The sequence below is a fragment of the Polaromonas sp. P4_F9 genome (assembly GCF_056401235.1).
The window spans coordinates 1-85,961 of sequence record NZ_JBFUJT010000026.1; the positions used below are offsets into that span (position 1 = coordinate 1).

74 protein-coding genes and 1 pseudogene are annotated in these 85,961 nt (G+C 58.5%); 21 read left to right on the top strand and 54 right to left on the bottom strand.

Features of this window, described 5'->3' with window-relative positions; translation table 11 throughout:
- Positions 1–59: 59 nt before the first annotated feature.
- The 18 genes from AC1DUB_RS20350 to AC1DUB_RS20435 all read right to left on the bottom strand — a co-directional run bounded on the left by AC1DUB_RS20350 (position 60) and on the right by AC1DUB_RS20435 (position 20,961).
- On the bottom strand, positions 60–1,007 hold the full coding sequence (locus AC1DUB_RS20350) for a polysaccharide deacetylase family protein (RefSeq protein WP_477731021.1): 948 nt from the start codon (positions 1,005–1,007) through the stop codon (positions 60–62).
- Positions 1,004–2,308 carry a putative O-glycosylation ligase, exosortase A system-associated gene (locus AC1DUB_RS20355; protein WP_477731022.1) on the bottom strand — a complete coding sequence of 435 codons (1,305 nt, stop codon included), beginning with the start codon at positions 2,306–2,308 and terminating at the stop codon, positions 1,004–1,006. The genes AC1DUB_RS20350 and AC1DUB_RS20355 overlap by 4 nt, the downstream gene beginning before the upstream one ends.
- Before the next feature lie 126 nt (positions 2,309–2,434).
- Positions 2,435–3,628 (bottom strand): glycosyltransferase family 4 protein, encoded by a 1,194-nt coding sequence (locus AC1DUB_RS20360; RefSeq protein ID WP_477719987.1) that lies wholly within the window; start codon positions 3,626–3,628, stop codon positions 2,435–2,437.
- Positions 3,629–3,653: 25 nt separating this feature from the next.
- Positions 3,654–5,552, bottom strand: coding sequence for an XrtA/PEP-CTERM system amidotransferase (locus AC1DUB_RS20365; RefSeq protein ID WP_477731023.1), 1,899 nt, complete (start codon positions 5,550–5,552; stop codon positions 3,654–3,656).
- A gap of 44 nt (positions 5,553–5,596) precedes the next feature.
- Positions 5,597–6,367, bottom strand: coding sequence for a glycosyltransferase (locus tag AC1DUB_RS20370; protein WP_477731024.1), 771 nt, complete (start codon positions 6,365–6,367; stop codon positions 5,597–5,599).
- A gap of 13 nt (positions 6,368–6,380) precedes the next feature.
- Entirely contained in the window at positions 6,381–6,713 is a 333-nt protein-coding gene (locus tag AC1DUB_RS20375; protein ID WP_477731025.1) for a hypothetical protein, read from the bottom strand.
- 111 nt (positions 6,714–6,824) lie between these two features.
- A complete protein-coding gene (locus AC1DUB_RS20380; RefSeq protein WP_477719991.1) occupies positions 6,825–8,105 on the bottom strand; it encodes a nucleotide sugar dehydrogenase in 1,281 nt (426 codons plus the stop codon).
- 31 nt (positions 8,106–8,136) lie between these two features.
- Positions 8,137–9,717 carry an exosortase A gene (gene xrtA, locus AC1DUB_RS20385; protein ID WP_477731026.1) on the bottom strand — a complete coding sequence of 527 codons (1,581 nt, stop codon included), beginning with the start codon at positions 9,715–9,717 and terminating at the stop codon, positions 8,137–8,139.
- Entirely contained in the window at positions 9,714–10,955 is a 1,242-nt protein-coding gene (locus AC1DUB_RS20390; RefSeq protein ID WP_477731027.1) for a TIGR03087 family PEP-CTERM/XrtA system glycosyltransferase, read from the bottom strand. The genes xrtA and AC1DUB_RS20390 overlap by 4 nt, the downstream gene beginning before the upstream one ends.
- 8 nt (positions 10,956–10,963) lie before the next feature.
- Positions 10,964–12,001: a FemAB family XrtA/PEP-CTERM system-associated protein gene (locus AC1DUB_RS20395; protein ID WP_477731028.1), complete on the bottom strand. Its 1,038-nt coding sequence runs from the start codon at positions 11,999–12,001 to the stop codon at positions 10,964–10,966.
- Positions 12,002–12,008: 7 nt separating this feature from the next.
- Positions 12,009–12,872, bottom strand: coding sequence for an XrtA system polysaccharide deacetylase (locus AC1DUB_RS20400; protein ID WP_477719995.1), 864 nt, complete (start codon positions 12,870–12,872; stop codon positions 12,009–12,011).
- 23 nt (positions 12,873–12,895) lie between these two features.
- On the bottom strand, positions 12,896–14,062 hold the full coding sequence (wecB, locus tag AC1DUB_RS20405; RefSeq protein WP_477731029.1) for a non-hydrolyzing UDP-N-acetylglucosamine 2-epimerase: 1,167 nt from the start codon (positions 14,060–14,062) through the stop codon (positions 12,896–12,898).
- Complete coding sequence (locus tag AC1DUB_RS20410; RefSeq protein WP_477719997.1) at positions 14,059–15,090, bottom strand: XrtA/PEP-CTERM system-associated ATPase; 1,032 nt, start codon at positions 15,088–15,090, stop codon at positions 14,059–14,061. The genes wecB and AC1DUB_RS20410 overlap by 4 nt, the downstream gene beginning before the upstream one ends.
- 25 nt (positions 15,091–15,115) lie before the next feature.
- A complete protein-coding gene (locus tag AC1DUB_RS20415) occupies positions 15,116–16,648 on the bottom strand; it encodes a TIGR03016 family PEP-CTERM system-associated outer membrane protein (protein WP_477731030.1) in 1,533 nt (510 codons plus the stop codon).
- Between the two features lie 47 nt (positions 16,649–16,695).
- Positions 16,696–17,640 carry an XrtA-associated tyrosine autokinase gene (locus tag AC1DUB_RS20420; protein WP_477731031.1) on the bottom strand — a complete coding sequence of 315 codons (945 nt, stop codon included), beginning with the start codon at positions 17,638–17,640 and terminating at the stop codon, positions 16,696–16,698.
- Positions 17,641–17,647: 7 nt separating this feature from the next.
- Complete coding sequence (locus AC1DUB_RS20425; RefSeq protein WP_477731032.1) at positions 17,648–19,222, bottom strand: XrtA system polysaccharide chain length determinant; 1,575 nt, start codon at positions 19,220–19,222, stop codon at positions 17,648–17,650.
- A 79-nt stretch (positions 19,223–19,301) separates the two neighbouring features.
- Positions 19,302–19,937, bottom strand: a complete 636-nt coding sequence (locus AC1DUB_RS20430; protein ID WP_477731033.1) for an XrtA/PEP-CTERM system exopolysaccharide export protein — start codon at positions 19,935–19,937, stop codon at positions 19,302–19,304.
- Positions 19,938–20,082: 145 nt separating this feature from the next.
- The gene (locus AC1DUB_RS20435; RefSeq protein ID WP_477731034.1) at positions 20,083–20,961 is read right to left on the bottom strand and encodes a ThiF family adenylyltransferase; all 879 of its coding nucleotides are present in this window, start codon (positions 20,959–20,961) and stop codon (positions 20,083–20,085) included.
- A 141-nt stretch (positions 20,962–21,102) separates the two neighbouring features.
- On the opposite strand from AC1DUB_RS20435, the gene AC1DUB_RS20440 reads away from it, so the two are divergent.
- From AC1DUB_RS20440 to pepA, 3 genes are all read left to right on the top strand, one after another.
- Positions 21,103–22,206, top strand: a complete 1,104-nt coding sequence (locus AC1DUB_RS20440; RefSeq protein WP_477731035.1) for a nitroreductase family protein — start codon at positions 21,103–21,105, stop codon at positions 22,204–22,206.
- 226 nt (positions 22,207–22,432) lie between these two features.
- Complete coding sequence (locus tag AC1DUB_RS20445; RefSeq protein ID WP_477731036.1) at positions 22,433–23,512, top strand: PEP-CTERM sorting domain-containing protein; 1,080 nt, start codon at positions 22,433–22,435, stop codon at positions 23,510–23,512.
- Between the two features lie 655 nt (positions 23,513–24,167).
- On the top strand, positions 24,168–24,935 hold the full coding sequence (gene pepA / locus AC1DUB_RS20450; RefSeq protein ID WP_477731037.1) for a flocculation-associated PEP-CTERM protein PepA: 768 nt from the start codon (positions 24,168–24,170) through the stop codon (positions 24,933–24,935).
- A gap of 78 nt (positions 24,936–25,013) precedes the next feature.
- On the opposite strand, the gene AC1DUB_RS20455 is transcribed toward pepA, so the two are convergent.
- Genes AC1DUB_RS20455 through AC1DUB_RS20470 form a run of 4 tightly spaced genes read right to left on the bottom strand, consistent with a single transcriptional unit; the run spans position 25,014 to position 29,137 of the window.
- Positions 25,014–26,282, bottom strand: a complete 1,269-nt coding sequence (locus AC1DUB_RS20455; protein WP_477731038.1) for a hypothetical protein — start codon at positions 26,280–26,282, stop codon at positions 25,014–25,016.
- A gap of 4 nt (positions 26,283–26,286) precedes the next feature.
- Positions 26,287–27,051: an outer membrane lipoprotein-sorting protein gene (locus tag AC1DUB_RS20460; protein WP_477731039.1), complete on the bottom strand. Its 765-nt coding sequence runs from the start codon at positions 27,049–27,051 to the stop codon at positions 26,287–26,289.
- 32 nt (positions 27,052–27,083) lie between these two features.
- Complete coding sequence (locus tag AC1DUB_RS20465) at positions 27,084–28,481, bottom strand: ABC transporter permease (RefSeq protein ID WP_477731040.1); 1,398 nt, start codon at positions 28,479–28,481, stop codon at positions 27,084–27,086.
- Positions 28,478–29,137 carry an ABC transporter ATP-binding protein gene (locus AC1DUB_RS20470; RefSeq protein WP_477731078.1) on the bottom strand — a complete coding sequence of 220 codons (660 nt, stop codon included), beginning with the start codon at positions 29,135–29,137 and terminating at the stop codon, positions 28,478–28,480. Before AC1DUB_RS20470 ends, AC1DUB_RS20465 begins: the two co-directional genes overlap by 4 nt.
- 366 nt (positions 29,138–29,503) lie before the next feature.
- Here AC1DUB_RS20470 and AC1DUB_RS20475 point away from each other — a divergent pair, with 366 nt between their 5' ends.
- On the top strand, positions 29,504–29,974 hold the full coding sequence (locus AC1DUB_RS20475) for a low molecular weight protein-tyrosine-phosphatase (protein ID WP_477731041.1): 471 nt from the start codon (positions 29,504–29,506) through the stop codon (positions 29,972–29,974).
- On the opposite strand, the gene AC1DUB_RS20480 is transcribed toward AC1DUB_RS20475, so the two are convergent.
- Positions 29,962–30,969, bottom strand: coding sequence for an NAD-dependent epimerase (locus tag AC1DUB_RS20480; RefSeq protein ID WP_477731079.1), 1,008 nt, complete (start codon positions 30,967–30,969; stop codon positions 29,962–29,964). The genes AC1DUB_RS20475 and AC1DUB_RS20480 overlap by 13 nt on opposite strands.
- 301 nt (positions 30,970–31,270) lie before the next feature.
- On the opposite strand from AC1DUB_RS20480, the gene galE reads away from it, so the two are divergent.
- From galE to AC1DUB_RS20495, 3 genes are all read left to right on the top strand, one after another.
- Entirely contained in the window at positions 31,271–32,290 is a 1,020-nt protein-coding gene (gene galE, locus AC1DUB_RS20485; protein ID WP_477731042.1) for a UDP-glucose 4-epimerase GalE, read from the top strand.
- Positions 32,291–32,467: 177 nt separating this feature from the next.
- Positions 32,468–33,382, top strand: a complete 915-nt coding sequence (locus AC1DUB_RS20490) for a transglycosylase SLT domain-containing protein (protein ID WP_477731043.1) — start codon at positions 32,468–32,470, stop codon at positions 33,380–33,382.
- 210 nt (positions 33,383–33,592) lie between these two features.
- Complete coding sequence (locus AC1DUB_RS20495; RefSeq protein ID WP_477731044.1) at positions 33,593–34,543, top strand: hypothetical protein; 951 nt, start codon at positions 33,593–33,595, stop codon at positions 34,541–34,543.
- Between the two features lie 577 nt (positions 34,544–35,120).
- On the opposite strand, the gene AC1DUB_RS20500 is transcribed toward AC1DUB_RS20495, so the two are convergent.
- Positions 35,121–35,522, bottom strand: a complete 402-nt coding sequence (locus tag AC1DUB_RS20500; RefSeq protein ID WP_477731045.1) for a response regulator — start codon at positions 35,520–35,522, stop codon at positions 35,121–35,123.
- 402 nt (positions 35,523–35,924) lie between these two features.
- On the opposite strand from AC1DUB_RS20500, the gene AC1DUB_RS20505 reads away from it, so the two are divergent.
- The gene (locus AC1DUB_RS20505; protein ID WP_477720014.1) at positions 35,925–36,194 is read left to right on the top strand and encodes a hypothetical protein; all 270 of its coding nucleotides are present in this window, start codon (positions 35,925–35,927) and stop codon (positions 36,192–36,194) included.
- 115 nt (positions 36,195–36,309) lie between these two features.
- Complete coding sequence (locus tag AC1DUB_RS20510; RefSeq protein WP_477731046.1) at positions 36,310–38,484, top strand: catalase; 2,175 nt, start codon at positions 36,310–36,312, stop codon at positions 38,482–38,484.
- A gap of 64 nt (positions 38,485–38,548) precedes the next feature.
- On the opposite strand, the gene AC1DUB_RS20515 is transcribed toward AC1DUB_RS20510, so the two are convergent.
- From AC1DUB_RS20515 to AC1DUB_RS20525, 3 genes are all read right to left on the bottom strand, one after another.
- Positions 38,549–41,071 carry a penicillin acylase family protein gene (locus AC1DUB_RS20515; protein WP_477731080.1) on the bottom strand — a complete coding sequence of 841 codons (2,523 nt, stop codon included), beginning with the start codon at positions 41,069–41,071 and terminating at the stop codon, positions 38,549–38,551.
- Between the two features lie 185 nt (positions 41,072–41,256).
- Positions 41,257–42,183 (bottom strand): adenylate/guanylate cyclase domain-containing protein, encoded by a 927-nt coding sequence (locus AC1DUB_RS20520; protein WP_477731047.1) that lies wholly within the window; start codon positions 42,181–42,183, stop codon positions 41,257–41,259.
- Positions 42,184–42,286: 103 nt separating this feature from the next.
- Complete coding sequence (locus AC1DUB_RS20525; protein ID WP_477731048.1) at positions 42,287–43,714, bottom strand: aldehyde dehydrogenase family protein; 1,428 nt, start codon at positions 43,712–43,714, stop codon at positions 42,287–42,289.
- A gap of 321 nt (positions 43,715–44,035) precedes the next feature.
- On the opposite strand from AC1DUB_RS20525, the gene AC1DUB_RS20530 reads away from it, so the two are divergent.
- Positions 44,036–44,377, top strand: coding sequence for a hypothetical protein (locus tag AC1DUB_RS20530; RefSeq protein WP_477731049.1), 342 nt, complete (start codon positions 44,036–44,038; stop codon positions 44,375–44,377).
- A 125-nt stretch (positions 44,378–44,502) separates the two neighbouring features.
- Here AC1DUB_RS20530 and AC1DUB_RS20535 read toward each other — a convergent pair whose 3' ends face one another.
- From AC1DUB_RS20535 to guaB, 7 genes are all read right to left on the bottom strand, one after another.
- A complete protein-coding gene (locus tag AC1DUB_RS20535; protein ID WP_477731050.1) occupies positions 44,503–45,483 on the bottom strand; it encodes an LD-carboxypeptidase in 981 nt (326 codons plus the stop codon).
- A 17-nt stretch (positions 45,484–45,500) separates the two neighbouring features.
- Positions 45,501–46,886: a tRNA adenosine(34) deaminase TadA gene (gene tadA, locus AC1DUB_RS20540; protein WP_477731051.1), complete on the bottom strand. Its 1,386-nt coding sequence runs from the start codon at positions 46,884–46,886 to the stop codon at positions 45,501–45,503.
- A gap of 63 nt (positions 46,887–46,949) precedes the next feature.
- Positions 46,950–47,207 (bottom strand): hypothetical protein, encoded by a 258-nt coding sequence (locus tag AC1DUB_RS20545; protein WP_477731052.1) that lies wholly within the window; start codon positions 47,205–47,207, stop codon positions 46,950–46,952.
- Between the two features lies 1 nt (position 47,208).
- Complete coding sequence (locus tag AC1DUB_RS20550) at positions 47,209–47,847, bottom strand: FMN-binding negative transcriptional regulator (RefSeq protein WP_477731053.1); 639 nt, start codon at positions 47,845–47,847, stop codon at positions 47,209–47,211.
- A 100-nt stretch (positions 47,848–47,947) separates the two neighbouring features.
- Positions 47,948–48,538 (bottom strand): 2'-5' RNA ligase family protein, encoded by a 591-nt coding sequence (locus AC1DUB_RS20555; protein WP_477731054.1) that lies wholly within the window; start codon positions 48,536–48,538, stop codon positions 47,948–47,950.
- 12 nt (positions 48,539–48,550) lie between these two features.
- Positions 48,551–50,170, bottom strand: coding sequence for a glutamine-hydrolyzing GMP synthase (gene guaA / locus AC1DUB_RS20560; RefSeq protein WP_477731055.1), 1,620 nt, complete (start codon positions 50,168–50,170; stop codon positions 48,551–48,553).
- Positions 50,171–50,313: 143 nt separating this feature from the next.
- Complete coding sequence (gene guaB, locus AC1DUB_RS20565; RefSeq protein WP_477731056.1) at positions 50,314–51,783, bottom strand: IMP dehydrogenase; 1,470 nt, start codon at positions 51,781–51,783, stop codon at positions 50,314–50,316.
- 145 nt (positions 51,784–51,928) lie between these two features.
- Between guaB and AC1DUB_RS20570 the strand changes: the two genes are divergently transcribed.
- Positions 51,929–52,468, top strand: coding sequence for a DUF4124 domain-containing protein (locus tag AC1DUB_RS20570; RefSeq protein ID WP_477731057.1), 540 nt, complete (start codon positions 51,929–51,931; stop codon positions 52,466–52,468).
- 95 nt (positions 52,469–52,563) lie between these two features.
- On the opposite strand, the gene AC1DUB_RS20575 is transcribed toward AC1DUB_RS20570, so the two are convergent.
- Positions 52,564–52,893: an RnfH family protein gene (locus AC1DUB_RS20575; protein ID WP_477731058.1), complete on the bottom strand. Its 330-nt coding sequence runs from the start codon at positions 52,891–52,893 to the stop codon at positions 52,564–52,566.
- A gap of 53 nt (positions 52,894–52,946) precedes the next feature.
- The gene (locus tag AC1DUB_RS20580; RefSeq protein ID WP_477731059.1) at positions 52,947–53,393 is read right to left on the bottom strand and encodes a type II toxin-antitoxin system RatA family toxin; all 447 of its coding nucleotides are present in this window, start codon (positions 53,391–53,393) and stop codon (positions 52,947–52,949) included.
- A 56-nt stretch (positions 53,394–53,449) separates the two neighbouring features.
- Here AC1DUB_RS20580 and smpB point away from each other — a divergent pair, with 56 nt between their 5' ends.
- Positions 53,450–53,998 carry an SsrA-binding protein SmpB gene (gene smpB / locus AC1DUB_RS20585; RefSeq protein ID WP_477731060.1) on the top strand — a complete coding sequence of 183 codons (549 nt, stop codon included), beginning with the start codon at positions 53,450–53,452 and terminating at the stop codon, positions 53,996–53,998.
- A gap of 249 nt (positions 53,999–54,247) precedes the next feature.
- Here the strand turns inward: smpB and AC1DUB_RS20590 are convergent, their stop codons facing one another.
- Both AC1DUB_RS20590 and AC1DUB_RS20595 read right to left on the bottom strand, forming a co-directional pair.
- Positions 54,248–54,733: a hypothetical protein gene (locus AC1DUB_RS20590; protein ID WP_477731061.1), complete on the bottom strand. Its 486-nt coding sequence runs from the start codon at positions 54,731–54,733 to the stop codon at positions 54,248–54,250.
- A 414-nt stretch (positions 54,734–55,147) separates the two neighbouring features.
- A pseudogene (locus tag AC1DUB_RS20595) lies at positions 55,148–55,305 on the bottom strand (IS1380 family transposase); the annotation flags it as partial.
- A gap of 259 nt (positions 55,306–55,564) precedes the next feature.
- Between AC1DUB_RS20595 and AC1DUB_RS20600 the strand changes: the two are divergent.
- The 3 genes from AC1DUB_RS20600 to AC1DUB_RS20610 all read left to right on the top strand — a co-directional run bounded on the left by AC1DUB_RS20600 (position 55,565) and on the right by AC1DUB_RS20610 (position 58,796).
- Complete coding sequence (locus tag AC1DUB_RS20600; RefSeq protein WP_477731062.1) at positions 55,565–57,259, top strand: hypothetical protein; 1,695 nt, start codon at positions 55,565–55,567, stop codon at positions 57,257–57,259.
- A 109-nt stretch (positions 57,260–57,368) separates the two neighbouring features.
- The gene (locus tag AC1DUB_RS20605; protein WP_477731063.1) at positions 57,369–57,899 is read left to right on the top strand and encodes a hypothetical protein; all 531 of its coding nucleotides are present in this window, start codon (positions 57,369–57,371) and stop codon (positions 57,897–57,899) included.
- Between the two features lie 234 nt (positions 57,900–58,133).
- Positions 58,134–58,796 carry a response regulator transcription factor gene (locus AC1DUB_RS20610; RefSeq protein WP_477720034.1) on the top strand — a complete coding sequence of 221 codons (663 nt, stop codon included), beginning with the start codon at positions 58,134–58,136 and terminating at the stop codon, positions 58,794–58,796.
- A 165-nt stretch (positions 58,797–58,961) separates the two neighbouring features.
- Here the strand turns inward: AC1DUB_RS20610 and AC1DUB_RS20615 are convergent, their stop codons facing one another.
- From AC1DUB_RS20615 to AC1DUB_RS20670, 12 genes are all read right to left on the bottom strand, one after another.
- The gene (locus tag AC1DUB_RS20615; RefSeq protein ID WP_477731081.1) at positions 58,962–60,092 is read right to left on the bottom strand and encodes an enoyl-CoA hydratase/isomerase family protein; all 1,131 of its coding nucleotides are present in this window, start codon (positions 60,090–60,092) and stop codon (positions 58,962–58,964) included.
- A 74-nt stretch (positions 60,093–60,166) separates the two neighbouring features.
- Positions 60,167–61,042, bottom strand: a complete 876-nt coding sequence (locus AC1DUB_RS20620) for a DMT family transporter (protein WP_477731064.1) — start codon at positions 61,040–61,042, stop codon at positions 60,167–60,169.
- A 123-nt stretch (positions 61,043–61,165) separates the two neighbouring features.
- A complete protein-coding gene (gene typA / locus AC1DUB_RS20625; RefSeq protein ID WP_477720036.1) occupies positions 61,166–62,989 on the bottom strand; it encodes a translational GTPase TypA in 1,824 nt (607 codons plus the stop codon).
- 33 nt (positions 62,990–63,022) lie between these two features.
- Positions 63,023–64,036 (bottom strand): tRNA pseudouridine(55) synthase TruB, encoded by a 1,014-nt coding sequence (truB, locus tag AC1DUB_RS20630; protein WP_477731065.1) that lies wholly within the window; start codon positions 64,034–64,036, stop codon positions 63,023–63,025.
- A 92-nt stretch (positions 64,037–64,128) separates the two neighbouring features.
- A complete protein-coding gene (rbfA, locus tag AC1DUB_RS20635) occupies positions 64,129–64,497 on the bottom strand; it encodes a 30S ribosome-binding factor RbfA (protein WP_477720038.1) in 369 nt (122 codons plus the stop codon).
- Positions 64,498–64,575: 78 nt separating this feature from the next.
- Positions 64,576–67,473: a translation initiation factor IF-2 gene (gene infB / locus AC1DUB_RS20640; RefSeq protein WP_477731066.1), complete on the bottom strand. Its 2,898-nt coding sequence runs from the start codon at positions 67,471–67,473 to the stop codon at positions 64,576–64,578.
- A gap of 28 nt (positions 67,474–67,501) precedes the next feature.
- Entirely contained in the window at positions 67,502–69,022 is a 1,521-nt protein-coding gene (gene nusA, locus AC1DUB_RS20645; protein WP_477731067.1) for a transcription termination factor NusA, read from the bottom strand.
- Positions 69,023–69,044: 22 nt separating this feature from the next.
- The gene (gene rimP / locus AC1DUB_RS20650) at positions 69,045–69,647 is read right to left on the bottom strand and encodes a ribosome maturation factor RimP (RefSeq protein WP_477731068.1); all 603 of its coding nucleotides are present in this window, start codon (positions 69,645–69,647) and stop codon (positions 69,045–69,047) included.
- 410 nt (positions 69,648–70,057) lie between these two features.
- Positions 70,058–71,749 carry an ABC transporter ATP-binding protein gene (locus tag AC1DUB_RS20655; protein ID WP_477731069.1) on the bottom strand — a complete coding sequence of 564 codons (1,692 nt, stop codon included), beginning with the start codon at positions 71,747–71,749 and terminating at the stop codon, positions 70,058–70,060.
- On the bottom strand, positions 71,746–72,774 hold the full coding sequence (locus AC1DUB_RS20660; protein WP_477731070.1) for an ABC transporter permease: 1,029 nt from the start codon (positions 72,772–72,774) through the stop codon (positions 71,746–71,748). The genes AC1DUB_RS20655 and AC1DUB_RS20660 overlap by 4 nt, the downstream gene beginning before the upstream one ends.
- A 97-nt stretch (positions 72,775–72,871) precedes the next feature.
- Positions 72,872–73,906 carry a microcin C ABC transporter permease YejB gene (locus tag AC1DUB_RS20665; RefSeq protein WP_477720043.1) on the bottom strand — a complete coding sequence of 345 codons (1,035 nt, stop codon included), beginning with the start codon at positions 73,904–73,906 and terminating at the stop codon, positions 72,872–72,874.
- 26 nt (positions 73,907–73,932) lie between these two features.
- The gene (locus AC1DUB_RS20670) at positions 73,933–75,762 is read right to left on the bottom strand and encodes an extracellular solute-binding protein (protein WP_477731082.1); all 1,830 of its coding nucleotides are present in this window, start codon (positions 75,760–75,762) and stop codon (positions 73,933–73,935) included.
- 162 nt (positions 75,763–75,924) lie between these two features.
- Here AC1DUB_RS20670 and fabI point away from each other — a divergent pair, with 162 nt between their 5' ends.
- A complete protein-coding gene (gene fabI, locus AC1DUB_RS20675; RefSeq protein WP_477731071.1) occupies positions 75,925–76,722 on the top strand; it encodes an enoyl-ACP reductase FabI in 798 nt (265 codons plus the stop codon).
- 193 nt (positions 76,723–76,915) lie between these two features.
- Here the strand turns inward: fabI and AC1DUB_RS20680 are convergent, their stop codons facing one another.
- Positions 76,916–77,080 (bottom strand): hypothetical protein, encoded by a 165-nt coding sequence (locus tag AC1DUB_RS20680; protein ID WP_477731072.1) that lies wholly within the window; start codon positions 77,078–77,080, stop codon positions 76,916–76,918.
- Between AC1DUB_RS20680 and AC1DUB_RS20685 the strand changes: the two genes are divergently transcribed.
- Positions 77,079–78,533: a DUF3943 domain-containing protein gene (locus tag AC1DUB_RS20685; RefSeq protein WP_477731073.1), complete on the top strand. Its 1,455-nt coding sequence runs from the start codon at positions 77,079–77,081 to the stop codon at positions 78,531–78,533. The two genes, AC1DUB_RS20680 and AC1DUB_RS20685, sit on opposite strands and share 2 nt — an antisense overlap.
- 49 nt (positions 78,534–78,582) lie before the next feature.
- Here AC1DUB_RS20685 and AC1DUB_RS20690 read toward each other — a convergent pair whose 3' ends face one another.
- Positions 78,583–79,332 carry a GNAT family N-acetyltransferase gene (locus tag AC1DUB_RS20690; protein WP_477731074.1) on the bottom strand — a complete coding sequence of 250 codons (750 nt, stop codon included), beginning with the start codon at positions 79,330–79,332 and terminating at the stop codon, positions 78,583–78,585.
- A 171-nt stretch (positions 79,333–79,503) separates the two neighbouring features.
- Positions 79,504–80,475 carry an IS1595 family transposase gene (locus tag AC1DUB_RS20695; protein ID WP_477731075.1) on the bottom strand — a complete coding sequence of 324 codons (972 nt, stop codon included), beginning with the start codon at positions 80,473–80,475 and terminating at the stop codon, positions 79,504–79,506.
- Positions 80,476–80,635: 160 nt separating this feature from the next.
- Between AC1DUB_RS20695 and AC1DUB_RS20700 the strand changes: the two genes are divergently transcribed.
- A complete protein-coding gene (locus AC1DUB_RS20700) occupies positions 80,636–81,499 on the top strand; it encodes a DNA ligase (protein ID WP_477731083.1) in 864 nt (287 codons plus the stop codon).
- A gap of 103 nt (positions 81,500–81,602) precedes the next feature.
- Here AC1DUB_RS20700 and AC1DUB_RS20705 read toward each other — a convergent pair whose 3' ends face one another.
- Positions 81,603–83,900 carry an Orn/Lys/Arg family decarboxylase gene (locus AC1DUB_RS20705; RefSeq protein WP_477720047.1) on the bottom strand — a complete coding sequence of 766 codons (2,298 nt, stop codon included), beginning with the start codon at positions 83,898–83,900 and terminating at the stop codon, positions 81,603–81,605.
- 193 nt (positions 83,901–84,093) lie between these two features.
- On the opposite strand from AC1DUB_RS20705, the gene AC1DUB_RS20710 reads away from it, so the two are divergent.
- The 3 genes from AC1DUB_RS20710 to AC1DUB_RS20720 form a co-directional block, all read left to right on the top strand.
- The gene (locus AC1DUB_RS20710; protein WP_477731076.1) at positions 84,094–84,522 is read left to right on the top strand and encodes an NfeD family protein; all 429 of its coding nucleotides are present in this window, start codon (positions 84,094–84,096) and stop codon (positions 84,520–84,522) included.
- 130 nt (positions 84,523–84,652) lie between these two features.
- Positions 84,653–85,564 (top strand): SPFH domain-containing protein, encoded by a 912-nt coding sequence (locus AC1DUB_RS20715; RefSeq protein ID WP_477720049.1) that lies wholly within the window; start codon positions 84,653–84,655, stop codon positions 85,562–85,564.
- A 25-nt stretch (positions 85,565–85,589) separates the two neighbouring features.
- A partial coding sequence (locus tag AC1DUB_RS20720) for a DUF2237 family protein (protein ID WP_477731077.1) occupies positions 85,590–85,961 on the top strand: 372 nt, incomplete at its 3' end.

The following is an 85,961-nucleotide window of genomic DNA, read 5'->3' on the forward strand; positions in this document are numbered from 1 at the left end:
AGCACTGTCTGCGGCGGCACGCCTAGCCAGGACCGCTTCGCTGGGTTTTGTTAGCGGCTCTAAGTGCGCAAATTCGCTAAAAGACGGCTCCCAAACTTCAATCGGGTTTGGTCCCATGGCGTGAAGCGGCGGATTTGAAGCAGATCGTCGCCCGTGCGGGAGGCGCCCCACTCTGTGCTAACGGCAGCATCAAAGCCCAGGCTGCGCACCACTTCCACACTTTCCGGTATGTAGTCTTCACCCGGTTTGCCGTTGGGATATGCGAACAGGCCAACGCGCTCACCCAGCAGTTGCTCTAAAAAAATCTTGCTGTCCCCTATTTCCTTTCGGGCCTGCTCCTCGGTGAGCCGGGCCAGGATGGGATGAGAAACCGTGTGAGCACCGATCTGCATGCCAGCATGGCGCATGGCTTTCACCTCGTGTGAAGTCATCATCAGGTCGTCAGGTGGCTGCACCTGGGCCAGATGAGCCAGTTGTTCGGTGATGCTGATTCGTTCAGCAACGGGCCGGTACTTGATTTGATTAATGAGGGCAGCAATAGCGTCCTTCTTTTCATCAAGGGTCCTAACGGGGTATTGCCCAAAACCCAGTGAAGAAAAATCCAGCAACGGTGTTTTGCTGGCACGAATGGTCTCGATGATGGTGTCGTTCCACATGCGGCCGCCATCCAGAAAACCGGTGGCAATGAAGAAAGTGGCACTCAAGCCGTGGCGCTGCAGGATGGGCAAGGCGATGTGGTGATTGTCGGCATAGCCGTCGTCAAAGGTGATGCAGGCGGCGCGTGCAGGGAGCGTCCCGGATTTTAGGCGGGCCACAGCTTGGTCAAGTGGCAATACGTTGAACCACGACTTGAGCCAGCCACAGACCTCATCAAACCGGCGGGCATGCAACTCATCAGGAAACAGCGGGTCGGGCTCTGGCAATACCCGGTGAAAGATGAGCACCGGCAGTCGGGCACGGGGGCCAGCGGGCGACATCAAATGGAACAGTGGCGTGAGCAGCGTCATGGCTGGGTCGGCTTGGCATTCTTGCTCAGTACTCCAACTTGCGCGGAAGCTTCTTGCTCAACCTCTTTGATCCACGCTTTGCCATCCATCCAGCGGCGGCCCAGCACGACGAGAATAATAATGTTGTAGGGCAGGTCGTAATACGACAGGCTGAGGAAAGCGCCCCCCACTGCATAGCCAGCCAGGCTAACCTGACACATAGCCCCCAAGTGAGAGAGCCAATGGGTTTGAGGTAGTTCTTGCCCTTGTAGTCGCAAACGCCCAGCCGAACGCCAGACCAAAATCCAAAGCAGCAAGAACAGGAAGAGGCCCACAAAGCCATGCTCACCCAGCACCATGAAGTAGATGCTGTGCGCGGCATGAATGTCCAGAGGATTGGGCGCATACAAGGCAAACAGAGCAGGCTCGTAGATCATGAATCCACCGCCCAAAAAATTGGCTTTCGCCAAGTTCCAGGCCATCCACCAGGCGTTGATGCGCCCGGTAAAGGATGTATCTTCGCTGTAGGTGCCGATCGTTTCCATCCTTGCCCACCATGGCTCTGGCATGAACGACAATAAGATGACGCTCACAACCACGAGCAGGCCGGCCCCTACAAATTTCTTGTCGCTGCGCCACCACAACACGACCCCCATGGCCGCGATGGCAAGCAGGGCACCGCGGGAGTAGCTACCCAATGCTGCAGTGGCACACAGCAGCATGGCTACAAATAGCCCGCGTTTGATCCATACCGACTCAGTCGTCAGCTGCAAAAAGCGCATAAACGGAATGATCATTATCAAGGCCAAGGCGATCTCGTTATTGCCTTCAATGAAACTTCCAGCTGGCCCCCAGACCCTGTAACTCCCTCCGGTTGTCAAAGTGAACAGCCCCCCTTTAACACCGTAAAAACCAAGGGAACCTACCAACACCCATGCCAACAGCATGATGTGCTTTTTTGAATAAAGCACCACCATGGCGACGAGTACCATCAGGTCGATCTTCATGACCCGATTCCACAAGGGGAAACTTAGATCAAAATGAAACGAGAATGGCAAAGTAATGCACATCCAAAGCATGAACAGCATCAGCACGACTGTTTCACGTGTCACAAAGAACTGGCGTCGGTCACGGGTGAGCAACACGCCCAGCAGGGTCGCCCCGGCGACGGTAGCAGCGACCGGCATGCTGCTCAGGTGCCAAGTGTACGAATGCGGGTTCATGATACTGATCCAGGTCCAACCCAGAATGCCGATCCAGGGGTGCAATAGACCATATGCCGCAATACCAACGATGACTGGGCCGAGTACCAAGTCACGCATGGACTGACCCCAGTACCTGGGCTGCGAAGCCACTAATCAGACCGACCCGCGCTTCGGACATGCTTTGATAGAGCGTCGAAAAGGGCAGCAAACGGATAATTTCGATCTTCACATCATCTCCCTCGTTCACGACCCAGCAGAGCCCAGTTGGCTTGCACGGGGGGCATTTCCTTTTCTGATTTCTGAAAACAAGCTGACCACCTTTTCAGCATGCTGTCTCCATGTAAGTTGTTTCCGTGTGATGACCTCGCCGGCAGCAGCAGCGACCCGCTCACGCAACTCCACATTACCGGAAAGTGTATCGAGCGCTTTCTCGATACCGTCCGGACCTTGGGGGTCGTACAAAAGGGCATCTACACCATGGGTAAGGATTTCGTGATGGTTGGGCTGATCGGGCGCGATGACGGCTTTTGAGAGCGCCAGGTACTCGAACAAACAAAGGGGAGAGGCGTAAGGTACTAAAGCAGTCTGCAAGGCAATATCAAAAGCCATGGACAGGGCGGGAACCTTCTCACGTTCCACGGCACCCGTGAATGTGAGTCGATCTGACACGCCGTGGCTTGCCGCACACTGCTCCACTTCGAGGCGAGCGGGTCCATCTCCAATTACGAGTAGGTGAACATTTTGATCGGCAGCCCGCAGTGCGATCCATTTCACGATTCTGTCGAGCCTGTCCCACTCGCGAACAAAACCGGTAAAACCCACGACGACACGCCCGGTCAACCCGAGCAATGCCTTCGCTTCTGCACATGAGGGAAGAACAGCGTAGTGGTTCTCATTGATGGCGTTGGGAATGACCCGAATCCGACCGGGATCCACTCCCTTTGAAACCATGTAGTCTGCAAGGACCTGAGTGACTGGCAGGATCACATCAGCATTTTTCCAGACGTACAGCTCCAGCTTATCTGCAAGTCTTGGCCATGCGAGACCACCATACTGACGCCGCTCAACTGCCATGGGCGCATTCACTTCGAGTATCAGTGGCAAACCGAACCGCTTCTTCACCCATACGCCAGACAACAGGTAAAGGTTGTAGCGCTCGTAGATGCCATCTGGTTGAAATTCCCGGATATTTCGAACCAAGCGCCTGTAGGCCACCAGCGAGTAGGCCAGTTCCGCCAGCTCGTAAACCGATCTGGGCAGAAATACCTTGAGTCGCCCCACCCATCCGGCACTGCCCCCAGAGGGGTTGTGCCCATCCACACTGGGCGCACATTCCCTGACGATATGGCCATTGGACCTGAGCCCACGAATCATCTCTTCAATATGCGTGGACTGGCCGTCACGAGATGCGGTTCGATGATGATAAAGAATTTTCATATATGCAACACGGGCGTGGCTTCCATTAAACCTTGTACGTGACGTTGCGCAAGAAGGCGTCGTACATCAGCAGCGCCCAGAGCGGCGTACTGTGATCACGAGCGCCTGACTCATGCTGCTCGAGCAAATGACGGATCGTGGTGGGATTGAACCATCCAGAATCAGCCACATAACTACCCAAGAGTGCCTCGCGCACTCTCATGCGCAATGGACCGCGAAACCATTGCGCCAAGGGAACTGCAAATCCCATCTTGGGCCGGTACAGCACATCGTGTGGCAAGTGGGGTTCCAGGGACCGCTTGAAGATGTACTTTCCTTCTGATCCCCGCATCTTGAATGCTGATGGCAGCGTTGCCACCCATTCCACCAGTTCATGGTCCATCAGCGGATCGCGCACCTCCAGGGAATGGGCCATGCTGGCACGATCGACCTTGGTATTGATATCCCCGACCAGATAAGTTTTGAGATCAAGGTACTGGACTAGCGCAAGCGGATCAGCCGTACCAGCGAGGTTGGCGTGCCAGCGAAACACCTCCCTAGCACTGTACCCACCAAGCTCCCTTTTGAATGAGTCACTGTAAAGCTGACTGCGCAGGGGCTCACGAATTAGAGACATCGTATGGAAATACGCCTCGACCGAATCGCGTGCCTGCGCTTCAAAAGTGGTCTTTGCACGGAAGATGCGGGGCGCCCAATCAGCTTTTGGATACCATCGCCCCAGCGCACCAAATACCGCACGGCGCAATCCGAGCGGCAATGTCACACGCAATTTTTGTTCTAGCAGATGCGTGCGATAACGGCGGTAACCTCCAAAAGTCTCGTCGCCACCATCCCCTGATAACGCTACAGTCACGTGCTTGCGCGCCAGCTGGCAAACCCGGTAAGTGGGGATGGCTGAACTGTCGGCATAGGGTTCATCGTACAGGCGAGCCAGCGTGTCGATGAGGTCGAAATCGTCGCTCTCGACGGTTTCAACGCGGTGGTTGGTGTGGTACCGGTCGGCGACTTTTTGCGCAAACGCGGACTCGTTGAAGGCCGGGTCGTCAAAGGCGATCGAGCAGGTGTTGACGGGGTCAGCGCTCAAGCCGGCCATGGTGGCCACCACCGCGCTGGAATCAACACCACCCGACAGGAAAGCACCCAATGGCACTTCGGCGATCATGCGCAGGCGAACAGACTCCTTCAGTCGCTCCACCAGCTCGGCCCGGGCGTCGGCCTCCGAGATGGGATTGTCCAGGCTGAACTTGACATCCCAGTACGCCACCGGCTCACGCATCGGCTGGCCACGCCGGATGGTGAGGGTGTGGGCCGGCGGCAGCTTGTTGGCTTGCTTGAAGATGGTGCGGGGTTCGGCTACATAGCCCAGTGCAAAATACTCTTCCACCGCCAGGGGATCGATGTCGCGACGCAGGCCACCGTGTGCAAGTAGGGACTTGAGTTCGGAGCCGAACAACAGCATGCCATCGTCCAGCAGCGCGTAGTACATGGGTTTGACGCCCAACCGGTCCCGCGCCATGAAGAGGGTCTGCTGGTTGCGGTCCCACAGGGCAAAGGCAAACATGCCGCGAAAGCGCTTGACGCAGTCGACACCCCAGGACTCCCATGCGTGGACGATGACTTCGGTGTCGCTCTTGGTATGGAACACATGGCCTAGCGCCAGCAGTTCGGGGATAAGTTGCTGGTAGTTGTAGATCTCTCCGTTGAAGATAACCACCACTGAACCGTCTTCGTTAAATAGCGGCTGCTGGCCGGTGGCAATGTCGATGATGGACAGGCGCCGGTGGCCCAGGCCCACGCCGGGCTCGATGTGCAGACTGCCTTCGTCCGGGCCGCGGTGCAACTGCGAGTTGTTCATGCACTGGAGTACGCCGCGGTCGATGTCACTGGCGCCGCGGGTGTCAAAAATTCCGGTGATTCCGCACATGTTGCCTGCTAATCTTGTTGAATGAAGCAATTGAGCCGCATCTGCTAATCGTACACAGACTGGTAAGTGGATACCATAGCCCGTATGCTGAAATTCGCCTGCATGCGCTGGCGACCTGCTTCACCCATGCTGCGGGCCTGTTCCGGATTTGACGCAAGCGCCACCAATTGGTGAGCCATTGCCTGCGGATTGGCAGGCGGAACCATGTACCCGGTCCGCCCATGCACCACCAGATCAGCATTGCCACCCACCGCTGTGGCAATCACCGTCAGGCCGCTGGCCATAGCCTCCAGAATGGCGTTGGAAATGCCTTCGGCCAGTGACGGTAAGGCAAAGGCGTGCAAGCCACGCATGATGTTGGCCACATCGATTCGCTCACCGGACAGCCATGCCAAGTGGGCCACTCCTGCGGCCTCCAGCACAGCCAGGGCTTGCGCGCGCAAGGGCCCCTCCCCCACCATGACCAATCGAATCCGGGTTTCAAGTTCAGGTGCCAGAGCAAGAGTCCGAACAAACGCGTTCGCCAGCATGACCTGATTTTTGACGGTCTGCATGCGCCCCACTGTTCCGATAAGCCAGTGTCGTGCGGGCTCGAACGGGCAACCGGCTATGCGCTGCGGCCCATCACACGCCGGGTAAAAGTGCTCGGTGTCAACCCCGTTGTAGGCCTGAGTTATTTTGTCGTGCCGCACCTTCACCTTGTCCACCAAGTAGTCGTCCAGGTCACGCGACAGGGCCAAGTAGTGGTGAACGAACGGCTTGTAGAAACGGCGTATGCGCTGGTAGGCGACGTTGCTGCCGTCCAGGTCGCCCACATCACGGCCATGTTCACCGTGGAACCGGCACGCCCGCTGCACAAGCTGGGGCCTGCACTTCGAGCGCGGCAAGGTTTCGGCTGTGGACGATGGCGGGGCAGAGTCGACGGAACAGTTTGAATAGCTTGGGGTATTGCCAGAAGCCGTGGCCTGGTGGCTTGCGCAGCGAGATGAATTCAACATCGGTGCGCTGAATGCGCCGGGAGAAATCTGTAACCTCGGTCGGAGCCAGCACAGAATGCCGATACGCCTGGTAGGGCATGTGGTTGATGAGGTTGATGAGGTTGATGAGGTTGATGAGGTTGGCAATGCCATTTTTTAGCCCGCCAGTGTCGAAGCGGTACATCACGTGGAGCACAAGTGGACGAGGATCACCCTGCATATACAGCCTTTGATGACCGCATCGTGCTGCCATAACCTTTTACAGGCCCTTTTACAGGCGTCTTTACAGGCGTCTTTACAGGCGCCAGAGCCGGTAACCAGCGCCTTCAATGGCGCTACGGTCGAAAGCCGCTTTAACGTCAATGAACGCGCCACCTTTTACCAGTTTTTTTGCAAAATCGTCCATGCTTAATTCGGCAAATTCCTTATGAGCAACCGCAGCTACGATCGCATCAGCCCTGGGCAAATCAGCCCAGGCCAACAGCGGCACACCGTACTCATGCACGGCCGCATCAGATTCAGCCAGCGGGTCTGTCACATACACTTCTACACCATATGACTTGAGCTCATTGATGATGTCAATGACTTTGGAGTTGCGCAGATCGCCACAGTTCTCCTTGAACGTGAGCCCGAGCACGTTCACCTTCGCACCCTTGATGTGGCTGCCCGCTGCAATCATCTGCTTGATGGTCTGCTCTGCAATGAATTTCCCCATGCCGTCGTTGATGCGGCGGCCGGCCAAAATAACCTGGGGGTTATAGCCCAGCATTTCGGCCTTGTGGGTCAGGTAGTAGGGGTCAACGCCAATGCAGTGGCCGCCCACCAGTCCCGGCTTGAATTTAAGAAAATTCCATTTGGTACCAGCGGCTTCGAGTACCTCCGTCGTGTCAATGCCGAGCTTGTCGAAAAGGATGGACAACTCGTTCATCAGGGAAATATTCAGATCGCGCTGGGTGTTTTCGATCACTTTGGCGGCTTCTGCGGTCTTGATGCTGGAGGCGCGGTGCACACCGGGCACGATGATGGTCTCGTAGAGCCTGGCCACTTTGTCCAGCGTCTCAGGGGAATCGCCCGAGACAATTTTGAGGATTTTGGTGAGAGTGTGCTCCTTGTCGCCAGGGTTGATTCGTTCCGGCGAATAGCCCACGAAAAAGTCCTGCTTCCACTTGAGGCCGGATTCACGCTCCAGCACGGGGATGCAAACCTCCTCGGTGGCGCCTGGATAAACGGTGGATTCATAGACCACGATCACACCTTTCTTCATGTGACGTCCGACGCTGGTGCTGGAGCCGATGAGCGGACGAAAATCGGGAATATGGGCGTTGTCTACAGGTGTTGGCACAGCCACGATGATGATGTCAGCCTCGGCCAGCATGCTGGGGTCTGCGGTGTACACGGCGTGGAGAGACGCCCGCATTTCCTCGTCTGACAGCTCACGAGACGGGTCAATGCCTTCAAGGCATGACTTTACTTTGGATACTGCAATATCAAACCCGATGGTGCGCAGGTGCTTACCAAACTCCACCACCAACGGCAGACCCACATAACCCAAACCGATCACAGCAACTACAGTCATTTTGAAATCTCCATCGCATTCAAAATTGTTATCACTTGCTTTGCCGCGCCTTCAACAACAGTGCCTCGACGGCTTCGTAGTTAGTCGACAAAAAGGATTCCAGCACAGCTTGTTCAGCTCCAGCCGGAGCTTGGGGGGTGTAAACAACAATGACTGCAGAGTCATCGCCTTGTCCCGTCAAACGATAAAACGCGCTGTATGCTTTGGCAACGTGGTCACTGGCGGTCAAAGTGCCGTTGATCCAATATATTTGCCAAACCGCCAGACGACCTGGATTGCCCTGCGCCGACAGAGCCGCTCCGCGCAGCTCGGCGGTGCGCACGCTCACCACTTTGTTGCCCACCTTGACAGTGCGACTACTRCCGGCCACCTTGGCCCATTGGGAATCATTGCTGTTGACCAGCACATTGCTCGAACTGACCAGCTTGCGATCGTAGTCCTGATGCCGGTAGTAGCCCAGATACAGCCCGACGATGTGACCCTGGCTGGCGTAGCTTTTGTTGATGACGGCAGATGGATTCTGGAAAGCCGGTTTGAAGCTTGCCGCAACGGGTGCGGCGGCTTGCCAATCTGCAGCCAGAGTCGTCGGCGCGATGAGTGACACCGAGGCGTCGCCCTCAGCCCGGTCAATGAACCACAATGCGATGTGCGGCATAGCCACCAGCGCCGCAAAGCAGGCCATGGTGGCCCACAGCCTGGCAGCGGATAAAGTCTGCTCGGCGGGTTGCTCTGTGCTGCGCACATCGATCGCTTTCTCGGGCTCGGCCCAGCGGGCGCCAATGGCGAACATCAGCATGATAACGATGCCAAAAAAGAGCCAGCCGTAAATCAGGTGATCAACGCCTACTGCGAATTTGTTGCCCGAGACGTGGCCCACCATGACGATCATGTAGGCGCGCACCCAGTTGGCAGCAATGGGCACCAGTATGGAAATGATCACGAACAGGATACGGCGCTTGGCCGATTGGTAGTTCAGATAGGCAAAGATGGTGCCGACGGTGAGAGATGCGATCAAATAGCGCACACCACTGCAAGCCTCCACCACAGACCAGTTGCCAGAGGGAATGACAAACTGCAAGCCTTCCCGGTAGACGGGAATGCCGCTCAGGCGCAAAGCAAAAATAGTGAAATCGGCTGTCCAATCCATGAGCTGGGGCATGACGAACTCACCAATAGGCACGGCAAAAAACAGGAAGCCCAGCGGAAAAACTATCAGCCGCGTAACGGACCAGCCCAGCGCAGCAGGCACCGCCAAAACCAGCAGCGCCACAAATGCCAATTGGGTGACGGCATTGACTGCCACCAAATCGCCCAAAAACCAGGCAAAGGCCGCGCAGGCCGCCAACAGAAAAACGCCAAGCGCCGGCTGTGGTGTTTGCGCTGCCATGAGCTGGCGACGGCGCCAGACGAGCCACAGCACAATAGGTGGCACCAAAAAAGCATGGGTAAAGGTTTCAGACCGGGCCCAGATGGTCACCATGGCGATGCCGGTATCGCGGTATAGAAACAAGGTCCAGGCCAGTAACAGGAGCAGAGCCGGGACGGCCTGACGCCACGGTTGCGCCAGGCGGACCTCGCCCTTGAGCAGGTTCTGACTGACGATTGAGTTCATGCGTTGCCGTGTGCAAGTGGTGGGTCGCCCAGATAGCGGTCCAGACTCGCCATATGGGCGTCCCAGCTGTAACTTTGTACTACACGCTGCCGGCCAGACTGACCCACTGCAGCTGCTCGGGCAGGAGATCTCAGCAACGCATCGATTTCACGAACAAAGTCAGCGGCCTCTGCGGCAGAGACCAACTCTTCGCCGGGTCGGGAATCAATTACTTCGACACAAGCCTGCGACGCCACCACGGGGCGGGCCATGGCCATCGCTTCGAGAATTTTGTTTTGTATGCCACGGGCCACGCGTAAGGGCGCAACGACGACTGCGGCGTGTTGCAGGTAAGGCCGAACGTCTGGCACGGTACCGGTGACTACGACGGCATTGGATGCAAGTGCCAAAACGGCGGGCGATGGGCTGCGCCCCACAATGTAGAAGCGCAACTGTGGCCAGGTCTGACGCAGAACGGGAAGGATATCCTGCACAAACCAGGTCACGGCGTCGATATTGGGCCAGTAGTCCATGGCGCCGGTGAACACCAGCGGTATTTGCTCCGGGTGGACCCCGCTGCCGGAAAAAGGGGAGCTATAGCTGGGGTTGGGCGAAAAATACTCAGCATCAACACCGTTGCAGATGACTCCAACCCGGTTGGCGCTCTCGGGGGCCTTGTGGCAAAACAAGGCAGTTTCGTTTGCCGTGACAAAAAACGATCGTTGCGCGCGGGCCGCCACCGCGCGCTCGTAGGCCAGCAAGCGCTCGCCCTCACGCCGGTACAGCCAAGACAGCGGCCATTTGTGGCTGGTGGCGTATTGCGTCCACTTGGCAGAATCCACATCGACAAAATCCACCAGCATGGGCGGGAGAGCGCCGCCGGACGTGCCCGAAACATACTGCGCCATGACGGAGGAAAAAATGATCGTGGCGTCCATTTTGTTAGCTTCCAGCGTCTGGTTGACCCACGCCTGCAAACCTGTATTCTGGTAGTAACGCAGGCTTAGCGCCTGGTGCGTTAACAAGCCACTTAAGCTTCGCAGCCTCGCTGTGCGGGGGGTAAGTCGCGCCACATGCAGGTCGGGGCAAATCGCACGCACGATGTCCACATAGGCCTCGTCTTCCGGGTCGTCCACAAAGGTACCCAGAAAAACACGGTGCTGTTGCCGCAGGTGTTTGAGCAAATGGTACGAGCGCACCTTGTCGCCCTTGTTGGGAGGATAGGGAAGCCTGTGCACCAAATAAAGCAGATTACCCATGGTGGTGGTTATCCGAGATTACGTACAACAACCGGCCCCAACCAGTTGGCCAAACCAAGAGGCAGGCGACGCCAGGCCTTAATCATAAGTCTGTACTGGGCATTGCTCGGGTTGTTTTGCGGAATGGCGTGACGCTTGTAAAGCCGGTACTCGTAGTGCAGCGGCGTTGGTTCAAAACCCCAGTTTTTCTTGAATGCGTRAGTGCCTGTGCCTTGCTTGCTGCGGCCGTAATCAAATACCTTGAGGCCGCGGGCGCAGGCGCGACGCATGAGCTCCCAATATTTGAAGTCATTGGCAGCGAACTCGCGAGCGAGCTCAAAGTCGCCGGCGTAATAAGGCAGGACTTCATTGCGAAAGTAAAAACTCAAGACGCCGCTCAAGGGGCGACCATCGGGCGCAAGGACGGTGAGCACTTCGCAGTCAGGACCGAATTCGGTTTGCAATGCCAAAAAGTATTTTTTGGGCATTGCCGGGGTGCCGTGACGGTGGGCGTTATCGGCAAAAAGAGTAAAGAAGCGATCAACGTTATCGTCAATTTCACTGGCCAGCCCGTTTCGGATACCTTTTCGCACCATGGCGCGCTGCTTGCGCGGGATGGCCAGCAGGTTGGCCTCCTCGGAAGCAAGAATTTCTTTGCGGAAAGTGACGTACAGGTCCTGTGTGGGCCAATCGCTGTGACGCGGATTAACGTTGCGCAATTCAAGGTGAGCCACACCGAGGCGTTGGGCAATTTTCTGAGCCTCCAGCTCAAGGGCCTCTGCCGCTTGTGCGTTGAGCGCTGCGACGCCGCCGTACACGGCAAAAGGAAGACTGCTCAACGAGTTGCCAAACAGCCAGCTATTGACATGACCGAGCGGCAGAACACCCTGGATATGGCCATCGGACTCGGCATACAAAAAATAGGTGTCATGTCCAAAAACACCGCGCACAATATTCTGCCAACCGGCACGATGAAAAAAAGTAGCCTCGGGACATGCCAGAACGAACGCATCCCATAACCCCGCCACGGTGACGTCTTGAGGTCCCAGGCGTTTGACGGTCAGCATGGCGTTTTCAKACGAAAGGGCTTTGTTTGCTAAACCTGTGCAGGAAAATTTCGTCCATGCGACCCCACTTGAAGTCACCCAGCAAGCAGTTCAATCGGCTTTCCATGCGGCTAATGTTGACGTAATGCCGAAAGCGCGTCTTCCTGCTGATGCCCGCAATGCGCGGCTGCCCGGTGTCGATCTCCCAAGGATGGAAATAGAAGACGCCCGACTGTCGATCATGCCTGTTCACCCGGCCGAGCATCCAGCGTGACAGGGCGTAAGGCAGCAATCTGAAGTACCCTCCTCCGCTGGACGGCAGGTTGCGGTTTAACACCCGCAGCGTTGTGATCGGAATTTCCATCAAGCCGGGGCGCACCTCGTAGGCAAAACGCGGCGAGTCCGGCATGCCATAGTGGTCGTGCCGAATAGGGTAAATGCTTGAGCTGTAGCGGTAACCGGCCCGAACCAGGCAGTCAAAAGCCCAGAGGTTGCCAGTGCCTATCGAAAAACTAGGAGCGCGATAGCCATTGACTTGAACGCCCGTCAAGTCTTCCAGAACAATCTTGGCCAAATTAATGTCGGCAAAAAAAGCTTCTTCGGACTGGTCGCTGGCGCGCTCGTGACCATAACCGTGGCTGGCCAGTTCGTGGCCCTCCTCGACTATCTCACGCACCAACTGGGGGTAACGCTCGGCAATCCAGCCCAGAGTAAAAAAGGTTGCCTTGGTATTGCGACGCGCCAGCATGTCAAGAATGGCGTTGACATTCCGCTCGACGCGGCATTCACGCGTATTCCATTCGGAACGTGCGATGTGCGATGCAAATGCCGATACCTGAAAATAGTCTTCGACATCAATCGTCAGCGCGTTGGTGATGGTTGAGGTCGGCATACAGATTGATCTATGAGATTGATCTATGTGTTGCCTGATTCCAGGGCCATTGCAGTCTGTTTCGGCTCCAACCATTTGTACAGATCAGCCGCGATACGTTCGGCGGCATGACCGTCCCACAATTCAGGCACCCGGCCACGCTTGCCCCGTCCGTCCAGAATTTCTCGTATCGCACTCAAAATCGTATCGCGGTTACGCCCCACGAGGATATTTGTACCTTGCTCAACAGTGATCGGACGCTCGGTGTTTTCTCGCAGCGTCAGACAGGGCACGCCAAGCGCCGTAGTTTCTTCCTGCAGGCCGCCCGAGTCGGTGAGTACCACAGTGGCACCTGCCATCAGCCCCAGCATCTCAAGGTAGCCCAGTGGCGATAACAACGCCATGCGCGCTGGATCAATCATGGCCGCCAGACCAAAACGGTCGATGTTGCTACGGGTGCGGGGATGCAAGGCAAACACCAACGGCAAGCTGGCAGCAACCTCACCGAGTACACCAAGCAAGGCACGCAGGGTTTCGGGATGGTCTACGTTGGAGGGTCGATGCAGTGTGACCACGCCATAGCCGATGGGATGACTCAAAACCAGGGGGTCCATGTGGCAGGCTTGCAGGGTGTCCTTGGCGCTGCGGGCGTTTGCCCGGCCAAAAATCACCGAGTCAATCATGACGTTTCCCGCAAAGCAAACCCGATCTGGTGGTATACCCTCCCGTGCCAGATTTTCTTCAGCGGTGCGCTCTGTGGTGTAAAGCCTGTCAGAAATTTGGTCCGTGAGGATTCGGTTGATTTCCTCCGGCATGGCTCGGTCGTAGCTGCGCAAGCCGGCTTCAATGTGCACTACCGGCACACCCTTTTTGACCGCAACCAGAGAGCAGGCCAGCGTTGAGTTCACATCACCGACCACCGCCACGCAGGAGGGTTTATGCGCATCAACAACAGGCTCGAACCGGCGCATGACTTCGGCAGTCTGGATCGCGTGCGTGCCAGATCCGACTTCAAGATTGATGTCCGGTCGCGGCAGCCTCAGATCTTCAAACAGGCGATCACTCATGTCTTTGTCGTAGTGCTGACCGGTGTGTACCAAGAGCACGGGCAGGGGCGGAACATGGGCGGCCATGGCACGCAGAATGGGCGCCATTTTCATAAAATTCGGCCGTGCACCCACAACACAGATGACCGGACCCGAAATGCTCATTGGGAACTTTCCTGGCTGATCTTTTTGACCGCCACGAGAAGCTTTTGCAGTATGCCGAGAATTTCGAGGTTGATACGTTCCAGGCGGAACACGCTTCCCTCCAGATGGCGCAAGCGCTCGTCGTGTAGCTCAACACCCAAGGCGTGAATTTGACTGGAAATCGTGCCCGCCAACGCTGGAGCCGAACTCTCCTCCAGCGCCTTATTGGAAGGAACCGCCGATTCATTGTCAATGTCGGACACCACCTTATTGACATCTTCAAGACCAAAAGCGTCTTTGTTGTCCAAAAAACCAAATAGCAACAAGCGATCACAAATCAGATTGACACGGCGGGGAATGCCGCCGGAGGCTTTGAAAATTGCTTCAAAAGCGGCTGAATCGAAGGTGGGACGCCCCGTCGCACCAGCACATTTCAACCGGTGCTCAATATAACCCTGTGTTTCATCTGAAGACAGCGGACCAATGTGGCATGTCGCCGTAACGCGCTGCCTGAGTTGCTGCATGGTGGGGCTTTGCAAAATGGTTCGAAATTCGGGCTGCCCCACCAGAAACGTCTGTAGCAGCGCTTGTTGGCCCAACTGGAAGTTCGACAGCATACGCAATTCTTCTACCGCCCGGGCTGTGAGGTTCTGGGCCTCGTCGACGATCAGAAGACAGCGTTTTCCCTGGCTTGTCTGGTGGACCAGATAAGCCTCCAGCGCCATCAACATGTCGGCCTTTGAAACGTCTTTAACCCGCACACCAAAAGTAGCGGCCACCATTCGCAGGGTGTCGTCGGCATCCAGCTGGGTGGTCACAAGGTTGGCGGCTACGACTTTTTTGGAGTCCAGACTGGCAAGCAGGCCACGTACCATCATGGTCTTGCCCGCCCCAACCTCACCCGTGATGACAATGAAACCTTCGTTTCGTTGAACACCGTAGTCGAGGTAGGCCTTGGCTCGCCGGTGTTGTTTGCTGCCGAAATAAAAATTCGGATCAGGGTTGAGCTGAAAAGGCTTGCTGCTTAATCCGTAATAATCGGAATACATGACTGTAACAATCGGAATACATGAGTCAAAACTGAACAGTCAAACTGCCGAGGACCGCGGTTTCATCGTATGGCGAAGCGCCTCTGGCAACCACGCGGCGCAGCCCCACGGAAACAGCGGTCTGCTTACCCAGTTTACCCGTGACGTTGACGTTGAGGGCTCGCAACGTGGTGTTTTGCAGACTATTCACCCCAGAGATGTTTTGCAGACTATCCGCCCCAGAGGTTTTTTGCTGCGATGCCAGAACACCCAGTGAATAATCAGGGGTTAAACGGTGCGCGTAGTTGACGCTGAAGCCGCGCTGTCGAATGAACGAAGACCTGGTGAAATCATCAACAGCCCTCGAAACGGTGTCAAGCCTGCTGCTTTCGCTTCGCGTGGCAATAAACGTGATGGTGTCTCGCACGCCCAAGAGCGCAAACAGCAAATCTTGCCGGCGTTGCAAGGACACAGCCGACGTCAAGAAGCTGCTGACGACTGGTGTACCGGGACTTATACCAGTGGCCTGTAAGAATACACTCACCAACTGCGCACGCAGCACAGGATCAGGTTCGATAGATGCAAACTGGCTTTGCAAGAGGTCGAAGATGGTTCCCCGACTGGCAATGCCAAGCTGGGTGGGCGTTGTTAAAACATCCTTCGAATCAGTAAATTTCCATGCGGTGAGTGGCGTTCGATGCTCAAAACTCAGGCTGTGAGCGTTTCCGAAAAACCGGCGATCGCGTGAAGCGGACAGGCGGGTCCGCTCTGACGGCGACCAGTTCACCCCGAAGCCGCTTGTGCTGTAGCTCCGCTTGTCGAAGCTTATGTAGTTATTGGCTTCACGCCCGGCATTGGCCGACACGCTTAATTGGGGAGTAATCCTGTAGGACAAGCCAAGGCCAAAACGGTCCGCTTCGGATGAACGACCGGCACTGAAATCAACACGTTGTTGACTGGCGTCAGCCGACCAACCAAGAGTCGTGAAGGGACTGTCACCCGTGAGTCTTATAGCACTGTCGACCGTTGTGATACGAGAAGCTATCGCTGCATCACTGTCCGTCACTGCTCGACTGTAACGTGCCTCATAGTTGGCGATACTGCCCAAACGTCCGCGCAGATAGGGTGATAACCGGTAGTTTGAAACCTCGGATCGATTGGCGTTGACCGATGTGTTGTCAATTGACTGCGTACCAAAGGCAGACACAGCCTGCTGCGAAATGGAGCCGCTGAAATCAATAAAGGCCCAATTATCAACAGCCTCCAGCGTACCAAACGTATTCAGTGCGTTTTGGGTGTGGCTGCGTGAAGAATTTTTAGCATAGGAAATTGCATTCAAGGCATAGTCAAAGTAGCCCTTGACTCGGGCACCATCCATAATAATGCGGATGCCCGGGCTGATTTCGGTAATCAGGTCTGACTGCTGACCGACACTGCTCAGGCGCACGTTATCTGTCAATGTCTCGGTAACGGAGACACGCGGCACAATCGACAGAGCCTGTTTCGGACCCGAGTCTGAGTCAGGCTCCTGAGCAAAAGCGCCAGCCGACACCATAACCAAACCAGCGGCTACCGGCATAGACTTGGCCGTGACTCGCAGCGCCCGTAGAGAAAGCAAACTACACATCATGACTGGGATCGATGCCGAGGGTATTCAGGCTTGCTGCTGCTCGTGCCCGAACCTTGTCCATAACTATACCCATACCCATACCCATACCCATATCCATACCCTCCTTCGGAATCAGATCTTGCTTTATTCAACAGCATTAATTTGACTGGACATGCCTCAATGGTGGCCAGCGCTTGCCGAACCTCCGCCTGCAGAGTCTTTCCAGCCTGCACGACCATCACCACCTGGCCCATATGGGAAGCCAGCACCCGCGCCTCGGTGGCAAGCAGAAGCGGCGGCGAATCAAAAATAATGATGCGGTCAGAATAGCGCTTGGCCATTTCATCCAGCAGCCGGATCATCGCATCACTGGCCAGCAGTTCGGTAGCGCGGGCATGGGGCGTTCCTGAGGGCAGAATGGTCAGCTTGTCGATGTTTGTTTTCAGCAGCATCCTCGCCATGTCCTTGGACTCACCCTGCACCAGATCGAGCAAACCGAGGCTTTCGGGCAGCCCAAGCACTTTCATCACAGAGGGACTCGTGACGTCGGCGTCCACCAGCATCACCGTGTTATCCAGTTCAGTGGCAATGCTCATGGCTAAATTGATGGCGGTAAAACTCTTGCCTTCACCGGGCAACGCGCTAGTCACCATGATCAGGTTGCCATAGGCGATAGCGGATGCGCCTTTACCCATCGCGTTGCTAATGAGCGGCCGCTTAATGACACGGTATTGATCTGCAATTTGGGATCGTGGCGCATTGGGGCTGACAATGCCCGCTTGCGACATTGCCGCCAGATCAATTTCAACCGATCGGGACAGAGGAGCCGACTGAGCCTCGCTCACAGGATTTTGGGCAGCCCCATCCATTTGCGCTACTGGCGGCGGCGTCGCAGGCATCTCAACACCCGCCTGGCGAAGCTGCTCCAGGCGTTGTGCCGCCTGCTCGATCAAGCTACTCATATTTGATTCATCCCGCCCGCCCGGACATCATGGAAAACACGATCATCCCGGCAATGAAAATTGCAACCAACCCGCCTGAAGCGCCCAGAAATTTTTTCAGATCGGATTTTTCCTGTTGTACAGCCGCGTCGTCCATCACCAGTGTCACAATGCCCAGCAGCGGCAAACCCACCGTCTCCCTCAGGGAGCGTCCATCATAAAAGACGGCACGCAATTGGCTTGCGATAAAGGCGGCCGCAAGCCCGGCGCCCAATGCGGCCAGAAACGCGAGGGGCAGCAGCAGCAAACGGTTGGGTGCCACCGGCTTGGGTGACACGCGTGGCGGGTCTATCAAACGGAAGTCTGCAACACCCGCGGCACTGGTCAAATCGCCTGACAGCGCAGCCGACTCTCTACGTGCGACAAGATCGTTGTAATTTTTTTTATGGATAGCGTAATCACGGTTTAACTGGGTAAATTCAGCTTCTATTTGGGGAGCTGTTTTTATCAATTCACGTGCCCGATTGACACGCGCATCGTACTCACCTACCCTGGCGCGCAAAGCGGYCACCTGCACCTCCGAAGTGGCCAGGATACGATTGAGTTCCTGATAAACCAAGGTGTTGGTCGACGACGAAGTTGGGTTGGCCATCGCGATTTTGCGCAATTCATCCACCTCTTTGAGTTTGAGTGTCTCAAGCTCTTTGATCAGGCGCCTGGCGCCGGCAACGTCAGGGTGTTCCTCTGTAAAGCGCTGCAGCAGCGCATCAAGATTTCGTTTTTGAACGTCAATGCGCGCGTCGATCTCAGGTGTCGAAATCGACAGGGCTGATTCTTGAAGAAGACTGCGGGACGTGATGTCAATGTTTTGGGATTTTTCGGCCTCCAACTGACGCTTGGCCGCATCGCGCGCGTTTTCTGCCTCACGCAATTCAAGGCGGGCCTGGCTCAACTTACTGCCCAAGGCACCGAGTTGTCCGGCCATGTCGGTGCCATCGGCAGTTTGAAGCTCAATGTTTTTGACCCTGAATTCCTTCAAACGCGATTCGGCTTCTTCAAGCTTGGCCAAGTAAGTTTTAATCTGCTCATCAATAAACTGCTTGGCCGTATTGGAGTCCTTGCGTGTGTTACCGAGGCTGGATTCAACAAAAATTGACACCAGCGACTGGATTACCCGCTTCGCTTTGTCAGGGCTGGCATCGCGATACGAAAGCACGTAAAGGTTGTCGCGGCCCTCGTTCTTGATTTGAAGCGTTTTCATCATCCTATTAATCAGCGCATCCTGCTCGTCCTTGGACTGGACCTTTAAATCCAGATCAGCCATGCGCACGAGTTTTTCAACATTGGGACGGCTGATGAGCGTACGACTCAGCATGATCACCTGTTGTTCGACGTTAGGCTGCACCGCCAAGCCCGACATCAAAGGCTTTAATATGGACTGCGTGTCGACAAAAATACGGGTTGATGCTTCATATTTGTCAGGCACTGAAAGCACCACAAACGTACCAATCGCGGCGCCCCCCCAGGCAACCAGCAGGCCAAGCCAACGATGCCTCCACATGCTTCTGGCAGCGATGAATAATTGCTTAATCAGCTCGTCCATCAGATCAGGTCCTTGCGGCAGAATGCGAACGCTGCCATACCTTCGTCAAGCGAAGCAGCAAACAGAAAGGACGCCGGCCTTAAAACCAGCCTTGCGGAATGATCAGGATGTCGCCAGGCTTCATTTCAACATTCGCGGATATGTCGCCTCGCTTGATCAGATCTTTGAGTCGCACGGAATAGCGCTTGTTACCCTCCGAAGCACGCGTGATGGATGCCCCGTTGCCATCGGCGAAGTCCGTCAAGCCGCCCACTGCAATCATGACGTCCAGCACGGTCATTTTTTGTTTGTAAGGCAAGAACTGCGGTTTGGTCGCCTCGCCGACAACTCGAATTTGTTCACTGTACGGCCCGACAAAACTGGTAACGATAATCGTCACAACAGGGTCACGCACCAGTTTGCTCAACGCCTTCTCGACCTCTCGGGCCAACTCGACAGGGGTCTTTCCTTGCGCGACGATCTCGTCCACCAATGGCGTCGACACTTTGCCGTCCGGACGCACAGGAACCGTCAGGGAAAGCTCCGGGTTACGCCAAACGATGATGTTGAGCGAGTCTCCGGCGCCCACAATATAGTTGTAATCAACGGAGGCGGCGACGGTCGGCGCGGGAGGGTACGCGGTCGAAAAACCGGAACATGCGGATAGCAGACCGACTAACGCACCCAGAGCGGCCCAACGGGACGCGGTTTTAATAGTCATAAAAAAAATTTTCATAACATATCCCCTAAAAATGCGCCCAAATGTTTGCACCGGATTTGGAGCTTTGACTATAGCTCCTTCCCCAGCTGTCAGCAATAAGACAAGTTTGAATCCACTGCGATTTAAATTTTGCGGAGTTTTGTGGACGGGCTCAAGCACCTCAAGCACCAGATCTTCCGCGTAGCACGGGGCGTATAAACTTCAGCAGCGCCTGCTGTATTGGGTTGGAATTTCCAAATGGGCGCCAGGTCAATTTAAGCTTTTGATGGTAGGCGTCGAAGTGAATTCCCCACGGAGCGGCCTTGATGGAGCCCCGCCCCAGCAACACCTTCAAGACATTAGCGCCCATCACGCCAGCGCAAAGGTCGCATGCCATGATGGTTGACGGCCCCCTCTTCTCCTGAAAATTTACCGATTCGGGCGCAACCAGGTAGTCGCGTTGAAGCATCGCTGGTGACAGGCCGGCAATGAAACGGGCGTATTGCTCCYGCGACTCGTACCCTTCCACTTTGAAATAGTCCTCAAAACTCATGCCATCAGGACGAAAGTAGAGAAATGCAGTGCCCATGCCCAGCGGTGCTGCGGTCATTGCAGGAATACCCTTTTCCCGGCACTTCGCAAATACCATGCGGCGARCTGGCAGCACAAAGAAATCCAGGCCATCCACATAGACATCGGCATCCCGCAGAAATTCGTCGATGTTTTGGGGGGTGATGCCTTGGGGAAACAAGCGCAAATCGATTTCTGGATTAATGTCGCGCGCCAAGCGGGCGACCGTGTCGATTTTTGGCTGCCCCATAAAAGGCATGAAAGCGCCAGCCTGCCGGTTCAGGTTTTGCACATCGAAGTCGTCAAAATCGGAGATGTTGAAATGACTGATCCCTAGCCGGGTAAGCGTCAGCAAGTGCGAGCCGCCCACTCCGCCCAGCCCCGCAATCGCGATACGAGACGTTCTTAACTTGGCCTGTTCGGCCTGTGTAGTCCAGCCAATATTGCGCGAGAACGCGCTGTCGTAATCAAAGGTGATTGGGGCTGCCATAACGCTCTCGATGTGCAAAATCCTGTATTGTTATTGTGCTCTGGCGCATAACCGGGGGACCATCCCTTTGGCCCCGTTACAGTAAAAATAGGGATTGCCTTCGATTGCGGGTCCGCAGGTGCATTTGCCTTGGACACCCGCATGAGACCCCTGATTCAACGCAAGGAAATACCTGTGAGCCTTGACAAGCTGACCCATATTCTCGACCTCGCACGCTGGGCCCCCAGTGGTGACAACACACAACCGTGGCGTTTTGAGATTGTGGACGAATACCGGGTTCGGGTACATGGCTTTGATACACGCGACCATATTCTTTATGACTATGAAGGGCATCCGAGCCACATCGCCCATGGAGCACTGCTTGAAACAATGCGGATTGCGGCATCCGGCTTTGGCCTGACAACCAGTTGGACTGTTTCTTCTCACGGAGAACACCGCAATCCTGTCTATGACGTGAGTCTGGCGCAGGACCCTGCCCTGGTTCGGGACCCACTGTTTGACTGCATCGAAACCCGCACTGTTCAGCGCCGACCGATGAAAACCACACCGCTTACCGGCACACAGCGCCAAGCGCTGATCGACGCGGCGGGCGAAGGCTTTAGCGTGCAACTGTTCGAGTCCTGGGGTGAACGCCTGAAGGTGGCCGGTCTGCTGTGGGACAGCGCGAAAATTCGTTTGACTTGCCCAGAGGCCTATCCAGTGCACAAAGAAGTTATCGAGTGGCGGGCGCGCTACAGCAAGGACCGCATCCCGGAGCAGGCTGTCGGCGTGGACCCGGCGACTGCGCGCCTGATGGAATGGGTCATGCAAAGCTGGGCGCGGGTGGGGTTCTTCAATCGCTACCTGTTGGGCACCGTGGCACCGCGCATCCAGCTCGACCTGCTGCCCGCGCTATGCTGCGCCGCGCATCTCTTGCTGCGCCCCCAACAGCCCCCGGCAGGCCTGGCGGACTGGGTAAACCTGGGTCGCGCCGTGCAGCGCATCTGGCTCACGGCGACGCACCTGGGTTTGCATTTGCAACCGCAGATGACCCCGGTGATTTTTCGTTGGTATGCCCGCGCCGGACGCCACTTTTCGACCGAACCGAGACTGTTTGAACAAGCGTTGAAGTTGTCCAGTGATTTTGAGCGGATTGCCAATTCGACGCCCGAAGACGATTTTGGCTTCTTCGCACGGGTTGGCGTTTCGCCAGTGCCGCACAGTCGCTCGCTCAGGCGCGACCTGGCAACTTTGATGCAGGCTTGAGAGCAGGCACGGCGGCCAAGGTCACTGCCAGCAGCCTGCAAGCGAGATGGAACTTTCCCATTATTTTGTCGGATTTTTTTACATCTGCCGCTAATGCGTTCCTTTGGAATTGAACAAGCTTTTGATTTTTATAGTGAATAGCTGACTGGCATGAAGAGTGCTTGGGTTCGGCATACCATGGCTGATCAGATTCCCTGACACGGTGGCTCACCCAAGTGAGGATGTCATGAAAGGTATAAGCACAAAATTTCAGCGACTTGCCGTTGCGGCAGTGCTGGCGGCAGGTATGGCAGGGACGGCCCAGGCCGCGCTTGACCTCACAGGCGCTGGCTACGTGACCTACGACGATGCCAATTCCTACGCCTTGCAGGTTGAAGGCGTGATTGCTGGCAGCACCGGGCCCGGGAGCCTCTATTATGTCAACTCCACCCCAGGCGCAATCAAGGACCTGATCGTTGTCGCCACCGGCGCCGACGGCGGACCGGTAAATACCAATCCCGCCGGGATGGACGATGCCTTATCGACGCCTTCCGGGGTAAGCGGCAGCAACTACTTTTCGGACATTTGGAACAGCACACTTACTGCCTTTACCACTTTCCTCAATGGCGAAAGTCCGATATTTTTCTTCAACAACAACCAAACCAACAGTGGTGCTTCGACTGACCAAAACCTTGCGGTCTGGGCGCAAATCAGTTTGACAGGGGATGGCCTGAACACGCTATATCTCACCTTCAGCAATTTGAGTAATGATTACGCCTTGTTTACTGAAGGCGGGGGCGGTGTGTTCCTGGGTACAGCTGGGGGCTTCACAGTCGGCGGTATAGACGCAACTGCGGCGAGCCTTCCGGATCCTTTGGCGGGATCAAATGTTGATCCTGTTGGCACGGATTACGTCCTCTCCGGTGGTGCGATCTGCCTGGACGCTGCCAGCGTGCCTATTTCCTGCTCTTCTCCGGGCGCTGTTACCGGCCCAATCAACAACAACCTGGGTGCCAACCAGGCAGCCTATGCAATCGACGTACCTACACTGAACGACTTCCTTGCCGCTTGGCTCTCGGGCGGTTTCGCTGGCTACACCGATATTCATATTGAACTTCAAATGGGTTGCGACCCGGATACCATCGGTACCAGCGGTGGGACAGCGGGTACAGGTGACTGCGTTGGCCGAGATCTAAATAATGGCTATGAACAACTGTTCATCGGCACGTCGACCACCGTCACGCAAGTCCCGGAACCAGGAATTCTCGGCCTGCTGGCGCTCGGCCTGCTGGGACTGGCCGCTACGACGCGGCGGCGCCAAGGCTGACCCCAGTTGGTACGGCAACGCTCAAGCAAGAAGGCCCCTGACGGGGCCTTTTTTCATGGGGCGCCATTTGCACGCTTTTCCAAAGCGGCGACCCGCCGCTGAGCCTTGCCAGATATTTGAACCTTGTCGCTTAAAAAGTTCTTGGCTGATAGTTCTGATAGTTAAAAATCAGCGTCAGGACAATGAAATGAGCGAAACGAAACGACCGGCCAAGTGCGCACTGGAATTCAAGTTGCAAGCCGTCAGGCGGGTCAAGGGCGGCCAAGTGCCGAGTCAGCCTGTGGCGCCAACGTCGGCACCTGCCACGTGGAAACTGCTCGACGAGCTCGACGACTCAGGTTGCTTGCGTCGGTCTGCGGCGCCGCGGCAAGACATATCTCAATGAAAAGTTCCTCGCAGCTTGCGCCGGCTATGCCTGCTTTGGCACCCGGCGCCGACGCCATGCAGGCGCCTGCATTCTGGTAGTCCTTGCGACGCCAGCTAATGTCGAATATTTTTACACTGTCACAGCATCGGCCGAGAAATAAATCGCTAAGTGCTTGTCAATACTAGGTAATTCTCTTTGGGCACGGGCTTTGCATGCATCCAACGCAAATGCAGGGCTGTCGAACCTCGTCAGTCTGCATTTGCAAATCATCTCGTTAAGGAGGACTGTATGTTGAAAAGCAAACTGTCAATTGCGTTTGCCCTTGCTGCATTGATCGCCAGCGGTCCGGCAGCTGCTGTGGGAACCGGTATTGACTTCCAGGTTAATGAGACAGTTGTGGTTGGCGTGCCGGCGGCGGCACCCCTCATCACCGCCGATTCGATTGATTACTCCTACAGCGCAATAATCAATCAGACTCTGGTCGGTCCAACACTGAATTTTGATGACCCGTTCACGGAGACCGGCTTAATCCAAGCGTCCAGTTTCAAGGACGGCATCTTCACGCAGGCGGCATATCTGAACTCCCCTCCTCCAGCCGGCTATTCCATAGTAGGGGACTTCACCGCCACTGGCGTTGCTGGCATCGACGGAACGGGTATCTTGGCCATCTTCAGCACATTTGCATTGAACCTTTTCATTGACACCGACCAAAACGGCATCGGCGACCTTTTGCTCGGTACGGGGGTACTGAACGCTTACAGCGAGGCCCGTATCTTCTCCCCCGCGCTAGCCAACGGCGACTTCGACGTCAACCTGCTCTTTACGCCGACGGTCTTCGGTAATTCGTATTTTACTTCTCCGTCACCTTTCCTCCTGAATATGGAAACCACCGGCGTCACAACGACACTCAGCGGGGTTACGCTGGGAAGTTTTACGGCAACGGCCGACGGCTCTGGCAACCTCTTCGTTAACCAAGTGCCTGAGCCCGGCACATTGGCGCTGCTTGGCCTGGCGCTGTCAGGCTTGGCGCTGATGCGTCGCAGGCGCAACAAGTAAAGCGCCAAGTTAAGACTCCCCAAAAAAAGCGCGCCATTGCGGCGCGCTTTTTTGTTATGGGATCCTGCGCTTGGACGCCTAGAAGTAGTAGGTTCCCAGGACTTGCATAATGCGGCGATCGGGCAATATCCCAAACTCGCTGCTGGCACGACCCATGTTCTGCTGAAGCTGAAAGCTCAGGTCGAAGCTTGGCCAGTGGTGGCGCAACTCAAGCCAGGCGAGCCGGCTGCGGTCGCCGGGATTAAACCGAAGATACGCGGTCAGATCCAGATCCTTGAGCCAGAGGCTTTTTTGTGTGGCGTAGATCAGATAGGCCCGGCGGGGCGCCAGTTCCAGAAGCCGCAGGGCTTCCCGCAGGTACGCCACCTGGGTAGCGGGCGCAGTGCCAAGGGCGGCCCAAGCCGGCTGCCCCATCGCGAAGCCGTTGTATTGGTATTCGGCCGTGACTGACAACTTGCCAGAGGTGGTATACGTGACGCCACCGACAAAGCGATTGCGCGTGGCTTTATTTTCCGGCAAAGCCAGGGCTCGGCTCAGCAAATCGGGCTCACGGCCTCGTGACCACTCGAGATGAGCTACCGCTGCGTCCGACATCAACGCCGTCAAATTGGCGCCCAGCGCGGGCGACAGGCCGCTCTCCTTGTATAGCAGCACCTGGCTGCTGACGCGCTGCGAAAATTGGGTGCCGAGCGCAATCAGGGAGCGGTCCCGATTGTTGGTTGATCCGAGGTCAAGGCTCCAGCCATCCGGATTCGGGCGATCGGCCAATTTCGGCGAATACGCATACGACAATGAGCCGTCGCTCCAAAGCCGTTGCGCACGCAGCATAACGCTGCCAAGACGATTCTGCCGAAGCGCAAGGGGATCGGCGCTAGTCAGGACGCGCAAGCTGCCGTCACGAAAAAAATCGGTGGGATTGTAGCCATAACCCGGCCCATAACGCAGGTTGATACGTCCAAGTTCCAAGACCGTGTTTTCTCCTTCGGGCTGCCAGCTCAAATAGGCCTCGCGCAGGCTGTTCACCGTCGAGTCAGCGCCCGCGTCCCTGGGATAAATGTGATCAAGGCGGTCCGAAATGACGGCGCGCAGTCCCGGGCCAAGCCGGGCCGAATGCGAGAAATCAAGTGAGGCGCGACCGATGTTGCGACTGTCAGGCAAGTAACGCTGGCTGGCGTTGCCTATCGCGCCCTCGACGAAAAACTTGGTGTCCCGAGCAGCTTCAGCCGGGGGGCTGGTGTCGCTTTGCAGACTCAGGGCGTCTGCCTCCGCGTCCGCGGCCAAGGCAGGCGCCTGGATCAACACAACCGCGACAAAGAGAGCGGGAACGGAACGGGTAAAAAAGCGCATGAGGTTACTCCGGCTGAAAACGAGGCAGGAAGTCTCGCTGCATCCACGTATCAGGGATGGCGCGTGCCTTGTAGTCTGAAAAGCGCATGAGCGTGACCAACTGGGGATCGAGGCCGTCAATGATCACGGTCTCGGTCGGGCGCTCTGCGCCGAGCTGGGGCTGAAACCGGCGATAGTAGGCCGTTTTGAGCAAGCGCGACGATTCGGCAAAAAAACGCGCCTTGAGGGGCCGGTTGTTTTCAACATCTACCCACAGCTCGATGCTTGCATAGGTGACATTCGGCGACGATGCACTAAGCGCGAGTTTGTGGGCCTTGCGTGTGCGGCGTTCGCCGTCGAGGATCTCCTCATCGCCAGTCAGCTGCGCTCTGTAGTCCGTCGCCAAATTCACGGTAGCCACATCACCATTGGATGCCTGCCCAAGCAAGCGCTGTTGCGGCGACAGGCGAACGCTCGCCTTACTGGTCGGGTCGTAAAACCACATGTCATTGCCGTTCTTGAGCATCAGTTTTCCCGCATCCCGCGCGGGCAGGACAAAACGGGTCAAGCTGGCGAATTGGCCACCCTGCTTTGGCGTGCGGGAGTAGCTGATAAGTGTACTGGTGTCGACCTGCTTGCCAGCCTGAAATTCAGTCAACGTCACAGTCACACTGAACGGCTGTCCTGGATTGCGGATGGCATCGCTGGCAGCGAGGATCTCTTCTGCGCCAGGCGCGGACCACGCCAGGCCATAGCCGAAGAGGAATGAAAACAGGGCTATTCGTTTCATATTCGTCAAGCCTTTCGTTAAGCCTTTCTCCATCAAACGTGACGCAAGGCCTCGACCACGTCCAGTCGCGCAGCCCGGTGTGCAGGCCACCAGGCAGAGAGGATCGCAATGCAGATGAGGCCGAAGGTTGTGCCAAGGATCATGCCGGTTTCACCCCAGACATTGACAGTGAAGGGCACCAACTCAACGTTGCCGGGAGGCAGCCAGGGCATGCCAATCTGGTTGATGACGACAGACAACACGAGCGCCAGCACAACGCCGATCACTGCCCCGAATAAGCCAAGCAGCGCGCCTTCGGTCACGAACAGCCTGAGAATACCGGAACGTCTCAAGCCCATCGCACGCAGGGTACCAATCTCGACGGTGCGTTCGACAACCGTGGTATTCATGGTGTTGCTGACCGTGAACAGGACGATACCCCCAATCAGCACAAAAACGAAACCAAATATGGTGTCGAACATCAGCATGGTCTGGACATAAAAAGGATTCAGCGCCCGGAAGTCCAGCATGGCCAACGGTTGTTTGGTGGAAAAATTGGCCAGGATAGGCGCCAGACGCGCCTTTGCCGCCGGAATCTGGTCGGAGTGGCGCAGCTGGAGCATGATCGAAGTTGCCTTGGGCGGTGTTTGCCCATAGATCAACTGTTGTAGCTGCGCAAGACGCATCATGAGGGAGACTTCATCAAGCTCCTTGATACCCTGATCTTCTGCACGAATTACCTCCAGGGAGGTGACATTCGGTGCGCCTCGAGCGTTGACGACCAGCACTTCGATCCTGCGTGGATTGGCCCCGGTGGCGCCGGACGCAGCAGGTGTTTCCTGCAGGCTGAGTTGAGCGATGTCATCGGGAAGCGCCAGGCTGTCGGCCTTCTGCTCCTTTTCGGGCTTGGGGCACCGCTCAATTTTCAATGCGTCGCATAACTGCAGTACCCTGGCCACGCCGGTACCGACGACGGCAGCATCTGCGGCCGCCCCTTCCAGCGCGGACAGCGGAGCCTTGGTGCGTAGATCAAAGTCGTTCCAGTGCCGCATACGGTTGATGTCTTCTGCGACGAACCCGGTCCCCATGATGGTCCGGGACACACCTGCTGGGTAATTCCCCGCAATACCGCTAAATTGCAAGGTGGGTGTCGCTACCAGCACCATTTTTTGCAACGCTTCATCGCTTTGAATGGCCGCCAGGATGTTGGTGTAGTCGGCAATGCCATAGGCTGTCGGGTTTCCGCTACCGTAAAGATAAAAATCCCGATGCTGAATCTGCAGATGTCCACCCTTTTGCACGTGTCTCGTGTGCAACTCGTAATTGACATTGGTGCTGAAGCCGCCGAACAAGAGTATCGAGGTGGCGCCAATCGCCATAGCCAGCAAGGTGGCCAACGAGCGGCGACGGTTACGCAAAAGATTTCGCACCGCCAGGGTCAAGGTCATCATGGCACGTCATCCGCGCCTTTGCGACGAACCCCGCGAATCGTTCCGTCGGTCAGGAAAATCGTGTCGTCTGCGGCATTGATCACATGGGGGTCATGAGACGAGAAAATAAAAGAAACTTCATAACGCTCGACCATCCTGCGCATCAAGGCCAAAATGGCAGCCCCGGTCTGGCTGTCCAGATTGGCCGTCGGTTCGTCGGCGATAACCAACTTTGGCTTTCGGGCCAAGGCACGGGCTATTGCAACCCGCTGGCGTTGCCCGCCAGACAATTGACCTGGAAAATTCTTTGCCTTGTCGCCCAAGCCCACTGCATCCAGCAATTTAAGGACCCGTTCACCCCGTTTTTTTGCCGAGGCGCCCGCCAGCAACAAAGGGTATTCGATATTTTCGTATGCACTCAGGACCGGCAGCAGGTTGAAGTTCTGAAAAATGAACCCGATGTTTTTGGCACGGAAGTCCGACAGCGCGTCGTCTGTCAAATTGCCTACCTTGCAGTCGGCCACGATGACTTCGCCTTTGTCAGGCTTGTCAATACATCCGATCATGTTGAGCAGGGTCGTCTTGCCGCTGCCGGATGGGCCCATCAGCACAGTGAAACATGCACGGCGCACCACAATATCGACCCCGTTGATCACCGGGACGCTTATTGAATCCATGTGATAGGTTTTTTCGACCTGCGTGAGAATAGCCACAGGTCGGTGATTTCCCGTTTGTTCCGCTGAAATTTCCAGCACCTCTCGCCCCTATTCATGCACCTGACGGCTGCTGCCTGTCTACAGGCCTGGTTCACGCGAATCTCCAGTGCCGCCGAGTTAAATATTACGGCATTCCAGGCTGTGGAGAACAAATCATTTATCCGATTCTGCAACAGGCTATCGGCCCGGTTCTTGAGGAAGTTCCATGGAGTACCTGCAATGAGCTGCAATGAGCTGCAAGAATGTGATTGGAAAAAACAGGCTCATGTCATTTGAAGAAATCGGCCACCTGGCGAGCAAGGCTGGCAACTACCTAAAATCTTCACCATGACGAAGATTTTGATGGTCTGCATGGCCAATATCTGCCGTTCTCCCATGGCGCAGGCCGTGGCGAGGCAGGTGGCACACGACGCAGGGCGATCGCAAGAGCTTGAGTTCGACTCGGCGGGATTACTTGCGCAACATGCAGGAGAGCAAACGGACGCCCGGGCCAGATTCGTCCTTTTAAGCCGGGATTACGAGCCCGGAAATACGCGAGCGCGCTGCGTGAATGATCAGGACTTCGAGCACTTTGACTTGATTTTGGCCATGGATCGGCCCAATCTGGCAGCGCTGCAGCGCCTTTGCCCGCCACAGCATCTCGGCAAACTGCACCTGCTGCTGGAGTTTGCTCCCGCGGCTGGCGTGGACGAGGTGCCCGACCCCTATTACGGCAACCTGGCCGGCTTCGAGCGGGTGCTGGATCTATGCGAGGCTGGCGCGCGGGGCCTCATCAAGGCGCAGGCTCAGATTTTGTAGTAACCGCGGAACCAGGCCACGAATCGGCCAACACCCTGCTGGACCGTGGTACCGGGTACAAAACCCACCCATTCCTGCAGCGCGTCAGTATTGGCATAGGTAACAGGCACATCACCATCCTGCAAGGGCAACAGGCGCTTTTCTGCCTTCTTGCCCAAGGCTTCTTCAATGCAGTCAATGAAGTCAAGCAGGGCAACCGGATTATTGTTGCCGATGTTGAACACGCGGTAAGGTGCGTTGCTGGTGGCCGGGTCGGCCAGAACTGAGTCATAGGCTGGGTCGGAAACGGCCGCGCGGTCAAGCACCCGGATGACGCCCTCGACGATATCATCCACATAGGTGAAGTCGCGTTTCATGTCGCCGTGGTTGAACACATCGATAGCACGTCCTTCCAGGATAGCTTTAGTGAACAGGAATAGCGCCATGTCGGGCCGACCCCAGGGACCGTACACCGTGAAGAAGCGCAAGCCGGTGGTTGGCAGACCATAGAGATGGCTATAGGTATGGGCCATCAGTTCGTTGGTTTTCTTGGTGGCGGCGTACAGGCTGACTGGGTGGTCCACGCTGTCATGCTCGGAAAACGGCATTTTGGTGTTGCCGCCATACACGCTGGAGCTTGACGCGTATACCAGGTGCTGCACTTTGGCGTGGCGGCAACCTTCAAGGATATTCACAAAACCCACGATATTGCTATCGACATAGGCATGCGGATTTTGCAGGGAATAGCGAACACCTGCTTGGGCGGCAAGGTGGATGACACGATCAAATTTTTCAGCTGCGAAAAGCAAGGCCATGCCGTGCCGATCAGCCACATCCATTTTGACAAAGCGAAAACCTGCGTGTGGTGTCAGCCGATTAAGACGGCTTTCTTTCAGGGTGACGTCGTAGTAGTCGTTGAGGTTGTCCAATCCCACCACTTCGTCCCCGCGCGCCAGCAGGCGCAACGCTGTGCTCATGCCAATGAAGCCCGCCGCTCCGGTCAATAGTATTTTCATAGTCCGAGGTTCGACACGACGTTGATTTGACTTGATCTTAACTTGGGCGTGAATCCATAAAAAAGAACTTATGAGACCGAAGTCCGGACAACGCCTGGAACACGCCTTACGCAGGGCATCGGTTACCAAGCTGTTTGGCCGCATCAATGGACAGTGAAATGGCGTTGCAGCAATCCGTTTCGTGTGTGCGACCACGAAATAGCACTTTTTGAACCATGCCCCTTTTTCAGCCATCCACTTCAGCTCTTGTTCTCCGTATCGCCTTAAACTGGTAGCAACATCACAACCCAGGCAACAGCCCATGATTTTTGTCACTGGTGGAGCTGGCTATATTGGTAGCCACACCTGCGTTGAACTGCTCAACGCCGGCTTTGATGTCACTATTTTTGACAATTTTTGCAACAGCCACCCCGAGGCAGTGGTGCGGATGAAGCGCATCACCGGCAAACAGCCGGAGATGATCCAGGGTGACGTACGCGATCGCCCTGCGCTGGTAGCAGCCCTCAGGGAAAGCAAGGCCTCTGCCGTCATCCATTTTGCGGGACTCAAGGCGGTAGGCGAGTCGGTGGACAAGCCACTGATTTATTACGACAACAATGTTGTTGGCACCGTTTGCCTGCTTGAGGCGATGCGCGAATGTGGTGTCAACAGGCTTGTGTTCAGTTCTTCAGCCACAGTCTATGGCAACCCACAGCGGCTGCCGTTGACTGAAGATCACCCGCTTTCCGCCACCAATCCCTATGGACGAAGCAAGCTTGTCATTGAGGAGATGTTGCGGGACGTCTATCGAAGTGATCCTGCATGGCGGATTGGCATCCTGCGCTACTTCAACCCAGCAGGCGCACACGCCAGCGGCTTGATTGGAGAAGACCCGCAAGGCATCCCCAACAACCTCATGCCCTCTATTGCCCAGGTCGCGGCTGGACACCGTGATTTTTTGAATATATGGGGTAACGACTACCCTACGCCGGATGGTACCGGCGTACGTGACTACATCCATGTGGTCGATCTGGCGCTGGGTCATCTCAAAGCGCTGGAACGCCTGCAGGGCCTCCCCGGATGTCTGACCGTTAATTTAGGCACCGGGACCGGCTACAGTGTGCTGGAAATGGTGCGCGCTTTCGAGAAGGCCAGCGGCAAGCGTGTGGCGTATCAGATCGCCGAGCGGCGGACCGGTGACATTGCTTCTTGCTATGCGGATCCCGCCCGGGCATTTGAATTGCTGGGTTGGCGCGCCGAAATGGATTTGGATGCCATGTGCGCGGACACTTGGCGCTGGCTGCGCAGCAATCCAAGAGGCTATTTATCAAATGAAGACTAATTCTGTTCGGGACACCTTTTCTTGCTGATGAGGTCTTCGCAAGCGCCCTGACATGCGGCAATAAGCGTTGGCTGCGACGACAGGCCAGGCTCAGATCCCACCACGTCGGACAAGGCTGCAGCAGTAGCGTGACAGACGTGCGAAAAGCGCAGATACTGGCATTTATTGCTGGCATTTATGCGCTTGCGCTTTTTACCCCTTCTGCGGATGTTGATGGCGACATTCTGTGTTGCGGGGGCAGCGCAGGGGCAAGACGTCTCGCCCGAGACGTCCGCTGACAGCAGCCTGGTTTCCAAGCTGCGCCTGGAGGCCATCGCCTACGAGCATGGCGAAGGTGTGCCGCGCAATCCTGTTCTGGCTGCAAGCCTTTACTGCAAGGGCGCACGCTTGGGCGACGCGGAGGCGCAATACAACCTGGGATGGATGCACGCCAACGGGCGCGGGGTGGAACGCAGCGACCCGCTGGCTGCTTTCTTTTTTCATGCGGCCGCGGAGCAGGGGCTCGAAGCCGCCCAGCGCATGTTGAAAGTCGTGGGCGTTCCCTCCGCCGAAGTACCCGACTGTATGCGCGATCCTGCACCGCCACCCTCTTCGCCCGGGGCGGTGGGGACGAGCGTGGACTATCGGGCGATTGCCCCACGGAAAATTTTCGATCTGGTGATGAAAATGGCGCCTCAGTATCAGGTAGAGCCGCAGCTGGCGCTGGCAATCATTGCCGCAGAATCTAACTTCAACAGTCTGGCGGTGTCACCCAAAAAGGCCCAAGGGCTGATGCAACTTATCCCGCAGACCAGCGTACGCTTCAATGTGAAAGATCCCCACGACCCAGTCCAGAATATTCGGGGTGGCCTGACCTATTTGCGCTGGTTGCTGGCCTATTTTGAGGGCGATGTGGCGCTGGTGGCCGCCGCCTACAATTCGGGCGAACGCACGGTCGAGCGTTACCGGGGTGTTCCGCCGTATCTGGAAACCCGGGCCTATGTGCAACGCATACTCAAGTCGGTTGGCACCTCGGCCCATCCGTTTGACGGCACTGTGGCCAAGCCCTCCCCCTCCCTGCCCCTCATCCGCTTAGCTTGGCGCATGAAATGATGGCCTGCACCCGCCGGGCTCTAGCCGCCAGCGCGGCTTCCATGTCGCGCGCCAGGTACAGCGGGTGGGGTTGCGTGCCGTTGAGTCAATTTTGGTCACCATGGGAAGGCCGACGCCATAGCTGAGCTGACATAGGAGCTTCCCATTGACACCTGTAGGACGAGATAGTCTCTTGCCAGAATCTCATTTGTTTGCGTGCAAACTAGGCAAATGGAAAAGATTAAAACCTTTCTCTTGAAACTCGCACTGCCCGCTGCATGGTCTTTGTTATTGGCGGTTTTGGCTGCGGCTGATCCGGCGCTTGGTGCCAGCGACAACGCCTTGGCGCAAGGCACATCAGAGATGCCTGCCGAATCAAGAGATGCTGCGCTACTTAAAAAGCACGCGGCACTGGCTGGGCAATTGGCTAGTAACCCCTACGGCAGGCCGCTGTTTCTGCAGTCCTCCGAGACCACCAACATGGTCAGCGGCGATGCCTACGCCGTGCTGGAATCGCCTTTTGCCGCATTCAGCGCCACCTTCAAAAGCCCCAATCACTGGTGTGACGTGCTGATCCTGCATATCAATACCAAGTACTGCCGCGCAGGTGCAGACACCAGCCCAAGCACGCTGAAGATGAGGATCGGCAAAAAAACCGCACAGGAACTCCATGATGCATTTGCACTTGAATTTGCCTACCAGTTGGTGGCTGCCTCACCCAGCTACATCGCCGCACACCTCAACGCCCCCGAAGGGCCTCTAGGCACAAGCAATTACCGTATCGAGCTTCAGGCTGTCCCTCTTGGAGAGGGCAAAACCTTCATGCATTTGCGCTACTCCTATGGGTATGGCGTGGCTGGCCGGCTGGCCATGCAGGGTTATCTGGCAACGGTGGGAAGCGGAAAGATCGGCTTTACTCAAATTAATGAGGGCCAAAAATCCCGATACGTGGGCGGCATGCGAGGCACTGTTGAGCGAAACACCATGCGCTACTACCTGGCCATCGAGGCTTTTCTCGCCTCGCTGGGCCACCCCACGGCACAGCAACTCGACAAGCGCCTGCAGTACTGGTTTGATGCAACTGAAGAGTATCGCCAGCAGTTGCATGAAGTGGATCGGGATAGTTACCTGACCATGAAAAAGGCCGAATACCAGCGTCAGAAGAGTTCTTCTTCAAGCTGATCAACATAGACATGGGGGTCTCGGCCCACCCGGCGRCACGATCAGCGGCGGAATTTCATTGGGTGCATAAATTCCGGGGCCTGGCTGCGGGACGGTGGCGGCGGTGGCGGCACTCATGGAGTCGCCAGGGAAATGGGTAGAACCAGGTATCAGCGTGTGCGAGGGCCCCACTTCACCGCCCTGCGGCCGTGGCGCCAACCTGTATGCAGCGCCAGCGCAACCAAGGCACCGGCCACCGCGGCCAGCAAGGCCGACTGATACGGTTGAGCCGCCACGTACCGCCTCACTGTATCCTCGTAGTGGGACGGGAGGTTTTGATGATGGCGGTCACCAACGGTTTCAGGGACAGTTGGCGAGGCGGAAAATTTTTCCGGTTCCACCGCGCCCGCTTCGAGAAGGACCGCCTCTTCTGCCGACTGGAGCACCTCATCTTTGAGTTGCCTGGGAGCGTCTGCCGTAGCCGAAAAGGCAGAGCCGCCTGGGTTGGCGGAGTTGGTGGGGTCAGTGGGAAAAGGCATTGAAAAATAGAATTCGAAGGGTTTCACGCCTTTTGGAATCTGGAGGAACGCTGATAGCCCTAGTTGCCCCTGCTCGCGGCCACGTCGAGGTTTTCGCTTTGGGCCACACAGTAATCCAGCAAGGCGTCGATTTCTGTTGACTTGTCAAAGACAGCATCCACGCCCAGCTGGATACACCGAAGACGCATTTCACGGCTTGTGTAGTTGCTGAAGACCACCATTTTTTGCAGCGTTCCCCGGGTGCGGCAAGCTTCAAGTACCCCCAGTCCGCTGCCACTTTTGAGAAATACGTCAACGATGGCAAGGTCCCATTGGGCATCGTGACCCGTGAGCCAGGCGGTGCCCTCCTCTTCAGTATCTGCCGTACCCACGGTTTCAACCGGCGCGAGCTCTTCCAGCGTGCTGATCAGGTTTTCTCGAATGGTCGGGTTGTCTTCGACCAGGTAGGTTTTCATCTTCATTTTTAGGACTAAGCGCGGGCGCCCGGCGGGAATTAACCAAAGTAACCCCGCCAATCTAAGTGACGACCGGCCACTCAACTGCCGGAGTTACCAGCGAGTGCATGTAGGAGAAAGCGCCATTGCCGTTCGAAAGTCGATAAGCGACAGGCGAGAGGTAAAAGGCAAAAGGCCGGCCTCCCGGCCCTGCGTGGACTTGCTCGATGCAAGGCCCGAACTCCTTTTTCCAAACCCAACCGGGATGGTTGCGACGGCCTTGTCCAGTAAGCGACGTCTTACGCCAGAAAAAGACAGTCCTTACACACAACACGGATGTCCGGCTACCAACATGAGCGCTGCAGGCTTGTATGGTGTCCTGTAGGCCCTTGCGTTGCCCCCTTAATGTTGACCTCAACGGGAATTGCCATGAAATCTGGAGCGGGACTTTTGAACAGTCTGGCGGCGGGAATGCTGACGGTGTGGAGAATTCACGCCAACCCTAAACAGACAGATTTTCTTCATATCTTTCTGACGGTGCTGGTCTGGGCAGCGGGACTGTTCCTGATGTCGCTGCTTTTGCCCGACGATTTGGCCGAGGGCACCCAGGAGTTCATAGGCTGGTGTCTGGCCGGCACGGTTGCAACGCTGGCACTTTTGGCGAGCGTGAAGATGCTTGAAGGGCTGCTCGATTCATAAATTCTCCAACAGCGCTGTTTCTGCGCTGGCCGCACAAGGCGGTTTTCCAGGACGCTGAGGCGGGTCTTCTTTTTTTCTCCTTTTAATTCTCAAGCCCTAAAAATAAGGAATTTACATGCCGCCACCCAAGCGCAAAGCCGCTGGCCCCATCCGGCCCGCGGAGGGCGCCCGAGACAAGCAAACCCAGCTTGATGCTTTTACTCCCGGCACAGCCAGTATTTTGACGACCAGCCAGGGGCTACAGATTCCGGACAACCACAACTCCCTCAGGGGTGGTGTTCGCGGCCCGACCTTGCTGGAGGACTTCATCCTCCGCGAAAAAATCACGCATTTTGACCACGAACGTATTCCCGAGCGCGTCGTCCACGCCCGGGGGGCGGGTGCGCACGGCTATTTCAAGCCTTACAAGTCGATGGTGCAGTACACCCGCGCGGCCTTCTTGCAAGACCCTGCCATTGAAACGCCTGTATTTGTGAGGTTTTCGACAGTGGCAGGATCCAGAGGTTCGGCAGACACGGTGCGTGATGTCCGCGGGTTCGCGGTCAAGTTCTACACCACCGAAGGTAACTATGACCTGGTGGGCAACAACATTCCGGTTTTCTTTATCCAGGATGCGATCAAATTTCCTGACCTCATCCACGCCGTCAAGCCCGAACCACACCATGAGATGCCGCAAGCGGCGAGTGCCCACGATACTTTCTGGGATTTCGCATCCCTGATGCCAGAGTCCACCCACATGTTGATGTGGACGATGTCAGATCGCGCATTGCCGCGCAGCTTCCGGATGATGGAAGGGTTTGGCATTCACGCCTTCCGCTTTATCAATGCCCAGGGAGATTCTCACTTTGTCAAATTTCACTGGAAACCCAAACTCGGGGTGCACGGCCTGGTGTGGGATGAGGCGCAGAAGATTGCCGGCAAGGACCCTGACTTTCACCGTCGCGACTTGTGGGAGGCCATTGAGAGCGGTCATTTTCCCGAGTGGGAGTTGGGTGTTCAGATCGTGAACGAAGGCCAGGAGACCGAGCTTGGCTTTGACATCCTGGACGCCACCAAACTCATTCCGGAGGAGCAGGTTCCCGTCCAGATCATCGGCAAGCTGGTGCTCAACCGCAATCCGGATAATTTTTTCGCGGAAACCGAGCAAGTGGCATTTCACCCGGGCCACCTTGTACCGGGTATTGATTTTTCAAACGACCCCCTTTTGCAGGGGCGGCTCTTCTCGTACACCGATACCCAGCTGTCCAGATTGGGCGGCGCCAACTTCCATGAAATTCCCATCAACCGGAGTGTGTGCCCGATGCATAACTTCCAGCGGGATGGAATGCACCGCCAGACCATCAGCAAGGGACGCGTGGCTTACGAGCCCAATACGCTGGGCAGTGGCGCGGAATACCGGGTGGATGGCGCTGCGCAAGGTTTCCAGTCTTACCCCGAACAACTGGAGTCGCCCAAAATCCGCCGGCGCAGCCCCTCGTTTGACGATCATTTCTCGCAGGCCACCCTGTTTTGGAACAGCCAGAGCGTTGCCGAGAAAGACCATATCGTCGCAGCGTTCAGGTTTGAGCTGTCCAAAGTGGACGTGCCTGAAATCCGGCAGCGCATCGTGGACAACCTGGCGCATGTGGACCTGAAACTTGCCAGCCGGATTGCGGCGCCTTTGGGCATCGCCGCCCCGGACCCCAAAGCCGCGGCGGGCCGGCTAGGCTTTCGGGATTACCGAATCACCAACAAGGTCGATGAAGATCCAGCCTTGCGCATGGCCGGAAGGCCTGGCGGCGGGGTGAGGACCCGCAAGGTGGCCATTTTGGTGGCGGATGGCGTCGAGGCCGCCACCGTCAGGCGCATCCAGCACGATTTGACAGAAGCAGGCGCCCTGTGCAAGCTGGTTGCACCGCATTTGGGAACGGTCAGCACCGCCAGCGGCCGTCAGCTGGCGGTCGACCATACCTTTGCCAATATGCCGTCCGTCATGTTTGATGCCGTTCTGATTCCCGGTGGTGCGGCCAGCGCCGCAGCTTTGAGCGGGCTCGGCGAGGCGGTTCACTTTGTGCTGGAGGCATACAAACACTGCAAAACCATTTGCGCGGTGAACGATGGGGTGCAGTTGCTCGGCACACTGGGCTTCGGCCACGGGAAAAATCCCGAGCTGGTAACAGTCCCCACAGCCGGTGTTCTGATTGCCGATGGGCGCAAGGTGCTGGATGGACAGGTGTCGCAAGACTTCATGGCCGCCATCGCATTGCACCGCCATTGGGACCGCCTCAACGTCGACGCCATTCCGGCTTGATGCTTGAGACCTGGAACTGCAGGCTCGATATGCAGTCCGCGCAGCGAGCCTCAGGGGTTAGCGATCAGGGGGATAGCGTCAACTGGTGCGCGAATCCCGCCGGATTCATTTGCAAAGGCCGGTACTCTACCTGCGCCCAGCTGTCACGCATGTCGCGATAACGGCTTGAAAACACCAGCCCGCTCTGGCCGGTCTGGTAGATAAATCGGGAATTTTCCAGATCTGCCAGGTCGTACACGGTCCGCAGCGACGCGGCCTGCCGATTGGCAAAAGGCGTTTTGTCTCCGTTGGGCCAGTACTGGCCCACATTGACCGTGAAGGTATCGCCACCCGTGGGTGCCCGAACGTCGAAAAACCGCGCCAGCCATGGAACATTGCCAAAGGGCTTGTGCGCGGACAGCGCGTAGTGCGCCCTGCCCCACGCCCACTGGCTGACGTCGTCGCCATAGGCGGCCTGCAGACGGGTGAGTGCCCGGTCCAGCGCGGCGGCGGATTGCGCCGTGCATCCTGCGCTGCCGCACCAGCTGGCGTCATTGCTTTCCAGGATGTTCTCGAGGGTGCTTCTGAAGTGGCGTTTGCCATAAAGCGCCGCGAATGTCCTCTCGCCGAGTCTTGCGCCAATGACGCCCCGCGTGAGTTCGTCCGCCCACGCCGCAAAAATGAGCGGCGCCGCCCTGTCCGACCGCATGATGCCGTCAAAGCCTTCCATGACGCGCCGGGCGGCACCGGCCAATGGGTGCGCGGAAGATTGCGACAGTGCTTTTTGCATGAAGGGCAGTAGCCGAACCGTGGCTGCCGACATTTGGTCGCCCTGTATTTTCTGCATCGAATCCACATCGTGTGTTGGCCTGGCGGCCAGCAACTGCTCAATGCGGTCATAGCGGTAGGGAACGGTCCAATCCTGCCCCATGAAGATGGGGTAGCCTGGCGGGGTGATGCGCTGGTTGGCCGTAGACCACCAACCTTTGGCGGCAATGGCGGCATGGTTTGTTTGAGGTGTTTGCGCGTAAGGCACCCAGCCGGCCCAGTCGTAACGGGCGTCCCATCCTGGCGAAGGCGCTATTCCCAGAATGTCGTTGTCGGGCTTGCGCAGCGGTATCTTGCCGACAGCCTTGAAGGCCGTGCGGCCTGCCACATCGGCCGCCACGACGTTTTGCATGGGGGAGTGGTAGGCCGAATACGCCGCAATCAACTCATCAACCGACTGCGCCCGATTCGCCTGCAGTCCCGCCAGTACGGTCTGGTTGTCTGCGTCGAGGGCGCTCCAGCGCAGTGCAATCACGTATTTGCGGGTGTCCACAAGGTCGGCATGCGACTTTTGAACATCGCTGAGCACGGGGCCGTGACGGCTTTCTCGCACCATCAAGCGCAGATCCGGTTCTCCTTTGACCAGGATGGTTTCCTCATGGACGGTGAAGTCCTCCCAGCGCGTCCCACTGCTGGTATCGTCCGTCCCTGGCACTCTGTATTGCCGGGGATTGGCCGGGTTGAGTTGCTCGAGGTACAGATCCTGTACGTCCGGCGCGGTGTTGGTAAAGCCCCAGGCCAACTTGCCGGTGCGGCCCAGCACCACGAACGGCAAGCCGGGCAAGGTGGCGCCCATGACGTCCAGCCCGATGGTGGCCTGGCTGTCGGGTGCCTGCAGCCGCGCGAAGTACCAGGTGGCCGGCGCCGACAATCCCAAATGGGGATCATTGGCGAGCAGCGGCTTGCCGCTGCTGCTGTGCTTGCCCGCCACCACCCAGTTGTTGGAGCCCTTGCCATCGACTTGGCCCAGCGACTCCATCCAGTCACTGATGCCTGACGACAGGGCGAATACCTTTTTTCCGGCGATTTCAGTATCAAAAAAAGTCCCTCCCCCCGAAGTACGGACAGCTGGAGCTATTATTTTAGGAGCATCTGCTGGGCCCACCCGGTACACCCCCAACCCGGCATACAGCCTGGAGAAGTCGACCCGGGAGGCCGGTTGCTCGCCGGGATAAGGGGGAAACAACTCCCACAGCTGGCGGGTGTCCAACACCCTGGCGGCGGCCAGGCGTGCAAATTCGGTTCCCCAGTTGCCACCCAGGTCGAGGGCCATCATCAGCGACCAGCCCAGGCTGTCTACCGGCGACCAGGCCTTGCCGGCAGCACCACCGGGCTTGACCCCCAGCATGTGGAATTCGGGTGAGAGCGCCTGCGATGAACTCGCATAAAAAGCATTGACGCCATCGCTGTAGGACTGCAGCGCCACCCGCCCCTCTTCCGGCAGGCTTTGCCATTGCCGCGCTGCCGCCCGCACAATCCCCAGCGTGCGCATCAGCTTGTCGGTGTCCACAGTTGAGGGGCCAAACACCTCTGACAGCTCGCCACGCATCAGCCGGCGGTTGAACTCCATTTGCCAGCCGCGCTCCTGGGCATGCACGTAGCCCAACGAGAACCACGCGTCACGCGGCGACTGGGCCCGTATGTGCGTTACATCGGCATGGTCTCGCGCCACTGTCACCCGGCTGCGCAGGCCAGGAACCTGCAACTCACCGTCCRGATCAGGAAAAGCCCGGTAGACATAAAAACCTGCGGCAGCAAGGAGCAGCACAAGCGCCACCATCAATAACCGGGACAACGCCGCCAAAACAAGTCTGAACCGGATCAAGGTTGGTGCCCGCTGAAGTAAGGTGTTGTCGCTGACAGTCCTGAGCCTCGTCGGCGGCCAGGGGCCAGGGTATGAATTCAATTCTGCTATGTCCCAAGGATACGCCGGACGCCCGGCCCAACCTGCAGATATGATGGTCTTTAAGGCCCCGGCTGATCGGCAGAGAATTTGAAACGGACAGAGGGAATCGTGGCATCCTCGAAAGACGCACCCAACGCAATTTCACCGTCGACCAGCAACGCGCATTCCTGCCGGCGCAGGGACACGGCAGCCGCGCTGTCGGTGAACCGTACCCAGGTTCCGTAGCTGCTGAAATCCTCAAGATAAAACTTGCCGGCCCGCCACTCGATTTTGGCGTGCATGCGGGACACCCGCGGGTCCGGCACGACAAATTGCGCTTCAAGATCGCGGCCGATAAAAATTGGCAACTGTGTCGAGCTAAAAGTTGAATTCGCCTGCTTCCAGGATAGCTCGATGGCACCCGCGGGAGCAACTGGCTCGGCAACAGGAGGTGGGCCCAGATTGTCTGCCACGGTAAAAAACTCGGACAGCAATTCGTTTTGCCATTCGATCCGATGCACCGCGCAAGCCTGGCTGCGTCCCCGGATCTCCATGGCGCCCAGGTTACGGGACCGCACGGTGCTGCCCGGCACCAGCTGGCTGATGACCGTCTCGGTGGCAAAAATCTGGCCCGGGCCGGACAAATCACTGAGCCGGGAGGCCACATTGACCGCATCGCCAAAGCAGTCGCCGTCCTGCTCCACGATTTCGCCGCGTGCCATACCAACCTGAAGCCGCATTTTGAGCAGTTCAGGCCAGTTACGAATGCGTTCCCGGTGCACCCGCTGCAGTTCTGTGACGGCCTCAATTGCGTCATTGTTCTCGGGAAACACGATGAGCACGCCATCGCCGAGGTATTTCACGACGCGCCCACTGTGGGCATTACAGACCTTGCCGATCCAGTGAGTCAGGCGCGTAATGGCGCGGGTAGCTTTTTCATTACCCAGTGATTCGAAAACTCCAGTGCTTCCTGCGAGATCGGCAAAAACGACGGTGACTTCTGCCATAGTTATTTTTGGTATTTTGTAGTTGTTTTGGGTTATTCAATCATACGCACACAGCTCGAAATTACAAATAGGCACAACTGAAAGCAACCGTCTTGCCGTTACATCAGCTTGTACCAGATTTGAATTGCAACGCCTTGAATTCCAGAAACTCCTCAAACCCATAGACGCCATTCTCCCGCCCATTGCCCGACTGCTTGTAACCTCCAAAAGGCGCATTGCCATTGAAAGGGCCGCCATTGATATCCACCTGGCCGGTGCGAATACGGCGGGCCACTTTCATGGCATGCTCGTCGTTACCACTCCAGACCGCGCCGCCGAGACCGTAGATGGTGCTGTTGGCTATCGCCACGGCCTCTTCCTCATCTTTATAAGGAATGACAACCAGAACGGGGCCAAATATCTCTTCCCGCGCCAGTGTGTCGGTGGCCTTGATGCCCAAAATGGTGGGCTGCACAAAATAGCCCTTGCCCATGGCAGGCGCTTCGGCGCCACCGGCAATCACCTCGGCACCTTCTTCGATACCGGTGCGGATAAACGCGAGCACGCGGTCGCGTTGCGCCGCGCTGACCAAGGGCCCCAATTTGCTGGTTCCGTCCAGGCTGGGACCAATATTGAACCTGGCGATGGCCGCTTGCGCCAGTGCCTTCGCTTCATCATAACGATGGGCCGGCACGAGCATGCGGGTGTGAGCCGAGCAGGTCTGGCCACTGTTGAGCATGCAGGCCGACACCGTGCCTTTGACGGCGGCTTCCAGATTGGCATCGTCCAGWATGACGCTCGCCGACTTGCCACCCAGCTCCAGCGCCACGCGTTTGACAGTCTGGCTGGCCAGCTCGCTCACCCGCTTGCCGGCGCGGGTCGACCCGGTGAAGCTCACCATGTCGACTTCAGGATGTGTGGCCAGCACCTCACCCACTACCGGCCCCATGCCGTTGACCAGATTGAAAACACCGGGCGGCAGGCCGGCTTCGTGAATGATCTCGGCCAGGATCATGGCATTGACAGGTGCAATTTCGCTGGGTTTGAGCACCACGGTGCAACCTGCCGCCATGGCCGGGGCAATTTTGAGCGTGATCTGGCTGAGCGGGAAATTCCACGGCGTGATGCAGCCCACGACGCCCACTGCTTCGCGCACGACCAGGGAGTTGCCAACTTTTTTCTCCCACTCAAAGCTGCGCGCGACTGTGGCAAAGTTGCCCCAATGCCAGACCGGGCCGCCAACCTGCACAGCCCGCGCCATTTTTAGCGGCATGCCCACTTCGCGGGCAATGGCGAGCGCCAGGTCTTCCGCGCGCGCCTTGACGCCTGCCGCGACCTTGTCGAGGTAAGCCGCGCGGGTTTCCACCGGCAACGTCGACCAGCTGTCAAAAGCGGCACGTGCCGCCAGCACGGCAGCTTCAGCTTCGGCGGCGGTGCCGCTGGGCACCGTCGCCAACAGGGCTTCGGTGCTGGAGTCGTAAACCGGCAGGGTTTCCGAAGACCTGGCGGTGACCCACTGGCCATTGATGTAGTGGGCTGGATAGGCAGTCATGGGCATGGTCATGTCGGTCTTGAAAGGCGGGGGAAATGCAGAGGAAATACAGGGGAAATGTGGGGAAATGTAATTAAGCGGACGGGCGAACTTTTAGCGACGCGCGGGGTACGCGCTGTAGTGCAAAAGAGTTAGTTAGTGTTTATAACCAGAATCGACTTGACATTTGGTTACTAACTCCTTGATTCATTTGTTGTTTTGCGTTAACCAATTTGCGAAATAACTTGCATCAAAGCCGTAGCGCTCTTAATCTACCAGAACAAGTGATCAGGCGTGAACGTAGGCACAACCCGGATAACCCGGCAGAAAGTTTCGAACTCCATGGATTGGTTAAGAACCCATTTGAAAAGCAGTTTGATGGTCTTGCTCGGCTCTGGCGAGGCTTCACCGTCTCTGCTGGAAGACCGTACCGAGGATATTCGCCAGTTCATTCTGGATGAGCTGGGCGACTTCGGCGAGCAACACTATCCCAAAATTACACGCCGAATACGGTACGCCCAGGATCCGCAGGGCCTGTGGTACGCGCGCGGTGACGTGATGGCTGTGCTGGCCGCCATCCACGGAGAAACCATTGCACGCGAAAAAATTAATCGTATCAACGACAAATTTAAAGGCCTGTTGCCGCGCGGCCTGAGTTCACGGCCGAGCTCCCTCACTGCCTGACACCTCGGACACCTGACACCATCAACCAGCCTTGTGCTGGTTTATTTTTGGGTGTTTTTGGGTATTTTGGGGTTTTCTCGCGGGTAGCATGGCCTCAGTGGCGGTTGACCACCAACCTCATCAATCTAATGCTGGTGGCCCCACAACAAAAATGCATCCCTGCCCTCAACAGCCAGCGTGGTTTTACAACCCACTGGCAGCAGCACTTTGGTCGCCACGTGGCCAAACGGCAGTCCGGTCAGCACCGGCGCCTTGATCTGGCTCTGCAGCCAGGCTGCCACCGAAGGTAGTTTGAAACCCTTGTCATGCGGCACCAGCCTGTAATTGGTGAACTGCCCAAAAATGACCGCCTTTTGTTGTGCCAGCACACCCGCATACAGCAGTTGCGTGAACATGCGCTCCACCCGGTAGGGATGTTCGCCAACATCTTCGACAAACAAAATACCGCCCTTGACGATGGGCAGGTAGGGCGTTCCCACCAATGACGACAAAATCGCCAGGTTGCCTCCCCACAGAACGGCATTCTTGATGCTGAATTGAGTTTCAGCCCCCTTCAAACCCGGGTTGTCGGCTATTGAATTCATGGCGGATTTCGGGAGTTGCCAGCCGGTGCCCTCGCCCTGACCCGTGATCAGGTCGTCAAAACAGGCTTCCATGATGTCGTCGGGAGGGACTTCGGTGCCAAAGTCTTCGCCCAGCGCCGGCCCCGCCCATGTGACCGCGCCGGTTTTGGCCAGCACAGCCGACTGAAACGCAGTGAAGTCACTAAGGCCCACGAATTGCGTGCCCTTGTCGATGGCCTTGGCCACAGCCTTGTAGTTGATGCCCGGCAGGATGCGCGTAAGGCCGTAGCCGCCGCGGGTAATGAGGGCCACATCGGCGCCGCTGGCAGCCGCGCGGTGGATGGCCGCCAGCCGGGTTTCGTCATCGCCGGCAAAACGCTGGTGCCTGGCCAGCGCAGCCTCGTCAATTTCAACCTCATGGCCCAGCGCCGTCAGGCGCCGCACGCCGCGTTTGAAGCTCGCTTTGTCGCGCACGGCGCTGGAAGGCGAGTAAATGTAGATATGTTTTTTCACAGGCAGGAGTATCCCATTGCTGATCTGCATCCATGCGGGGTTTCAGGTCACCGTTTGAAGAAGCCGACCGCATGCCTGGCAATTGGCTCACCGTGCTCCTGCACGAAATGCCCGGCCTGCTCCAGCACCATGGGTGCGTCGCAGCCGCGAATAATGCCTTGCAACGCCTGCATGACCGGCAGGCCGAGGACTGGGTCCTGGGCGCCGACAGCCATGAAGGTCTGCCCGGTCCAGCGGTTCTGCCAAAACTCGCGCGCCTCCCTGGAGATGGCGGCGCCATCGGCGTCTTCGGATTCCGGCACCATCGGCGCAAAGGCGCGCAACGCAGCACGATGGCCTTTGTCCGGGAAGGGGGCGTTGTAGGCCGCGCATTCATCAGGACTCATCTGCGGGTTGCCACGGGCAAAAAGGCGAGCCACATCGAAATCCGGGTTTTTGGCGCACATCTCGCGCCATGCTCTGAAACCAGGTGACAGCGACACATCACCGGTAGCCAGCATGGTGTTCATGACCAGCAGGCCCTTGTAGCGCAACGGAGCAACCATTGGCAATGTCAGGCCAAGCAACCCGCCCCAGTCCTGTACGACGAGCACGACGTTTTGCAGGTCTAGCCGATCCACCAGTTCCAGGAGGATCTGGCGATGGACGCCAAAGCTGTGAAAGCTGTCTTTCTTGGGTTTGTCGCTTTTGCCAAAACCGATCAGGTCAGGCGCGACCACCCGGTGGCCTGCCTGCAAAAAGACCGGGATCATTTTCCGGTACAGGTAGCTCCAGGCGGGATTGCCGTGCAAGCACAAATAGGTCAAGCCCCCCGGGCCGCCCTCGCCTTCGTCAAGGTAGTGCATGCGCAGCCCGTCCAGCGCCGGCAGGTCGCTGACATAGCGGGGCGGCCACGGATAGCCCGGCAAATCATCGAAAGCCGCATCGGGCGTGCGCAGCGCATCGTCACGCAGCGGATGGTTCAGCCGGGACTCTTCGCGCTTGTCGGCCCGGCGCCGGCGAAAAAACGCCTGCAGCAACTCGCCGCATTCCTCCGCCAATACGCCACCTTGCCACCCGGTTTGATGGTTCAGCCGGGATTCCGCAAACAGGTTGATGACCGAGCCTGCCGCGCCGGTTTTGGGGTCGGTCGCGCCGAACACCACGCGCTGGAGCCGGGCGTGCAGCATCGCGCCGCTGCACATGGCGCAGGGCTCCAGCGTGACAAACAGTTCGCACTCATCCAGCCGGTAGTTGCCCAACGCCTGCGCTGCCGCGCGCAGGGCGATGATCTCGGCATGTGCCGTCGGGTCATTCGCGTCAACCGGCGCGTTGCGACCCGTGGCAATGACCTCGCCATGTCGCACCACGACAGCCCCCACCGGCACTTCCCCCACCGCCGCGGCTTCACGGGCCTGCGCCAGCGCGAGTTGCATAAAGAAGGCGTCATCCATGATTGCTATGATTTTAATAGCCTCAAGAGCATTACCTGCCTGAGCGGGCGGGGGTTTAACAGCTTACTTGTCATCGGGCATGGGGCGGGCCTGTTGCAGGGTGCCCTCCACCGTTTGCAGGACCTGCTGCTGGATCTGCTGGCTCTGCGCCTGGGGTGTCGCACCCGGAAGCGGCACCGGCACGGACGCCATCGGGTCATTGGCCATCGGCGCCTGCGCTCTGGTGGGTGCAGCCGACAAGCCGCTCATCTGCCTTTTCGCCAGCAATCCGACCGTGGCCAGCACGATCACCAGGCTCAAAATTCCAAGGGCAATACGCATTTCAATCTTTCAGGGGCTGGAGGGTGTCGGCGTTCATACCCAGCTGATCCATCCAGCGGGCCAGGGCCCGCTCATTTTCATTGCCAGAGGCATAGATCGCTTTCATTGCGGCATGCGCTTCGGGCCTGTGCTGGTTGATTTTCAGCTTGCACTGCACGTCGGTCACCTGCAGCTCGAACGCCACAATACCGGCCAGCATTTTCCGGGCAAACTCGTCACCCAGGCCGCGCCACTGTTCGGCATAAGGCGGCTCATGGTCACCGATCAGCTTTTTCAGCAGGCGGTCTTTGCCTTCGGGCTCTTCAATCAGGCTTGCCTGGACGGTGCAGTGCACGGCGAGGTAGTTCCAGGTCGGTACACGCGCCAGGTCGGGGTAGACCTTGGGCGACATGTATGCGTGCGGCCCGAGAAATGTCACGACAGCCTGCGGGCGGGCCTGCAGATAACGCCAATGCTGATTCGGCTTGGCCACATGGCCCAGCAACACCAACTGGCCGTTTCGCTCTTCCAGATGCAGCGGCAAATGGGTGACGTAAGGAAGACCCGTGTCATCCACGCTGATCAGGCTGGCGAAGGGATGGTCCTTGATCAGCGCCGCGGCCTGCGCGCGGTCGCCCTTGAATTGGGGGGACAAGTACATGTCCCAAAGCATAGGCGAAAAATGGCAGCGTGGCTTGTCACACCGAGAAGGCCTGAACCTTGGCTCATCCCTCCGGTGGGGAGCTCTTGCCTGTGATCCGTCAGCCGTGCAACGGCCAGCGTGCGAGGGCCACATGCCGGGTCTGACCGAGCAGGCTGTGCACGAGGACGAACTCGTGCGCGGTCCAGCTGATGGTCTCGACGGCCTGCTCGGCGACACTGCGGTCATCGTAAAGCAAGGTCACGTGCGGCGTGTAGCCCGGTTTGGCCCAGCGCCCGAGCCCGGCCTTCTTCATCGCCATCCCCAGCGCCTGCTGGAATTCCATCAATGCGGCGACGCCATCGCTCCCGCGCAGCACGAAGGGCCGGTTGCGCGGGGCGTTGGTGAAGCTCGCCGCCCGTTCGAACGCGACCTCGAACGGCGCCATGCTGGTGACGGCCGCTGCCGCTTTGTCCGCCATGGCGACGACGTCACGCGGCACACCCACGTAGTCGCCAAGGTGATGCAACGTGACATGGAAACGCTCCCGCGCGAGCGGCCGGCCATGCAATTCATGCTCGCCGCGCAGCTGCAGCGCAAGCTCTGCGATGCGCGCGGAGGCGTTCGTGTCGGGGAAGATGGCAAAGAACAGCCTGTCCGTCGGCTGCTGCGGCGCGGCATCGAACCCGGGTAATGACGATTGCTCGGGCATGAGGTCAGCCCTTTATTCCCACTCGATCGTTGCGGGCGGCTTGCTGCTCACGTCGTAAGTGACGCGATTGATGCCGCGCACTTCATTGATGATGCGGCTGGAGACCTTCTTGAGCAAGGCGTAAGGCAGTTCCGCCCAGTCGGCGGTCATGAAGTCGCTGGTCTGCACAGCGCGCAGCGCCACCACATAGTCATAAGTGCGGCCGTCGCCCATCACGCCCACGCTTTTCACCGGCAGGAAGACGGTGAAGGCCTGGCTGGTCAGGTCGTACCAGGTCTTGCCGGACTCGGCATCCCTGAAGTTGCGCAGTTCTTCGATAAAGATGGCATCGGCCCGGCGCAGCAGGTCGGCGTACTCTTTTTTGACTTCGCCCAGAATGCGCACACCCAGGCCCGGCCCGGGGAAAGGATGGCGATACACCATGTCGTGAGGCAGGCCCAAGGCCACGCCCAGCTCACGCACTTCGTCCTTGAACAGCTCGCGCAGCGGCTCGAGCAGCTTCAGGCCCAACTGCTCGGGCAGGCCGCCGACGTTATGGTGGCTCTTGATGGTGACGGCTTTCTTGCTCTTGGCGCCGCCGGATTCGATGACGTCGGGGTAGATCGTGCCCTGGGCCAGCCATTTGGCGCCTTTGTGGCCGCCGTCGCCGGCCTTGAGCCTGGCCGCCTCGGCCTTGAACACTTCGACAAACTCGCGGCCTATGATCTTGCGCTTGGCTTCCGGTTCGCTGACACCGGCGAGATGTCCGAGAAACTGGTCGCTGGCATCCACCCGGATGACCCTGGCGTGCAGCTTGCCGACAAACATGTCCATGACCATGTCGCCCTCGTTCAGCCGCAGCAGGCCGTGGTCGACGAAGACGCAGGTCAGCTGGTCGCCGATGGCGCGGTGAATCAGGGCCGCCGCGACGGAGGAGTCGACGCCGCCCGACAGGCCAAGGATGACTTCCTCATCGCCGACCTGCTGGCGGATCTTCTCGACGGCTTCGCTGATGTAGTCGCCCATGATCCAGTCCTGCCGGGTGCCGCAGATGTCGAGCACAAAGCGCTTGAGGATGGCATTGCCCTGCTTGGTGTGCGTGACTTCGGGGTGGAACTGCACCGCGTAGAAACGGCGCTCTTCATCGGCCATGCCGGCGATCGGGCATGAATCGGTGGAAGCCATGAGCTTGAAGCCTGGCGGCATTTCGGTGACCTTGTCGCCGTGACTCATCCAGACGTCGAGCATGCCCTGGCCTTCGGGCGTGGTGTAGTCGGCAATGTCCTTGAGCAGCGCCGTGTGGCCGCGAGCCCGAACGTCAGCCGAGCCGAATTCGCGCTTGTGCCCGCCTTCGACCTTGCCGCCTAGCTGGTGCGCCATGGCCTGCATGCCGTAGCAAATGCCCAGCACGGGGATGCCCAACTCGAAGACCGACTGGGGCGCCTTGTCGGTGGTTTCTTCGTAGATGCTGGCATGGCTGCCGGAGAGAATCACGCCTTTGAGCGCGCCGTCTTTGGCGTAGTTACGGACCCATTCGTCGCTGACGTCGCAAGGGTGGACTTCACAGAACACATGAGCGTCGCGTACACGGCGGGCAATCAGCTGGGTGACCTGGGAGCCGAAATCGAGAATGAGGATTTTCTGGTGTTGCATTTGATTGAGTCAGTTGCTACGGACAAGGGCAAACCGGGGAAACGTGAAAGCCAACTGCGGCCGCCGCGCCGGGCCGCCCCAAGCAAGGCCAGCCCCCTCGGGGGGCAGAGAGCTACACGAAGTGAGCGAACGTGGGGGTCACATCAATCGGCCCGGTAGTTCGGCGCTTCCTTGGTGATCTGCACGTCGTGGACATGGCTCTCGCGAATGCCTGCGGAGGTGATTTCCACAAATTCGGCCTTGTTGCGCATGTCGTCAATGGTGGCGCAGCCGCAATAACCCATGCTGGCACGCAGGCCGCCGGCCATCTGAAAAACGATGGCAACCATGGAGCCTTTGTAAGGCACGCGGCCTTCGATGCCCTCGGGCACCAGCTTGTCGGCATTGGGGTTGCCTGTGCTGGATTCCTGGAAGTAGCGGTCCGCGCTGCCCTGCTGCATGGCTCCAATGCTGCCCATGCCGCGGTAGCTCTTGTAGCTGCGCCCCTGGTACAGGATGACTTCGCCCGGCGCCTCTTCGGTACCTGCAAACATGCCGCCCATCATGACGGTATTGGCGCCCGCGGCAATCGCTTTGGCGATGTCGCCGCTGTAGCGGATGCCGCCATCCCCAATCAGGGGAACGCCGGTGCCCCGCAAGGCCATCGCCACGTTGTCGATCGCCATGATCTGCGGCACCCCGACACCGGCAACGATGCGGGTGGTACAGATGCTGCCGGGGCCAATACCCACTTTGACGCCATCTGCACCGGCTTCTGCCAGCGCCAGCGCGGCTGAGCCGGTGGCGATATTGCCGCCAATGACATCAACCTGGGGATAGTTCCGCTTGACCCAGCGCACGCGGTCGATCACGCCTTTGCTATGCCCGTGGGCGGTGTCCACCACAATGGCGTCCACCCCGGCCTTGACCAGCGCTTCAACGCGCTCTTCGGTGCCCTCACCCACCCCGACGGCGGCGCCCACGCGCAACTGGCCATGTGCATCGCGCGCCGCATTGGGGAAAGTGGTTTGTTTGGTGATGTCCTTGACGGTGATCAGGCCCTTGAGCTCGAAGTTGTCATTGACCAGCAGCACGCGCTCCAGGCGGTGTTTGTTCAAAAGCGCCTTGGCATCGGCCAGCGAGGCGGTTTCGGAGATGGTGATCAGGCGCTCGCGCGGCGTCATGATGGTGCTGACCGGCACATCCATGCGGGATTCGAAGCGCATGTCGCGCCCCGTCACAATGCCGACAACCCTGCCGCCATCGATCACGGGGAAGCCGGAAATGCCGAGTTGCTCGCTCAGGGCCATGACCTGCCGGACGGTATGGGTGGGGGTGATGACCACCGGGTCACGTAGCACACCGCTCTCATAGCGCTTGACTTTCGCCACTTCGGCGGCCTGCTGCTGGGGCGTCAGGTTTTTATGGACGATGCCGATGCCGCCCTCCTGCGCGATGGCAATGGCCAGCCGGGCTTCGGTGACCGTGTCCATGGCCGCCGACACGAGCGGCAGGTTCAGGCGGATGTTGCGGGAGAACTGGGTGGAAAGTGAAGTGTCCTTGGGCAGGACCTGGGAGAACGCTGGCACCAACAATACGTCGTCGAAGGTGAGCGCTTTGCCGAGTAGGCGCATAGGGATAGCTCCAAAAACACGATTGTACCCTTGTCCCAAAAGCCCTCGGTACTAACCCTTGTGCCCATTTCTTGCCTCAGTTGCAAAAATACAGCACGCTTGGCAAACATGCGGAAACCGCCCACGGCGGCGCTACACTGACCGGATGGACTTCAAACTTGCTTCAAAAACCCTGATTTTGGCTCTCGCCGGCGCATCATTTGCGCTCACGGCGGCCGCCCAATGGCAATGGATCGACAAGGACGGCCGCAAAGTCTTTAGCGACCGCTCACCGCCAGCCGACATCAAGGAAAAAGATATTTTGAAACGGCCTGGCAGCAGCACACGAATGGCCGCCACAACGGCCCCTGTCCCCGCAGCCGAGGCGGCCGTGTCGCCCGCTGCAGCAGCGTCGGCAGCAGGCAAGGCCGGCGCGCCCCAGCTGTCAGGCAAGGATGCTCAGCTGGAGGCCAGGAAAAAGCAGGCGGAAGACGAACAAGTTGCCAAAAAGAAGGCTGAAGAAGAGAAACTCGCCAAGGTCAAGGCTGAAAACTGTGATCGGGCCAAGCGTGGCCTTGTTACCTTCGATTCAGGTGTCCGGGTATCCATCACCAATGCAAAAGGTGAACGGGAATTCATGGATGACAAGGCTCGCGCTGCTGAGACCAAACGGCTGCAGGACATCACCGCTGCCGATTGCAAATAAGGCGGAGCGCATAAGCCCGAGGGGCAAGCGTGGCAAACGCATGGCCTCATGCCCTCGCCGCAAGAACCCTCCTGCGGAGATCACATTTTCCCCCGTCAGTAACCCGCTTTACCGCCTGTGCGGGTTTTGACAAACAGGCCCGCCGTCCTGGCCCCCTGCCGTTTAAACCGCTCGCGCCGTGCCACTTTGGGATCTACCTGCAGACCGCGGTAGATTTCCAGCCGGTCCGAGTCATGCAGGGTATGGCCCAGGCTGGTTTTTCGACCCCAGATACCCATCACAAGGCGGACATTTCGCAGCGATGGAAATTCTTGAAAAATGCCGCTGGCCACCAGCGCCTGCGCTACGGTGGTGCCCGTCGCAAGCTCAAGAACCCATTCGCGGACCTGCCGGGGGCCGGGTGAATAAACAAGCCAGATTTTCATGCCATTCTTGACGCCCACTCGGCCCGTCACGTCAGGTCGCGCCACGCAATGGTTCAGACCTCACCGTAGACATCGGCAGCCCGTTTGACAAAAGCGTCCACCAGGCTGCCGGCAATCTTGTCGAATACCGGCCCCACCAGCGCCGCCAGCGCGGCATTGTCAAAGTCGTAGCGCAAAGTGAAATCGACTTTGCAGGCACGCTGGCTGCCGTTACCCAGCGGGTGAAAGTCCCAATGGCCATCCAGTTTTGAAAAAGGCCCGTCTACCAGCTTGAGGCTGACTTTACGGTCTTTTTCGTGGGTGTTGCGCGTCGTGAAGCTCTGCGACAGGCCGGCGATGGAAATGCCCACCTTGGCGGTCATGCCGGCCTCGGTTTCATCAAGTACCGCAGCCTGGTCGCACCAGGGCAAAAACCGGGGATAGCTGGCGACGTCGGTGACCAATGCAAACATTTCGGCTGCGCTGTACCAGATCAGAACGGACTTGTGAACAGTTTTCATACAATCAAAGGCTGGGCGCAATTGTATTAGCCGATGGCGCCCCTACCTTTTTAGCCATGGCCACCAAAGAAGCACCCTCCTCCAAAAAAACAGCCGCGGCCTCATCCTCGGGAAAAGCTGACACCAAAGCTTCCGCCAAGGCAGCAGCGGCCGCAGTGCGTATTGCCGACAACAAGAAAGCCATCTTCAACTACCACATCGAAGAGCGCTTTGAGGCCGGCATGGTGCTTGAAGGCTGGGAGGTGAAGTCTGTGCGCGAGGGCAAGGTGCAGCTCACCGATGGCTATGTGGTGATTCGCGGCGGCGAGCTCTTCATCATTGGCTGCCAGATCAACCCGCTGGGGACGGCATCCACCCACGTTCGCCCTGATTCAGTGCGGACCAAAAAGCTGCTGATGCACAAGGACGAGATTCGCCGTTTGGTAGGCAAGGTCGAACAGAAAGGCTTCACCCTGGTACCGCTGAACATGCACTGGAAAGCGGGCAAGGTGAAGTGCGAGATCGGCCTGGCCAAGGGCAAGGGCGAGCACGACAAGCGGGACACCATCAAGGACCGCGAAGGCAAGCGCGAGGTGGAGCGCGCGATGAAGTCCAGAAGCCGATAAGCGGTCAGTGCCGGGTAAATAAGTCCTGGTCAGGCTGCTGCTTCCTGACAAGCTATTTGATAGCAAATGACAGCAAATGGCRGCAAATTTGGCAGCAAGCAGGAGCAACGCGGCCATGTGGCGATTCATCTTCAACACGCGTGGCCTGCAGCAATTTTAGATCCGGAAATGCGGGATACAAAAGATATCCCGCATTCACTTATGGCACCCGATGTGACACCCGATGTGACACCCGGTTTGGCACCTGGGTCATAGAGTGGAGCATTGCTGCAAAGAGGCACGGAAAATTCTTGCGAAAGTTCCTGTGATTTCATCTGGACTAACCTGATTGGTCGTGTCTGTCAGCACCACGTTCGTGTATTTGACGCAGGCTAACACCATGTCCTGGCCAGAGGGGCAGGAGAACGTTCCAGATGACGGAGGGCCAGCCAGAAGACTGCCTTGGACGCGTCCGTTTTTGGCCTTGAATGTGCCCTCTGCAACATCCAGGGCCGATGGGCCTACCTTGTTGGTCGCTGAAGGGTTCTTCCCGCCCTTGTTAAAGCAAGCGTACACAGCAGCACCATTTGCAGACAGTGTGTAGTTCACATTCCCGTTACCGAGGCCAGTCTCATCGAAAGACACCACAAGGGCTCCGTCGCTGTTGACACTGGCTTCTGCACTCATGAAATGGGCGGCTGCCAGAGCAGAACCAGCAACGACAGCAAGCGCCGTTGCTAATAACAATTTTCTCATTTCAACCTCCATGTAATAAGCATTTACTACATTGAAAAACTTACCTTTATCTTCCCTTTATCCTTCGCACGAAGACCACTTTTGCCACGCTCACATCCTGTGAGTTTTTGACAGTTTGTGTCCATCCAGCGGAGAACAATCCAATCCTAGAGTTCGAACTTTTGGCTCGCAATACTCCGAATCGAGTATTGAAAGATCTTGCCCGCCAAGCTCCGTAACCCGCATATTTCACGCGGTTCCCCAAGGTAGGCTGGAACCCGATTTTGCGGGGGATGAGGTCATCGCTCAGGCCACAAAGATGCGGGCAGGCATTTGTTTGTTTTTGTGTTTGGCGTAAGTCGCAACCGCCTCAACCTCGGCCTGGATTGCAGGCCATTTGGGTGTCAACGCGCGGGCCAGGCACTTGTTGGGAGTTCAGGGTGAGCGAAGTTGGCTCACGGCGTGCGCGAAGATGTCAGTGCCAGACCAATTGGCGGCCAGGTAAGGCGGATGCGCCGCGTGTTGCAGGTGACCACGACTGCGAGTTTGTGCCGCTTGATGCGCAAGGTGTCAACTTGAGCTTTGGCCAAAGCCATTCCCCGCATCCGCGGCCGTCCTGGGCGTACTCCCGATTTCCCGAGAATTTCCGTCGCAGATCGATCACAAAAGCTATCGCGCGGGTGCGACGGATTGTGTCCTCTGCAACAAGCTGTACTCCGAACGGATGATAGCGAATCACCACCCCTGTTACTACCATTTCATTAATGCAGGAGTCTTTTGAGTCCTGTGTTGCCCGGGCGCAATGCCAGGCTGAGATTTGTAACTTTACTAACTGTAGCAAGGAGGAAGGTCATGAATACACTTTCGGTTACCCATGTCTGTCGCCGGCTATTCGGTGCTATCGCCGGCGTGCTTATTGCTGTGGCGCTGGGAATAACGCCGGCGCATGCAGTTCTGAATGATGGCTTCTTTGAACTGGACGGTAACACCGCGGATCCGTCGGGCGCCAGCCTGCCGGACGACTGGAACAGCTTTCCTGCCGGCCAAGGACACACGACGCGAATTACGAATCCAGACCTGAGCTTGGGTCCATTCCTCGGAATCATCAACGATACCAATCCGGCGGTGTTCCGCAACGGTTCCAAGGATATCCAGGACATCAGCGCCTGGCGGTATGACCTGGGCTCTTCGCCGCCCAAAGACGACATGCTCCACGCCTACGCGGCCGCATATACCGCCACCACCACCACCGCCACCACCACGGCCGGTGACCTGCTGATTTACTTCGGCGCCGACCGCGCCAAATTTAGCGGCACGGCAAGCCTGGGCTTCTGGTTCTTCAAAAATCCGGTGGCAAGGAATGACGCGACAGGCAGCTTCATCAACCCCATCACCAACGGGCCAGCGACGCATGGGGAAGGAGATGTACTGCTGGCTTTCGAGTACACCAATGGCGGCGCAGTAACTGATGTCCATTGGTATAAATGGACCTCCGGTGCTCTGCTGGATATGGGAACGATCGGGGTTTCGCAAACCAACATCGCCGGGGTGTCCTGCGACCCGAACGACAAGCTCTGCGGCTCCACCAGCAGCGGAAACTTGACCCTTCCCTGGAACGGGACGATACAGGCGGGGCAGTTCTTCGAAGGCGGTGTGAATATCCAGAAACTGTTGCCAGGCAGCGACTCCTGCTTTTCTGCGTTCATGGCAACCAGCCGGTCGTCGGATCAGCCCAATGCAGCGATCAAGAACTTTCTCCTGTCGAGCTTCCCGGTGTGCCATTTGGCAGTGACCAAGGTGTGCTTGGGCGCCGAGTTCCAGTCGGCTACCAATACGATATTGAATACCGTCGGAGGCAGTGTCGTGAATGATGGCGGCGGGCCCCTGACGAACATCACGGTGGGCGACAACCCCGCGTTCGATGCAGGCACCTTTGGATTCTTCACCTGCAACAATGGTTTGCCGACCACAACACCGCAGTCTCCCGCCACGCTGGCAGCCGGTGCTTCGATATGCTACAAGGGTCAACACACTTCCAATACCGTGTCAACACTTGACACGGTGACCGCAAGTGCATCGACTGGTTCTGGCACGGTGTCAGGCACGGCAAGTACCACCTGCACCGCAACGCCTCCCAACGCGGGCCTGTCCGTGACGAAGATCTGCGACGTGGACCTGGAGCTTGTGAGCGGCAAGCTTGCGCTGAAAGTCAACTACAGTGGTTCAGTGACCAATGGCGACCTTGCCTTGACCGGGGTGGAGGTTTGCGAGGCTCATGAGCAGACCTATACAGGGACTCAAACGCCGTGCGATGTTACCCACACCACGCATACCATCGGCAACCTGGCTGCGGGTGCGTCGGCCCCTTACAGTGGGTCTTACTACCCAACGCAGGCGTTGACAGCGGGAGGCCTGTCGACACTGGCCGATCCGGAACTGACCGTGTTCAAAGACCAGGTCATGGCCCGTGGAACCAAGCCGGCAATTGTTGGCGGAGGCATCCAGAACTCAGCGCCAAACGAGGCCACATGCCCGCTGTGCAAGTAATTTCATAGCGATTTGGCATTGATCCAAGCCAACCGGGGATGGCGACTGAAGAAGTCGCCATCCCCATTTAGTCAACTTGTTAAACGCATTGCATTGAAGAGGTATCGCCATGGATCACAAGTCAGGGTGGAAACCTTTTGCAGCACTGTTGGTAGCGCTGACCATCATCGGTGGGTCGTCATGGTATGTGACCAGGCAGAACACCGGAAGCACCAGCCATGAAGTCCCGGCAGTGGTTTCGAATGGGCAGGCTCCTGCTGACATGGGGGGAGAAAAATCCGCCATGCTGGCGTCGCCTTTTGGCCTGCACGGTCAAAAGACAGAAACTGCCGGCGTCACCGGCCGCTGGATCGGCGGGCTGGATGTTGGCGGTGGAAACAGGGTGCAAGTCAGCTTTAACCTGCGGGCGACAGACGGCCAGCTGACCGGAACGGCCACATTTCCGGTCGGTGAAGGCAGCATCGAGGACGGCAAAATCATGGGCAACCAGTTGTCGTTTTCCACGCGTCACCGGCTGCAGTCGACGGGGCAAATCCTGGTCACCAGATTCGCAGGCGAAATGTCCGACGGCACGATAGCCCTCCGGATGCATACGGAAGGCGGTGAAAGCCGGTTCACCATCAATCAGGTTTCGCGTTAATGCGGAATCGATGGTCGACCGCGTGTGAGAGGCATGAATGGCGTGCGCTTCATTGCATGGAAATTGTGCCCTTTATCACAAAATGTCTATATTTTTTCAAAAATATGTAACCATTTTCGCCTGGATATGGTAATGAAATCTATTCGGGACTAGAGTTCAAAAGTGAAGGAAAAAGAGAGGGATCGGCTCCAAAGTCACCCGCCGGGTCCGATTTTGGATAGCGATCAACACATCATGTCCACCATCACCGTACTGAATATCAGCGACGACATCGTCCTTCATGAGTCCTGGCGAACTGCGTTGGCCCCCCACGCCGACCTTAACCTGATGGACGGAGTCAGAAATACCCTGCAGCTCCTGCGCGTCACGCGAAGCGTGACACCGGACGTTTTTCTACTGGATTGGCGCTTTCAATTCGACGACGGATCGCCACTCCTGCCTCGAATACACATGATCAGCCCGGAAACAAAAACCATCCTGTTTTGTGACGTGATGGGCCACCGCGAGGTTGTTGATGCCGCGGCACATGGCGTCAAAGGTCTGGTCCCCAAAAAATCGCCGCCGGAGCAGTGGCTGAAGGCCATTCGGGTCGTCCATGGTGGAGATATCTGGATCAACCGCAAACTGATGGCAGAAGCGCTGGAGGTGCTGTCGCATCGACCCGGCCACCACAACTTGTTGGCTGAACTGGAGCCCGGGATTCTGACGAAAAGGGAATGGGAAGTCGTTCATTGGGTCGGCATGGGCATGACCAACAAGGAAATCGCCCGGGCGATGACCATCAGTGATAACACGGTGAAAACCCACCTGCAGCATGTCTTCGGCAAGCTGAAAGTCGGACGGCGCCTGCGTTTGCCGATAGACGACGCCGACCCGGTTTTGGCCTCTACTTACTGATGTGGGCCGGCGGGCAGGCTGGCGGCTGAGTCGGCCTCGAGCCTGCTTATTCCCGCGGTGGTTTCCTCGCCGTTTTCCCTGCCTGGCGCACGGAAGTCGCAACCGGCCGGTAGCATCCCTTCGCCTTCGCCGGACCCAGGCGCAAAGCCTGGGCGAGAGGACGACTCAGCAAAGATCGCGTAGCGGGTGCAGTTCTGCACTCCAGGGGCTGGCAAAAAAGGCATCTGTCATGCCCGGCTTCACGTCCTCAATGCGTGGCGGACTCCAGCGGGGCTTGTAGTCCTTGTCGATGGCCAGTGCGCGTATGCCCTCCACCGTCTCGCTTTGTGCGCCCGGATGCAGGTGAAAGCAGTGATGCACCATGTCCCGCTCCATGCGTAAATCGTCGGCCAGGTTCATACCGCGTGCCTTGCGAATCTGTTCCAGCGTCACATGCAGCATCAAGGGCGATCGCATGCGCAGCTTTGCCGCGGTTTTCGCCGCCCAAGGATCGTCGGCAGCCTCCAGCGCGTCAATGATGTGCTTCACGCGAAGCAAGGAAAAATAGGCATCAATTTTGACGTCAGCCATTATGGGGCGGGAATTTTCCGCTATTAATTCAGTAGCAATCCACTCCTCTGCATCAGTGGCCGAGGTGAAGAGCCGGCTGCCCAGATCGTTCCACAGGTCTGGCAACCGGGCAGCATTGCACTTGATGTCCGCCAGGCCAAAGGCTATCGCTTCGTCGGCGCCGATCACCTCACCGGTCAGCGCCAGGTACTCGCCGGCATGGCCCGGGCAGCGGCTCAGGAAGTAGCCGCCCCCGACGTCCGGAAACAGGCCGATCTGGGTTTCGGGCATGGCCATTTTGGTTTTCTCGGTCACGATACGGACTTTCGCGCCTTGACTGATGCCCATGCCGCYGCCCATCACGATGCCATCCATGAAGGCGATGTAGGGCTTGGGGTAGGTATGAATCAGGTGATTGAGGGCGTACTCCTCGGTGAAAAAGTCGTCCAGGGCCGGATCTCCTGCCAGCGCAACCTGGTGAAAAAACCGTATATCGCCGCCGGCACAAAAACCGCCAAAGAGGCTTTCCGGGCTGCCCGGCCGGCCAATCTTGTTGGTGCCGCGGATCGCCACCAGCAGAACAGACGGGTCGTCCCGCCAGGCCCGCAGGATGCCTGAAAGATCCCTGACCATTTGCAGCGACAAGGCGTTGAGCGCCTTGGGCCGGTTCAGGGTGATAAGCCCGGCGCTTCCGCGCCGCTCCACAAGAATGTCGCTTTTCACTTCTGCGCCTGCCGGCCCTGTCATCACGCCCTTCTCGCCCATGTTCCCCTCACCCATGTGTCCCTCACTCATGTGCTCCTCACCGCTGTTCTTTTCACTCATGCTCTTTGCCTCCATCCAACCAATTCATTGATGACCAGCGCAGCGATCACCAGCGCCCCACCCGTCAGCACGCTGGCGCCGGGCACTTCATTGGCGCCGATCCAGGCCAGAAGAATGCCAAAAATCACCTCCAACAGGGCCAGCAATGCCACTTCCGGGGCTTTGAGTACACCGGCGCACAGCACTGACAGCACGCACGGAATGGCCAACTGAACCAGCCCCAGCAGTGCCAGCAAGCCCATGTCATGCGGGGTGGCGGATAAAGGAAATGACAACGGCAGGGTCACGACCGAGGAAATCACCGCTCCCAAGAGCACAGCGGGAACCAGGTCAATTTTCTGGCCATGTGCATGGCTGTGTTGCACAACGGTCCAGTTGCTGGCGCCGGCCAGTGGCACCAGCAGCGCCACCAGGGTTCCGCCGAGATGACTGGCCAGGTCCGTTTGTCCCCCGTACATCCAGGCAATGCCGGCGCCGGCCATGGCTATGGCGAACCATGTCCGCGGGGGGATTCGATGGCCGATAAAGATGCGGGCCAGCAGCGCCGTGAGAAATGGGCCAATCGCCATGGTCACCAGCACATTGGCCACGGTGGTCAGCGTGAGCGCCACCATGAAGGCCGTGAACATCACGCTCCAGCAAATACCCGAGAGCCAGAACGTGAAGCCGCCTTGGCGGATCTTTGAAAACACGGCCCTGCCCTGAAAGACAGGCAGGATCACCAGCAGCGAGATCGCGGTGAAAAAGCTGCGCCAGAAGGTGATTTCAAAGCTGCGGGCGGATTCCAGGTGGCGGGTAACAACCCCGGCGATGGACCACATCAGGGTCACACCAACCATCAGCACAACAGCGCGGGAATGCGTGAGTTTCATGAATGCCATTAGCCAGTGAGCCCGTGATATGGATGCAAAGATAAAAGAGCCGCTGTCATGCAGCGGCTCTTTTACGTTGCCGATTCAATGCCCTGTCAAGGCCGCCGCAGCGGCAGCCTGGGCTTAGCGGCCGGCGCGCTTGCGATCGCTTTCCTTCAGGTGGCGCTTGCGCAGGCGGACGGACTTGGGCGTGATTTCAACCAGTTCGTCATCCTCGATGAACTCGACACCGTATTCCAGCGTCAGCTCAATCGGCGGCGTGATCTTGATGGCATCTTCCTTGCCGGACACGCGGAAGTTGGTCAACTGCTTGGTGCGTGTGGCGTTCACCACCAGGTCGTTGTCGCGGCTGTGAATGCCAACGATCATGCCTTCGTACACCGGGTCGTTGGCCCTGACGAACATGCGGCCGCGGTCGTCCAGCTTGCCAAGGGCGTAGGTGAAAATTTCGCCGTCGTCCATGGAGATCAGCACGCCGTTTTTACGGCCGCCGATGTCGCCCTTGTGCGGCTCGTAGCTGTCGAAGATGTTGGAGATCAGGCCAGTGCCGCGCGTCAGGTTCAGGAATTCATTGGTGAAACCGATCAGGCCGCGCGCCGGGATGCGGTATTCCAGACGCACACGGCCACGGCCGTCCGGCTCCATGTTGACCAGCTCGCCCTTGCGCTCGCCCAAGGCTTGCATCACGCCGCCCTGGTGCTGGTCTTCGATGTCGGCGGTCACCATTTCGATGGGCTCGTGGCGCACGCCATCCACATCCTTGAACACCACGCGCGGCTTGGACACAGCCAGTTCGAAGCCTTCGCGGCGCATGTTTTCCAGCAAAATGGTCAGGTGCAGTTCGCCGCGACCCATGACTTCAAAGATACCTTCTTCGTCGGTTTCCTTGACGCGCAGGGCGACGTTGTGCTGCAGTTCTTTTTGCAGGCGGTCCCAAATCTGGCGACTGGTGACGTACTTGCCCTCACGGCCGGCCAGCGGGCTGGTGTTGACGCAGAAGTTCATGGTCAGGGTCGGTTCATCGACCTTGAGCATGGGCAGCGGTGCCGGATTGGCCGGGTCGGTGATGGTCACGCCAATGCCGATGTCAGTGAGGCCGTTGATCAACACAATTTCGCCTGGACCGGCGTCCGTGGCCTGCACGCGCTCCAGTCCCTGGAAGGTCAACACCTGGTTGATCCGGCCCTTGACGGCCTTGCCATCCGGGCCTTCCATCACCACGACGTCCATCATGGGCTTGATCGTGCCCTGGCTAATGCGGCCTACGCCAATTCGCCCCACGAAGGTCGAAAAATCGAGCGCAGAAATTTGCAACTGCAGCGGCGCTGCTGGATCACCTTCCTGGTGAGGCACATGCTTGAGGATGGTATTGAACAGGGCCGACATGTCGGGGCCCCACTGTTCGTTTGGCGGACCCTCTTCCAGCGAAGACCAGCCATTGATGCCCGAAGCGTAGACCACGGGAAAATCCAGCTGCTCATCGGTGGCACCTAGCTTGTCGAACAGGTCGAATGCGGCATTGACCACGTAATCGGGGCGCGCACCGGGCTTGTCCACCTTGTTCACCACCAGGATGGGCTTCAGGCCCAGGGCCAGCGCTTTCTTGGTCACAAAGCGCGTCTGGGGCATGGGGCCTTCCTGCGCATCGATCAGCAGCACCACACCGTCAACCATGGACAAGGCGCGCTCCACTTCGCCACCGAAGTCAGCGTGGCCGGGGGTATCGACGATGTTGATGTGCGTACCTTCCCAGGTCACGGCGCAGTTCTTGGCCAGAATGGTGATGCCACGCTCTTTTTCGATGGCGTTGTTGTCCATCACGGTGTCGACCACTTTTTCATGCTCGGCAAAGGTGCCGGACTGACGCAGCAATTGGTCAACCATGGTGGTTTTGCCGTGGTCAACGTGGGCGATGATGGCGATGTTGCGGATTTGCTTATGACTCATGGTTCGCTTTCTAAAAACTTCTAATCGGTGGCACTAAACCGTTGCGGCGCTTGCCGCAGGGTTGGAAATAACAGGCGGACGCGGGGCCAGCATGTCCTGGATTTCAATCGGGCTGAGCAGGCGCCCCGGAATCAACTCGTCGGCCGTGACATGGGCCGAGCCGAGAAAAGCCGCCGGGTCGCTACCGTACACCTGCACCAGCGCCGCGTCCGGACCCCATTGGCCAGGGCTGCCGCGACGGCGCAGGCCGCTCAAAAAGCGCCCTGCATTATCGGCATCGAGTGTGACAACCGGATAGTTGGCGACGAGCGACTGAACTGGCAGCAGGCAGGCTTCGCGCTGCTGCTCGCTCATGGCTTCCAGCGCCGGCAGGCCCACGCACTGCGAAGCGACGTAGCCGCCGGTCTCCAGCCGCCTCAGGGACCCGAGGTGAGCGCCGCAGCCGATCGCCTCGCCGATGTCTTCACCAAGCGTGCGAATGTAGGTGCCTTTGCTGCACGTCACTGTGATTTTGATAGCTGCCGGCGCCCGCTCGTCATGGGTCAGGGCCATATCCAGCTTGTAAATCGTGATGTGGCGCGCTTCCCGTTCCACGTCTTCGCCTTTGCGCGCGTATTCGTACAGTGCCTTGCCGTCTTTCTTGAGCGCGGAATACATGGGCGGAATCTGCGCCAGCGGGCCGGTAAAACGCCGGGTCAGGGCTGCGAGCAGTTCGGGGGTGATCTCGGGAACGGGGCGCGTCTCGATGACGTCGCCCTCGGCATCGGCCGTCGTGGTTTTCCGGCCCAACAGGAGCACGGCTTCATACGTCTTGTCGGCGTCCAGCTGGATCTGGCTAAACTTGGTCGCAGCCCCAAAGCACAGCGGCAGCACGCCAGTGGCCAGCGGATCCAGCGTACCCGTATGCCCGGCCTTGTCGGCGCGCAACAGCCATTTGGCTTTTTGCAGCGCCTGGTTGCTCGACAGGCCCAGCGGCTTGTCGAGCAGCAACACGCCGTGCACGGGACGTCGCTGAATCTTCTGGCGATGAGTAGAGGTTTGCGTCATAAAGTTTCGACAGGCTCAGCGAACGGGACTCACCCGAGCGCTCCGTTGGCACCGTTGTCCCTGAACCTGTCATCAAGGGGAACGGCGCGAACTCAGTCGTCTTGTGCGCGGGAAGAAACCGCCTTGGCAATCAAGGCGTTCATGTCTGCCGCACGTTCAGTGGTGCGGTCAAAGTGGAAATGCAGGGTGGGCACCGTGTGCGTCATCAGGCGCTTGAACAGGCCGTTGCGCAGGAAGCCGGCGGCCTGATTGAGCGCTTCTTCGCACGCTTTCGGGTCGCCGACCAGTACACTGAAAAACACCTTGGCGTGCGCATAGTCGGGCGTGACTTCAACCGCCTGAATGGTCACCATCCCGACCCGCGGGTCTTTCAGCTCGCGCGCGATCAGCTCCGTCAGATCCCGCTGGATCTGATCGGCAACGCGGAAGCCGCGGTTGGGGGTGGATGACTTTTTACGCATGGAACAAAGGTTTGGACTTGCAATGATCAATCAGGGCGCCCGCCAGCCCCAAAAGGGCTGGCCGACTGCCTGTTTTTCTTACAAGGTACGTGCCACTTCCTTGATCTCGAAGAACTCCAGAATATCGCCTTCCTGGATATCGTTGTAGTTCTTGATGTTCAAGCCGCACTCGAAGCTTTCCTTGACTTCCTTGACATCGTCCTTGAAACGCTTGAGCGAGTCGAGTTCACCGGTGAAGATGACCACGTTATCGCGCAGCAGGCGCAATCTGGCCGTGCGGCGAACAATGCCCGCAGTGACCATACAGCCGGCAATCGAGCCGATCTTGCTGACCTTGAACACCTGGCGGATCTCGGCGGTACCGATGACTTCTTCCTTCTTGTCGGGCGTCAGCATGCCGGACATGGCGGCCTTGAGTTCGTCCACAGCATCATAAATGATGTTGTAGTAGCGAATATCGATGCCGTTGTTCTCGGCCTGTTTACGCGCCAGCGCATCGGCACGGGTGTTGAACCCGATCAGCACGGCTTTTGACGCAATGGCCAGGTTCACGTCGGATTCGGAAATACCGCCGACGCCGGAGTAAACCAGCTGAACCTTGACCTCATCGGTCGAGAGCTTGAGCAGCGACTGCGCGAGCGCCTCCTGCGAACCCTGCACATCGGCCTTGATGATGATGGGCAGCATCTTGACCTCGCCGGCCGAGATGTCGGAGAACATGTTTTCCAGTTTGGAAGCCTGCTGCTTGGCCAGCTTGGTATTGCGGAACTTGCCGGCGCGGTAGGTGGCGATTTCGCGGGCGCGGCGCTCGTCCGTCATCACCATGAATTCGTCACCGGCCTGAGGCACTTCGGTCAGACCCTGAATCTCCACCGGAATGGAAGGACCCGCGGTCTTGATCGGTTTGCCATTCTCGTCGAGCATGGCACGCACGCGGCCATAGGTCGAGCCGGCCAGCACCACGTCACCGGTTTTCAAGGTACCAGACTGAATCAGCACGGTCGCGACCGGACCCCGGCCCTTATCGAGCTGGGCTTCAATGACCAGTCCCTTGGCCAATGCCTCCACCGGTGCGCGGAGTTCGAGCACCTCAGCCTGCAGCAGCACCTGCTCCAGCAGTGTGTCGACACCTTCGCCGGTACGGGCTGATACGCCCACGAATGGAGATTCGCCGCCAAACTCTTCCGGAATGACTTCTTCGGTGACCAGTTCGCCCTTGACCCGGTCCATGTTGGCATCAGCCTTGTCGATCTTGTTGATCGCCACCACGATGGGAACGCCGGCTGCCTTGGCGTGCTTGATAGCCTCCTTGGTTTGCGGCATCACGCCATCATCAGCGGCCACCACCAGAATCACGATATCGGTCGCCTGCGCGCCACGGGCACGCATGGCGGTGAACGCCTCGTGACCCGGCGTGTCCAGGAAGGAAATCATGCCGCGCGGCGTTTCCACGTGGTACGCACCAATGTGCTGGGTAATGCCACCGGCTTCACCCGCAGCCACTTTGGCACGGCGGATGTAGTCAAGCAGTGAGGTTTTTCCGTGGTCCACGTGACCCATGACAGTCACCACAGGTGCGCGCGGCAGTGCTTCTGCCTGCTGGCCCTGCATGTCGTCGTCAGTGAATGCTTCCGGATCATCCAGCGCAGCGGTAATCGCCTTGTGGCCCATTTCCTCCACCACAATCATGGCGGTATCCTGGTCCAGCGGCTGGTTGATGGTGACCATCTGGCCGAGCTTCATCAGGTGCTTGATCACCTCGGACGACTTGACGCTCATCTTGTGCGCCAGTTCTGCCACGGTGATGGTTTCGGGCACATGAACCTCGATCACCTTGAACTCTGTCGGCGCGACGAAGGTGGACTCGGGACGGGCATCACGATCGTTGCTGCGGCGGCCACGCGGGCCGCTGCGGAAATTGCCGCGTCCGGGAACCACCGGTGCACCACGGCTCGGAATGCCCTTTTTCTTGGCTGCGTCGTCTTTCCAGGTCGAAGAGAGGTTCTCCGACTTGACTTCCTTTTTACCGGCCGCACCGGGCGCGGCGGGTGCCCCTGCAGTTGCAGCGGGCTTGGCGGCACCTGGCACAACAGCCGGCTTGTGCAAGGTACCCTTGATGGCGGCCTTGGGATCCACATGGGGAACCAGCACGCGCTTGGGCGCAGACATCATCGCCCGGATACCTGCGGCTTCAGCCTCGGCCTTGCGGCGGCGCTCCTGCAGGTCCTGGACCTTGGCGGCATCCGCCTGAAATTCTGCCGTGGCCTTGGCTTTGGCTACAGCTTGCACAGCTGCCGTATCGGCAGCTTTGGTCGCCTCTTCCGCCGCGGCCGTCTCGGCGGCCCGGGAAGCTTCGGCACTGGCCGGCTGGACCACTTCTTTGGCTTTTCCGGTCGCGGGCTTGGCTTTTCGGGCGGCCTCTGCCGCTTCGGCGGCAGCCTTTGCGTTTTGCGCCTCTACCTGGCGTTCCAGTTCGCGGGCGGCCTCTTTGGCATCCTGCTCTTCACGCAGCCGGCGCTTTTCCGCCAGTTCTTCTTCCTGGCGGCGCAGCAGCTCGGCATGGCGGCTGGCTTCTTCTTCGCGGCGAACCAGTTCGGCGTCATCGATCACGGGTGCCTGCGGAGCAGCAACCACTTCAGGCTGAACTTCCTCGGCAGGCAGGTCGGAGCCGTCCTCGCGCTTGACGAACGTGCGTTTTTTGCGCACTTCCACCTGGATGGTACGGGCCTTGCCGGTGGCGTCAGCCTGCTTGATCTCCGTGGTGGATTTCTTCACCAGCGTGATTTTTTTGCGTTCGGCCGTCACGGTGCCATGGCTGGCCTGCAGGTAGCCGAGCAGTTTTTGCTTGTCAGCTTCAGACAGGTGGTCGCCGGCCTGCACCTTGGCGACGCCCGCGCTGGTCAATTGCTCGATCAGGGTGGCGGTGGATTTATTCAATTCAGCTGCGAATTCAGCGACGGTAGTGGTACTGGACATATTTGGTTTTCCTGGCTGGCCTCCATGATCATTGCTCTTGGGCCGTTGCAGGTGCAGCGGTGTCACCTGCGTCATTGGTAAACCAATGGGCACGTGCAGTCATGATCAGGGCCTTGGCTTCGTCCGCAGACTGGCCGGTGATATCGGTGAGTTCGTCCACAGCCAGATCGGCCAGGTCGTCGCGGGTATGGACACCCGCTTCAGTAAGTTTGGCGATCAGCTCGGGCGTAATGCCTTCAACGTCACGCAGGTTCTGCGAAACACCTTCGGCATTTTCTTCCTTGGCGATTTCCATCGTCAGCAATGCATCTTTGGCGCGGGTGCGCAACTCATTGACCGTGTCTTCATCAAACGACTCGATCTCGAGCATTTCCTGCAGCGGCACATACGCGACTTCTTCCAGGCTGGTGAAGCCTTCGGAGATCAGGATGTCGGCGATTTCCTCGTCCACATCGAGCTTTTCCATGAAGAGCTTGCGGCTGGTGTCGGTTTCGGTAGCCTGCTTCTGGGCCGACTCGTCGGCCGTCATGATGTTGATCTTCCAGCCTGTCAGCTCTGCGGCCAGGCGAACGTTCTGGCCACCGCGGCCGATCGAGATCGCCAGGTTTTCTTCATCGACCACGACGTCCATGGCGTGACGCTCTTCGTCCACCACGATGGACGACACATTGGCCGGCGCCAGTGCGCCAATCACGAACTGGGCCGGGTCTTCGCTCCACAGCACGATATCAACGCGTTCGCCGGCGAGCTCATTGGTCACGCCATTGACACGGGTGCCACGAACCCCGACACAGGTGCCGATCGGATCCACCCGCTTGTCGTGCGACAGCACGGCGATCTTGGCGCGCGAACCGGGGTCACGGGCGCAGGACTTGATCTCGAGCAGGCCCTGCTCAATCTCGGGCACTTCCTGGCGGAACAGCTCGATCATGTACTCCGGGGCGGTGCGCGACAGGATGATGGGGGCACCGCGCAGGGTGGTGTCGACCTCCATGATCATGGCGCGGACCCGGTCGCCGGCGCGCAGGTTTTCCTTGGGGATCATGTCGCTGCGGCGCAACCGCCCCTCGACACGGCCAGATTCAACAATGATGTCGCCCTTGTCCATGCGCTTGACGGTGCCGACAAAAATCTTGTCGCCGCGCGACATGAAGTCATTCAGCAGCATTTCGCGTTCAGCATCGCGGATTTTTTGCAGGATGACCTGCTTGGCGGCTTGTGCGCCGATGCGGCCGATAGGCAGGCTCTCCACCGGTTTTTCGATGTAGTCGCCTTCTTCAATGTCGGGAATTTCTTCGCGAGCGTCGCTCACCAGCTCTTCAGCTTCCGGATTTTGCAGGCCGGCTTCGTCAGGCACCACCAACCAGCGGCGGAAAGTCTCGTAATTGCCGCTGTCACGATCAACCACCACACGGATGTCCACGCCGTCTTCGTACACCTTTTTGGTGGCCGACGCGAGCGCAAGCTCGACGGCCCCAAAAACGACGTCACGTTCAACATTTTTCTCACGCGAGATGGCATCAACCAACATCAACAGTTCGCGATTCATTTCACAAGCCTGCCTTTCTAAATTATTTCTCTGTAGATTTATCCGCACTGGGGACAATTTTGGGTTTCCGGCCCTTGAAATCAACCACCGGCGCCAGACGCGCCTGGTGAATCTCGTCGAGCGTGAAACCCAGCGCCTGCAGGGGTGCGGGGACCTTCTTTTTGCTGACTTTCTGGCCGGGTTTGACGGCGGGCTCATCGCTCCACACAATCTGCCACCCGGTCATGCCATCCTTGGGTTCGGCCCGCTCCAGCGTGCCGCGGAATTTCTTGCGGTTGGCCGACACGACCGAACCGGCGCTGGCTGCCACACCAATCGGCGCCTTGAGGGTGATGTCAACCAACTCACCGGCAAAACGTTCAAAATCTTTTTCGTTGCGCAGAGGCCTGTCAATACCCGGCGAGCTGACTTCCAGCCGCGAATAATCGGCGCCCTCGACTTCCAGCACGAACTGCAACTGGCGCGTGACCTTCTCACAGTCTTCCGCATTGATGAACCGCTCGGCACCGGAAACGTAGGGCATGTCAATCGTGACACGCAGCAAACCACCGCCGGTACGCTCGACTTCCACCAGCTCGTAACCCAGTCCCGTAACAGTTTGCTCAATCGTTTCTTGCAAGGCCATTCAGTTGTCTTAAAACCAGTCTGTAAAAACAAACGCCCAAAAAAAATGGGCGGTGAAAACCCGCCCATTTGGTCGTGAAGGACATATTGTAACTCTTACCGTCCTTCCATGCAAACAAATTTCGTGCCTGGATTGATCAGGACAACCCCTTATGCTGAGTGATGGTCAAAACAAAGCAATGGGCTGTTCGGGCTATTCGCGGGAGTACCACTTGCCCTAGGCATCGTCCCCGCGTCCGGCTTGCCATTTACCAACCCGTGCTCATCCCCTGTTTGCCCGGTCAGGCCTCGCGCCTCTGCGCATGAAAGAGGTCAAGATGAAAAAGATGCGATCAAGTCATTTTTGTTGTGAATTTCTATAAATATCAATTAGTTATTTATGATACTTAAAGTAATTTATCAAGATGCATTTCAGGCTTGCGCCACCAGCACGCGAGTGTAGGGGTGACGGGGGGCATCCAGAACCTCACGGACCGTGCCGGACTCCACCACCTCGCCGTCTTTCATCACCATCACCTCATGGGCCATCGCGCGGATCACATCAACGTCATGGGTAATCAAGAGATAACTCAGCCCCCGTTCGCGCTGCAGCCGCTGTAGCAGCGACAAAACCTGTTTCTGGATGGTCACGTCCAGCGCGCTGGTCGGCTCGTCCAGCACCAGCAGGCCCGGATTGATGATCAGCGCCCGTGCAATCGCCAGCCGCTGTCGCTGCCCGCCCGAAAACTCATGCGGGTAGCGCTGCAGCAATCCCGGAAACTGCGTCTCGCTCATGCCCACGTCCGCCAGGGATTGCGACGCGCGCGACCGCACTTCAGCCTCGCTCAATGAGGGTTCATGGACCCGCAGGCCCTCTTCCACGATCGCGCCAACCGTCATGCGCGGGGACAGGGAGGAAAACGGGTCCTGAAAAACCACCTGCACTGCGCGGCGAATCGCCTTGTTGCTGGCGGCATTGCGGCTCCAGGACTGGCCTGCTGCCTGCAACGTCCCGGAAAAGGGTAGCAAACCCAGGCTGGCCAGGGCCAAGGTGGACTTGCCTGAACCTGATTCGCCTATGACGCCTAGCGTCTGGCCCGGCAGAATATCGAAAGTGGCATCTTTCACGGCCACAAACCCACCGCTTTTGAACCAGCCCCTGAAACCCGGAATGGCCACCGGGTAGGTAACCGATACACGGCTGGCCCGCATCATGAAAGCCCCGCCCGGGCTGGGCCCCATGCCCTCGACCACGTCGCGCGCCGGTTTGCTGTCAATCAATTTGCGGGTGTAGGCGTGCTGCGGGTCGGCAAACACCTTGGTGACCGTGCCCTCCTCCACCAGATATCCGTTTTCCATGACCGCCACCCGGTCTGCAAAGCGGCGCACAAGATTGAGGTCGTGCGTGATGAGGAGCACCGCCATGCCGTTTCGCTGCTGCAACTCGCTGAGCAGGTCCAGAATCTGGCTGCGCAAGGTGACGTCCAGCGCTGTGGTCGGCTCGTCAGCCAGCAGCAGCTTGGGCTGGCAGGCCAGCGCCATCGCAATCATGGCCCGCTGGCGTTGCCCACCGGAGAGCTGGTGGGGAAATGAGCGCGCCCGCCTGTCAGGCTCCGAAATGCCGGTGTCTGCCAGCAATTTGATGGCCATCGTCACAGACTCTGCAGGGGTCAGGCCGCGTTTTAGCTGTACAACCTCGGCAATCTGGTCCCCAACGTTGAACAAGGGGTTCAGGGCCGTCATCGGCTCCTGGAAGATCATGGCGATGTCTCGGCCGCGAATGCCGCGCAACTCGGCTTCGGGAAGGGACAGCAGATTCACCGGCCCTTGCAGACCCTCTGTTGCCGCAAACCGGGCCTGCCCGCTGATGTTGGCGTTTTGCACCAGCCGCAGCAGGCTCAGGGCCGTTACCGTCTTGCCCGAACCGGACTCTCCTACCAGCGCCAGTTTTTCTCCGGGTGCGATGGAAAAATCAATTCCATGCACGACTCTTTTGCCGGCAAAGGAAACGCTGAGGCCGTCGACTTTCAGCAGCGGATGGGCAGGCGCGGAAGATCCGCCACCCGTCGCGAAGCCCCCATCGGGCGGCAGCGCCGGATGCGCAGCGACGGGTGTGGGAGTCATAGCTCGGCCTTTCGAGGGTCCAGGGCATCGCGCAGGGCGTCGCCCATGAAGGTCAGCAGCAACAGCGTGACGACCAGTACGGCAAATGTCGATATCGAAATCCACCAGGCGTCAATGTTCGCCTTGCCTTGGTTGAGCAACTCGCCCAGCGAGGGCGTTCCCGGGGGCACGCCCAGGCCCAGAAAATCCAGCGAGGTCAGCGCCAAAATCGCCGCGCTCATGCGAAAGGGCAAAAACGTCACCACAGGCGTCATGCTGTTGGGCAGAATATGCCGCCACATGATCTGCAGATTGCTCACGCCCAAGGCCCTGGCTGCGCGCACATAGTCCATCTGGCGATTGCGCAAAAATTCGGCACGCACATAGTCAGACAAACCCATCCAGCCAAACAGGCTGAGCAAGAACAGCAGCAGCGCCACACTGGGCGCAAAAACCGCGCTAAAGATGATCAGCAGGTAAAGCTCGGGCATGGAGCCCCAGATTTCCATGAACCGCTGGAATGCGAGGTCTGTTTTGCCACCCGCATACCCTTGAATAGCCCCGGTGATCACGCCGATCACCACGCCGATCACCGTCAGCGCCAGGCCGAACAGCACGCTCAATCGAAAGCCATAGATCAACTGCGCCAACAGGTCGCGCCCCCGGTCGTCCGTGCCCAGCAGGTTGTCGCGTGAAGGCGCCGAAGGGTTGGGTTCTTTTGCGAAATAGTTGATCGTGCGCGGACCATAGGGATTGGGGGGATACAGCGCCCAGTTGCCCCGCTGCCCCAGCTTGTCGCGGATGAAAGGGTCCAGGTAGTCGGTGGGCGTTTCAAAGTCGCCGTCAAAGGTCTTTTCCGAATAGTCCTTGAGCAGCGGAAAGTAATACTCGCCCTTGTAGTGGGCCACCAGCGGCTTGTCGTTGGACAGCACCTCGGCGAAGAGGCTGAGCACCACCAGGGTCGAAAACAGGATCAGGCTGTAAAACCCAAGCTTGTTGCGGCGAAAACGCTTCCACGCCCGCCGACCCGGACTAAGACTGACCACAGAACGGCTTTCACCAAGGCCGCCGCGGATCGGGCTTTGCCCGGCCGCAGGAGGCGTCCCCTTGGGGGGAAGGCGGCCAGAGGGCGCTTCAGGGGGGTTAATCAAACTTGACACGCGGGTCTACCCAGACATAACAGAGATCACTGATCAGCTTGGTCACCAGCCCAATCAGCGTGAAGAGGTAGAGCGTGCCCAGGACCACGGGGTAGTCCCGCCGGATCACGCTCTCATAGCTGAGCAGCCCCAGGCCGTCCAGCGAAAACAGGGTCTCAATCAGCAGCGAACCGGTGAAGAAGGCTCCAATAAACGCAGCGGGAAACCCGGTGATGATGGGAATCAGCGCATTGCGAAACACATGCTTCCAGAGCACCTGCCGTTCGCTGAGTCCCTTGGCCCGGGCTGTCAGGACGTACTGCTTGCGAATTTCTTCCAGGAAGGAGTTCTTGGTCAGTACCGCCGTCACGGCAAAACTGCCCAGCACCATCGCAATGATGGGCAGGGTGATGTGCCAGAGGTAGTCGGTGATCCGCGCGCCCCACCCCAGGGATTCCCAGTTGGGCGAGGTCAGCCCGCGCAACGGAAACCATTGCAATTGCCCGCCGAATACCACCAGCAGCGCCACGCCGAGCACAAAGCCCGGTATGGCGTAGCCGACCAGCACGATGAGCGTGGTGACAAAGTCAAAGCGCGAACCCGCCCGCACGGCCTTGGCCACGCCCAGCGGCACGGCAATCAGGTAGCTGATGAAAAAAGTCCACAAGCCCAGGCTGACGGAGACCGGCAGCTTTTCCTTGACCAGTTGCCAGACATCCTTGTGCTGGTAAAAGCTGTTGCCCAGGTCAAAGCGCGCAAAACGCCCCAGCATCTGGAAAAAGCGCTCATGCACCGGTTTATCAAAACCGTACAGCGCCTTGATTTCCTCAATGCGCTGCGCATCGACGCCCTGCCGCCCGCGGTAGCCGGCGCCCGATGTGGCAGCGCGCTCGCCACCTGAGTCACGGCCCTGCAACTGCGCCACCATTTGCTCCACCGGCCCACCGGGCACGAACTGCACCATGACGAAGGTCAAAAGCAGCACGCCCAACAGGGTGGGAATCATCAGCAGCAGGCGCTTGAGAATGTAGCTGGCCATCGGTATGTCTGCCTGTTCTTCTGTTCTTATTTGCTGGAGGATAAATTGGCTGGCGAGGCCCACCAGGTGCTCATGGCCCAGGTGTCCGCCTGGTAATACGGCGGAATCGTCTGCGGCAGGACAAAGCGGCCCGGGCGGTAGCCGATCAGGAACGCATCGCCGTAGTACTGCGGCACCGAGTAGTAGCCATGGGTTAGTACGCGGTCCAGCGCGCGCATCGCGGAGCCGAGTTCAGGCCGGGTCTTGGCCGTCACGACTTTTTGCAGCAAGGCGTCGACCGCCGGATCGGCAATCCCCCAGACATTCGAGGAACCCGGCGTTTGCGCGGCCCGGGAGCCGAACAGCTCCAGCAACTCACCGCCCGGTGCGGTACTGCCGGGCAGGCGCAGCGTGGTGACTTCGAAGTCAAAAGCATCCATCTTCTGTTTGGACAACGAAAAGTCCACGACCCGATAAGTCATGGTGATGCCCAGCTTTTCCAGTGCCTTCTGGAAAGGCCCGACGATACGAATCAATGAGGGCTGGTCATTCAAAAATTCCATCGTGAAAGCCTCGCCCCTGGCGTTGCGCAGCGCACCATCCCGGTAAGTCCAGCCGGCCTCGCGCAGCAGCGCCTGGGCCTGGCGCAGGTTCTCGCGCAGGCTGCCGGGCGGTGTGGTGCTGGGCGACACGGGCACCGCGCCGAACACCTCTGGCTTGAGCTGGGCGCGCAAAGGCTCCAGCAAGGCCAGTTCATCGGGTTTGGGCAGGCCTTCCGCATGAAACTCGCTGTTGGGAAAGTAGCCGTTCACGCGTTTGTAGATGCCATAAAACAGCTGGCGGTTCATCCACTCGAAATCCAGGGCCAGGCCGATTGCCTTGCGCACCCGGGCATCCTGGAACTTCGGGTTACGGATATTGAGTACATAGCCCTGGAAGTCGCCGGGATTGCGGTTTGGAAAGGCGCGCTTGACCAGTTCACCCGAGGTGAACTGCTTGCCGGTGTACTGGCGCGCCCAGTTGCGCGAGATGAACTCGCGCAGGAAATCGAATTCACCGGCCTTCAGACCCTCGAAGCGGGAGGTTTCATCCAGATAAATCTTGAAGCTGATGCGGTCAAAGTTGAACTGCCCCTTGCGTGTCGGCAAATCCGCACCCCAATAGGCCGGGTCCCGCACATAGGTGATGTCACGGCCCATGGCCGGGTTGGCGATTTTGTAGGGCCCGGAGCCTATGGGTATTTCCGAAACAATCTGGTCAAAAGGCTTGCTGGCCCCGTTGACCTTGCCTCCTTCCCGGCCCCAGCCCCGGCTGAACACCGGCATTCCACCGACAACCAGCGGCAGTTCGGGATTTGGCGTCAGGAACTCAAAGCGCACGACGCGCTCCGAGACCACAGTCACCCCCTTGACTTCAGCGTAAATCGTGCGGTACTGGGGCGCGGCAAGTTTGCTGATGAGCTGGGTGTACGAATGCAGCACATCGGCTGCCAGCACGGGCGTGCCATCGTGAAAACGCGCCTTGTTGTTGATGCGAAAGGTCGCCGACAGTTTGTCGGCGGCAACCTCCACGTCATCGGCCAGCAAGCCGTAGGCCGTGGTGGGCTCTTCGGAGTTGCCTGTCAGCAGGCTTTCAATCAGCAGGCTTCCCAGGCCATAAGGTGCGGTGCCGCGCAGCGTGAAGGGGTTGAACTTGTCAAAGTTCGTGGGCCGGGTGGGCGGCACCATGCGAATCTCACCGCCCTTGGGCGCGACCGGATTTACATAATCAAAATGGGTGAAACCGGGCGGGTATTTGATGTCGCCAAACTGGGCGTATGCGTGCGCAGCCCAGGCGGCCGGTGCAAAAAAAGAAAGAATGGCCAGCAGGGTCGTCATCAAAGCAATCACCAGCACCCGCAAAAAAGACAAATCCCGCATGCGACAATTCTGCACTACTTCACGTCGGCAACGGTTGGCGGCCAGCAGGTAAACCAGCTGCTTCGTTCAACGCCACCAACCGCCATCGGCCGATTCATTCGAACACACTGGAGCACAAGCATGGGTTTTCTTACCGGCAAAAAACTGTTGATCACGGGCGTGTTGTCCAACCGGTCCATCGCCTACGGCATAGCCAAGGCGTGCCACGCTCAAGGCGCCGAGTTGGCCTTCAGCTACGTCGGTGAGCGCTTCAAGGACCGCATCACGGAGTTTGCTGCCGATTTTGGCTCCAAACTCATCTTTGACTGTGACGTCGGCGATGACGCCCAGATCGAGAAGCTGTTTGCCGACCTGTCCAAAACCTGGCCGACGTTTGACGGCTTTGTGCACAGCATCGGCTACGCACCGCGCGAAGCGATTGCCGGTGATTTCCTCGACGGCCTCTCGCGCGAGGGCTTCAAGATTGCCCACGACATCAGCGCCTACAGCTTTCCGGCCATGGCCAAGGCGGCGCTTCCCTACCTCAATGACAAGTCAGCCCTGCTGACCCTGACCTACCTGGGCGCGGTACGCACCGTGCCCAACTACAACACCATGGGGCTGGCCAAGGCCAGCCTGGAGGCCTCGGTGCGCTATCTCGCCGAATCGCTCGGCCCCAAGGGCATGCGCGTCAACGGCATCAGCGCCGGCCCGATCAAGACCCTGGCCGCCAGCGGCATCAAGGGCTTCGGCAAGATTTTGAGCGTGGTCGCTGAGGCCTCGCCCATTCGCCGCAATGTGACGATTGAGGACGTCGGCAACGTGGCAGCCTTTTTGCTGAGCGACCTGGCGGCAGGGGTCAGCGCTGAAATCACCTACGTGGATGGCGGTTTCAGCCACGTGGTGGGCGGCATCGCCGAGCCAGCCGAAGCCGGCTGAGGCGGCGGCGGCGGCGTCGGGTCAAGCGTGCGGGCCGCACGCTCTGCGCGGCTGAAAACTCAGTGGCAAATCCACCACCAGCCCTTTATCGGCGGGCGCAGGAAGCTATCAAACAGGCGCTTCTACAGCTTCTACCCGCTCATGGCCGCTGCCAGTGGAGTGGTCCTCTGCGGCACGTCGGTGAAGACCGGCTTCAGAACAGGAAAATTGCCGATTGCCAAACCTGCCCATAGTGGGATACTGGCTTTGAAAGCCTGAATTTCCTGTTTTTATCCTTGCTTTGACCATGTACTGCGCCCCCTGATACGGCGCCGTCGCTGCCTGCATCGGCTTTCTCACCAGCCAAGGACAGACGCATGAGAACTGCAGCCGCCCACCGCCGCGCCACACACTTCGCCGTTGTCCTTGCGGTGGTCTGCACGGCCGCAGGCAGAACTTTCGCCCAGGAGTCGCCCACCGAACCCGCCGAACCCGCTGCAGCCCAAAGCGCAGCGCCAGCTGTCGCCGCTGAATCCGCCGCGCAACCCAGAAACTATGCGCTGCCGGCACTGGAAATCATTGGTTTTGACTTTCTGCTGAACCGCGTCAACCGGTATTACGGCAGCAGCCGCGACGATTACGACGTCAGCCTGGGGTCGATCCGGCGCAACCTGCGAAGCGGCTGGGGCGTGGACGACGACCCGTTCAAGACCAACCAGTTGGGCCATCCCTACCAGGGCTCGATGYACCACGGCTTCGCCCGCTCCGCCGGTTTCAACTACTGGGAGTCGCTGGCCTACACTTTCGCCGGCAGCGCTGCGTGGGAGGTCGCCGGCGAGAAAACACGACCCTCGCGCAACGACCAGATATCCTCGGGCATAGGCGGCACTTTTTTGGGCGAGGCCTTGTTCCGCATGGCCAACCTGGTGCTGGAAAAAGGCGATGGCGTTCCGCGCTTCTGGCGCGAAGCCGGCGCCGCGATGATCTCACCGTCCACCGGCTTCAACCGGCTGGTCCAGGGCCGCCGCCTGGACACGATCTTCGCCAGCAACAATCCGGCCTACTACAGCCGGGTGCAGTTCGGACTGATGGGCACGGTGCAAAACGTTCCGGGCACCTCGACCCAGGTCAAACGCAACGAGGCGCAGGTCGACTTCTCGCTGGACTACGGCCTGCCGGGAAAGGACGGCTATCACTACCGCCGCCCCTTCGACTACTTTGCGTTCCAGGCCACGGCCTCCAGCGCCAATGTGCTCGAGAATGTCATGACGCGGGGGCTGCTGCTGGGCAATGACTACGAGGTCGGCAAGAACTACCGCGGCCTGTGGGGCCTGTACGGTAGCTACGACTACATCTCGCCGCAGGCGTTCCGTATCTCGAGCACGGCGCTGTCGCTGGGCACCACCGGCCAGTGGCGGGCCAGCGAATCGGTCGTAGTGCAGGGCACTGCCCTGGCCGGTACGGGCTACGCGGCCGTGAGCACCATCAACGGCGCCTCCGACCGCGATTACCACTACGGCATGGCGCCACAGGCGCTGCTGGCACTGCGAGTCATCTTCGGCGACCGCTCTTCGCTGGACCTGACCGGGCGCGAATACTTCGTGAGCGGCGTCGCCAGCGGAGGCCGCGGCGGGCACGACAACATCGTGCGCCTTGACCTGGCCTACACCTGGCGTATCCACAAGCAGCACGCCATCACCGTGAAGTACCTGTGGAACCGCCGCGACGCGACCTACCCCGATCTGGGCAACCGCACGCAATCCCGCGGCACGTTCGGCGTCTTCTACACGCTGCTAGGCCACGACCATTTCGGCACCGTCGACTGGCGCTGAGGGCGCAGAGGTGTGCAAGAATCTCGAACTGGCTTGGGCTTCGGTGCTATCAAGCCCGTCGCCAATACTCATAACACCAGGCAGTTTCAAACCCGGCCCGCTGATAGAGTGCCCGGGCCGGCGCGTTGCCGGCCTCTACCTGCAAAAAAGTGCGCTCAAACCCTCTGTGCATCGCGGCGTCGGCCAGCCCGGCCAGCACACGCCCGGCCAGGCCCCGGCCTCTGAGGGCCTGATCGGTGCACATGCCGTGCACGCTGGACCAGCCATGGCCGAAGGCAGCGGCACCAGCGGCCACGGTTTTCCCGTTCTCACGGACACTCGCATAGAGCGAATTACGTGCCCGGCTCAGCGTGTTGACGCGGCTGGCGCCATCGACGGGGTCAAAGCCCTTGCCCAAAAACAGGGCAGCCCACGCCTCATCAGGTGAATTGGCGGTTTCGGCGGGAATTTGAGTAGATACCTCGCGCATGGCTTTGGCCGTGCTCACCTGAACCAGCACCGGGCGCTCCGTCTTGTAGCCACACCGTTTCAGCTCTCGCCGCAAAAGTTCGAAGCAAGGTTCAGTCGCGACACGAAAGACCGCCGACATGCCGCGTGCCTCGTAACGCGCTTCAATCCTGCCCACCACGGCTTCATCGGTCGCTATGTGCCGAAGCGGGACCGCACTTTTGGCCCGGCTAACGGTTCCCCTGTCGAAAGGCAGGAGCCAGCCGTCCAGTTCCTCAAGGGCTTCGGGGGATACGGCCGCAATAGTGGCCCGCTCTATGGCTTCAATGTCGCTGGAGGTTGTGGTTTGCACGTGAAAGGCCTTGGCACCGGGACGTGGTGGATGGGATATGCCGGCGACAGTCTCCGCACATTTTCACTGTCTTTGAGCCTGGGCTTCAGGCCGCTCGAAGGGCATGGCGCTTGCGCCGTCGCATTTTGAAATATAAACTGTACATTTATAAGGGGTATCCGCTTAGCTCCACTAAGCTGATTCCACCCTGTCCTGTGGTGTTCGGGTGATGTCCCGATAGGTCACGGGCTGAGTGGCCACGGCTTGCTGCAGCAGCCGGTAAAACAGCATCCCGCGAGAGCCCGAAGTGCGGCGATTGAAGCGAAAGACAAACTCGTCAAGGTAGGCATCGAGATGCTCGGGCTGGACCGAGCCATGGTGCGTACCCAGGATCCAGCGCTTGACCAGTGAGGCCACCCGATGCACCCCTGCCATGGAGACATGTGCAGGCGTGTCCGAGCCCAGCATGACCGTGCGCTCATGGTCATAGCCCAGCTCGCTTAGCGAACGGTAGGCGGCCGAGCCGTCAGTGCGAACCTGGGCGCCGGGCTCCACCGACTGCTGGACAAACGGCACCACGCATTCGTCAGAATCATTGGCGATGCGGTGCAGACGAATTCGGCCAAATCCTTTGGGCTCCAGTATCTCCACGGCCATCACCACCAGTACTTTGCTGGTGCTGGACTTGCGCCCTACCGGGGAAATGGGCCGCTGTCGGTCCGAGATGGCCAGGTAAGTTTCATCGACCTCGACCAAGCCCTTGAGGCGTTCCCGATCCGGGCGCACCATGGCACAGCGAAAGCGGTGCAGCATGGTCCAGGCCGTCTGGTAGCTGCCCAGCCCCAACACCCGCTGCAAGCCCAAGGCGCTGACCCCCTGTTTCTGGCTGGTGAGATACCACGCCGCCGCCAGCCACACCTTCAGCGGCGTGCGGGTCTTGTCAAAGAGGGTGCCCGAGGTCACGGTAGTCTGTCGCCCACAGTCCTGGCACATCAATCGCGTGCGGCTGGATCGGTACGGCGCCGCCATGCTGGCGCAATTTGGGCAGGCGAAGCCGTGCGGCCAGCGCAAGCGCTCCAGGTAAGACAGGCAAGCCTCCTCGGAGGAAAACCAATCGAGGAATTCGCTCCAGGTGCATGGGTAGTCTTGGGCTGAAACTGGCATAATAACTGGGTATTTATCCAGTATATCCGACGCCACTGGAGCTAAGCGGATACCCCTTACATTTATACAGTTAAAAATAGAAAAATCCATGGCAATTCAAACCCTGACGCACATCCCGGCCCACAAGGCGCTTTTTCGACTGAAGACGCTGCACCTGCTGATGATTTTCGCGGGCCTGCTGGCGCCGGCTCTGCCCCTATTGGCCGCGCCCGATGCCCCGCCGCTGATGCTGGCCAAGGTGTACCACCCGGGCGTTTCACTTCCGGACTACTGGGCCAGCGAAAAGTATGACGGTGTGCGTGGCTACTGGGATGGCGAAAAGCTGCTGACCCGTGGCGGCGAGCGCGTTGCAGCGCCGGCATGGTTCACGGCGGGCTGGCCAAAAGTCCCCATGGATGGTGAACTCTGGGCCGGCCGCGGGCAGTTTGCCAAAGCGCTTTCGACGGTGCGACAGCAAACCCCGGACGATTCAGCGTGGCGCACGATGCGTTTCATGGTGTTCGACCTGCCCGCGCAAGGTGGCCCCTTTAACGAGCGGATTCCGGCGCTCAACGGCCTCGTGAGCCAGATTGACCAGCGCTGGGTACAAGCGGTAACGCAGGTCAAGCTGGCAAACCAGCAAGCTTTGCAAAGCCTGCTGGTTAAAACCGTCAAACTTGGTGGCGAGGGCCTGATGCTGCATCGCGGCGCGTCACTTTACAAAGGCCAGCGCACCGACGACCTGCTCAAGGTGAAAACGCATGAAGACACGGAGGCCCGCGTGATTGCGCACATCCCGGGTCAGGGGAAATATGCGGGTGCGCTGGGAGCACTGCTGGTGGAACTGCCGGAAGCAGATGGCAAACCGGGCCAGCGTTTCAAGCTCGGTAGCGGTTTCAGCGATGCACAACGCCAGAACCCACCAGCGCCGGGCAGCATCGTCACTTTTCGCTATCGCGGCCTGAACGACAGCGGAATTCCCCGCTTTGCCAGCTTCATGCGGGTACACGAAGACATGCCAAAACATGCCGCAGCTAATCAATAAGCAAGATCAACCAGCAGGATAAAAGATAAGCAGCAGGGGAAGCAACAGGGCTGGCAGCGGGTGCCCGCCACCGGGACGGAACACCCCACCAGGAGGGAACGCCCTATTTCTGATCTTTCTTCACGCAATCGGCGTAGTACCGCATTTTGCCTTTGGCATCAACCTGCTCCACGAGGCCGTGAATGTCAGTCTCGAAACCCGGGCATTGCGCATTGAACTCGCGGGCAAACTTGAGGTAATCAACGATTTTCTTGTTGAACACCTCGCCTGGAATCAACAGCGGAATGCCCGGCGGATAAGGCGTCACCAGTCCGACCGTGATGCGGCCTTCAAGCTGGTCGATCTCGACGCGCTCTGTGGTGCGGTGGGCAATGTGGGCGTAGGCGTCGCTGGGCTTCATGGCCGGCGCCAGGTCACTTAAATAGACCTCGGTCGTCAACCGTGCGATGTCGTATTTGGCGTAGAGGGCATGAATGTGCTGGCACAGGTCGGCCAGACCCATGCGCTCGTATTTCGGAAACTTCTGGCAGAACTCGGGCAGGATGCGCCACATCGGCTGGTTCTTGGCGTAGTCGTCCTTGAACTGCTGAAGCGCCGTCAGCAGGGTGTTCCAGCGGCCTTTGGTGATGCCGATGGTGAACATGATGAAGAAGCTGTAAAGCCCGGTTTTCTCCACGATCACGCCGTGCTCGGCCAAAAACTTGGTCACGATGCTGGCCGGAATACCGGTTTTGGCGAATTTGCCATTCAGATCCAGGCCAGGCGTGACGATGGTCGACTTGATCGGGTCCAGCATATTGAAGCCCGTCGCCATCTGACCAAAGCCATGCCAGTTATTGGCGCCATTCCTGGCTGTCTTGGCACTGCGCGACTCGCCCTTGATGATCCAGTCCTCGGCCAGGCCAATGCCCTCTTCCACCAGCTTGTCCGGCCCCCAGACTTTGAACCACCAGTCGCTGCCGTATTCATCGTCGATCTTGCGCATGGCCCGGCGGAAGTCCAGCGCCTCGGCAATGCTCTCCTCGACCAGCGCGGTGCCGCCGGGTGGCTCCATCATGGCGGCGGCCACATCGCAACTGGCGATGATGCTGTACTGAGGCGACGTCGAGGTGTGCATCAGGTAGGCCTCATTGAAGAGGTGCCTGTCGAGTTTGGTGTTTTGCGAGTCCTGCACCAGCACATGGCTGGCCTGGCTGATACCGGCCAGCAACTTGTGAATCGACTGGGTTGCGTACACCACGGCATTTTTCGGCCGGATGCGGTTTTTGCCCATGGCGTGGTAGCTGCCATAAAACGGGTGGAAGGCCGCATGAGGCAGCCAGGCTTCATCAAAATGCAGGTTGTCCACGTAGCCATCGAGCATGCCCTTGATAGTTTCGGTGTTGTAGAGCACGCCGTCATAGGTCGATTGCGTGAGCGTGAGCACGCGCGGCTTGACGGTGTCCGCATCGACGCCCTTGAGCAGCGGGTTAGCCCTGATCTTGGCCTTGATGGCCTCGGGCTCGAATTCGCTTTGCGGTATCGGGCCGATGATGCCGAAATGGTTTCGCGTGGGCTTCAAGAATACGGGAATCGCACCGGTCATGATGATGGCGTGCAGGATGGACTTGTGGCAGTTACGGTCCACCACCACCACATCGCCCGGCGCTACCGTGTGGTGCCACACCATCTTGTTGCTGGTGGAGGTGCCGTTGGTCACGAAGAAACAGTGGTCCGCATTGAAGATACGCGCCGCATTGCGTTCGCTGGCGCCAATGGCGCCGTCGTGGTCAAGCAGCTGGCCCAGCTCCTCGACCGCGTTGCACACGTCGGCGCGCAGCATGTTTTCGCCGAAGAACTGGTGAAACATCTGCCCGACGGGACTTTTCAAAAACGCCACACCGCCCGAATGGCCGGGGCAGTGCCAGGAGTATGAACCGTCCTCGGCGTAGTCCAGCAAGGCCTTGAAAAATGGCGGCTGGACCCCTTCCAGGTAGCTCTTGGCCTCGCGCAGGATATGGCGCGCCACGAACTCGGGCGTGTCCTCGAACATGTGGATGAAGCCGTGCAGCTCGCGCAGGATGTCGTTGGGAATATGGCGCGAGGTCTTGGTTTCACCGTAGACGTAAATCGGCACATCAAGATTTTTGCGGCGCACCTCTTCAATGAAGTTTCGCAGGTTGAGCACGGCAGGATCCAGGTCCGGGCCGGGCGTGAATTCCTCGTCGTCAATCGACAGGATAAAAGCGCTGGCACGGCTTTGCTGCTGGGCGAATTGCGACAGGTCGCCATAGCTGGTCACACCCAGCACCTCAAAGCCTTCGCTTTCAATGGCCTGGGCCAGCGCGCGAATACCCAGCCCCGAGGTGTTCTCGGAGCGGAAGTCTTCGTCAATGATCACAATCGGAAAGCGGAATTTCATGGGAATGGCTGCAGTTCATGGGCGCCCTGAACCTGTCGGAGGGCATGACGGAAACGCTCAAATGGGCATAGACAGGTTGAGCCCGAACGGTTTGGCTGGCGACTGCGAAGTGTAAGGAAATATTGTTGCGGTACGCTTGCGCGGCGGTCTAATTGCCCCAAAATGTAGCGCATCACCGACAAAAGGAAGAAACATGAGCGAATCGACCATCTGGTGGCTGCTGGCAGGTAGCGCGGTCGCGGTTGAACTGGTCACCGGAACTTTTTACCTGCTGATGCTGGCCGTGGGATTCGTCGCAGGCGCCATCGCCGCTCATTGGGGTTTTGCCATTATCGGCCAAATGGTGATCTCTGCTGCTGTAGGGGGTGGCGCAGTGGCCGCCTGGCACTGGTACCGCGGCAAAGCCCCGGCCCCCCTGCCTGCAAATGCGAATCGGGATGTCAACCTGGATATTGGTGAGCCGGTACAGGTCGCGCAGTGGAATGCCGACGGAACCACTACCGTGAAATTTCGTGGCGCCCTCTGGACGGCCATACCTGCCAACCAGGTGGAATCGGCCACCACTGGAAACTTTCGCATCAAGGAAATGCAGGGCAATCGCCTGGTGCTTGAAAAGCTGTAAAGCATCCCCGGATATCCAGGATCTCGGGCTTTTCATTCCCTGCTGCCGATTCGCCAGCCTGGCAGGCCTTGCAAGCCTTGCAGGCACTCAACTCGCTAATTTGAACTAATCAACAATCAACGGAGGAACCATGGAAATAGCACTCGTCATCCTGATCGTGGCTGGCATCTTTATCGTACGCAGCATCAAGGTGGTGCCGCAACAAAACGCCTGGGTGATCGAGCGCTTGGGCAAATACCACGGCAGCCTGACGCCAGGCCTGAATTTTCTGGTGCCTTTTGTCGACCGGGTGGCCTACAAGCACAGCCTGAAAGAGATCCCGCTGGACGTGCCCAGCCAGGTGTGCATTACCCGAGACAACACACAGCTGCAGGTTGACGGCATTTTGTACTTTCAGGTCACCGACCCCATGCGTGCCAGCTACGGCTCCTCCAACTACATCGTGGCCGTGACGCAGCTGGCCCAAACCTCGCTGCGCTCCGTGATCGGCAAGCTTGAGCTCGACAAGACCTTTGAAGAGCGCGACATCATCAACGCGCAAGTCGTGGCGGCCATTGACGAGGCCGCGCTCAACTGGGGCGTGAAGGTTTTGCGCTACGAGATCAAGGACTTGACGCCGCCCAAGGAAATTCTCCATGCCATGCAGTCGCAAATCACCGCCGAACGCGAAAAACGCGCGCTGATTGCCGCATCCGAGGGTCGCAAGCAGGAACAGATCAACATTGCCACCGGTGAACGCGAGGCCTTCATCGCCCGCTCGGAAGGCGAAAAACAGGCGGCCATCAACAATGCGCAGGGCGAGGCTTCAGCCATCATGGCCGTGGCGGAAGCCAATGCCAGAGCCATCGAGGTGGTTGCTGCGGCGATCCGCCAGCCCGGCGGTGAACAAGCCGTACAGTTGAAGGTCGCTGAAAAAGCCGTTGAGGCCTATTCCAGCGTAGCGGGCGACGCGACCACTACCCTGATCGTGCCAAGCAACATGACCGAGGTGTCGGCATTGATCGCGTCGGCCATGAAGATGGTGCAGTCCAGCAGGGCATGATCAATATCGCTTTACAGGTACAGCCATGAGTGCAAAAAATGTTTTGGGCGGCGAGCTGCTTCCCTGCTCTTACGATCCGCTCACGGGTTACTTCCGGGACGGCTGCTGCAACACCGATGCGTCCGATCTCGGCTCCCATCTGGTCTGCGTGCGGGTCACCCCGGAATTTCTCGCCTTCTCCAGCGCGCGCGGAAATGACCTCGTCACGCCGCAGCCGCAACACCGGTTTGCCGGGCTCAAACCAGGCGACCGCTGGTGCCTGTGCGCCCAGCGCTGGCGGGAGGCCCTGGAGGCAGGCACTGCCCCGCCGGTGATTCTGGAAGCCACCCATATCAACGCGCTGGAATTTGTCACGCTGGCGCAACTGGAAAAGCACCGGTTTCAGGGCGCTGTTCAT

Coding starts and splice junctions, on each gene's coding strand:
- AC1DUB_RS20480 (WP_477731079.1), bottom strand. CDS start 30,969: ATGAAAATACTATTGACCGGAGCGGCGGGCTTCATTGGCATGAGCACA.
- AC1DUB_RS20415 (WP_477731030.1), bottom strand. CDS start 16,648: ATGCCGGTAGCCGCTGGTTTGGTTATGGTGTCGGCTGGCGCTTTTGCT.
- guaA (WP_477731055.1), bottom strand. CDS start 50,170: ATGCAACACCAGAAAATCCTCATTCTCGATTTCGGCTCCCAGGTCACC.
- AC1DUB_RS20600 (WP_477731062.1), top strand. CDS start 55,565: ATGAATACACTTTCGGTTACCCATGTCTGTCGCCGGCTATTCGGTGCT.
- AC1DUB_RS20375 (WP_477731025.1), bottom strand. CDS start 6,713: ATGTACCGCTTCGACACTGGCGGGCTAAAAAATGGCATTGCCAACCTC.
- AC1DUB_RS20365 (WP_477731023.1), bottom strand. CDS start 5,552: ATGTGCGGAATCACCGGAATTTTTGACACCCGCGGCGCCAGTGACATC.
- AC1DUB_RS20350 (WP_477731021.1), bottom strand. CDS start 1,007: ATGACGCTGCTCACGCCACTGTTCCATTTGATGTCGCCCGCTGGCCCC.
- AC1DUB_RS20470 (WP_477731078.1), bottom strand. CDS start 29,137: ATGGATTCAATAAGCGTCCCGGTGATCAACGGGGTCGATATTGTGGTG.
- AC1DUB_RS20360 (WP_477719987.1), bottom strand. CDS start 3,628: ATGAAAATTCTTTATCATCATCGAACCGCATCTCGTGACGGCCAGTCC.
- rimP (WP_477731068.1), bottom strand. CDS start 69,647: ATGGCCTTGCAAGAAACGATTGAGCAAACTGTTACGGGACTGGGTTAC.
- AC1DUB_RS20355 (WP_477731022.1), bottom strand. CDS start 2,308: ATGCGTGACTTGGTACTCGGCCCAGTCATCGTTGGTATTGCGGCATAT.
- guaB (WP_477731056.1), bottom strand. CDS start 51,783: ATGCGCCTACTCGGCAAAGCGCTCACCTTCGACGACGTATTGTTGGTG.
- AC1DUB_RS20460 (WP_477731039.1), bottom strand. CDS start 27,051: ATGAAACGAATAGCCCTGTTTTCATTCCTCTTCGGCTATGGCCTGGCG.
- AC1DUB_RS20420 (WP_477731031.1), bottom strand. CDS start 17,640: ATGAGTAGCTTGATCGAGCAGGCGGCACAACGCCTGGAGCAGCTTCGC.
- typA (WP_477720036.1), bottom strand. CDS start 62,989: ATGAGTCATAAGCAAATCCGCAACATCGCCATCATCGCCCACGTTGAC.
- AC1DUB_RS20700 (WP_477731083.1), top strand. CDS start 80,636: ATGATTTTCGCGGGCCTGCTGGCGCCGGCTCTGCCCCTATTGGCCGCG.
- AC1DUB_RS20445 (WP_477731036.1), top strand. CDS start 22,433: ATGAAAGGTATAAGCACAAAATTTCAGCGACTTGCCGTTGCGGCAGTG.
- AC1DUB_RS20505 (WP_477720014.1), top strand. CDS start 35,925: ATGAAATCTGGAGCGGGACTTTTGAACAGTCTGGCGGCGGGAATGCTG.
- AC1DUB_RS20410 (WP_477719997.1), bottom strand. CDS start 15,090: ATGTATTCCGATTATTACGGATTAAGCAGCAAGCCTTTTCAGCTCAAC.
- AC1DUB_RS20705 (WP_477720047.1), bottom strand. CDS start 83,900: ATGAAATTCCGCTTTCCGATTGTGATCATTGACGAAGACTTCCGCTCC.
- tadA (WP_477731051.1), bottom strand. CDS start 46,886: ATGGATGACGCCTTCTTTATGCAACTCGCGCTGGCGCAGGCCCGTGAA.
- infB (WP_477731066.1), bottom strand. CDS start 67,473: ATGTCCAGTACCACTACCGTCGCTGAATTCGCAGCTGAATTGAATAAA.
- AC1DUB_RS20555 (WP_477731054.1), bottom strand. CDS start 48,538: ATGCCCGAGCAATCGTCATTACCCGGGTTCGATGCCGCGCCGCAGCAG.
- rbfA (WP_477720038.1), bottom strand. CDS start 64,497: ATGCGTAAAAAGTCATCCACCCCCAACCGCGGCTTCCGCGTTGCCGAT.
- smpB (WP_477731060.1), top strand. CDS start 53,450: ATGGCCACCAAAGAAGCACCCTCCTCCAAAAAAACAGCCGCGGCCTCA.
- AC1DUB_RS20655 (WP_477731069.1), bottom strand. CDS start 71,749: ATGACTCCCACACCCGTCGCTGCGCATCCGGCGCTGCCGCCCGATGGG.
- AC1DUB_RS20455 (WP_477731038.1), bottom strand. CDS start 26,282: ATGCGCTTTTTTACCCGTTCCGTTCCCGCTCTCTTTGTCGCGGTTGTG.
- AC1DUB_RS20430 (WP_477731033.1), bottom strand. CDS start 19,937: ATGAAAATTTTTTTTATGACTATTAAAACCGCGTCCCGTTGGGCCGCT.
- AC1DUB_RS20680 (WP_477731072.1), bottom strand. CDS start 77,080: ATGCGTCTGTCCTTGGCTGGTGAGAAAGCCGATGCAGGCAGCGACGGC.
- AC1DUB_RS20530 (WP_477731049.1), top strand. CDS start 44,036: ATGGATTGGTTAAGAACCCATTTGAAAAGCAGTTTGATGGTCTTGCTC.
- AC1DUB_RS20695 (WP_477731075.1), bottom strand. CDS start 80,475: ATGCCAGTTTCAGCCCAAGACTACCCATGCACCTGGAGCGAATTCCTC.
- AC1DUB_RS20710 (WP_477731076.1), top strand. CDS start 84,094: ATGAGCGAATCGACCATCTGGTGGCTGCTGGCAGGTAGCGCGGTCGCG.
- AC1DUB_RS20520 (WP_477731047.1), bottom strand. CDS start 42,183: ATGGCAGAAGTCACCGTCGTTTTTGCCGATCTCGCAGGAAGCACTGGA.
- AC1DUB_RS20670 (WP_477731082.1), bottom strand. CDS start 75,762: ATGACGACCCTGCTGGCCATTCTTTCTTTTTTTGCACCGGCCGCCTGG.
- truB (WP_477731065.1), bottom strand. CDS start 64,036: ATGACGCAAACCTCTACTCATCGCCAGAAGATTCAGCGACGTCCCGTG.
- AC1DUB_RS20500 (WP_477731045.1), bottom strand. CDS start 35,522: ATGAAGATGAAAACCTACCTGGTCGAAGACAACCCGACCATTCGAGAA.
- AC1DUB_RS20440 (WP_477731035.1), top strand. CDS start 21,103: ATGAGACCCCTGATTCAACGCAAGGAAATACCTGTGAGCCTTGACAAG.
- AC1DUB_RS20390 (WP_477731027.1), bottom strand. CDS start 10,955: ATGGGTAATCTGCTTTATTTGGTGCACAGGCTTCCCTATCCTCCCAAC.
- AC1DUB_RS20495 (WP_477731044.1), top strand. CDS start 33,593: ATGGAAAAGATTAAAACCTTTCTCTTGAAACTCGCACTGCCCGCTGCA.
- AC1DUB_RS20380 (WP_477719991.1), bottom strand. CDS start 8,105: ATGACTGTAGTTGCTGTGATCGGTTTGGGTTATGTGGGTCTGCCGTTG.
- AC1DUB_RS20550 (WP_477731053.1), bottom strand. CDS start 47,847: ATGTACTTGTCCCCCCAATTCAAGGGCGACCGCGCGCAGGCCGCGGCG.
- AC1DUB_RS20605 (WP_477731063.1), top strand. CDS start 57,369: ATGGATCACAAGTCAGGGTGGAAACCTTTTGCAGCACTGTTGGTAGCG.
- nusA (WP_477731067.1), bottom strand. CDS start 69,022: ATGAATCGCGAACTGTTGATGTTGGTTGATGCCATCTCGCGTGAGAAA.
- AC1DUB_RS20580 (WP_477731059.1), bottom strand. CDS start 53,393: ATGAAAACTGTTCACAAGTCCGTTCTGATCTGGTACAGCGCAGCCGAA.
- AC1DUB_RS20570 (WP_477731057.1), top strand. CDS start 51,929: ATGGACTTCAAACTTGCTTCAAAAACCCTGATTTTGGCTCTCGCCGGC.
- AC1DUB_RS20575 (WP_477731058.1), bottom strand. CDS start 52,893: ATGAAAATCTGGCTTGTTTATTCACCCGGCCCCCGGCAGGTCCGCGAA.
- AC1DUB_RS20590 (WP_477731061.1), bottom strand. CDS start 54,733: ATGAGAAAATTGTTATTAGCAACGGCGCTTGCTGTCGTTGCTGGTTCT.
- AC1DUB_RS20475 (WP_477731041.1), top strand. CDS start 29,504: ATGACGAAGATTTTGATGGTCTGCATGGCCAATATCTGCCGTTCTCCC.
- wecB (WP_477731029.1), bottom strand. CDS start 14,062: ATGAGCATTTCGGGTCCGGTCATCTGTGTTGTGGGTGCACGGCCGAAT.
- AC1DUB_RS20490 (WP_477731043.1), top strand. CDS start 32,468: ATGCGCTTGCGCTTTTTACCCCTTCTGCGGATGTTGATGGCGACATTC.
- AC1DUB_RS20545 (WP_477731052.1), bottom strand. CDS start 47,207: ATGCGTATTGCCCTTGGAATTTTGAGCCTGGTGATCGTGCTGGCCACG.
- fabI (WP_477731071.1), top strand. CDS start 75,925: ATGGGTTTTCTTACCGGCAAAAAACTGTTGATCACGGGCGTGTTGTCC.
- AC1DUB_RS20665 (WP_477720043.1), bottom strand. CDS start 73,906: ATGGCCAGCTACATTCTCAAGCGCCTGCTGCTGATGATTCCCACCCTG.
- galE (WP_477731042.1), top strand. CDS start 31,271: ATGATTTTTGTCACTGGTGGAGCTGGCTATATTGGTAGCCACACCTGC.
- AC1DUB_RS20465 (WP_477731040.1), bottom strand. CDS start 28,481: ATGATGACCTTGACCCTGGCGGTGCGAAATCTTTTGCGTAACCGTCGC.
- pepA (WP_477731037.1), top strand. CDS start 24,168: ATGTTGAAAAGCAAACTGTCAATTGCGTTTGCCCTTGCTGCATTGATC.
- AC1DUB_RS20510 (WP_477731046.1), top strand. CDS start 36,310: ATGCCGCCACCCAAGCGCAAAGCCGCTGGCCCCATCCGGCCCGCGGAG.
- AC1DUB_RS20610 (WP_477720034.1), top strand. CDS start 58,134: ATGTCCACCATCACCGTACTGAATATCAGCGACGACATCGTCCTTCAT.
- AC1DUB_RS20715 (WP_477720049.1), top strand. CDS start 84,653: ATGGAAATAGCACTCGTCATCCTGATCGTGGCTGGCATCTTTATCGTA.
- AC1DUB_RS20620 (WP_477731064.1), bottom strand. CDS start 61,042: ATGAAACTCACGCATTCCCGCGCTGTTGTGCTGATGGTTGGTGTGACC.
- AC1DUB_RS20535 (WP_477731050.1), bottom strand. CDS start 45,483: ATGCAGATCAGCAATGGGATACTCCTGCCTGTGAAAAAACATATCTAC.